Raw genomic sequence first — 115,343 nt, forward strand, 5'->3', positions numbered from 1 at the left:
GAAGCCATGCTGGCCCGCCTGTGGTGCGAGGTGCTGGGCCTGGAGCGGGTGGGGCGCGAGGATAACTTCTTTGAACTGGGCGGCGACTCCATCCTGAGCCTGCAGATCGTCGCGCGCGCGCGCCAGGCGGGCTGGAAGCTGACGCCGAAGCAGCTGTTCGAACGCCAGAGCATCGCCGCCCTGGCGCTGGTGGCGCAGCCGCTGCAGGCCGCGCCGGCGGCGCCTGAAGACGCACAGGGCGAAGTGCCGCTGCTGCCGATCCAGCTCGATTTCTTTGCCGCCGCCATCCCGCAGCGCCACCATTGGAACCAGTCGCTGCTCATGCGGGCGAATGGCGCGCTCGATGCGGGCGCGCTGGAACGGGCGCTGCAGGCGCTCGTCGCGCATCACCAGTCGCTGAGCCTGCGCTTCCGGCAGGCGGAAGCGGGCGCCTGGCGCCAGAGCTACGGCCCCGTGCCGGCACAGCTGCTGTGGCAATGCGCAGCGCAGGATGGCGCCGCCATCGAGGCGGCCTGCCGCGAGGCGCAGCGCAGCCTGGACCTGGAGCAGGGCCGGCTGCTGCGCGCGCAACTGATCAAGGTGGCCGATGGCAGCACGCGGCTGTTCCTCGCCGTGCACCATCTGGCGGTCGACGGCGTCTCGTGGCGCGTGCTGCTGGAAGACCTGGAAACGGCGTACCGCGCCGCGCTGGCCGGCACCGCCGCGACGCTGCCGCCGCGCGGCAGCAGCCTGCAGGCGTGGTCGCTGCGCCTGCGCCAGCATGCGCACACGCCGGCCGTGCGCGCCGAGCTGCCCTACTGGCTGTCGCTGGGGGATACGCCGGCGGCCTTGCCCTGCGCCCGTCCGGACGGCGCCAACACCACGCGCCATGCGCGCGACTTGGGCCTGGCGCTGGACCGCGAAACCACGCACCGTTTGCTGAAAGAGGCGCCGGCCGCCTACCGCACCCAGGTCAACGACCTGCTGCTGACGGCGCTGGGCCGCGCCCTGTGCCGCTACACGGGACAGGCGCAGGTAGTGATCGAGCTGGAAGGCCATGGCCGCGAAGACCTGTTCGATGACCTCGACGCCAGCCGCACGGTGGGGTGGTACACCAGCGTGTATCCGGTGCGCCTGGCGCCGCTGGGGGAGGCGGGAGCCGCCATCCGGCGCGTCAAGCAGGACTTGCGCGGCGTGCCGGCCCGTGGCATCGGCTATGGCCTGCTGCGCCACCTGGGCGACGATGCGGCGCGCGCCGCGCTGGCCGCCTTGCCGCGGCCGCAGCTGATTTTCAATTACCTGGGGCAGTTCGACGGCAGTTTCGAGCCGCAGGGACTGTGGATGCCGGCCGCCGAATCGGGCGGTGAGACGCAGGATAGCGATGCGCCGCTGGGACATGAACTGGCGCTCAACGGGCAAGTGCTGGACGGCGTGCTGAAACTGACGCTCAGCTTCAGCGCGGCGCGCCATGACGCCGTTGCGCTGGCGGCGCTGATGGACGATTATCGCCAGGAACTGGTGGCGCTGGTCGCGCATTGCTGCTCCGGCGCGCAGGGCGTGACGCCGTCCGACTTCCCCCTGGCCCGGCTGGACCAGGCCGGCCTCGACGCGCTGGCCTTGCCCGTGGCGCGCCTGGCCGACCTGTATCCGCTGTCGCCGATGCAGGCCGGCATGCTGTTCCACAGCGTGTATGCGCCGCAGGACGGCGCCTACCTGAACCAGCTGCGCGTCGATATCGATGGCCTGGATGCGGCGCGTTTCGCGGCCGCGTGGCAGGCCGTCATCGCGCGCCACGACATCCTGCGCACGGCTTTCCTGCCGCAGGCTGCGCCGCCGCTGCAATGGGTCAGCCGCGACGCCGGTCCCGCGCTGCAGGAACTGGACTGGCGCGGCCACGACGACATCCAGGCCGACCTCGATGCGCTGGCGCGGCGCGACCTGGCGCAAGGCTTCGTGCTGGAGCAGGCGCCGCTGCAGCGCCTGCACCTGGTGCGCACCTCGGCTTCGCGCCACCACTTCATCTGGACCAACCACCATCTGCTGCTCGATGGCTGGAGCAGTTCGCGTCTGATGGGCGAGCTGCTGCGCCATTACGCGGGCCAGCCGCTGGCCACGCACGGAGGACGCTATCGCGACTACATCGCCTGGCTGCAGCGGCAGGATGCGGCCGGCAGCGAAAGCTACTGGCGCGCGCTGGCCGCGCCGCTGGCTGCACCCACGCGCCTGGCCGGGCTGCTGCCTTGCGAGGCGGCGCAGGACGGGCATGCGGAAATCGGCACGGCACTGGAGCGCCAGGAAAGCGTGCAGCTGGCCGCCTTCGCGCGGCGTCACCATGTGACGGTCAACACCGTCGTGCAGGCGGCGTGGGCGATCCTGCTGCAGCGCCATACGGGCCAGCGCACGGTGGCCTTTGGCGCCACGGTGGCCGGGCGGCCGGGCGACCTGGCCGGCGCGCAGCAGTTGCTGGGACTCTTTATCAATACGCTGCCGGTGATTGCCACGCCGCGCCATGCGCAGACGGTGGCCGGCTGGCTGGCCGAGGTGCAGGCGCAAAGCCTGGCGTCGCGCGAACATGAGCACACGCCGCTGGTCGATATCCAGCGCTGGGCCGGGCAGGGCGCGGGCGGCCTGTTCGACACCCTGGTGGTGTTTGAAAACTATCCGGTCGACGAAGCGCTGACCGGGGCGGCACCCGATGGCCTCGTGTTCAGCGCCATCGAGCGGCGCGAGCAGACCAGTTATCCGCTGACCCTGGCCGTCATACAGAACGAGACGCTGGCCCTGCATTACGGTTACGACCAGGCGCATTTCGATGCGGCCGGCGTGGCCGCGATCGGCGCCAGCCTGTTGTCGCTGCTGCGCGCGATGATGCTCGGCGCGCAGCAAACGCTGGGCAGCCTGGCCTTGACCGATGCGCGCGGGCAGCAGCAGCTGCGCGTGCTGGCGCACAGCGACGCGCCGGCCGTGTCCTTTGTGCCGGTGCACCAGCGCATTGCCCGGCATGCGGCGCTGCGCCCCGATGCGCCGGCCGTCGTGATGGGCGGCCAGCAGATCAGCCATGCGCAGCTCGAGCGGCGCGCCCATGCGCTGGCAAGGCGCTTGCGCGCACACGGCGTCGGCGCCGAAATGCGCGTCGGCGTGGCGCTGGAGCGTTCGATCGACATGATCGTCGCGCTGCTGGCCGTGCTGAAGGCCGGCGCCGCCTATGTGCCGCTGGACCCCGACTATCCGGCCGGCCGGCTGGCCTACATGATGGACGACAGCGGCATCTGCCTGCTGATCGCGCAGCAGCAGGTGCTGGACCGCGTGGCGGCGCCCGCGGGCGTGCCGCTGCTGCTGATGCCGACGGCCGATGCGCAGGACGCTGACGCCGCCGGTGCCGCATCCTGGCCGGCGCCGCACCGGCACAACCTGGCTTACCTGATTTATACCTCCGGCTCGACCGGCAAGCCGAAAGGCGTGGCGGTGACGCACGGCCCGCTCGACATGCATTGCGCCGTCACGGCCGACCTGTATGAAATGGGGCCGCACTCGCGGGAGCTGCATTTCCTGTCGTTCGCCTTCGATGGCGCCCACGAGCGCTGGCTGACCACCCTGTGCGCCGGCGGCGCGCTGGTGCTGCGCGACGCCAGCCTGTGGACGCCCGAGCAAACCTATGCGGCCCTGCGCGCCGAACGCATCACGAATGCGGGGTTTCCGCCGGCCTACCTGAAGCAGCTGGCCGAATGGGCTGAACACAGCGGCAATCCGCCGCCCGTGGAACTGTATTCGTTTGGCGGCGAGGCGATGCCGCAGGCGGCCTTCGAGCAGGTCTGCCGCGCCCTGAAGCCGCGCTTCCTGATCAACGGCTATGGCCCCACCGAGGCGGTGGTCACGCCGATGGTGTGGAAGGTTGGCGTCGATGCGGGTTGCCGCAGCGCCTATGCGCCCATCGGCCGTCCGGTGGGCGCGCGCAGCGCGTGGGTGCTCGATGACGCCTTGAGCCTGGCGCCGCCGGGCGTACCCGGGGAGCTGTACCTGGGCGGCGAAGGCCTGGCGCGCGGCTACCTGGGGCGTCCGGGCATGACGGCCGACCGCTTCATTCCCGACCCCTTCGATGGCGCCGGCGGGCGTTTGTACCGCACCGGCGACCTGGTGCGCTGGCAGGCCGACGGCCAGCTGGAATACCTGGGGCGCATCGACCACCAGGTCAAGATCCGCGGCTTCCGCATCGAACTTGGCGAAGTCGAGGCGCAATTGCTGGCGCAGCCAGGCGTGCTGGCGGCGGTCGCCGTGGCCCAGCCTGGCGTCAACGGCAACCTGCGCCTGGTGGCCTACGTGGCGCCCGCCGGCCTGCAGCCGGCCGGGCTGAAACTGGCGCTGGCGCGCCAGCTGCCCGACTACATGGTGCCGTCCGTGATCGTGGCGCTCGACAGCCTGCCGCTGAATGCGAACGGCAAGGTCGACCGCAATGCGCTGCCGGCGCCGCAGGCGCTCCAGCAGGGCGGCAGCGCGGCGCCGCAGGGCCCCGCCGAGCAATTGCTGGCCCAGGTGTGGCGCGACGTGCTGGGCCTGGAGCAGCTGGGACGCGACGACAACTTCTTTGAAGTGGGCGGCGATTCGATCATGAGCCTGCAGATCGTGGCGCGCCTGCGCCAGGCCGGCTGGATCGTCACGCCGAAACAGCTGTTCGAGCGCCAGAGCGTCGCCGCGCTGGCGCCCCTGATGCAGGCCGTGGCGGTCCATGCCGGCGCCAGCGCCGAAGTGCCGGGGGATGACGTGCCGCTGTTGCCGATCCAGTCCGCCTTCTTTGCCGCGCGACTGGCGCGGCCCGCCCACTTCAACCAGTCGGTGCTGCTGCACGCGTCGGCGGCCGGCGCCGGCGACGTCGTCGCGGCGGCGCTGGACGTGCTGCTGCAGACGCATGCGGCGCTGCGCCTGCGCTTTGGCGACGGTCCGCATGGCTGGTCGCAGCAGTATGGCGAGGCGCCGGACGCGCCGCTGCTGTGGCGCCGCGAGGCGCGCGACGCGGCCGACGTGGAGCGCCATTGCCAGCTGGCCCAGCGCAGCCTGGACATACGCCAGGGGGAGCTGCTACGCGCCGTGCTCATGTCCATGGCGGATGGCAGCGTGCGCCTGCTGCTGGTCGTGCATCACCTGGTAGTCGATGGCGTGTCGTGGCGCATCCTGCTGCAGGATCTCGATACCTTGTGCCGCCAGGGCGCCGCCGGCCAGCCGTTGCGCCTGGCGGCGGCCAGCGCGCCGCTGCAAGCGTGGTCGCGGCGCCTGCGGGCGCATGCGACCAGCGACGCCGTGCGCGCACAATTGCCTTACTGGCAGGCGCTGGCGGCCACCCCGGCATGCCTGCCGCTGGCGGACAGCCGCGGCGCCAGCAGCGGCCGCGAAGTCGCCGGCGCGGTGCTGCAACTGGACCGCGATACCACGCGGCGCCTGCTGAAAGAGGCGCCGGCCGCCTACCGCACCCAGGTCAACGACTTGCTGCTGACGGCGCTGGGACGCGCGCTGTGCCGCCATGCGGGCGAGGAAAGCTTCCTCGTCGAACTGGAAGGCCATGGCCGCGAAGACCTGTTCGAGGAGCTCGATATCAGCCGCACGGTGGGCTGGTTCACCAGCGCCTATCCCGTGCGCCTGGCGCCGCTGGGCGCGCTCGGTGCGGCGTTAAAGCGGGTCAAGCAGGACTTGCGGGCGATTCCCGACAAGGGCATCGGCTACGGCCTGCTGAAATACATGGGTTGCGACGCGGACCGGCAGGCGCTGGCCGCGCTGGCGCCGGCGCAGGTGCTGTTCAATTACCTGGGCCAGTTCGACGGCAGTTTCGAGGCCGATGCGGCCTGGCGCCCGGCGGACGAACCGAGCGGCGACGCGCAGGACCCGGACGCTCCGCTCGGGCATGAACTGGTGATCAATGGCCAGGTCTTCGACGGCATGCTGAAAATGACGTTCAGCTACAGCACGGCGCGCCATGACGGCGCGGCCATCAGGGCGCTGGTGCACGATTTCGGGCGCGAATTGCAGGTGCTGGTCGCGCATTGCTGCTCCGGCGCGCTGGGCGTGACGCCGTCGGATTTTCCGCTCGCGCGGCTGGACCAGGCCCGGCTCGATGCGCTGGACTTGCCCCTGCACGAGCTGGCCGACCTGTATCCGCTCTCGCCGATGCAGGCGGGCATGCTGTTCCACAGCCTGCAGGAGCCGCAGGGCAGCGCCTATGTCAACCAGCTGTGCGTGGACGTGGAGGGGCTCGACGCGCAACGCTTCGCGGATGCCTGGCGCGCGGTGGCGGCGCGCCACGACATCCTGCGCAGCCGGTTCGTGCACGACGGCGGCGAGCCGCTGCAATGGGTCAGCCGCGCCGGCGCGGGCGAGGTGGCTGTACTCGACTGGTGCGGCCAGGACGACAGCGCCGCCGCGCTCGACGCCTTTGCCCGGGCGGACCTGGCGCGCGGCTTCGACCTGGCGCGCGAACCGCTGCAGCGGCTGTCGCTGATCCGCCGCGGCGGCACGCAACAGCGCCTGGTCTGGACCAGTCACCATCTGCTGCTCGACGGCTGGAGCACGTCGCAGCTGATGGGTGAAATCCTGCGCCATTACCACGGCGAGCCGCATGTGCCGGCGCCGGGCCGCTACCGCGACTACATCGCCTGGCTGCAGCGGCAGGATGGCGCCGCCGGGGAAGCGTTTTGGCGTGCGCAGCTGGCGCCGCTGGCAACGCCCACGCGTTTGTCGCTGGCGCTGCCGGCGGCCGCGGGCGGTACGGGCCAGGACAGCGTCAGCCTGCGCCTGGAGCCGGCGGCGATGGCCAGCCTGGCCGCCTTTGCGCGGCATGCGCGCATCACCGTCAACACCGTGGTGCAGGGCGCCTGGCTGCTGCTGTTGCAGCGCTATACGGGGCAGGCTTGCGTGGCCTTTGGCGCCACCGTGGCCGGCCGTCCGGCGAACCTGCCGGGCGCCGACCGCCTGCTCGGCATGTTCATCAATACCTTGCCGGTGATCGCCGCCCCGCACGCGGGCGCACCGGTGGGCGAGTGGCTGCGCCAGCTGCAGGCGCAAAACCTGGCGGGGCGCGAATTCGAGCATACGCCGCTGTACGAAGTGCAGCGCTGGGCGGGGCAGGGCGGCGTCGCCCTGTTCGACAGCATCATCGTGTTCGAGAATTATCCCGTCGATGCCGCCCTGCGCGCCGCCGAAGAGGGAGAACTGCGCTTCAGCATGGCCGGCAAGCGCGAAGAGACCAATTACCCGTGGACCCTGGCCGTGATGCAGGATGGCGGGTTGACCCTGCATGCCGATTATGCGCGCGCCAGCTTCGACGCGGCCAGCGCGCGCCTGATACTCGAGCAGCTGGGGGGGCTGATGCAGGCGATGGCGCGCGATGCCGATGCGCCGCTCGGCGCCTTGCCCCTGCTGTCGGCGCCGCACGGCGCGGCCCTGCTGCGCCAGGGCCGCAACGAGGGCGGGCCTTGGAACGACCTGCCCGTGCACGCGCAGTTCGAGCTGCAGGCCGTGCTGCATCCGGATGCGCTGGCGCTGCTGCACGAGGACGAGGCGCTCAGCTACCGCGCCCTGAATCTGCGCGCCAACCGCCTCGCGCATGCGCTGCTGGCGCAGGGCGCGGGGCCGGAAGTGCGCGTCGGCATCGCCGTCGAACGCTCGGTCGACATGCTGGCCGGCCTGCTGGCCATCCTCAAGACGGGCGCCGCCTACGTGCCGCTCGACCCCGGCTATCCGGCCGAACGCCTGGCCTACATGATCGCCGACAGCGGCATGGCGCTGCTGCTGACGCAGGCGTCGGTGCTGCCGCGCCTGACCTTGCCGGCGGGCTTGCCGGTGCAGCTGGTGGAGCGGCCGTCCGCGCTGGAGCACGACCCCGGCTGGGCGCCGCTGCCGCAGCAGCTGGCCTACGTGATCTACACCTCCGGCTCGACGGGCAAGCCGAAGGGCGTGGGCATCGCGCACCAGGCCCTGAGCCGGCATGCGCAGGTGTCGGTCGGCTTCTTCGGCCTGACGGCGCAGGACCGCGTGTTGCAATTCTCGACCCTGAACTTCGACGGCTTCGTCGAACAGGCCTGGCCGACCCTGTGCATCGGTGCGGCGCTGGTCTTGCGCGGCCCGGAATTATGGGACAGCGAGACCTTTTACCAGGCGCTGCACCGCTACCGCATCAGCGTGGCCGACCTGACGACGGCGTACTGGTCGCTGCTGGCGCAGGATTTCGCGCTGCAAGGCCCGCGCGACTACGGCGCGCTGCGCCAGGTGCACGCGGGCGGCGAGGCGATGCCGCCGGAAGCGCTGCAGGCGTGGCGCCAGGCGGGCATGCGGCATATCCGCCTGCTCAATACCTATGGCCCGACGGAAGCGACGGTGACGGCGGCCACGCTCGATTGCGCGCCCTACCTCGATGGCGCGGCGCCGGCGCAGATGCCGATCGGCCTGCCGCTGGCGGGACGCGCGCTGCAGGTGCTCGACGCGGATATGTCTCTGGTGCCGCCGGGTGCGGCCGGTGAGCTGTGCATCGGCGGCGCCCTGCTGGCGCGCGGCTACCTGGGCCGCGCGGCGCTGACGGCCGAACGCTTCGTGCCGGACCCGCATGGCGCGCCCGGCGCGCGCCTGTACCGCACGGGCGATCTGGTGCGCTGGCGCGCAGGGCAGCTCGATTACCTGGGACGCATCGACCACCAGATCAAGATCAGGGGCTTCCGCGTGGAGCTGGGCGAGATCGAGGCGCAGCTGCTGGCGCAGCCGGGCGTGCGCGAAGCGGTGGTGGTGGCGCAGGATGGTCCCGCTGGCGCGCGCCTGGTGGCGTATGTGAGTCCGGCCCAGGTGGAGGTGGGCGTTTTGCGCGCGGCCCTGGTGGCGGCGCTGCCCGACTACATGCTGCCGGCGGCCATCGTGGCGCTGGCGCGCCTGCCATTGAGCCCGGCGGGCAAGGTGGAGCGCAGCGCGCTGCCGGCGCCGCAGCTGGAAAGCGAAGCATACGCGGCGCCGCAGGGCGAGCTGGAACAGGCGTTGGCGGCCATCTGGAGCGCGCTGCTGGGCGTGCCGCGCGTGGGGCGCGACGACAACTTCTTTGCGCTGGGCGGGCATTCGCTGCTGGCCGTGCGCTGCGTAACGCAGGTCAACCAGATGCTGCGCAGCCTGTACACGCAGGACGCCCATGCGCTGTCGCTGGCCGACCTGTTCGGCAGCCCGACCCTGGCCGCCTTGGCCGCCCGCTTCGGCGCCAGCGCGGCCGGTGCGAAGGTGGGCGAGACCTGGCACAGCCTGCGCGCGGCGGGCGACTTGCCCCCGTTGTTCTGCTGTCCCGGCCTGCTGGTGAACGCCTTCGAATTCCAGGGGCTGGCGCAGGCGCTGGGGCCGCGCCAGCCCGTGCACGGCTTCGTCAGCCATGCGCTGGGGCGCGAGCGCTGGGCCGACATCAGCGTAACGGAACTGGCTTGCCGCTATGCGGACATCATCGCGGCCAACAGTCCGGGCGGCGAGTGCTCGCTGGCCGGCTGGTCGCTGGGCGCCGTGCTGGCGCAGGAGACGGCGCGCCAGTTGCAGGGCCGCGTCGCCGTGCGCCTCGTTGGCATGATCGATCCCGTGCTGGGCCAGTTCGATGATGCCGGCGCCGTGGCGCCGGCGCTGGACCCGCGGCGGGAGCGGGCGCTGCGCGAGCAGTGGCTGTCCCGTTCCGGCATGCGCGAGCGCTGGGAGCAGCTGTTCGAGCGCATGAGCGCAGACGAGTGGGCGTGGTTCGTGCACCTGCAGGGGCGCGACATCGGGGCGCTGCCGCTCGATGGCGACGCCGTGCATTGCAAGGAGTACCTGGCCTGGAGCATCGCCAGCCATGCGCTGATGCTGCGCCGCCACCGGCCGCTGCCCACCGCTGCCAGCGCCCGCGTCTGGGTCGCGGAACAGACGCGGGCCGCCGGCGTGGCGCTGTTCGACAGCCGGGCGCACTTCGCGCAGGTGCTGGGCGAGGAAGACGTGGCGGGCGCGGACCACCTCGACATCATCCACGCGCCGGCGCTGTGGCAGGGCTTGCGCGCCAGCTTGCCGAAAGGCCCGGCATGAGCCGGCATGCGGCGGCGCGCGTCGCGCTGGGCGTGGCGGGCGCGTATCTGTTCGCGTGGAGCGTTGCCGGTGCCGGCGCGGTGCTGCTGTTTAAGCTGGGCGTGGTGCGCAGCGAGGCCGTGCTGATCGCCTCAATGGCGGCCTTCCCCGTCTATCTGGGCGCCGCCCTGTGGGCGTTCGTGGCGCGCCGCCTATGGCCGGTGGCGCTGTTGCTGAACGGCGCCTGGCTGCTGTACTGCGGCGCCGGCTATTTTTTCGAGTGGAGTTGAGCCGCATGGCCTTACGTGAATTGCGGCAGTCGATGCTGCTCGTGCATACCTGGACCGGGGTGGTGACGGCCAGCGTGCTGATCGTCGTATTCTGGATGGGCAGCCTGTCCGTGTTTGACCGCGAAATCGACCGCTGGATGATGCCGGAAACGCGCATCGCCGCCGCACCCGGTCCCGTCTCGGTGGAGCGGCAAATCGTGCCGGCCGTGGCGGCGCTGGCGCACGGCAAGGCGCTGGCCGAATGGTCGGTCTTCCTGCAGGGGCCGCGCAGCCCGGTGGCGCGGCTGCAGGTCGAGGCGCTCGATGGCGAGGAACTGTCGCGCCATGTCGATCCGCGCAGCGCCACCTTGCTGCCCGTGGCCGGCTCCTATGGCGCCACGTCCTTCTTCTTTCCCATGCATTACCGCCTGCACCTGTCGTTTGCCGGCATCGGCTACTGGGTCGTGGGCCTGGCCAGCATGGCGATGCTGGCGGCGCTGGTGTCGGGCGTGATCATCCACGCGCGCATTTTCAAGGATTTTTTCGTCTTTCGCCCGCGCAAGGCCCTGCAGCGCAGCGCCCTCGACCTGCATAACGTCAGCGGCGTGCTGGCCTTGCCCTTTCATTTCATGATCGTGCTGTCGGGCCTGGTGATCCTGTTTTCGATTTACTTTCCGGCGGGCATGCACGCGCTGTATCCGGGCGACCGGCAGGGTTTCCTCAACGAAGCCTTGTCGCTATACGAACGCGAGCGCTCGCCCGAGCCCGGCGCCGTGGCCATGGCGCCCATCGACGCCATGCTCGACACGGCGCGCCGGGCCTGGGGCGAGGGCGAGCCCAGCTATGTGCGCGTGCGCCATCCGGGCAACCACAACAGTTACGTGGAGGTGAGCCGGGCCACCGCCGACCGGGTCAGCCTGGACGAACAAACCATGTATTTCGACGGCGCCAGCGGGCGAGTGCTGAAATACGTGCCGCTCAAGCCGGCCGCGGCGCTGCAGCGCTACCTGTCGGGCATGCACTTCGCCCTGTTCGAGCACTGGCCCCTGCGCTGGCTGTATTGCGCGGCCGGGCTGGCCGGCTGCGTCATGCTGGCCTCCGGATTGATACTCTGGAGCGGCAAGCGCGCGGCTCGCCATGCCAAAGCGGGCCAGCGCGGTGCGCGGCTGGTGCTGGCCGTGGCCTGCTTCAGCACGACGGGACTGCTGGCCGCGACCCTGGTCATGCTGGTGGCTAACCGCTTGCTGCCGGCCGCCTTGCCGGACAAGGCGCTGTGCGAGGTGCTGCTGTTCCTGCTGGCGTGGCTCGCCAGCGGCATCTGGGCCGGCATCGCCCTGTTCCGGCGCCGGCGGCCCGATGCGCCGTGGCTGCCGCAAGCGTGCTGCATCGCCGTGCTGGCCTTTGCCGCGCCGCCGCTCAACTGGCTGGGCACGGGCGACTTCCCCTGGCACGCCGTGTCGCGCGGCCAGCCTGCGGTGGCCGTGTTCGACCTGGCCCTGTGGCTGACGGCGGCGCTGGCCGCATGGGCGGCGCTGCGCTTGCGCCAGCACCAGCGGCATGCGCGCCGACGCGAGGTGTCGCATGCCTGAGTTGCTCGCCTGGATACTGTTGTTTGCCGGCAGCCATGCCTGTTTCGCCCTGCTGGCGCTGTCGCAGGAGCGGCATTGGCAGGCCGTCGGTGCGGCCGCCATGCCCGGCCATGCCGCCAGCCGTGGCCGCCTGTGCGGCTATGCGGGCCTGGCCCTGCTGTATGGCGTGGCTGTGGCGCGCGAGGGCGCCGGTTTCGGCAGCATCGCCTGGTGCATGCTGCTGTTTTTCGGCGCCATGACGGTGGCGCTGATCCTGAGCTGGGCGCCGCGGCGCCTGCGCTGGGCCGCGTGGCTGCTGCGCTAGCCACGCGCTGCCCGCTTACTCCGCGTCGGAGGCGCAGTAGCGGTCGCGGCCCGTGTGCTTGGCGCGGTACAGCAGGGCGTCGGCGGCGCGGATCAGGGCGCTGGCGTCCATGCCGTCCGTGGGCATGACGCTGGCCATGCCCAGGCTGACGGTGACGTGCGGGCCGACGCTGGACCTGGCGTGCGGGATTTGCAGCGCGCGCACTTCGTCGAGGATGCGCTGGGCCACCACTTCGGCGCCGCCGCGCGTTTCCTGCGGCAGCAGCACGATGAATTCCTCGCCGCCGTAGCGGGCCAGCAGGTCGGGCGGGCGCACGGCGCAGCGGCGCATGGCGGCGCTCACCTGCTGCAGGCACAGGTCGCCGGCCTGGTGGCCATAGGTATCGTTGTAATCCTTGAAGTGGTCGATGTCGGCCATGATCAGGGCCATGGCCACGCCGTCGCGGGCGCAGCGCCGCCATTCGCTTTCCATGGTGTCGTTGAAGCTGCGCCGGTTGGCCACGCCCGTCAGCGAATCCGTCAGCGACAGCTCGCGCATGGCGTCGGCCTGGCGCTTGATGGTCAGCTGGGTGCGCACGCGGGCGCGCACGACGGCCGCGTTGAACGGTTTCGTGATGAAATCGACGGCGCCCGCTTCCAGCGCCCGCGTCTCGTCCTCGGGCTGGTTCAGGGCGGTGACGAAGATGACGGGAATGGCGCTGAGGATGGCCGATTCGCGCAGCGCATTGCACACGGCATAGCCATCCATGCCGGGCATGACGGCGTCGAGCAGGATCAGGTCGGGTAGTTGTTTATGCGCAATCTCCAGCGCTTTCTCGCCGCTCAGGGCGAACAGCACGTCGTGCTCCTCGCGCAGCAACTGGTGCAGGATTTGGATATTTTCCATGGCGTCATCGACGATGAGGATGCGCCCATTCATAGCAAGGTTGGTCCAGCTCACTTGTTTTCCTCTCGTTTCAGCTGATCGAGCACGAGCTTTTCCGCATCGGAAAAATTCAGCGTCTCGATCGCATTTGCCATCGCCAGAGCGGCTTCTCGGTCTGACTGTTGTATGGCGGGGTGCAGGGCGTGGAAGCGGGCCAGCGCCTTCAGGTTGTTGTTGCGGATCAATACGAGCAGTTCGGCCAGGCCGGCACGCAGGTCGACCTGCGCCGCGCCGGGCAGGTCAGCCGCCGGCTGGCTGCGCGGCAGGGGCAGGGTGCGCGCCGCTTCGATGACTTCGGCCATCGCCTGTTCCAGCCGGGCCAGCGCAGTGGCCGTGGCGTGCGCATTGCCCGTCTTCAGCGCCTGTTCCGCTTCGGCGGCGAGGCGCGCGATGTCCGCCGCACCCAGGTTGGCCGCCACGCCGCACACGCGGTGCAGCAGCTGCGCCGCCTGCCGGCCCTGGCCATCGGCCAGCAGGCGCCGCGTTTCCTCGACGGCGTCGCCTTGCGAATTCTCGAAGCGCTTGAGCAGGGCCAGGAAGGCGCCATAGTCGCCGCCGAAGCGGTGCAGCGCCGCTTCAAGGTCGATGCCGGGCACCGTGGCCGGCACTTCCAGCGCACCCGTGGCCGCGTCGTCCAGGGCAGCGCCAGCGCCGCCGGCGCTGCCCTGGCGGGCCGGCACGAGGCGCGTCAGGGTCTGGATCATCTCGTCGACATCGATGGGCTTGGCCACGTGCGCATTCATGCCGCTGGCGATGGCGCGCAAACGGTCCTCGTCCATGGCGTTGGCCGTCATGGCGACGATGGGCAGGTCCGGCAAACCGAGCGCGCGGATGGCCAGCGTCGCTTCATAGCCGTTCATGACGGGCATCTGCAAATCCATCAGCACCACGTCGAAGGCGTGCGGCGTGCGCGCGAGCACGTCGACGGCCAGCTGGCCGTTGGCGGCCACGGCCACGCGCGCGCCCGAGTGCAGCAGGATGTATTGCGCCACTTCCTGGTTGATTTCATTGTCTTCCACCAGCAGCACGCGCATGCCCGCCAGCAAGCCCGACAGGGGAGTGGAAACGGGCAGCACGGCCGGTGCGTTGCGGCCATTGCGCCCCTCGCGCACGGCCGCCACGGCCGCCAGCAGGCGCGCCGGCGTGGCCGGCTTGGCGACGATGCCGGCGAGCATCAGGCTGTCGGCCAGGCGTTCGAGGTTTTCGCTATCCTGGTCAGCCACCAGCATGATCACGGGCGGCAGCGCCAGCGCGCCGTCGCCGCGCGCCTCGGTCAGCATGGAAATGCCATCCATGCCGGGCATGGCCGCGTCGAGCAGCACGATGTCCGCCGCCGGCAGGCCGCCCGTGCCGCTGGCGTGGACGCGCAGCAGGGCCAGGCCGGCGGCGCCGCCATCGGCGCTGCGGCTGTGCCAGCCCTGCGCCGCGCACCACGCTTCCAGCATGGCGCGCACGCTGGCATTGTCGTCGATGATCAGCAGCGACAGCGGCCTGGCGGCAGCCTTGCCCGGCGCCTCGGCCACGGCGGCCATGGCGGCGACGCGCTCGAAGCGGCAGCTGAAGCGGAAGTCCGAACCTTCGCCCAGCGTGCTCCTGACGCTGATCTGGCCGCCCATCAAGTCCACCATGCGCCGGCAGATGGCCAGTCCCAGCCCCGTGCCGCCATACTTGCGGCTGGTGCTGGTGTCGCCCTGCGAAAAGGCGTCGAAGATATGCTCCTGCTCGGCCGCGCCGATGCCGATGCCCGTGTCGCGCACGGAAAACTCGAGCGTGACGCTGGCCGCATCCTCGGCCACGGCGCGGATGGACAGCACCACTTCGCCCTGCTTGGTGAACTTGACGGCGTTGCCGACGAGGTTGATGAGGATCTGTTCCACGCGCAAGGCGTCGCCGACCAGCTCGGCCGGCACGCCCGGGTCTAGCACGAACACGGGTTCCACGCCGCGCGCCCAGGCGCTGCTGGCCAGCAGCACGCCGACGCTGCCCAGCATGCGCTCGAGCTGGAAGCGGCGCTGCTCGAGCACCATCTGGCCCGCCTCGATCTTGGAAAAATCGAGCACGTCGTTGACGATATTGAGCAGCGACTGCGTGGCCATCTGGATCTTGCTGACGTAGCTGCGTTCGCGCCGTTCCAGCGGCGACTCTTCCAGCAGGCGCGCCAGGCCGATGATGGCGTTCATCGGCGTGCGGATTTCATGGCTCATGTTGGCGACGAATTCGCTCTTCGCGATGCTGGCCGCCTCGGCCTTGTCGCGCGCGCGCACCATCTGTTCGTTCAATTCGTGCAGGCGCAGTTCCGTGCGCTTGAGCTCGGACACGTCCGAAGCCAGCACGAAGAAGCCGCGCACGCCGCCGCTGTCGTCGAAATCGGGAATGTAATTGGTCCACGTGTGGCGCACCTGGCCCGTGGGGTCGAGCAGGTCGCGCTCGAAGCTTTGCGGCCGGCCCGCCAGCACGCCTTCCACGTGGGGCGCATACACGTCGAACAGTTCCTGTCCCAGCAGCTCGCTCATGTGGATGCCGGCCAGCTCGGCGCTGCTGCGGCCAAACCACTCGTTGTAGAACTTGTTGGCAAAGCGGCAGCGCAAGTCGTGGCCCCAGTACGACACCATGCCGGGCAGGTTGTCGGTGACGGTGCGGATGAAGCGTTCGCTCTGTTCCAGGCGCCAGGTGGTGGCGTGCAGCACTTCGCTGGCGCGCTTGCGCTCCGTGACATCGATGGACACGCCCAGCACGTGGCTGGCGCGCCCCGCGTCGTCGCGCAGCACCACCTTGCGCGTGGTGAAATGGCGCGTCGTGCCGTCGGCCGTGTTGATCGCTTCCTGTTCGATTTCCACCATCTGCCCCGTCGCCAGCAGCTTGCGGTCGGCGCTGATGAAAGCGGCCGCCTGCTGCGGCGGGAAGAAATCGTGGTCGGACTTGCCCAGCAATTGCTCGCGCGAGCGGCCCAGCGTCAGTTCCGTATGGCGGTTCACCATTTCAAAGCTCAGCTTGTCGGCGCGCTTGACGAAGACCATGGCCGGGATGTTTTCGATGATGGTACCGAACAGGTGCTTGGAACGGCGGAATTCCGCTTCGCTGCGCTTGCGTTCGGTAATGTCGAGCCACAGGCCGGACACGCCCAGCAATTGCTGTTCCTGGCCGAAGATCGGATGGTAGGAAACGATCCAGTGGCTGGCCTGCTCGCGTTGCTGTCCGCTATGGCCTTTCAGTTCGACATCGACGATGGCTTGCCCCGTTTCCAGCACCTGGCGCAGGCAGCGCTCGACTTCGACGCGCACGACGGGGTCGAACAGCATGGCGCCCACGGGACGGCCGATGTGCTGCGCCACGCTGGCCGCGTTGATGGCGGCCAGGTACTGGTTGATCATGACGATGTGCAGTTCGCGGTCGACAAACAGCATGCCGATGGGCGCCGTCGCATACACGGTCTCGAGCAGGCGCGTGGATTTCTCGAGCGCCAGCGTGCGTTCGGCCACCAGGCTTTCCAGTTGCGTGCGGTGGCGCCGCAAGTCGCGTTCGAGCGCGCCCAGGGCGCCCGCCATGTCGACTGATTCGCGGTCCGTATGTTTGCCCAGTAGCAAAGGTTTGCCTTGCGCCAGCGTCTGTATCTGCTGCGTCAGTTCCTGCAAGGTGCGCGCCAGGCGTCCGCCCATGCGCCACGCCAGGGCGAAGGCGGCGCCCAGCAGCAAGGCCAGGATCGCCGAACCCGTGACCACCGAGCGCAGCAGGGCTTCGGCCACCGTGCTGGTGCGCATGGTGACGGCCACCGTCCAGGCGTCGTCGCGCGCGCGGCGGAAGCCGGAATAGACATCGATGCCGTCGAGCGTGACATGGCGCAGCACGCCTTCGCGCGCCTGGCGTATCTGCTCGAGCAACGGTGCCGCGCTGCGCTGGCCCACATAGCGTTGCGGCGCCAGCGTGCGGGCCACGTTGATGCCGTCGGCGTTGATGATGGCCGCGCCCAGGTAGGCCGGCAAGTTCAGTTCGCGCAGCAGCATGGGCAGGTAGTCGGCCGGGTACAGTGCCGTGAGCACGTAGGCGCCGCCGCGCGCGCGCGGCAGCGGCAGGTTCAGGGCCAGTTGCGGCACGGCGCCGGGAGCGTCGAGCAAGCTGGTCAGGCGTGGCTTGCCGTAATCGCGCGCGCGCTGCATGCTGGCGGTCCATTTTGGCGGCAAGGGCGGCGGCGTTTGCGCGGCCGGCAGTGCGGTATTGACCAGCGGGCGTCCCGCCGCGTCGGAAATGATGAAGGTACTGACGGCCACGCCCGGCTGCAGCAGGCTTGCCGCCAGCGTGCGCAGGGCGCCGGTGTCACCGTCCTGCAGGGCGGATGAGCTGGCCAGGATGCGCGCGGCCATCTGCGCGCCGCCCAGGTCGCGTTCGACGGCGGCGGCCACGGCGCGCGCCGCCTGCGCCGTCTCGCTGACCACATGGTCGCGTTCGCGCGTATAGCTTTGCGCCACAAGCAGGATAAATACCAGGGCCGTCGGCATGCCCCAGGCGAGCACCAGCCATGAAATTCTTGAGCGTATCGAAGGCAAATCTTGCACCCGGAAGGCTCCCAGAATGGATGAGTCGACAGGCCGGCTCACGCTGGCGCTGGCTGACGTAGAATGAAAAGATGCTAGACGAAATTGATTGTTCTGACAAGCCTAGTTTCTGGCAGTAAAAAAAGGTTGCGCGGGGCACACAGAAGCGGGGGCGGGCGGGGGCGGCGATGGTGGGGAAAGCGTCCCGCCGCAGGAGCGGCGGGAGGATAAACTGGCTTATTGCACGACGGTCAGCACGTCGACGTCGATTTCCGGGCTTTCCAGGAAGTCTTTTTCCACTTCGCCGCGGATTTCCACCTGGGTCTTGGCGTCGATCTTGCGGTTCATGAAGACCTTGTCATCGATTTCCACGCGGATTTCCGCCGTGCCGTCGGAGAAGCTGTATTTCTCATTGCCGACCTTGCGCAGCAGGTAGCCGCGCAGTACGACGGCCTGGTCGTCGACGGGATTTTTCAGGATGGCGGCCACGTTCTTCGGCGCTTCGGGACCGCTCGACGGACCCACGTATTGCGCTTGCGCGCCGCCGGCCAGCAAGGCAGCGGCGGCGGCCAGGGAAATGATCAAGGTGCGGTGCAGTGGCATGGTGTTCCTTTCAGTGATGCGCGACGGGCGCGGAGCATGCGGCGGGATGGCGCTGCGCTTGCGCAGGCTCCCGGCATGATAGTGACTGCCTGCTCAGAAAAACACGGCGGTGCGGGGAATGATAGCACCGGTATTGCCATATGGCATGTTCGCCCGGACGGAACCCGTGCTGGCCACGCCATCGTCGAGTTTGCTGTCGATCTGCTCCGCGTAGCCTTCGGGCAGGTTGTCGAAACGGATGCCGTTGCCGGCCCGTCCGCCCACTTCGTCGTTGTACAGGTAGACGGCGCCGCCCTGGGCGCTGGTCATGAATTGCGAGGTGCCGTTGTAGGAACCCGTGATGAAGCCGCCCAGCGCCAGGTGCTGCGGCGCCAGGGTGAATTCGCGCGGCTGGCCGTCGCCGATCTGGCCGTCGCCATTGCCGTTGCCGGCCGAATTGGGCACGTGCACGGTGCCCTGGATATCATCGCCGGGCAGGGCGCGGAACTTGTCCTGGTAGGCGTTGACGGCGGCCGTCAGCGAATTCGACTGCTGGATGATGTTCTTCACCTTGGCGCTGTCGATCAAGCCTTGTCCCTTCAGCACGCCGCCGAGCAGCAGCCCGATGATGACCAGGACGATGGCGATTTCGACGAGGGTAAAGCCTTGCTGGCGGCGTGGAGTCATGGGATTTCCTTATCAAGAGCATGGACCTGCGGGGCAGGTCATCGGCAGTTTACTGCAAATGGCCACGCGCGGGGGGCGCTCCCGTCGCGTTGCCGGTGGCTGTGTCAGTGCGTCGAGTGTGCTTTCTTTGCGCTAATTTGGCCGGCAAGTTCGTCGAGGCGGCGCGCGAGGAAGGCCAGCTCGTGCGGGTCGGTGATCTGGCCGCTCTGGATCAGGCCGCCGATCACGAGGCGCGCGCTGTCGAGCTGGTCCATGTCTTCCAGGATGAACGCTTCCATCTCGCGCACCCACGGCGGCACGCGCGGCCCCGTCGCCAGCAGGCGCAACTGGCGCGCATAGGTCAGGGCCAGCGGCAAGTCGCGCAGCTGGTGCTTCGCCGCCAGCACGGCTTGCGCCATGGCGGGCCAGCGGCGCGCCGGATCGGCCGCGAAACTGGCGGCGACAAACGCCAGCATGATGCGCGCGCGCCGCGGGTCGGCCACGCCTGCATACACGGCGCTGGTGGCCACCAGCGCGTACTGGCTGCGCGGGTCGAGTGCCTGCGCCGTTTCCAGCCAGGCCGCCAGGCGGTCGTAGTCGAGTTCGCGCCATGCCAGGCTGACGCCGGGCTGGTCCTCGAACGCCTGCAGGTACAGCAGCATCGCTTTCGACATGGCCAGCGGTTCGCCCAGGCTGGCCAGGCGCGCCACGGCCGCCGGCGGCGGCGCGGGCAAGGGACGCGCCTGTGGCGGCTCCGCCTGCCGCGCCAGCTGCCAGCCCAGCTGCAGCAGCAGGCTGGCCGCCAGCAGCCAGCGCAGGGCGCGCGGCACGCCGGACCAGGGGCGCAGGGCGGTTCTCATCAGATATTCCGGCGGTAAAAGTCGCACAGGGCGCAGCTGGCCAGCAGGGTGACATAGATGGCCGTCTGCGCCGCGATGTGCGCCGCCGCGTGCCAGCTTCCCGTGGCGTACAGCAGCCATTCCGTGCGCGTGAAATCGTCGAGGCGCGGCAGCAGCAGGGCCAGCACGTCGACGGCGCCCGCCATCGTTTGCCGCGGCCAGGACGGACCCGCTTGCGGGCCGTGCGCCAGCAATTGCAGGCTGCCCACCGTGCGCGCCAGGACATAAAAGCCGCCCGTCGCGGCCAGCGCCGGCAGCGCCTGCTGCAGGCTGGCCGCGCACAGCAGGCTGAAGGCGGCCACGATCCACAATTCTCCCAGCAGGGAGGCGGCCCACAGGGCGCTGGCTGCGGGCGCGGCGAACGCGCTCATCAGCGCGCCGAACAGCACGGCCGGCACGGCCGCCAGCGCCGCGTAGCCCAGCAGCTTGCCCAGCAGGTAGGCCCAGCGCGGCATGGGCAGGGCCAGCAGCAGTTCCAGGCCCTTGTCGGCCGCTTCGCGCGCCATGCTGGTGACGATGAAGGCGGCCAGCAGGAAGACGCTGGCCAGGCGCAGCACGGCCGCCAGCAGGGCCGCCTGCACGGCGCCGCTTTCCGTCAGCGCCAGTTGCTGCAAAAAGCCGGCCAGGCCGGCGCCGGCGCAGGCGGCCAGCACGAATAGCCACAGCAGGCGGCTGCGCAGCGCTTCGAGCACGGTGTAGCGGGCGATGGTGAGGGCGGGGGCGAGCATGGCCATCAGCGGGGCAGCCTTTGCGCCGCCACCATGCGGTTGAACAGGATGTTCGGCGACAGCCAGACGACGAGGTCGTCGAACTCGCCGCCCGCCTGCGCTGCGCCGCTGGCGGCGCGGCTGATGAAGATGTTGGCGCTGGCGGCGTTGCTGCGCTCGTCGATGTGCCGGCCCGCGGGCTGCGCCTGGCGCTGGCCCTGCTCGCTGGTGGCGCCCAGGCCGTTCTTGCCGTGGGACATGATCATGGCGGGAATGTCGTTCAGCGCCGTCGCCTGCACCAGCGCGCCGCCGTTGCGCGTGACGATGCTGATGTCGCGCGGCGTGCCCAGGCTGAACTGCTGCTCGCTGTCGCTGAACGCGGGCGTCACGCTGTAGCGGAACAGGTGGTTCCAGCTGTCGCTCTGGCGCAGTCCCAGGGTGGCCCAGGGCAGGAAGCCGACCCGCTTTTCGCCCGTGCAGCGGGTGCCGCGCCGGTCTTCCAGGCCATTCATGGCGGAAATGGCGGGGCAGGGCAGGTAGCCGTAGCGCAGCGCATGGCCCGTCAGCGCTTCCTTCGCCTCGTCCAGCGCCTTTTGCGTCTCGGCCACCTTGCGCTGTTCCAGCTGCACCGTCAGCGGCGTGACGAGGCCGCCTATCATCAGGCCGACGATGACCAGCACGATGGCGATCTCGATCAGGGAAAAGCCCCGCTGGCGGGCGTGCATGGCGGGGCCGTTCATGGCAGGTTGCGCGCGGCGCGCATGCGTTGGTAGAGGGCGGGCACGGTAATCCAGGTCAATTGGTCGTCGAAGGCGCCGCCTGGCATGGCGTCATTGCCGCTGGCGGGGCGCGAGATGAAGCTGCGGCTGGCGCCGTCATTGGCGGCCGCGTCGATGGCGCCGCGTGCCGCAGGGCGTTGCGTGACGCCGGCGCCGGAGGTGCCGTGGCCGTCCTTGCCTTGCGAGAACAGCACGGCGGGCAGGCACTGGGCGCTGACATCGCACTGCTCCTGTCCCGCCACGTAAATGAATTGGCCGCCGCCATCGCGCCCCAGCACGACGCGGTTGGCGACGGCGGAAAACGAGACGATGGGCGCGCGCGCCATTTCCGGCGTGACGCTGTAGCGCAGCAGCTTGCCCCAGGCGTCGACACCGGCCACGCCCAGCGCCACCCACGGCAGGAAACCGCTGCAATCGGCGTCGCCGGCGCAGTCGGCCGGGCGTTCGCGGCCATCGAGGGCGGAGGCGGCCGGACGCGGCAGGCGGCCATGCGTGGCGGCAAAGCCCAGCAGGGCCTCGCGCGCCTGCGCCAGGGTGGACAGGGTGCGCAGCTGGCGCTCCGCTTCGGCCGTATTGCGGCCGAAGGCGCCGATCAGCAGGCTGGCCGCGCCCAGGCCCAGCACGGCCACCAGCAGCAGCAATGCCGCGCCGCGCTGGCGGCCGTATGGCGGCAGGGGTTTCATGGCTGTGCCTCGGGTGCTTCCGTGACGCTGCCGCTGGTCGGATCGTAGCGCTGGCCCGGTTTCAGCACCACCAGCTGGCCATTCGACAGGCGCAGGGTCAGGCTGCCCGGCGCTCCCGCCTTGCCGGGTGCGAGCTGGTTGTGCGGCTCCTGCTGCGGCGTCTGGTTCAGCCAGATGGTGGAGCGCCCGCTGCTGCGCTGCACCACCCCGTTCAGTTCCACGGGCGGGGCGGGCGGCGGCGGTGGCGGAGGTGGCGGCGGGGCCAGGACGGGCGCGCCGGGCGGCGGCCCGTAGCGCTGGGCATCGAGCTGCGCCCGCTGTTCGGGCGAGGAAAACAACCGTCCCAGCGGCTGTCCCTGGGCGTGGACGGCGCTTGCCGCGCCGAGCAGCAGTGCACAGAGGATGGCGCGGCCCTTCATGGCCGCCCCTGCGCGGGCACGGGGGCGCTGCCCAGGGTCAGCCACAGCAGGCTGCAATCGGCGCTCAGCGTGGGCGCCATGGCTGCCGCGCCGCCGCCCGCGCCATGGCGCTTGAGCATGCAGTCGTGCACGGCAAAATAGCCGGCCTGGCGCAAGTCGCCCAGGAAATTCAGCAGATCGAGCTCATGCAATAAATCCATATGCAGCTGCATCTTGCTGGCGCGCAATTGATACTGGCCCGTGGCCACGGACGACGGCAATTGCAGCAGCTGCTGCGCGCCGATGTCGTAGCTGATCGGCAGCAGCTTGCGCTGTTCCTGGCTCAGGCGGATGGCATCGATCCAGGCCAGGCGGTTTTCCTCGCCGATCAGGCCGCGCTGGCGCAGGGCGAGGAATTGCGGTTCATAGGCGCGGATTTCCTGCTTTTCCGCCTCCACGTGGTTGAACAGGCTGGCCGCCGCCGAGCGCGCGTGGCGCGCCGTTTCCAATTCGTCGGCCTGGCGCTCGCGGTAGCCGATGCTCAGGCTGAGCAGCGCCAGGCTGGCCAGCATGGTCGCGGTAAAGCACAGCAGGGCGCGGCGTATCAGCGCCAGTTCGCCCAGCCACAGGGGCAGGGTGCGCGCGGGTGCGGCGGCTTTTTTCATGCCGGGCAGCGGCGGCTGCTTGAGCGGGCCGCTCATGGCTGCCACACGAGCAAGAGGGTGAAACGGGCCTGGCTGTCGGGCGCCGGCGTGGCGCTCCTGCCGGACAGGGTCACGCTGGAGCGCAGGTCCAGCGGCGCTTCCTCGATCGCCACCTGCAGGCCCGGCTGGCGCGCCAGGGTCTGCGCGAAGGCCGTGATGGCGGCCAGCGCGGCGCGGTAATCGTTGTTCGGCATGTCGACATCCGCTTCCAGGCGCAGCGCCTGCGGCGGCGCGACGGGAATGCCGGCCAGTATGCCGCCGAGCGGCGCGGCGCCGGCGCCATGCTGGGGCGGTGGCGGCTGCTGGCTGGCGGCCGTGCGCAGCGGCGCCGCGCCCGCATTCCATTGCAGCTGGCCCAACTTGACCTGCGGCGCCTGGTCCAGCGCCGCGCTCAGCATGCCCAGCAGCCTGCCCGGTTCGGGTGCCTGGCCGGCGATCATGCGCCCCAGCGTCACGGCCACCTTCATGTTCTGCGTCTGCGCCGGCGCCGGCGGCAGGTTGGCCATGGTGCTGCGGTAGCGTTCCTGGTAGGACGCCGTTTCCTGCCGCAGCCGCTGCGTGCCGGCCGCATCGTTGATGCCGCCGAGCAGATTGATCACGCACCACAGGGCCGCCGACGTGCCGATCAGGGCGCTGGCGCCATACAGCGTCTTGCGCGCGCGCTGGAAGTGGTAGTAGCGGGCCAGCGAACCCGGCGGATAGTGGCTGGGCGGCGGATGCTTGCCCAGCAAGGTCAGCATTAACTGGTCGGCCAGGGCCGGCGTTTGCCGCAAGCCCACGCGCTCGCTGGCCAGCTGCAGGTCGATGAAGTGGTAGGCCACTTCGACGCCGTTGTCGCACAGCAATTCGAGCTTGGCGATCTGCGCGGCGGGCGCCAGGATGACGGTATTGAGCACGTCGCCGCGCGCCAGCATGCGCGTGCTGGTGAGAAATTGCCGCGTTTTTTCCGTTTCCAGCACGATGTTCACGGCCACGCCGTCGAGTGCGATGGTCGCCGTCTGGCGCGAAAAGCGCAACTGGCCCTTCTCGTAATAGCTTTGCCGCAAGCCGCCCGATTGCTGCGTCACGAGCAGCAGGTGTTCGTGCGTGAGCGCCAGTTTTTTTACCAGGGCAATACTCAGCAGGCTGGTCGAATACAGGCCGGCCACGGGAATGCGCAAGTGTTCGAGCGCTTCCGTCCACGGCTGCAGCAGCGAGGGATTGGTCAGCGCAAAGAACAGCACCTGGTCGTCGTGGCGGCCCGTGCTTTCGCGGCCCAGCAGGGCGCTGCCCCGGTAGGGCGTGTCGCGGTGCAGCTGCTGCTTGCGCCGTTCGAGCAGGGCGCGGCCCGCCTTGCCGCGCACGTGGGGCAGCAGCTGGCGCTGGAAGTCTTCCTCGATCAGGTCCGTCAGCAGGTAGGCGGGCACGTCCAGCCGTTGCTCGCGCGGGTCTTCCAGCCAGGCGGCAAAGCCGTCCAGCCCGGCCGCGCTGGCGGGAAAGCACTGGCCCGTGCCCAGCGCGCCGTTGCGCCAGTCGTAGGCGCACAGGGCTTCGCTGGTCAGGTAGAGCAATTGTTTGCGGAACACGGCGGCCTCAGGTTTTGATAGTGCTGATGGTGTCGTAGATGGGACCGAGCACCGAGAGCATGATCCAGCCCAGCAGCAGGCCCAGGATCACCGTCATCGTCGGCTCGATCATGGCTTGCACTTTTTCTATCAATTCCTTCACTTCGCGGTTGTAGAAATAACTGACATTGCGCAAGGCCGTGTCGAGCGAACCCGTCGCTTCACCCACCTTCAGCATGCGGATCACCAGCGGAGGGAAGATGCCCGTGTGCTGGAAGGCCGCCGTCACGCCATGACCTTCGCTGATCAGCCGGGCGGCGCGGCGCAGGCCGGCGGCCACCACCTGGTTGCCGGCGATGCCTTCGGACAAACGGATGCATTCGAGGATGGTGATGCCGGACGCATACATCAGCGCGAAAAACGTGGCGAAGCGGGCCAGGATGATCTTGTGCAGCACGGGGCCGACCAGCCACAGCCGCAGTTTCAAGCCATCCCAGGCATAGCGGGCCGCCTCGCTGCGGCGGATCGCCGCGCGCAGGCCGAAGAACAGCAGCAGGGGCAAGGCCAGCAGCACATACCAGTAATCGATGAACACATTCGACACGGCAATCAACACGCGCGTGTGCAGCGGCAGTTCGCCGCCCATGTTGCGGATGAAGGCCGTCAGCTGGGGCACCAGGTAAATCATCAGGAAAAACGTCACGGCGCACACGACCACGGCGACGACGACCGGATACATGACGATCTTGCGCGTCTGCGAAGCCAGCTCATCCTGCCACTTCAGGCTTTCCGACAGGTTCTTGAAGACATCGGCGATCTTGCCGCTCTGTTCTCCCGCAAGGATCAGGCTGGTAAACGTGGCGTCGAAGATGTCGCCATGCTGGGCCAGCGCGCCCGACAGGGGCAGACCGCCTTCGATGCTCTCGATCAGGTCCGTGACGACTTCGCGCAGGCGCGGGTGATCCGTGCTTTCGCGCAAGTCGTTCAAGCCTTCGAGGATGGGCACGCCCGCGCCCGTCAACTGTTCCATGTGGAAACAGAAATTGATCAGGTCGCGGCGGTGGATGACCCGCTTGCCCAGCAACACCAGATACTGGCCCGTGATCTTGCAGTCGATCAAGTCGAGCTGCATGCGGTGCAGGCGCGCCTCCAGGTCCGGCACATTGGCCGCCTCCATGCTGCCGGGAATCATCTCGCCGGCGGCATCCATGGCGCGGTAGACATATTGCGCCATCAGCTGAGCCTATCCGTCAGGTCGACGACGCGGGCGACTTCCTCGAGCGTCGTCACGCCTTCGCGCACGCGGCGCATGCCGTCGTCGACGAGGGCCTTGAAGCCGGCCGCGCGCGCGGCGGCCTTGAGTTCGCGCAAGCTGGCGCGGCGCGCCGTCAATTCATCGAGATCGGCCGTCATCTTGAGGATTTCCATGATGGCCAGCCGTCCCTTGTAGCCCTGGTGCGCGCAGCGCTCGCAGCCGGCGGCGCGGCAGATGTTCACCGGCGGCGCTTCGGACGCCAGGCCCAGCAGGCGGCGCTCGACGTCGTCGGCGATCGCCGTTTCCTTGCAATGCGGACACAAGCGGCGCACCAGGCGCTGCGCCACGATGCCGATGATGTTGCCGGCCATGATGTCGGGCAGGATGCCGATGTCGAGCAGGCGCGAGACGGAGCCAATGGCTGAGCTCGTATGCAGGGTGGAATACACCTGGTGCCCCGTCATGGCGGCGGCAAAGGCCATTTCCGCCGTTTCGCGGTCGCGGATCTCGCCGACCAGGATGATGTCCGGGTCTTGCCGCATCATCGAGCGGATGCCGTCGGCAAAGCCCAGCTTGACGGAATCGTTGACCGAGGTCTGGCGTATCATGTTCATCGGATACTCGACCGGGTCTTCCAGGGTCATGATGTTGACGCTTTCCGTATTGATATGGTTGAGTATCGAATACAGGGTGGTGGTCTTGCCGCTGCCCGTCGGCCCCGTCACGAGGATGACGCCGTCGGGGCGGGCGATCATCAGTTTGAGCAGGTTCAGTTCCGTTTCGGCCAGGCCCAGCGCGTCGAGCGGGACGATGCCTTTTTGCCGGTCCAGCACGCGCAGCACGAAGTTTTCGCCATGCGTGGTCGGTTGCGCCGAGGCACGGAAATCGATTTGCCGCCCGGAAAACTTGATGCTGATGCGTCCATCCTGCGGCGCGCGCGCCTCGGCGATATTCATGTTCGACATCACCTTCAGGCGCACGGCCATGGCCGGCCAGTACGATTTGTGCAGGCTGCGGATTTGCCGCAGGATGCCGTCGATGCGGTAGCGGATGCGCAGGAACGACTGTTCCGGTTCGAAATGGATGTCGGACGCGCTGTTTTGCACGGCATCGGCCAGCAGCGCGTCGATCAGGCGCACCATGGGCTGGCTGTACTCGTCCGAAGGCGAGGCCATGCTCTGGTAATTGACTTCGCCCGTCTCGATCTCGTGCAGGATGCCGTCGATCGACAGCTCGAAACCGTAATACTGGTCGATGGCGCGCGAAATGTCCGATTCGTTGACCAGCACCGTGGAAATCGTGATGCCCTTGACCAGCATGGCGCTGATCTGGTCCAGCGCAACGATGTTGCTGGTGTCGGCCATGGCCAGTATCAGATTGTCGGCTTGCCGCTCGTAGACGATGGGAAAGACGCGGTAGCGTTTGGCCACGTCCTTCGGGATGAGCTTCAAGGCGATGGCGTCGACCACCAGGCTGGACAGGTCGGCGCTGACTTGCTTGAGGTTTTCGCTGAGCGCTTCGCGCACCGTGGCTTCCGTGACGAAGCCCAGCATGATGAGCAGCTTGCCCAGCGGTTCGCTGCTGCGTTTCTGCTCGATCAGGGCGATGCGCAGCTGGTCTTCGCTGATCACGCCTTTCTGGATCAGCAGCTTGCCCAGTGGAAGTTTTGCTTGTTCTGCCATGTAATGCTTATTCCTGACGGATGATGACGATGGCCGGGTCGGCGGGCGCGGCGGAAGAGGCCGCCGTAGGTGCGCCGCCCAGTTCGCGCAAGCGTGTCTGCACGACGGCGCGGTCGAAGGCGGCCGGCGCCGTTTGCGCCAGGACCAGCGCGCGCTGGTAATAGGTGGCGGCCAGCTTCGGCTGGTTCAGCCGGTCCAGGCCGACGGCCAGGTTGAAGGCATAATCGGGATTGCCGGGCACGGCGCTGTAGGCGCGGAAGAATTGCTGCTGCGCCTCGGACCAGCGGCGCTGCTTGGCGTACACATTGCCCAGTGCAAACAAGACGGGGCCGCTGTCGGGCGAACGGGCCAGGATGGCTTTCAATTTCGCTTCGCTCTGCACGACGTCGCCCTGGCGCAAGCCGATCAGTCCCGCCAGCGCCACGCCATCGTCGGGATTGATTTCGAGCAAACGTACATACAGGGCCGCCGCCTGCGCGCCCTGGTTTTCGCGCTGGGCCACGGCCGCCAGGCCCAGCAGCGCGTCGCGGTTGCTGTCGTCCTGCTGCAGCACCGCTTCATACTGCTGGCGGGCCGTGCCCAGCTGGCCGCCGTTCAGCGCCTGATACGCCTGCTGCACGCCGGGATGGATCTGCGGCGCGGGCGCGTTGCGCAGCACCTGGATCTGGCTGTTGTCCGGCGCCATCACGGGCGGCAGGCTGGGCTGTGCGGGCGGAGGCTGCTGCGCCAGCTGCGCGGCCACGGCCGCCTGGGCCGCCGCCTGTATCAGCGCTTGCTGTTCCGCCGCGGCCGACGGGCTGCGCGCCTCGTGGCGCGGCTCTGGCGGCGCATATTCCGGCGCGGTGGCCACTGCGGTGGCTGGCGCTGCTGCGCCTGGACCGGGCAAGACGAGGATGGGACCGGCGGCGCCGGTGCTGCCCGGAGCGTCCGTCAGCGGCATGGGCACGCCGGGCAGGTTGGCGCCCGCGCCAGGACTGTTGCTGGCGCGCCAGTACCAGTAAGCCATGGAACCGGCCACCAGCAGCAGGATGGCCAGCAGCACGGCCAGGCGCACGGTGGCCGGATCGACGCTGATGGGGCCGCGTGGCGGCGTCTTGCTGCGGCTGGCGCCGGCCGCGGGGCGTGGCCGGGCCGGCGGCGCTTCACTGCGCGCGCGCGGCGCCTCGGGACGCGGTGCCGCGCCCGGCTGGGCCGCGCTGGGGTCAGCTTGGGGCGTGGCCGGCGGCGCGGGTGTTGGCGTCGGTGTCGGTCCCGGTCCCGGCGCCGGTCCCGCTGAAGGCGCCGGCGCATCGGCCAGCGGTTCCAGGCTCAGGGTGCTTGACGGCGCCGCCGGCGGCGCGGCGGCTGGCGCCGGCCGCAATGGCGCGGCATCGGCTGGCGCCAGTGCCAGCACCTGGTCGTACGCTTCGGACGGCTTTTCCAGTTCGTCCTCGTGCAGGCTGTTCTGCTTGGCGCGTTCGGCTTTCTTCAGCGCCTGCATGAGCAAGCTCATGGGACATCTCCCTGCAGGCGGGCCTGCGGCTGGACGGCCGCAGCGGGCTGCCCATCCGAATACGGCTGGGTGTTCAGCGGCGCCTGGCCCGGCAGCAGGTAGCGGTAGTCGCGGTAATCGCCGTCGATGCTGGCATCCTTGACCACCACGGGGCGCATGAAGATCACCAGCTCCGTCTTGCTGCTTGCTTCGTTACGATAGGTAAACAAGTTGCCCACCACGGGCAGGCTGGACAGGCCAGGCACGCCATCCTTGGCATTGTCGATGGAATCCTGCATGAGGCCGCCCATCACGGCGATCTGCCCATTGCCCACCTTCATGATCGATTCCAGCTCGCGCGCCTGGATCACGGGCACGCGGCTGACCACGCTGGCCGTGGCCAGGGCCGGATTCGGATCCTGCACATAGCCGACGATGCGCGTGATGGTGGGGCGCACGTTCAAGGTCACTTCATCGCTGTCGGAAATCTGCGGCGTGACGCTCATGACGAAGCCCACGGGCACGGTTTCCAGCTTCGATTCATAGGTGGCCGGCGTGGTGATGGTGCCGGTCGAGCTGATCACGGCCGGCGTCACCTTGATGGTGAAAAAGACATTGTTGTCGACCACCTTCAGCATCGCCGTCTGATTGTTCAGCACGCTGATCTTCGGGCTGGACAGCACTTTCACCTTGCCGAACGATTCCAGCAGCTGGATGGTGGTGGTAAAACTGTCTTTCAGATAATTGAGCACGAAGAGGCCGGGCGTGGTACCGGGCACGACGCCACTACTGAGCGGGGTAGTGCCCACTTGCTTCTGGGTCAGGCTCAGGCTGCCCGTCAGGCGCGACCAGTTGATGCCTTGCTGGTATTCGTTGCTCAGGCGTACCTCGATGATGGTCGCCTCGATCAGTACTTGCCGCTTGGCGCTGTGCAGCACGACGTCGAGGAATTCGGCGATTTTCTCATGCTGGCGGCCCGTGGCCCGCACGGCGATCAAGCCGCCCTCGACATTGACCACCACCGACGACGGGCTGCCCTTGTTGGCCAGTTTCAGGAGCGGCATGCCGTTCGCATCCGTGGGCTGGGCCTGGTTCGCGCCGGGGTTGGCCTGCTGCTGGCCCGGCGTTGCCTGGCCTTGCACATACTGGCCGCCATTCTGCTGCGGGAGCTGGTTGCCGGGCTGATTGCCGTACTGGCCGCCATATTGCCCGCCATACTGGCCCGGCACAGGCTGGTTGCCGCCCTGGTTCTGGCCCTGTTGGCCCTGCTGGCCTTGCATCGTCGTCAGTTGCTGGTTCAGCTGCGCCAGCGGATCGACTTGTATATCGTTAAGCGTGGTTTCGCGCAGCAAGTCGCGGATATTCCTTTCCAGGCTGTACCAGAAATTATTTTCTGAACGATTCACCACCAGGGTAGTCGAATTGTTATTGCCGTTGCTGCCGCCCTGGTTGCCGCCATTCGGATTGTTTACGTTATTCGTGCCGCCGCCGGCCGTGGAAATCTGCGTGGCGATATTGACGCTGCTGTTGGTGCTGCGCGCCATGTTGACATAATCGATCTTGTAGTTGCGCCAGACGGGCGCGTCGGGCAGCACCAGCAGGTTCTTGCCATCGATTTCGTAGCGCATATCGACTTGCTTGCTGATACGCGCGAGCAGTTGCGGCAGGGTCTGGTTCAGCGCGTTGAGGGTTACGCTGCCGTCGATCTGCGGGTGGATGTCGATATTCATGCCGGCGTCGCGCGCCAGCGCGAACAGCAGCGACTGCACGGGTACCTTGTGCACGGTGACGCTGTAGGTTTCGGCCTTGGCGGCCGGCAGTGGCGCGGCCAGCACGCTGCTTTGCTGTACGGGTTCGGGAATGGCGCCGGCGGGGCGCGGTGCTTCATTGATATGTCCGGGCGATACGGGCATTTGATGCGAAGCACAGCCGGCCAGCATGGCGCAGCAGGCAACGGTGACGCAAGAGGCCAGCACAGGAATAGGGTGTTGAGTCATGAAAAGTTCGCCCTTGGAGTCGTGTTGTGCTTTTGCAATTTTAACCACCATGATCCTCTAAAAGCAATCGTGTGTGCAGCCCCGGGAGGGAATATGAACAAATAAAGTTGGTAACCACCACGTCAGGGTTTTTCCTGGGAAATGGATATCATTTCTTTGCGGATACTGTCGATGTTGCTGAGTAATGGTTTCTGTGGTGAGGTAGTCGTCAATCTCGCCCACACGGCCTGTGCGCTGGCGCGGTCGGCGAAGCTGCCATAGACGATGGCCAATCGCCAAGCGGCGCTTGCCGGCGTGTCCTTGGCCGCATTGGCGCGCGTATGGGCGCTGGTTTTGGCAGTGGCACGCGCACCGGCATGCAGATCTGCCTGTGCCGCGGCAAGCGTGGCGTCGGGCGCGTCGGGCACCTTGGCGCGCAGGCGAAAGACGTGGATGTCGCGCAGGCCGATGGCTTGTTGCGCTTGTTGCAGGAATGCTTCCGCCGTCGCCGCGTCGCTGGCTGGCATGCTGGCGACATGCAGCACCAGCTGCTGCGGTTCTTGCCGCGCCAGCCATGCGCGCGATGCGGCCAGGCTGCTGTCGAGCAGCGGCGTGGGTGCCGGCCGCTGTGCGGGCGACGTTGGCCCTGGGCTGCCCTGGGCGCGTGCTTCGCTGCGTGACGGCCTGCTGCTGGCTGCTCCGGCCGGCGCACTGGCTGTTGCCAGCAGTGGCGCCGCCGATGCCGATGCCGATACCGATGTCGATGCTGGCGCGCTGGCCGGCCTGACGGGCGGCGCCGATGGCGGCATTGACGCCAGTGCTGGTGCTGATGCTGGTGCCGGTACCGATGCTGCGGCGGTGGCCGGCGCCGATATTAATGCGAATGCGGCGCCCGGTGTATGTGCTGTATCCGATGTGCCTGGCGCCCTGTCCGCCCGTGTGCCTGGCATGCTGCCAGCTGCCACGTTTGCCGGCACACCTGTCGGCGCCGGTGTTGGCGGCGGTGCGGGCGCTTGTCCATCCGTGCGCACTGCCGCCGTCGCAGGCGCGCCTGTGCCTGTAGCGCCTGTGCCTGTATCCGCTGCCGGCCGTGCCATCGACGCAGGGGCAGGGGTGCTTGCCGCCAACGGCGCCAGCCATTGCCACAGCAATGCTCCGGCCAGCAGCAGCATGACGGCGATCAAGGCGCGCGCCAGCAGCGTGCCGGCATGCCATGGCGCGGGGCCGAGCGTGCCGAACGGGCTGTCGGCGATCGCCAGGCGCAGGTGGCGCGCCGCCACTTGCTGCGCATCGTCGGCGTACGCGGCCAGCAAGGCCTTGTCGGCGAGGATGTTGATCCTGCGCACGATTCCCTGCGACGCGCGGGCCAGTCGCCGCAGCGCCTGCGGCGTGAAGACGAGCGGCGTGGCGCGGCCGGCGGCCGCCAGCCGGCATGCCAGGTAGTCGCCCAACAGGGAGGGCGGCAGGCGCGGCACGGTAAAGCTGTGCGTGATGCGTTCCTTCAATTGCCGCAGCTGCGGCAGGGCCAGCGTGTGCTCCAGTTCCGGCTGGCCAAACAGCACGATTTGCAGCAGCTTGTGACTGGCCGTTTCCAGGTTCGTCAGCAGGCGCAGCGCTTCCAGGGTGGCCACCGGCATCGCTTGCGCCTCTTCGGCCAGCAGCACCACCTGGCAGCCCGCCGCATGCCTGGCGATCAGTTCGCCGTGCAGGGCGCGCAGCACGGCATCGGCGCCATGGCCGGTCGTGTCGAGCCCCAGCTCGGCGGCGATGGCGTGCATGACCTCGTCCGCTTCCAGGCTGGGGTTGAGCAGGTACAGCACATCGACCGGCGCCGGCAACCGCTCGGCCAGCATGCGGCACAGCATGGTCTTGCCGCTGCCCACTTCGCCCGTCAGCTTGATGATGCCTTCGCCTTGCGTGACGGCGTACAGCAGCGCGGCCAGCAGCTCGCCCCGGGTATTGCCTGGATAAAAGAAGGCGGGATCGGGCGTGATGCCGAACGGGGCCGTGCGCAAGCCGAAATGGGCCAGGTACATGCCGTGCGGCGACCTTGCGGGCTTCATGCGGCGATGCAGTTCAGGAACGCCTGCTCGAGGCTGGCATCGGCCGCGCCGCCGTGGCGCGCGCGGCATTCGGCCGGCGTACCCGTAAACAACATGCGGCCTTCATGCAGGATGGCCATGCGGTCGCACAGTTCGTCGATATCGGCCAGCGCATGCGAGGTGAGCAGGGCGCCGCGGCCCTGTGCCCGCAGTTGCCGCAGCGCCTGCTTGAACAGGGCGCGCGCCTTCGGGTCGAGTCCGCTCATCGGTTCATCGAGCACCAGCTGCGGCTTGCCTGACAATAAACAGGCAGCCAGTCCCAGTTTCTGCATCATGCCTTTCGAATAGTCGCGCGCGGGCCGGCTCAGGGCGGACGGCGCCAGGTCGAGCGCGGCGATGGCCGCTTGCACGGCTCCCTCGTCGTAGCGCACTTTGTGCAAACGCAACAGATAGCGCAGGAAATCGCCGCCCGTCAGGTAATGCGGCGCCTGGAAGCGTTCCGGCAGGAAGGAGATGGGCTGGCGCGCTGCGCTGTGCCGGTGCGGCTGGCCAAAGATGGCGATGCTGCCCAGGTCGGGCGTGCAGAAATCGAGCAGGCATTTGAGCAGGGTGGTCTTGCCAGCGCCATTCACGCCCACCAGGCCGAACAGCTCTCCGGCGCGTATGTCGAGGTCGACGCCGCGCAGGACGGCATTGCCGGCCAGCTGCTTGTGCACGTTGTGGTACTCGATGGCGCAGGCGTTCATAGGGGCAATGGTGGTTGGGGACGGTGAACGACCGCCATTATTGCCATGCGTTCCGGCGCCCGGCAAGTGTTTCCTTGTCGTCTGCGGAAATGCGCAAATATCAAACGATGGAATGTATTTTCTTTAAGAAACAACAGGTTCTGGAATAAAATACCAGCGCACGCCGTTGGCGTGCATCGTCTGTCGAATCTGTCGAGGAGCAAGCATGGCAAGGCCAGAGAAAGTCCGGCTCGGTGAAATTTTGGTGCAGCAGAAATTGCTGACGGAACAACAGTTGGGCCAGGCCTTGACGGAACAGAAGCGTTCGGGGCGCAAGCTGGGGCGCGTCTTCGTCGAGCACGGCTTTGTCACGGAAGAGCAGATTTCGGGCGCGCTGGCGCGCCAGCTCGACATTCCCTACATCAATCTGAAGTTTTTCAACATCAATCCCGAACTGGTGCGGCTGTTGCCGGAAACCCAGGCGCGGCGCTTCCGCGCGCTGGTGCTGGAAGACCGCCGCGAGGGCTTGCTGGTCGGTATGTCCGATCCGACCGACCTGTTCGCGTACGACGAGATCGCGCGCCTGGTCAAGCGCCATATCGAACTGGCTGTGGTCAACGAGACGGAAGTGCTGGCCGCCATCGACCGCATTTACCGCCGCACCGAGGATATTTCCACCCTGACGCGCGAGCTGGAGCAGGACCTGGGCGACGTCTCCGTCGACTTTGGCGCGCTGGCCGTCAATCCGGGCCTGGAAGAGGCGCCCATCGTCAAGCTGCTGCAATCCGTGTTCGAGGATGCCACGCAGGTGCGCGCCTCGGACATCCATATCGAGCCGCAGGAGGGCCGGCTGCAGATCCGCTTCCGCATCGACGGCGTGCTGCATCTGCAGACGGAGGCCGACAGCAAGATCGCCAGTTCGCTGGCGCTGCGCCTGAAACTGATGTCGGACCTCGATATTTCCGAGAAACGCCTGCCGCAGGATGGCCGCTTCGCCATCCGCGTGAAGAACCAGCGCATCGACGTGCGTATCTCGACCATGCCGACCCAGTACGGCGAATCGGTGGTGATGCGGCTGCTGAACCAGGGCGGCACGACCCTGCGCCTGGACGCCATCGGCATGCCGCCCGCATTGGTGGACCGGTTCCGCGCCATCGTGCACCGGCCGAACGGCCTCGTGCTGGTGACGGGCCCCACCGGCAGCGGCAAGACGACGACCCTGTACTGCGCGCTGGCCGAACTCAATTCGGTGGAAAAAAAGCTGATCACGGTGGAAGATCCCGTCGAATACCGCTTGCCCGGCATTAACCAGGTGCAAGTGAACGACAAGATCGAGCTGAACTTCGCCCGCGTTCTGCGCTCGGCCCTGCGCCAGGATCCCGACATCGTGCTCGTCGGCGAGATGCGCGACCAGGAAACGGCGCAAATCGGCTTGCGCGCCGCCATGACGGGCCACCTGGTGCTGTCGACCCTGCATACGAACGACGCCATCAGCACGCCGCTGCGCCTGATGGACATGGGCGTGCCCCGCTACATGGTGGGCAGTTCGCTGCAAGCCGTGCTGGCGCAGCGCCTGGTGCGCGTGATCTGCGAAAGCTGCAGCACGCCGTACGCGCCCACGCCCAACGAATACGAATGGCTGCGCCTGGAACTGGGCGAGCTGGTCGAGCGCAACCAGTATTTCCACGGCAAGGGCTGCTCGCATTGCAATGGCATGGGTTACCGGGGCCGCACGGGCGTCTACGAATTGCTGGAAATCACGCGCGCCGTGGCCGACGCGGCCAACCATGCCGATCCGTCGCATTTCATGAAGGTGGCATCGGCGCAGATGGCGGGCGAGACCCTGCGCCGCCACGCCGTGCAGCTGGTGGTGCAGGGCCGCACGACGGTGCTTGAAGCGATGCGCATCAGCAACCAGAGCGAGGATTGACGTGCCGTTCTTTGCCTACAAGGCGCGCAATGCCAGCGGCGAGCTGCTGACCGGCGTGATGGAAGGCGCCGACAGCGGCGCCGTGGCCGACCAGCTGATGGCGGGCGGCATCACGCCCGTCGACATCAGCGCCACCAAACAGACGGTGACGGGCGCCGGCGCCAACCAGCTGGGCTGGTGGGCCAGGCTGACCGAGAAAAAAGTCACGCCCATGGACGTGCAGCTGTTCAGCCGCCAGCTGTACACCCTGCTCAAGGCGGGCGTGCCCATCATGCGCGGCCTGGCCGGCTTGCAGGAGTCGGCCATCAGTCCCGCGTTCGGCCGCATCATCAAGGATGTGCGCGAATCGCTGGACGCGGGGCGCGAGCTGTCGGCCGCCATGGCGCGCCACCCGGCGGTCTTCACGCCGTTCTACCTGTCGATGGTGCGCGTGGGCGAAATGACGGGGCGCCTGGACGAAGTCTTCCTGCGCCTGTTCGACCACCTGGAATTCGACCGCGACATGCGCGCGCGCGTGAAGACGGCGACGCGCTACCCGACCTTCGTCGTGTTTGCCATGATCGCGGCCATGGTGGTGGTGAATATCTTCGTCATTCCCCAGTTCGAGAAGGTGTTCGCCAGCTTCCACGCCGAACTACCGCTGATGACGCGCATCCTGATCGGCGCCTCGCGCTTTACCGTCACCTACTGGCCCCTGCTGCTGATGGCGGCGCTGGGCGGCTTCTTCGGCTGGCGCGCCTGGCTGCGCACGAAGGATGGCCTGTACAAATGGGACCGCGCCAAGCTGCGCCTGCCGATCGCCGGCAAGATCATCCTGAAGGGCACCATGGCCCGCTTCGCGCGCAGCTTCGCCCTGTCGAGCACGAGCGGCGTGCCCATCGTGCAGGCGCTGACGGTGGTGTCGCAAACCGTCGACAACACCTACCTGAGCGCGCGCGTGGAACAGATGCGCGACGGCGTCGAGCGGGGCGAAAGCATCTTGCGCACCTCGGTGGCGGCCGGTGTCTTCACGCCGGTGGTGCTGCAGATGATCGCCGTGGGCGAGGAGTCCGGTTCGCTGGACGACCTGATGGACGAGATCGCGGACATGTACGAGCGCGAAGTCGATTACGAGCTGAAGACCCTGTCGGCGCAGATCGAGCCCATCCTGATCGTCTTCCTCGGCGCCATGGTGCTGGTGCTGGCGCTGGGCATCTTCCTGCCGATCTGGGACCTGGGCAGGGCGGCCCTGCACTGATGGCCGCGCCCGCCCGCCAGCGCGGTTTTACCCTGTTCGAACTGGCCGTCGTGGCGGCCGTGTTCGCCCTGCTGGTGACGGTCTTCCTCAGCCGCGTGGCCTACTACCAGCAGCAGGCGCAGCAGACGTCCGTGGCGCAGATGCTGGGCGTCTTGCGCACCAGTCTGCGGGTGCAGGTGCTGCAGCTGTACCTGGCGGACCGGCGCGACCAGCTGCCGGCGCTGGCGCGGCAAAACCCGTTCGACTGGCTGGCCGACAAGCCTGCCAATTACCTGGGCGAGTTTGAGCAGCCGGCGCTCGATAAATTGCCGGGAGGGAATTGGCTGTACGATAAAAAAGAACAAAAAATCATCTATTTGTTAAGTAATGGCAATATTTTTTCCCCCACAAGTGTTGATCCAGTGAAATTTAAGGTAACCTTGCCGGGTGCAGACGCCGATATTGAAAAGCTCGCCCAGGAACCCGATATTGTGGTGTGGAAATTGCCGGACCCGGTGGCACACTGAGTCCCGTGCAGCGACAGTTTCATGTTTAGTTTGATGTTTTTAAATTGATTTTGGAGAGCAGGTATGAATAAATCCTTACGTAGTTTCAAAAGCGGCGCCCAGGCAGGTTTCACCCTGATCGAACTGGTGGTCGTCATCGTCATCCTGGGCATCCTGGCGGCGACGGCGATTCCTAAATTCGTCGACATGTCGACCGATGCGCGCGTGGCCAAGATGCAGGCGGCCGCCGGCGCCATCAAGGCCGGTTCCGCGCTGTACCACGCGCAATGGCTGGTCAAGGGCGGCGTCGATACGCCGAAAGTGCAGATGGAAGGCAAGGACATCGACGGTGCGTTTGGCTACCCTGCGGCAACCGCGGCAGGCATCGGCGAGGCTGCGGGCATCAGCAATAAAGACTACGTGATCGCCACCACGGCAGGCTTCGTCGTGACCCCGGATGCCACGCGTAGCACCTGCACGGTGACCTACACGGCGCCAACCGCTGCAGGCGGCGCACCGGTCATTGATATCGCGGCAGACAAAACCACCTGCAAGTAATATTTGAGCAATCTGCAAGGAACGCCAGGCCCCGCGCCGGCCTTCCTTGCGCACCACCAGCCCAACCCCAGGCTTGGCCAGTTGGGCTTTTTTACGGGCCATCCCTTGCGACCAGCACCACAATTCTCGGCATTTCCTGAAGCGCGGCGGCAACAGTTGCCGCGGCAGGCGCGCGCGCGCGGCTTCACGCTGATCGAACTGGTGGCCGTGCTGGTAATGGTGGGCCTGATCACCACCTTTGCCGCTTCCCGCTTCTTCCAGCGCGACACCTTCGATGCGCGCGGCTTTGCCGACCAGGCGACGAATATCGTGCGCTATGGACAAAAGCTGGCGGTGGCGCAAAACCGCGCCGTCTTCGTGCGCATTGACGCCAACAGCGTGGCCCTGTGCTTCGACGCGGCCTGCAGCGCCGCCAACCGGGTGCTGCCGCCCACGGGCAGCAACAGCGGCAGCAATGAAACCCTGCAATATTGCAACGGGCAGCGCAACTGGCTGTGCGAAGGCCGTCCGGCCAGCGTGGCCCTGTCCACCGTGCCCGCCAACACGCCCGGCTTCTATTTCGATGCGCTGGGCCGGCCCTACGCGCTGGCGAACGTCTTCCCCGCGCCATCGACTTTCCCCGCCCGGCTGGCCCTGCGCATCGCGGGCGATGGCGCGGCGCGCAACATCATGGTGGAAGGGGAGACCGGCTATGTGTATTGACATGCCGCGCCCCGGCCGGCGCCAGCGCGGCTTCACCTTGATCGAGCTGGCGCTGTTCATCGTCATCGTCGGCGTGGCCGCGGCCGCCATTCTGGGCGTGATGACCGTGACGACGCGGCACAGCGCCGATCCGCAGCTGCGCAAGCAGGCGCTGGCCATTGCCGAAGGCATGCTGGAAGAGATCCAGCTGGCGCGCTTCACGTACTGCGATCCGCAGGACTCCAATGCGGAAACGGCCACTGGCCCGGCCGGCTGCACCATCCCGGAAGCGGTCGGACAGGAGGCGGGCGGCGTGCCGCGGCCGTTCGACAATGTCAACGATTATGTGGCCGCGTACGGTACGGCCACGGCTTACACGACGGATGCTCAGGGCACTGCCTGGGTGCCCGGCGCCGGCCAGCCGTATACGGCCTGGGTGACGATCACGCCGGCCGCCCTGAACGGCATCGCCGCCACCGAGAGCCTGCGCATCGAGGTCAGGGTGCCGTATGCCGACCAGCAGATCGTGCTCGACGGCTATCGCGTGCGTTATGCGCCGAACAGCATCCCATGAGACATTTTCCGCTTCCCTTCCGCCGCGCGCGCGGCTTTACCCTGGTGGAGATGGTCATCGTGATCGTCATCATGGGCATCATCGGCGCCATGGTGGCCGTCTTCATCCGCGTGCCCGTGCAAGGCTACGTGGATGCCACGGCCCGCGCGGCCCTGGCCGATACGGCCGATACGGCGGCGCGCCGCCTCACGCGCGACGTGCGCCTGGCGCTGCCCAACAGCGTGCGCGTGTCGGCCGATGGCCAGTTCCTGGAATTGCTGCTGACCAAGACGGGCGGGCGCTACCTGAGCGACGGCGATCCGCCTGGCCTGGGCGACGTGCTGGGCTTCGACCCGGACAGGACATATACGGGCAGCTTCACCATCATCGGCGCCGCGCCGGCCGATGCGCTGGGCACGCGCCAGGCCATCGCCGTGGGCGACCATATCGTCGTGTATAACCTGGGCCAGTTGTACGGGCCGAACAATGCCTATGCGTGCAGCGCCGCGAATGGCTGCAACCGGGCGCAGGTCACGGCCGTGGCGGGCAGCCTCGTCACGCTCGGCAGCTATCCGTTCGCCGCCAGCCCGGCGCCGCAGCCCTCGCCATCGAACCGCTTCCAGGTGGTGACGACGCCCGTCACCTACGCCTGCGACACGCAGCGGGGCACGCTGACGCGCTACGCCGGCTACGCCATCGCGGCGACCCAGCCGCTCAGCGAGACGGCCGCGCCATTGGCGGGCGCGCAGGCGGCCCTGCTGGCGCGCCAGGTGGCCGCTTGCAGTTTCAACTACACCGTGCTGGCGAATGTGCAGCGGGGCCTGGTGAATGTCAGCCTGAGCCTGGGCGCGGCGAACAGCAACACGGGCGTCGTGCGCCTGGTGCAGCAGGTACAAGCGAGGAATACGCCATGAAGCACGTGTCCGTTCCGGGCTTGCGCGCGCGCCGCATGCGCGGCTTCAGCCTCGTCACGGCCATTTTCCTGCTGGTCGTGCTGGCCGGTCTGGCGGCCGTGATGGTGAATGTCTCCACCTTCCAGCAGACGGAGTCGGCCATGGACGTGCAGGGCGTGCGCGCCGAGCAGGCTGCGCGCGCGGGCCTCGAGTGGGGCTTGCAGCGGCAGCTGGCCGCCGGCCTGGCGCCCGGTGCGGCCTGCATCGCGCCCGCCGCGTTTACCTTGTCCGCGGGCACGACGCTGTCCGCGTTTACCGTCAGCGTGCAATGCACCACGGCCACGGGACCGGGCACGCTGGCCAACTGGACCATCACGGCCACGGCGTGCAACCAGCCGGCCGCGGCCGCGCCGCGCTGCCCGAACCCGGGCAACAACGCCGATTACGTGCAGCGCCGCCTGCAAGCCGTGCTGTCGCTGTGAGGGTTTGCTGACAAAAAAAGATCGCTAATTTGTTGTTTTTACACAATAAAGTTGGTTTCATGAATTAAAATTGGTTTGCTGCATTATCTGCGCGACAAGATCGGGCAGGCACTTACACTGGATAGTACGCATGGGTTTATTCGCTAGAGCAAAAAAATACGATGGATGGCTGGCGACGGCGTTTGGCCGTGAAGGCGTCAGCGCCGTCGTCGTCGAGCGTCCCGCCGGCGCCATGCCGCGCGTGCTGGGCGCCAGCTACCAGGCGGCCGAGCGTCCCGCCCCGGCCGAGGCGCTGGAAAAACTGGGCAAGGACTTGCAGGCGGCCACGCGCCACTGCACCACCGTGCTGGCCGGCGGCGAATACCAGTTGCTGTCGCTGGAAGCGCCGGCCGTGCCGCGCGAGGAATTGAAGACGGCCGTGGGCTGGCGCCTGAAGGACATGCTGGACTTTCCCCTGGCCGAGGCCACCATCGACGTGTTCGATATCCCCGGCGACCCGAACGGCGTGCAGCGCGGCAGCAGCGTGTTTGCCGTCGCCGCGCGCAACGCTGCCGTGTCGCGGCGCCAGGCGCTGTATGCGCAATGCAAGCTCGGCCTGTCCGTGATCGATATCCCGGAAATGGCCCAGCGCAATATCGCCACCTTGCTGGAAACGCCGGGCCGCGGCATCGCCGTGCTGTCCTTCGACGGCGACGGCGGCTTGCTGACGATGAGCTTCAATGGCGAGCTGTACCAGGCCCGCCGCATCGACGTGAACCTGGCGCAATTGCAGTCGCCCGAGGCCAGCCAGTACTACGACCGCGTCACCCTGGAGCTGCAGCGCTCGTTCGACCATTTCGACCGCCAGTTCCACTTCATTTCCCTCTCGCGCCTGATGCTGATGACGGGCGCCAGCGAGGGCTTGCACGGCTACCTGGCCGACAATCTCTACATGCCCGTCGAACGGCTGGACCTGGCCAGCGTGCTGGACCTGAGCCAGGTTGCCGAACTGCGCGACCCGGCCATGCAGGCGCGCTACTTCCTGGCGCTGGGCGCCGCCTTGCGCGAGCAGGGCAAGAGCGAAGGGAAGGGCGCATGAGCCAGCAGATCAATCTGTTCAACCCCCAGTTCGAACAGAAAAAACACCAGATGTCGGCGCGCGCGGCGGGCCAGATCCTCGGCGTCATGACGCTGGGCTTGCTGGGCTTGAGCGTGCTGGGCCAGCGTTCGCTGGCGGACCTGGAACAGCGCGAGGCGGGCGTCAAGACGGCGCTGGCGCAAGCGGAGGCAAAGCGCGACCAGGCCTTGCGTGATTTTCCTCCGCGCAAGAAAGACCCGGCGCTGGCGCAGCAGGTGGAAGCGGCCGAGGCGCAGCGCCAGTTGCTGCAGGATGCCTCCGCCGTGCTGGCCAGCGGCGAACTGGGTAATACCCTGGGCTATGCCGGCTATTTCCGCGCGCTGGCACAAGCGAGGGTGGAAGGCGTGTGGCTGACGGGCATCGACATCGCCGGCGCCGGCAATGCCATCGGCTTGCAGGGCCGCGCCTTGCACGCGGCGCTGTTGCCCGCGTACATCACGCGCCTGGGCCAGCAGGAAATGCTGAAGGGCAAGACCTTTGCCAGCCTCGATATCGGCCCGCCGGACGAGCCGGCGCCCACGCAGGGCAAGGCGCCGGCACAGCCGTATGTGGCGTTCAGCCTGCAATCGGCGGCCAGCGCTCCAGGTCCGGCTCCGGCCGTGGCCGCCCCGCCAGCGGGAGGGATGCGCTGATGCTGCCGCTGCTGAAGAAATGGGCTGCGGCCTTCGATGCGCTGAGCCTGCGCGAGCGGGTGATGGTCTTTGGCGCGGGCGCCGCCGCCGTGCTGTTCGTGTTTTATTTCATGTCCTTCAGTCCCTTGCTCGCCCAGCGGGCAGCGCTCGACGCGAGCATGGCGCAAAAGCAAAGTCTGCTGACCGCCGTGGACAAGGAAATCGAACTCACCATGCTGGCCAACGCCACCGATCCCGACCGGGATGCGCGCGCCCGCCTGACGGCCGTGCTGGCGGAAACGGACACCTTGAAGGATGGTCTGCGCCAGAAACAGCATGGCCTGGTGGCGCCCGAACGCATGGTCACCTTGCTCGAGCATTTGTTGCGCCAGCATGCGCGGCTGCGCGTCGTGTCGCTGAAAACCTTGCCTGGCGACAGCGTGGGCACGCCTGCGGCAGCGGCGCAGCCGGCCGATGCGGCCGCCAAGGCGGACGCGGCCAAGGCGCCAGCCGCCTTGCTGCACCGGCATGGCGTGGAAGTGGTGTTGCAAGGCAGCTATGCGGACATGCTGCAATACATGCAGGCGCTGCAAGCGATGCCGACCCGCGTGTTCTGGGGCAAGGCCCACCTGGCGGCGGAAAGCTATCCCGACGCCACCCTGACCCTGACTTTATATACCCTCAGCATGGATGACACATGGATCGCACTCTGACGACAGCGACCACTGGCCGCGCGCTGCTGGCGTCGCTAGTGGTGCTGAGCCTGGCCTGGGGCGGCGCGCAGGCGCAGGCTCTGGACGACCCCACGCGTCCGCCCGCGGCCCTGTGGGCGCCCGCGGGCGCCGCAGCCGTGGCTCCGGCGCGGCCGCAGCTGCAGTCGGTGCTCATTTCCAGCAAGCCGGGCGGGCGCCGCGTGGCCGTCATCGATGGCCAGGTGGTGCGCGTCGGCAGCAAGGTGGGCGACGCCGTGGTGACGGATATCCGCGACACGGCCGTGCTGCTGCGGCGCGGCAAATCGCTGGAAACCTTCAAGCTGTATCCGGACAGCAAGACCGACAAGATGACCGACCGCAAGACCGACCGCAAGCAGGAGTAGACGAAGTGGCCAAGCAATTCAATCAACACAAGGCGAGCATGTTCAAGATCAGCACGATGGCGGCAGTAATCAGTGTCAGCCTGGGCCTGGGCGGCTGCAATGTCGCGCCCGTCAAACGCGATACCTACAATGCGATTAACGATGCGGTGAAAGGTGCGGCGGCCACCACCACGCCGGCGGCCCAGCCGGACGCCGTGGAAGCGGCGCTGCTGCCGCCCGTCGCGGCCCTGGCCCAGCAATTGCCGAAGGCCCGCGCGGCGCTCGACGAGCGCTTCAACGTGGCCTTCAACAATGTGCCGGCGCGCCAGTTCTTCACCTCCATCGTGGCCGGCACGCGCTACAACATGCTGGTCCATCCCGAGATCGGCGGCACGATTTCCGCCAACCTGAAGGACGTGACCCTGTTCCAGGCGCTCGACGCCGTGCGCGAACTGTATGGCTACGACTACAAGGTCGAGGGTACGCAGATCTACATCAAGCCGCTGACCATGCAGACGCGTTTGTTCCACGTGAATTACCTGACGGGCGCGCGCAAGGGCAGCTCCAACCTGCGCGTCTCGTCGACGTCGGTCTCGTCCGTGGGCGCGACGACGTCGGGCGGTTCGGGCAGCACGGGCAATAACGGCAACAACAACACCGTGCAAAATCCGGGCGGCCTCGTACCAGGCGAGGACAGCAGCAACCTGACCACCACCTCGAACGCGGATTTCTGGCGCGAGCTGAAGATGTCGCTCGAAGCCATCGTCGGCAGCGCCGAAGGCGGCCGGCAAGTGGTGCTCAGCCCGCAGTCGGGCGTGATCGTCATCCGCGCCATGCCGGAAGAGCTGCGCAATGTCGACATGTACCTGAAGGCCACGCAGCTGTCCGTCGACCGTCAGGTGATCCTGGAAGCGAAAATCCTCGAAGTGCAGCTCAATAGCGACTTCCAGACGGGCATCAACTGGGCCTCGTTCGCCTCGATCAAGAGCGGCCACACGAACCGCATCTCGACCGGCTTCATCCAGCCGGGCGGCACCCTGGCGCCGCTGCCGTTCAATGGCGGCAAGCCGCCCAACATGACTACCGGCAACGGCTTGACGGCCAGCAGCGGCTTTGGCCTCAGCTCGGCGGCGACGGCGGCCGGCTCCATGTTCGGCCTGGCGTTCCAGACGGCCAACTTTGCCGCCATGATTTCCTTCCTGGAGTCGCAAGGCACGGTGCACGTGCTGTCGAGCCCCCGCATCGCCACCATGAACAACCAGAAGGCCGTGCTGAAGATAGGCACGGACGAGTTCTACGTGACGGGCGTGTCGACCACCACGAATACGACGGCCAGCGGCGCCACCACCAGCCCCAACGTGACCCTGCAGCCGTTCTTTTCCGGCGTCGTGCTCGACGTGACGCCGCAGATCGATGCGGATGGCAACATCATCCTGCACGTGCACCCGTCCGTCAGCCAGGTGACGACCATCAACAAGGAAATCGACCTGGGCAGCGCCGGTTCGCTGAAGCTGCCGCTGGCCGCGTCCAGCACCTCCGAGATGGACAGCATGGTGCGCAGCCAGGACGGGCGCATCGTCGCCATCGGCGGCCTGATGCGCCAGGCGACGACGGCGGACCGCTCGCAAGTGCCGGGCGCGGGCGACATTCCCGTGCTCGGCGCGCTGTTCCGCAACACGGGGCAGGTGATCCAGAAGCGCGAACTGGTGGTGCTGATCAAGCCGACCATCGTCGATGGCGCCAACAGCTGGAACGAGGACTTGCTCGAATCGGGCAAGCGCATCGAGGCGCTCGATCCGCGCAGCCTCGGGGAGCGGCGCTAAATGTACGAGGCCCATTTCGGCTTGCGCGAGGCGCCGTTCGGCCTCACGCCCGATACCAGTTTCTTTTTCAATGGCCCGCAGTCGCAAAAGGCGCTCAACACCCTGCTGGTGGCGGCGCGCAATGGCGAGGGCTTCATCAAGATCACTGGTGAAGTGGGCACCGGCAAGACTTTCCTGTGCCGCAAGTTCATGCAGTCGCTGGGAGCGGATTTCGTCACGGCCTACATTCCGAATCCGAATTTGCCGCCCCGTTCGCTGATCCTGGCCCTGGCCGACGACCTCGACGTGTTGCTGGAGAAAGATGCTGATCAGCATCAACTGCTCAAATCCATCAACTTGCGCCTGCTCAACCTGGCGGCGCAAGGCAAGCGCGTGCTGCTGTGCCTGGACGAGGCGCAGGCGATTCCCGTCGACAGCCTGGAAGCGCTGCGCCTGCTGACGAACCTGGAAACGGAAAAGCGCAAGCTGCTGCAAATCGTGCTGTTCGGCCAGCCGGAACTCGACGTCAAGCTGGCCCTGCCGGAAATCCGCCAGCTGGCGCAGCGCATCACCTTCCACTACCACCTGGGGCCGCTCTCGCGCGACGACGTGGATTTCTATGTGGCGCACCGCCTGCGCGTGGCCGGATTCGACGGCGCGCGCCTGTTCAGCCGCGGCGGCGTGGCCCGGCTGTACAAGGCTTCCGGCGGCATCCCCCGCCTGATCAACATCATGGCGCACAAGGCGCTGATGGTGGCGTATGGCGAAGGCCGGCAGCAGGTCAGCGGCCGCCACGTGGCGCTGGCGGCCAGCGACACGCTGTCCAGCAAGCCCCGCTACTGGCAGCGGCCCTGGCCATGGCTGGCCGGCGCCGGCGTGCTGGCCGCCGCCTGCGGCGTGAGCTGGACTTTATTGAACCGATGATGGAAATGAGCCTGTAGATGAGTCTGATTAACAAGATGTTGCAAGACCTCGATGCGCGCGGCACGCCGGATGGACGCGCTGACGCGGGCGGCATCCGCTCCGTGCCGGAACGCGAGCGCGGCGTGTCGCGCGCGCTGGTCTTCGGCGGCGCGGCCGGCTTGACGGCCGCTGCCATCGCCCTGGGCTGGGTCTACCTGAAACGCCCGGCCGTGCCGCCCATGCTGGTCAATGTGGCCAGTACGCCGGTGCCCGCAGCTGTGCCTGCTTCTGTGCCTGTTGCGCCTGCGCCTGTTGCGGCCGTTGTGGCGCAACCTGTTGTACTGGCCGAACCGGAACCCGTGATGGAAGAGGCGGTGCCGGCGCCCGCCAAGGCGCGTCGCGTGATGGAAACCGTCGCCAAACCTGCCGCCGTGCTGCCTGCCAGGACGCTAGCGCCCGCCGCCAGCGAACGCATCATCGACGGCAAACAAGTCACTGCGCAGCAGCGCGTGGAAAACGAATACCGGCGCGCCCTGGGCCAGTTGCAGGATGGCCGCGTTTCCGAGGCGCTGGCCGGCTTGCAGCAGACCCTGCAGCTCGACCCGCGCCACCAGGGCGCGCGCGAAACGCTGGTGCGCCTGCTGCTCGAAGCGCAGCGCCCCGACGAGGCGGCGCGCCAGTTGCAGCTGAGCCTGACGCTGGACCCGAAACAGCCGGCGCAGGCGATGATGCTGGCACGTTTGCAGCTCGACAAGCCCAACGGCGGCGCGGCCGCCCTCGACACCCTGACGCGCAGCTTGCCGTACGCCAGCGACAACGGCGATTACCGCGCCTTCCTGGCCGGCGTGCTGCAGCGTGAACAGCGCTACCGCGACGCAGCGGAGCAATACCAGCTGGCCCTGCAGACGGCGCCCGACAACAGCGTCTGGTGGATGGGCCTGGGCATCGCCTTGCAAGCCGACAACCATCCTACGCAGGCGCGCCAGGCGTTTGAGCGCGCCAAGGGCTTGCAAACCCTGACGCCGCAGCTGCAGGCGTTTGTCGAGCGCAAGCTGGTGCAGTTGACGGCGGCGACGGCGACGAAGTAGTCGGACACCGAACCAGCCATAAGCAATTCGTTCATGAAGGAAACCCACTTGAAACTTCCCAGCCTGCTGATTGCCTGCTGCTGCCTGCTCAACAGCGCCCTTGCCGCCCCCGCCAGCGCGCCTGCCGGCTACGTTCTTGAGAATACGGAAGTGCGCGACATCCGCGCCCAGGCCTTGAAGCGCGACTACCAGCTGTACGTGGCCTTGCCCGATTCCTATCGGCAAGGGAGCAAGCGCTATCCGGTGCTGTTCGTCGTCGACGCCAATTATGCGTTCGCCGTCGTGCGCAGTATCGCGCAGCGCCTGAGCAAGCATGCGGGGATGGAAGAAGTGGTGGTGGTCGGCCTGTCGTACGCCAACGGCGATGGCGGCGTGTACAGCCGCCGCCGCGATTACACGCCGACCACGCCGCGCAAGCACGACTACCGTTCGGACATGCCGGGACGGCAACCGGTGTTCGGCGAAGCGAAGGCGTATGGCCAGTTCGTTTCGGGCGAGGTGTTTCCCTTCATTGCGCAACATTATCGCGTGAACATGCAGCGCAAGGTCTTCATCGGCCACTCGTATGGCAGCCTGCTGGGCCTGCAATTCCTGCTGACGGAACCGCGCACCTTCGAGCATTACATCCTCGGCAGTCCGTCGCTGTGGTACGACGCCGGCGTGATGTTCGACCGTGAGCAGGCGTATGCGGCCAGCCACAAGGACTTGCCCGCCTCCGTATTCTTCGGCATCGGCGGCCTGGAAAGGCTGGCGGCAGGCAAGAAGCGTTCGCGTTCGGAGGAAGATGCCGACATGGTGGCCGACTTGCGCGAATTCGATGGAAAGTTAACATCGCGCAAGTTCCCCGGCCTGAAGACGCGCGTGCGCGTCTTCGCGGATGAAGACCATGCGAGCGTGTTTCCATTCGTGCTCACGCATGGACTGCGGGCATACTTGACGTCCGCAAAATGAAGGGCGCTTACGGGCGCATCAATGCCGGCAGGATCAGCCTGGTCAGCAGTTTTTCGCTGAGGCCATGGGCGTCGCGCACCTGGAAGTTGGTCGTGGTGATGACGACCACGGCATCGAGTTCCGGCAGGACGAGCACCTTATTGCCGCCAGAACCCGCCATTCCGTAGCTCTGCACCGTGCGGCCATTGGCCGTGAACGGTTGCAGCCACCACAGGTAACCGTAGTCCATGCCTTCGCGCGCGTTGGCGTGGGGCGCGATCGAGCGCTTGACCCATTCGGCCGGCATCACCTGCTTGCCATGCCAGCGCCCGCCGTCGAGGTAGAGCTGGCCAAGCTTCATCAGATCCACGCTGCGCAGCTGCAGGCCGCCGCCCGTCATGGCGCTGCCCTTGGGCTGGAATTGCCATTTCACCTTGTCGATGCCAAGCGGCTTGAACAGGTTGGCGGCGGCGAAGTCCGGCACGCCCTGGCCGCTCGCCTTTTCAAGCAGCGGTCCCAGCAGGGTTACGCCGGCCGTGCAATAGCTCCAGGCGCGGCCATACGGCGATTGCTCGGGGCGGGGCTGCCATTCGGGAAAGCCGCGGATCGGCAGGTCCGCCACGAAGCGGCTCCAGTCTTCCACCAGATACATGCGCTCTTCGTTGCCGCGCGAATGCTGGTTGTCGTCGTCGCATTCAAGCAGCGAGCTCATGGTCAGGAAATCCTCGACCGTGATCTTGTCCTTGCGCGGGTCCGCATGGGCCAGCGGGCGCAGTTCCGGAAAGTAGGGCAGGACGGGGGTGTCGGCACGCAAGAGCTTGCGCTCGATGGCCAGGCCGACCAGCATGCCGGCCACCGTCTTGCCCACCGAGCGCGTGTTGCGCAGGCTTTCGGCGCCTTCCTTGTCGAAGTAATGTTCGTAGAGCAGCTTGCCATGCTGCGCCACCACGACGCTGGTGACCTGCTTGAAGTCGCCCGCTTCGATGGCGGTGGTGACGCCGTCCAGTTCGCCCGCGTGGACGCTGCTGCCGAAGGCCAGAAGAAGGGGGAGGTATCGCAACATGGTGTACTCCTGGGGTGGAAAAGTTCAGTCTAGTCTTGCAAATTGGGCATTGTCTTGGACGTTTGAAACATTTGGCGGCGATAGTTGCTGGGCGTCATGCCGTAGCGGGCCTGGAAGGCGCGGCTCATGTGACTCTGGTCGGCAAAGCCCACGCTGAGCGCCACGTCGGCCATGCTCAGTTCCGGGCGGCGTAGCAGGCCGCAGGCCTGGTCGACGCGGCGCCAGCGCAGCAGGTCGCCCGGCGAGCAGCCCCAGGCCTGGCGGAACACGCGGGCCAGGTGCACGGGATGCACGTCCAGGGCGGCGGCCACGTCGGCGATGCGCAGATGCGTGTCATTGGCCAGGTCCATCACGGCGTCATAGGCCTGGTGGACCCAGCCGGGCAGGGCGGGGCGTGCCTGCTGGGGCGCCTTGTGCAGGCTGGCCAGCATCTCCCACGCACCCGCTTCGAGCAAGGCGCCATCGCCGCCGCGGCCGACCTCGCGCGCGAGCCGGAAGGCGGCGACCGCGCTGGCCGTATCGCGCAATATGGTGGCGCACTCCTGGGCCGCATGCAATTCCTCGGCGCCCGACAGCAGGGCGGGGTCGAGCGATACCGTCATGAAACTGCCCTTGCCATCGACGAAGCGGTCGCGGTGCGTCGTACCGGCAGGATTGAAGACGAGGGTGGGCGAAGGCGCGCGCGGCGGAGCGTGCAGGGCGCTGGAAATATACGTGCCGGACAGGACGAAGACGAAATGGGCATCGTCATGCCGGTGCGTTTCGACTTCATCCTCGCTACGCGTGGCCTTCAGGCGGCGGATATCGAACATGCTGCCGCGCGCGCTGTGATGCACGTCGCCATAGAATTGGCCGGACTTGAACTGGATTGGGATGGTCATAGCGGCATGGTAGGTGCGGCCGCCCCGCCGGGCGAGCGCGGGACGACGAATGGCGCCAGGCGCAGGATGAACGGTCGATACGGGGGAATGCACGGCATGCCGGATGGCGGCATCCGGCCGGCTTTGCGTGGCCGTTGGCAGGCGTGCAAGGGTGCCGGGGGGTGTATGTGTAAAATTTGCGCAGCGTTCCGGCGTCGTCATCGATACCGGCTCGCGCCAGGGGCGAGCCGCTGGAATGCCGGGCGCTGCCCGCCAGACCGTGCCAGCTTCGTCATGAACTCTCCGACCGCCGGAAGCGGTCATCGACAAGGTCAGGTGCAATGCGTACATTGAATGAATTATTGAATAGTGAAGACCCGGCGTTTCCGCTGATACGGCAATGGGCCAGCGAGGCCGACATCCCGGTGGAATTGCTGCCGCCCTCGGCCGGCAGGGAGGACGTACTGCTGAGCCTGAAGGTCACCACGCGCTCTCCCCTTGGCGCGATCGCCTATGAAACCGGAGGCATCCTGGTGGATGATGGCTGGCTCCGCATATTGGGTTCGGGACATGGCAAGCTCGGCCGTAACATTGCCACGTGGAACGAAGGAAAGGCCGAAGGTTTTCTGCTGGTGGCCGACGACGTGCTCGGCGGCTTCTTTGCCATCAACGGCGGCGTACTCGGGGCCGACCAGGGCAATATGTATTACCTCGCGCCCGAGACTCTGGCGTGGGAAGCGCTGGAGATCGGTTTCACGGCGTTTGTCGAATGGGCTTTTACCAGCCGGTTGCGGCAGTTCTACGGCCGGCAGCCCGGCGCTGTGGCGGAATTTGACGAATTGCCCTTGTCCGGCGATCTATGCCTGAATTTTTATCCATTTCTGTGGACGCAAGAAGGTTCCCTCAAGACCAGTTCGCGGCGCGCCATTCCGGTGGAAGAGCAGTGGGCGCTCAACCTTGATCTGCAACAGAAGTTGCTGGAGGCTCCTGTGGGCGCGGGCTGAGGCATGGCTTGCCGGCGTATCCGAAGGCATTGCAATGCGCATCCCGATGCGGCCATGGCGGGCGTGCAATCGCGCCGGCGAAATGGCGTTTCAATCCCCGATTCAAGCGGTTTGTCGCAATGGCATGCGCGAGAACAGGGCAAGGGGATAGCATGCAGTGGGCTTTCTCGCCATGCACGGCCCGCAAGCGAGTGTCCGATACTGCCGCAGCAGGCAACGGACGCTTTTCAATGACCTCGACCAGGATGAATACGCATGAAATTGACCCTTCCACATGTCCTCACCACCGGCCTGCTGGGCGCCTTGGGCGCGATCGGCAGCGCGCACGCGGCTCCCGCCGATGCCGAACTGCTCGCCTTGGTGCAGCGCCATGCGCAAGCCCAGAACAGCTTCGATCAAGCGGCCTTGAAAGCCACCACGGCCGAGAATTATGTGGAAATATCGCCAGTCGGCGCGGTGGACGAACGTGAAAAAATGCTCTCCTTCTATGCGCCAGAGCAGAAGCGGCCGAGTCCTCAGCTCCAGGTCGATGAGCCGGCGGTTCGCGTCTTTGGCGAGACGGCGCTCATCTCGGCACGACTGTCTTACCGTCTCGATCAGGAGGGCGCTGCTCGCACCTTCGCCATGCGCGCAGGATATGTCGCCCGGCTTGTCGATAATCAATGGCTGCTGGTCAGCGCACAATATACCGGCATCCGTCCGCCGAAGCAGTAATCCGGCATTCCTCAGGGGGCGGGTCTGGCGCGTGCGCCGGGGAGCAAGCTTGCCGGCCGGCCTACAAGCGCGCCTCATCGCCCCACACATGCCGCATGCTGAAGTGCAGGCCCGCATCGTCTTCATGCAGTGAGGAAACGATGGCAAAGCGGCTGTCGGCCGTGTCGCGCGGGGGCAGTTGCGCCAGCTCGGCGGCGGCCAGCGGCGCGCCCAGCGGGTCGCTGAGCGGGTGCACGTGGCTGGCGCCCCGTTGCGTGACGACGCCCAGTTCGCCGTTGCGCAGGCGCACCAGGGTGCCCGGTGGATATTTTCCCAGCAGCTGGACGAATTGTTCGCCCAGCAGCGGGTCGACGGGTACATCCTGGTCGAGGAAGATGTGCTGCAGCGCCTGGTCGGGGACGATGGAGCGCCGGTAGTTGCGTGCCGAGACGCGGGCGCAATAGCGGTCGGCCAGGCCGATCAGCTTGGCGTTTTGCAGGATTTCATCGGCCGTGCGGCCCTGCGGATAGCCGCTGCCGTCGTCGTTTTCATGGTGCAGCAGCACGCAACTGAGCCATTCTTCATCGTCGATGCCGGCGCAGCGCAACAGTTCCGTGCTTTCCTGCGGATGCTGGCGCACGATGCGCATTTCCTCGTCGTTCAGGGGGCCGCGGCGGTCCTGGAAGCTGTCGTGGTGGCGCAGCATGCCCACGTTCATGGTCAGCGCGGCGGCGCCGACCAGCAACAGCTCATCGTGGGATTTATGCATGCCGCGCCCCACCAGCATGGCCAGCAGCGCCGTTTCGATGCAGTGGCGCACGGCGTAGCTGCCGGCGATCTGGTTGAGCAGGATGCTGGCCAGGGCGATGTCGGCGTCGTGTTCGAGCGCGCGCAGCAGTTCGCGGGCGATGTCGCGCACGTCGCGCTCGGCATTGTTTTCGCTGCGCAAGTCCAGCAGCAGCCGTTCCAGGCGCTGCGCCGCCTCGTTCAACAGGCGCAGCACGGACGGCTGGTCCGGCGCGCCTACGTACAGGCCCAACTGCAGCAAGCGGCCCAGCTGCGTGCCGTCCGTGATGATCTGCCCCTTGCGCAGTTGCGGGCCGGCACTATGATCAGCCAGAAACAAATCCCAGGGCAGGGGTTCGCCGGGAACCAGGTCGGCCGGGCCGATGCGACGCTGTACCATGCTGTTGTTCCTCACTCATTGCCCTGCGTCGGCAGGGCGCTGCATCAAATCGTGCGCAGGCGCTCCAGCGCCAGGCGCAAGGTCTCGTCCTTCTTGGCAAAGCAGAAACGCACGATGCCCGATTCCTTGCCCTGCGCGTAAAACGCGGACACGGGTATGGCCGCCACCTTGATTTCCGCCGTCAGCCATTCGGCGAACTGCGCTTCGCTGTCTTGCGAAATGGCATCGTAGCGCACGCACTGGAAATACGTGCCGTCGGCCGGCAGCAGGGTAAAGCGGCTGCCCGCCAGACCGTCGCGGAACAGGTCGCGCTTGCGCTGGTAGAAGGCGGGCAAGTCCAGATAAGGCTGCGGATTCGCCATGTAGCCGGCGATGCCGCGCTGCATCGGCGTATTGACGGTAAACACATTGTACTGGTGCACCTTGCGGAACTCCGCCGTCAGGGCTGCCGGGGCCGCTACATAGCCGACCTTCCAGCCCGTCACGTGATAGGTCTTGCCGAAGCTCGAGACGATGAAGCTGCGCGCGGCCAGTTCCGCATTGCGGCTCAATGAAGCGTGCGGCACGCCGTCGTACACCATGTGCTCGTAGACTTCGTCGGACAGGATCAAAATTTGCGTGCCGCGCACGATGTCGGCCAGGGTGGCCACGTCGGCCGGGCGCAAGATCGTGCCGGTCGGATTGTGCGGCGTATTGATGATGATCAAGCGTGTCTTGCTGCTGACGGCGGCGGCCAGCTTGTCCCACGGCACGCTGTAGCCCTGTTCGCCCACTTCCATGGACACCAGCACGGGCACGCCGCCGGCCAGCGCGATGGCCGGCAAATAGCTGTCATAGGCCGGTTCGATGACGATGACTTCGTCGCCCGGGTGCACGCAGCACAAGATCGCCGTCGTCAGTGCCTGCGTGGCGCCGGCCGTGACGGTGATCTCCGTGGCCGCATCATAGGCGTGGCCGTACAGGCTGGCGACCTTCGCGGCGATGGCCTCGCGCAGGGGCGCGGCGCCCGTCATCATCGGATACTGGTTGTGGCCGGCGCGCATGGCGTCGCCGACCAGCTCGACCAGGGCCGGGTCGCAGTCGAAATCGGGAAAGCCCTGGCCCAGGTTGACGGCGCCGTGCTGGGCCGCCAGGCTGGACATGCGTGTAAACACGGTGGTGCCGACGGCAGGCAAACGGGTGGTCAGGATGGGCGTGGCGTGGGGCAGGGACGGGCTGTTCATGAACGGTAGGGTCGCAGTGCGGAAAATAGGATCGTTGCCTATTCTAGCGCAGCGCGCCCCGTTGCGGGGGCGTCCGAGCCGGCTCAGCTCGCTGGCGCCCAGCCTTCCGGCACCATGATCTTGAACATGCCGGCCTTGGCCGTCTTGCGGGCCAGTTTCAGCAGGGCCTTGTCCTTGGTGATGAGGATGTCGGCGTTGGCGTCGCGCGCCAGTTCGAGGAATTTCTGGTCATCCTTGTCCGTGCAGACGGGCAGGCGCACGCCGGAGACGGGCGGCGCCACCACGGTGATCAGCGCATCGAAGCGGGCGGCGGCGACGGGGCGGCTCGCTTCATCGAGCGGCAAATGCTTGTAGTGCAGCACGACAAGATATTCTGCGCGGCAATCCTCACGCGTGATGGCTTGCACGGCGCCGCTTTCCATGGCGGCCAGCAGGGGCGCCCAGCGCGGGTCGTTGAAGACGAACAGGTCGAGGCAAACGTTGGTGTCGAGGACGAGTTTTTGTGGAGCAGGTATCATGTCGGCAATTCTATTCTGTAGTGATAATTTATGTTGATCGTGCTTTCGCCCGCCAAGAGTCTCGACCTGGAGACGCCGCCAACAACCTCGTTGCACAGCACCCCCGATTTCCTCGACCATTCCGCCCAGCTGATAGACCGCATGCGCCAGTTTTCGCCGGCCGAGGTGGGCAGCCTGATGGGCATTTCCGACGCCCTGTCCGCCCTCAACGTGGCCCGCTACGCGTCCTGGACGCCCAAGCTGGCCGAGGCGCGCCAGGCCATCATGGCTTTCAATGGCGACGTGTATGCCGGTTTCGAGGCGCGCAGCCTGCAGCCGGCCCAGCTCGATTACGCCCAGTCGCGCGTGCGCATCCTGTCGGGCCTGTATGGCTTGCTGCGCCCGCTGGACCTGATCCACCCGCACCGCCTGGAAATGGGCACGCGGCTGTCGACGGCGCGCGGCAAGGACCTGTATGCGTTCTGGGGCGATACCATCACCAACGGCCTGAACCGCACAGCCAAGGAGCAGGGCGCGAAAGTGCTGGTCAATCTTGCTTCCGAGGAATATTTCAAATCCGTCAAGCCGCGCCAGCTGGACGTGCCCGTCATCGCGCCCGTGTTCGAGGACTGGAAGAACGGCAAGTATAAAATCATTTCGTTCTACGCCAAGCGCGCGCGCGGTATGCTGGCCCGCTATGCGGCCGTGAACGCCATCCGCGACCCGGAACAGCTGAAGCGGTTCGACGTGGACGGCTATGCTTTCGTGCCGGAAGCGTCGAATGACAAGAACTGGGTATTCCGCCGCCGCGTGGGGGACTAGTTGGCAAGAAAAAAACCGGGCAAGCCCGGTTTTTTCTTATCTTACTGCCAGAACTTCCACCACTTGCGTTCCTTGTTCACCCCTTCCGGGCTGAGGAATGCCGTGTTCGGGTAATTCCTGGTCAGCACGCGCAAGGCGTCGTCGCGCAAGTCGGTCAAGCCCAGCTTGTCGTACGAGCGGTACATGATGAACAGCGCTTCCTCGATCGCCGGCGAGGCGGCGAAGTCGCTGATCGTCGTTTGCGCGCGGTTGGCGGCGGCCAGGTAGGCGCCGCGGCGGTAGTAATAGCGCGCCACGTGCACTTCGTATTTCGCCATCGCATCGATCAGGTAATTCATGCGGGCCAGCGAATCGGGTGCGTACTTGCTGTTCGGGAACTTATCGACCAGTTGCTTGAAGGCCGCAAACGCTTCGCGCGTGGCTTTCGGGTCGCGCTCGGTCGGATCTTGCTCGTACAGGAAGTTCAGGAAGCTGATCTGGTCGTTAAAGCTGATCAGGCCCCGCAAGTAGTACATATAGTCCACATTGGCGTGGTTCGGATGCAACTTGATGAAGCGTTCGACGGCAGCCAACGCCTGAGCCTGGTCTCCCGACTTATAATACGCGTAAGCGATCTCCATCTGCGCTTGCAGAGCATAGTTGCCGAAAGGATAGTTAGCCTCCAGCTTCTGAAACAGACCGATTGCAGCTTCATAGTGCTGCCCGGACATTTCTTCACGCGCCTCCGAGTATAATTTCGTAACGGACCAGTTTTTGGTCTCATCCACTTTTTCAGGCAACAAGCTGCAAGCGGACATGCCGAGCAGAACGACTGAAGCGACTACCAACGATAATTTTTTTTGCATGACGTTTTGCAAGAAGGTTTTAACCAAGATTTTACAATAGGCTGATTATAGCCGATGGGAATGCTGTGATATTAACTCCGAAGCCTAATTTGGCTGACCCCGCGTTTGACTCCCTTTCTGACCATGGTAGCGAAGAGGCATTTGACGGCGATTTTGCCGCCGACGACGTCTTCGAGGAAATGGCCCCGATTACACTGGAACTGACGCCGGACGCCTGCGGCCACCGCCTCGATAAAGTCATTTCCAAGCTGGTGCCGCAATATTCGCGCAGCCGCTTGCAATTGTGGCTGGAAGCCGGTTTCGTGACCGTGGACGGAAAAGTTGCCAAACGCAACATGACCGCCTATGGCGATGAAAAGATCGTCATTCTGCCGCAAAGCGCGCCGGAAGACGAGGCTTTTAAGCCGGAAGCGATGGAATTGAACATCGTGCACGAGGATGAGCATATCATCGTGATCAACAAACCGGCCGGACTGGTCGTGCATCCGGGCCCCGGCAACTGGTCGGGCACCCTGCTCAACGGCCTGCTGCACCACTGCCCGCAGCTGGCGGGCGTGCCGCGCGCCGGCATCGTGCACCGCCTGGACAAGGATACGAGCGGCCTGATGGTGGTCGGCAAGACGCTTGCCTCGCAGACGGACCTCGTGCGCCAGTTGCAGGCACGCACCGTCAAGCGCGAGTATTTCGCGCTGGTGTGGGGCACGCCGAAGGCGGCGGGCACCATCGACGCCTCCATCGCGCGCCACCCGCGCGACCGCGTCAAGATGGCCGTGTCGGAAAATTTCACGGCCAAGCCCGCCATCACGCACTATGAATTGATCGGCAGCGGCGAACTCGACCGCCGTCCCGTGAGCCTGATGCAATGCCGTCTGGAAACAGGCCGCACCCACCAGATCCGCGTGCACATGCAGCACCTGGGCTTTGCGCTGGTCGGTGATTATGTGTACGGCAAGCAGCACCTGGTGTCCGTGTTCTCGCGCCAGGCGCTGCAGGCGCGCCGCCTGGGCCTCGTGCATCCGGGCACGCTGGAAGCGTGCGAGTGGATCGTGCCGCTGGCCGATGACTTCGCGGAACTGATCGCCACCGCCGGCATTCCCGAGCCGGAACAGGTCTGATGACGGCACCGTTGTCTTGCCTGATTCCCCATTGGCCCGGCTTGCCCGCGAACGTGGGCGCGCGGGCGACCGTGCGCGCGGGCGGCGTCAGCCTGGGGCCATACGGTGACGGGCAGGGCGGCGGTGGCTTGAACCTGGGCACGCACGTGGGCGACGAGCCCGCGCACGTGGCGGCCAACCGTGCGCGGCTGGCCGCCATGCTGCCGTCACAACCGGCCTGGCTGTCGCAGGTGCATGGCGTGGCCGTGGCCGATGCCGGCAAGCTCGACGGTTGCGTGCCCGATGCCGATGCCAGCATCGCCACGCAGGCGGGTGCCGTATGCGTGGTGATGACGGCCGATTGCCTGCCGGTGCTGTTCAGCTCAAGCGATGGCCTCGTCGTCGGCGCGGCCCATGCGGGCTGGCGCGGCCTGGCCAACGGCGTCTTGCAGCGCACGGTGGAGCGCATGCGCGCGCAGGGCGCGATGGACATCCTCGCCTGGCTGGGGCCGGCCATTGGCCCGCAGCAATTCGAAGTGGGGCACGACGTGCTGCAGGCGTTTCGCGACGGCGCGCGCGATGCTGCCGAGCGACAAGTGCTGTCCGATGCGTTCAGCGCCATCGCTGGCAAGCCGGGCAAGTACCTGGCCGATATCTATGGCCTGGCGCGCACCATGCTGCTGCGCGATGGCGTGGCGCAGGTGGCGGGAGGGGAATACTGCACCGTCAGCGATGCGGCGCAGTTTTATTCTTACCGGCGCGATGGCGTCACGGGAAGACAGGCCAGCTTGATCTGGCGCAAATAATCTGCACGGCAGGCACTTATGTGTCTGCCGTTTTTGTTTTATCGTCTGCTGAGGCAAGGGCGCGCGCGTGCTGTTCGGCGATGCGCGCCGCCTTGCGTTTGCGTCGCCGCGAGCCCGTCAGATAGAATAGGATGGACAGGGGGATGACGCAGTACAGCACGAAGGTCATCACCCCGGCGACGATGGACGGTTCCGTCAGCGCCATGAGGCCGACGACGTAGATCCAGGCAACAGCGGTCATGAGCATCATGAGTATTGACAGTCGGTAAGAGTTTGCATGCAGTTGATCCAAAAAGTATTTATTCTTCGACGACGTTTTCACGCCTGATAAAACCGTAGCGAGCGGAAGGGAGAGGTGGCCAAGACGCGCAACCGTACGAATGTGCGGTGAGCATCGCAGGCCGCCCATGCCGACGCACAGTCGGTTTTGTTCGGCGTTCTCAATTCTTGAATGGACTTATATAGCTATGAATATGCCCGATCCTCAAATGATGACTAAAGAATGGATGGCGCAGATCAGCAATCCTGAGCAGTGGAAGACGTGGTTCAACATGGTACCGCAGCCTTCCAGCAATCCGATTGCCGGCATTTTGCAGGATGCGGGCGCCAGCATCAAGCCGGAAGCGATCGAGCAACTGAAAAACGCCTACGTGGCCAAGCTGACGGGCTTGTGGGCTGACTTTATGGCCGGCAAGACGCCGGAACTGAAAGACCGCCGCTTTGCTGCGCCCGCCTGGCATGCGAGCCCCTTGTCGGCCTTCAATGCGGCCGCGTATTTGCTGAACGCCGAATTCCTCACCGCCATGGCCGAGGCCGTGGAAGCGACGCCGCATCAGAAGCAAAAGATTGCATTCGCCGTGCAGCAAATCGTCGACGCCATGTCGCCCGCCAATTTCCTCGCCACCAATCCCGACGCCCAGCAAACCCTGATCGAGACCAAGGGCGAGAGCCTGGCCAAGGGCTTGAGCAACATGCTGGCCGACATGCAGAAGGGCCGCATCTCGCAATCCGACGAATCGGCGTTCGAGGTGGGCCGCAACGTGGCCACCACGCCGGGCACGGTGGTGTTTGAAAATGCGCTGTTCCAGCTGATCCAGTATACGCCGACGACCGCCACGGTACACCAGCGGCCCCTGTTGATGGTGCCGCCGTGCATCAATAAATTCTATATCCTTGACTTGCAGCCGGAAAACTCGCTCGTGCGCTACGCGGTGGAGCAGGGCAACACCGTGTTCCTCATGTCGTGGCGCAATCCGGACCTGAGCATGCAGCACCTGACGTGGGACGATTACGTGGAGCAGGGCGTGATCGCCGCCATATGGGTGGCGCAGGAGGTGTCGGGCCAGGACAAGCTGAATATGTTCGGCTTTTGCGTGGGCGGCACCATCGTCTCGACGGCGCTGGCCGTGCTCAAGGCGCGCGGCGAGAATCCGGCCGCCAGCCTGACGCTGCTGACGACCTTCCTCGACTTCTGCGACACGGGCGCGCTCGATGTCTTTATCGACGAGCCGCAAGTGGCGTTGCGCGAGCAGACGCTGGCCAAGGGCGGCCTGATGTCGGGCCGCGACCTGGGCAGCACGTTCTCCAGCCTGCGGCCGAACGACCTCGTGTGGAATTACGTGCAGTCGAATTACCTGAAGGGCAAGGAACCGCCCGCGTTTGATTTGCTGTACTGGAATGGCGACGGCACGGGCTTGCCGGGCCCCATGTTCTGCTGGTATTTGCGCAACACTTACCTGGAAAACAGCTTGAAAGTGCCGGGCAAGCTGACCGTGGCCGGCGAGAAAATCGACCTCAGCAGCATCGACGCACCCGCCTTCATCTACGGCTCGCGCGAAGACCATATCGTGCCCTGGGGCGCTGCGTATGCGAGCACGGCTTTGCTGAATCCGAAGAAGCCGAAGGCCAACCGTTTTATTCTGGGCGCGTCGGGCCATATCGCCGGCGTGATCAATCCCGCCTCGAAGAAAAAGCGCAGTTACTGGAGCAATGACGCAGGCAAAGGCGCCCGCACGGCGAAGGCCAAGCCCCTGAGTGCCGAGCAATGGCTGCAAGGCGCCACCGAGCACGTGGGCAGTTGGTGGCCGGAATGGGCGGCCTTCCTGGCGGAGCACGGCGGCGCCCAGGTGAAGGCGCCAGGCAAGCCCGGCAATAAACGCCACGCGGCAATCGAGCCGGCGCCGGGGCGGTATGTTAAAGTCAGGGCGGACTAGGATTGCAAGCCCTGCCGGCAGGCAAGGCCGCAGTGATCTGTGGTCTTGTCAAGAACCTACTTTTAGTTGCGTTGCAATAAATGTGGGAATCTTCGCTCCGAATGTGCAATGTAGCCATTTTCCACTCTATAATGGAAAACGTAGGCAGGTGCGAAAGCGGACCCACGTTCGCTTTTTTTTCGGATTAACTCAGTATGCGCTGCGGCGCAATAAGTGGAACTTGTGATGAGTAGTGCAAAAAAAAGTATAGACCGCCTGATTAAAAAATACCCCAACCGCCGTCTGTACGACACGCAAACCAGTTCCTACATCACCTTGACGGACGTCAAGCAGCTGGTGTTGGACAATGAGGAATTCACGGTGGTCGATGCCAAGTCCAGTGAAGACTTGACGCGTAGCATCTTGCTGCAAATCATTTTGGAAGAGGAGGCCAGCGGCGTGCCGATGTTCTCCAGCGGCGTGTTGTCGCAGATCATCCGCTACTATGGCCACGCCATGCAGGGCATGATGGGGTCCTACCTGGAAAAGAACGTGCAAGCGTTCACCGATATCCAGCACAAGTTCACGGGCACCTCGGCCGGCAGCTTCGAAGGCAAGCCATTCAGCCCGGAAATGTGGACCCAGTTCATGAATGTCCAGGGTCCAATGATGCAAGGCATGATGAACAACTATATCGACCAGAGCAAGAGCCTGTTCGTGCAGATGCAGGAGCAGATGCAGAGCCAGAGCAAGAACCTGTTCGGTACCTTCCCGTTCGTGCCGCCAGTCCCGCCAACAGACAAGAAATAATCGTCAGATGCTGGCGTATGGGGGTATTGCTGCCCATACGCCTCATTTGCGTGTATTTTTGATATCAAATCAGCGTCATTCACAGCATAGTTCTGCCAGCAAGGGGCGGCTCGGGGTACAATAGCCGATTCGCCTCACCATTTTACTAGCTGCCAACTATGTCTGAAATTCACCGTATTCCCGTTCCTTCCGCCCAGCCCGAGGCCATGCTGGCCATGCCAGGTGCGGCACCGAAAGTGGGCTTTGTCTCGCTCGGCTGCCCGAAAGCGCTGGTCGATTCCGAACAAATCCTGACCCAACTGCGCGCCGAAGGTTACGAAACGGCGAAATCCTACGCTGGCGCCGATCTGGTGATCGTCAATACCTGCGGTTTCATCGATGCTGCCGTGCAAGAGTCGCTCGACGCCATCGGCGAAGCGCTGGCCGAAAACGGCAAGGTCATCGTGACCGGTTGCCTGGGCGCCAAGAAAGATGCTGCCGGCGACGACATCATCATGAAGGTGCACCCGAAAGTGCTGTCCGTCACGGGCCCGCACGCGCTGGCCGAAGTGATGGATTCCGTGCATTTTCACTTGCCGAAGCCGCATGCGCCATTCCTCGACCTGGTGCCGCCGCAAGGCGTCAAGCTGACGCCGAAGCACTATGCCTACCTGAAAATTTCCGAAGGCTGCAACCACCGCTGCAGCTTCTGCATCATCCCATCGATGCGCGGCGACCTGGTCTCGCGCCCGATCGGCGAATTGATGATCGAAGCGGAAAACCTGTTCAAGGCCGGCGTCAAGGAATTGCTGGTCATTTCGCAAGACACCTCGGCGTATGGCGTGGACGTGAAATTCCGCTCCGGCTTCTGGAATGGCCGTCCCATCAAGACCCACATGACGCAGCTGACGGAAGCGCTGGGCGAGCTGGCCAAGTCCTACGGCGCCTGGGTGCGCTTGCACTACGTGTATCCGTACCCGCACGTGGACCAGATCATCCCGATGATGAGCGGCGGCCACATCCTGCCATACCTCGACATCCCGATGCAGCATGCGCATCCTGACGTGCTGAAACGCATGAAGCGCCCGGCCAGCGGCGAGAAAAACCTGGACCGCATCCAGGCCTGGCGCGCCATCAACCCGGATCTCACCATCCGCTCGACCTTCATCGCTGGTTTCCCAGGCGAAACGGAAGCGGAATTCGAGTACTTGCTCGACTTCCTCAAGGAAGCGCAGATCGACCGCCTGGGCTGCTTCGCGTATTCGCCCGTCGAAGGCGCGACGGCCAACGCCATCGCCAACCCCGTGCCGGAAGAATTGCGCGAAGAGCGCCGCGGCCGCGTCATGCTGCTGCAGGAAGAAATCTCGAAAAAACGCCTGCAAGCCAAGGTCGGCAAGACCGTGCGCGTGCTCATCGATGAAGTCACCCGCTCGGGTGGCGTGGGCCGCTCGTCCGCCGACGCGCCGGAAATCGATGGCGTCGTCTACGTCAAGCCGCCGTTCGAGCCGCACCGCAAGCTGGCGGTGGGCCAGTTCGTCGACGTGACCATCACCTCGGCCGACGCGCACGACCTGTGGGGCGCCGCCGAGTAAGCAGGTGTAACAGTCGTACGGCGTACAGGGCGCAAAGCCCTTACAATCAAGGCGGACCAGCAATTGCTGGCCCGCCTTTTTATTTGTCCACGCACTTAGCCGACGCCATGACCACACCAAAATCCCCGCAGACCGCGCTGATCCACAGCGATTACCAGGCGCCGCAAGGCTTTGCCGCGTTTCCGAATGCCATCCATCACGCGTCGACCGTGCTGTTCAAGGACGTGGCGGCCATGCGCTCGGGCGACTGGAAAGAGAAGAACGCCTACACCTACGGCCTGCATGGCACGCCCACCACGTTCACCCTGGAAGCGCGGCTGGCCGAGATCGAAGGCGGCACGCACTGCCTGCTGGCGCCGTCGGGCCTGGCGGCCATCGCCATGGCGGACTTTGCCTTGCTGAAGACGGGCGATGATGTATTGCTGCCGGAAAACATCTACAACCCGAACCGCGAGCTGGGACGCTGGCTGGCGCACGATTTCGGCATCACGGCCCGCTATTACGATCCGCTCATCGGTGCCGGCATCGCCGCCCTGATCCAGGACAATACCAAGCTCATCTGGACGGAAGCGCCGGGTTCGGTGACCATGGAAGTGCCGGACTTGCCCGCCATCTGCGCGGCCGCCCATGCGCGCGGCGTGCTGGTCGCCCTCGACAACACCTGGTCGGCCGGCCTGGCCCTGCGCGGTTTCGACCTGGGCGTGGACATCATCATGCAGGCGCTGACGAAATACCAGTCGGGCGGCTCGGATGTGCTGATGGGTGCCCTGATCACGCGCGAGCGCGCGCTGCACGAGCGCCTGGCGCAGGCGCACATGCGTCTGGGCATGGGCGTGGGCGCGGATGACGCCTACCTGGTGCTGCGCGGCCTGCCCACCATGAAGCTGCGCTTCGACGCCCACGACGCGGGCGCGCGCACGGTGGCCGCCTGGCTCAAGGGCAGGGGCGAGATCGCCACCGTGCTGCATCCGGCGTTCGCCGATTGTCCGGGCCACGCCATCTGGCAGCGCGACTTCACGGGCGCGGGCGGCCTGTTTTCCGTGCTGTTCGATCCCCGCTACACGGAGGCGCAGACGGACCGCTTCGTCGATGCCTTGCAGTTGTTCAAGATCGGCTACAGCTGGGGCGGCGCCAACAGCCTGGTGATGCCCTACCGTATCGCCGCCATGCGCAAGGGCTGGCAGCTGCCGGGCCAGCTGGTGCGGCTGAATGTGGGGCTGGAAGATCCGCAGGACTTGATCGCCGATATCGAACGGGCGTTCGCGTCGATGTAGTGGAAGGGCGGCAGGTGGGGCGCCTGCCGCGAACGCGCCTTACATGGGTACGGGGGTATTGTTGTTCAGGTCGAGGAAGCCGCGCAGCAGGCGGTAGGCCTTCCACAGCCATGCCACGCCCCAGACGACGAAGGCCAGCGGAATGCCGATGATGGTGATCCACAGCACGGCGCCGACGACGATCCAGGCCACATACCACCAGAAGGAACGGATCATCCAGCTGTGATGGCTGTATACAAAGGTCCCGGCCGCTTCATCGCGCTTCACGTAATTGATGATGAGCGGAATGAAGGAAAAGGCGCCCAGCGAAAACACGAAGCTGGCGCCATGTATCAGGTACAACCACCAGGCCAAATTCTTGGTCTGCTGGAGTTTGCTATCGAGAATAATCTCTTGTGACATGGAGTCTCCCTTGCTTGGTCAGGTTTTTATTGTAGCAAGCAATGTTGGCACGGGGGGCGATCCATGCATGGAAAAGGCGGAATGAATTGGTGAAATCAGATACGACGACGATGGCCGCGCGCGCGCGCCGGTGGCTGCGGCGCGCCTTGCCGGCGCTGCTGCTGTGCGGCGCCGCGCAGGCGGGCATGCTTTCCGCTGCCCATGCCGCCGGCGGCACGCTGCAGGCCGATATGGCGGCCGGCTTGCAGGACGAGGCGCTGGCAGGCGCCGTGTGGAGTGAAATCCTGCCCGACGGGAGCATGCGCATGGGCGCGGCCGGCTTGCGCGATGCGGCCAGCAAGGCGCCCATGCAGGCGGACACGCGCGTGCAGGTGGGCTCCGTGGCCAAGGTGGCGCTGGCGCTCGGCGTGTTGCGCCTGATCAGCGAAGACAAGCTCACGCTCGACACGCCCGTGCAGCAGGTGCTGCCCGAGCTGGCGCTGAAAAACCCGTGGCAGGCCAGCGACCCCGTGCGCATCCGCCACTTGCTGGCGCATACGTCCGGTCTGGACAATGTGCGCTTCTGGCAGGCGTTCAGCCTGAAACCGGCGCCGGATACGCCGCTGGCGGCCGCGTTTGACGGCGGTGGCGGCCTGCTGCGCGTGCGCGCCCGTCCCGGCAGCCGCTATGCGTATTCGAACATGGGCTATGGCTTGCTGGGCATGGTGATCGAGAAAGTCACGGGCCAGCCATACGAGCGCTATCTCGATGCGCAGCTGCTGCAGCCGCTGGGCATGATGGACAGCACGTTTACCTTTGTCACGCAAATGAGCACGCAGGCGGGAACGCAGGCCGACCCGCGCCTGGCCATGGGCCACTTCGAACGCGGCGTGGCGCAGGCGGTCGTGCCCCAGTACCTGCGCCCGGCCACGCAGTTCACCACGACGGCGGCCGACATGGGCAAGCTGGCGCAATTCCTGATGGGCGACGGCCAGCTGCAGGGCAGGCAGTTCATCGACCTGGCCCTGTTGGGCGCCTTGTCGGAGCCGGCCGGCACGGACGCGGCGCAGGCGGGCCTGGAAACGGGACATGGCCTGGCGCTGGCCGTGCGCGACCGCCACAATGTGGTGGGCGCCTGCCATCCTGGGACGGGCGTGGGTTTCCGCGCCATGCTGTGCATCTACCCGGAACAGAAAAGCGCGTTTTTCGTGGCCGTCAACACGGATGCGGAGCAAGCCGACTACGAACGCTTCAACCGCCTGCTGCTGCGCGACCTGGGCTTGCCGCTGCGCGCGCCGGCCGCGCGCGGCATCCCCGCGCCCACGGTGGAAAATTGGCAGGGCGTGTATGTGCCGTCGCCCAGCCCCATGGCCAGCATGGCCTGGGTCGACGCCGTCTTCGGCTTCACGCGCCTGAAATGGGATGGCGAATCGCTGTTCCTGATTCCATTCCAGGGCGAGCCGAAGGAGCTGGAGCCGGTGGGCGGCTTCCTGTTCCGCGCCAGCGACCGCAGCGCGCCGTCGCACGTGCTGCTGCAGGAGGAGGGCCGGCATGTGCTCAGCGACGGCTTGCGCAGCTATGAGCGGGCGTCGATGCTGCGCATGCTGGTGTTGTGGGGCAGCCTGGCGCTGGGCGCGGCGGGCTTGCTGTACGTGCTGCTGGCGGGCCTGTATCGCGCCGCGCGCCGCACCCTGGGACGTGGCGATCACCTGTTTGCGCCGCTGCTGTCGTTGCTGTCGCTGGCCTTGCCGCTGCCATTTTATTTCTTCCAGTCCTGGCTGCGCCTGGGCGACGTGACGGTGGCCAGCGTGTTGCTGGCGCTGGCCACGGGCGCGCTGCCGCTGGCCATGGCCTTTGGCCTGGCGCGCTGCTGGCGCAGCCGCGGCACGGCGGCGGAGGCGGGCACCCTGGAAAAATGGGACTGGGTCGCCTTGCTGGCGGCCCTGCAACTGCTGCTGGTGCTGGCCTGGTGGGGCTTGCTGCCGCTGCGCATGTGGCAGCTGTAGGGGGACAGACGGCAAGTCTGTCCGACTGCAATTCTGCCCGGTTGTAGGCCTGTCCGGCGGTCAGTCTGTCGCTTTGCCAGCCGGTCCGCCGGTCAGATCCAGCCTGCCAGCAGGCGGCGCCACCAGCGTTGCGCCGGCCTGGCCTGGGTCCCATGTCCGGCGCGCTTGGCGCGATAGCTGGCCGCCGCCATCTGCAGGCCGATGCGGTCCATCGCCGCCATCGCGTCCGCTTCCTGCGCCGACAAGCCATGCAGCAGCGCTTGTGCATGCGGCGCCAGCAGGAAGGCGCGGCGCAAGGCGTCGTCCGTGTACAGCTGCGCCAGGTAGGTTTCCAGCGCAGGGGAACTCATGCGTTTCGCCCCGCGCGCAAGGCCGCGCGCGCCAGTGCCAGCTGGTCCAGCACATGCGCGAACGACGGGTAATTGCCGTCGCGTTCGACGATCACCGTCAGCGGCTGTGGCGCATGGCGCGCCAGCAGGGTCAGTAAAGCGAAGACGGCGGGCGGCACGTCGTGCAGATGGTCGTCCAGCAAGCGCCTGCCCGCGCCGTCCGGCTGCTCCACCCAGTGGCCGCCGCTCAGGTGCACGGCGCCGACCCTGGCCAGGGGCAGGCGCAGCAACAGCTCTTCCGGCGCCTCGCCAAAATTGACGGCGTTCGCATACAGGTTGTGCAGGTCGAGCAGCAGCGGCACTTGCGCGCCGTCGACGATCTGCGCCAGCCATGCCGCTTCGTCCATCGTGCTGGCCGGCGGCTGGACCAGGGTGGCGATGTTTTCCATCAGCGGCGCGCTGCCGACGATGCGCGTGGCCAGCGCGATATTGGCGATTGCGCCGGCGGCGCTGTGCGGCGTGCGCGGCGGCGCCGCCAGGTGGCCGATTTCGACGCCGCCGGCGCGCACAAAACTCAGATGCTCGGACCACGATTCGGCTTGCACCTGCCGCATCAGGCGCGCCATCGCGTGCAGGCGGCGCGGATCGGCGGGTATCGTCGACGCCAGTCCCATGCCGACGCCGTGCAGGCTCAGCGGGACCTGGCGCGCCAGGCTGCACAGCGCGGCGATGCCGGCGCGCGAGGCGCGGTAATAGTCGTCGGCGATCACTTCCAGCACGTCGATGTGCGCCAGATTCGACAGGATGCCGGCTGCCAGTTCGCCGCGCCAGCCCAGACCGACGCGGTCCGGTGCTACCGCCATGCTAGCTGCCACAGCCGCCGCCACCGCCGCACCCGCCACAGCCGCTGCCGCACGACGAACCGCCGCCGTCGCCGCCCGATGAAGAGTCGCCGGAACTCGAACTGCCCGATGCACTGTCGCCGCCGCCGTTGCCGGACCGTGGCGCCGGATACAGTTCGGCGATATACGTGTACACGGACAGCGGCAAGGCGCCGATGCCGAAGATGGCGGCCAGCAGCGCCATGTCGGCGCTGCCGTCGCCCGCCTTCAGGCGCGACGAACGCATGTTCAGCCGGCCAAACAGCATGCGCAGGTCGGCCAGCAGCCGCTGCGCGCTCCAGCTGCTCGTCCGCGTGCGCAGGCTGCGCAAGATCAGCAGGAAGAGCGCCAGCAGCAACGCCAGGAACAGCAGGTTGTAATGCCCGTTGGCGATGGCGACGATGGCCTTGATGGCGGCCACCGCCAGCAGCAGGTAATGCGCGATCCCGGTGATGCGCGCGCGCCGGCGCAGCAGCGGCGGCCCGACCAGCAGTTCCTGCTGCGTCAGGGTCTCCAGGTAGGCGCGGCACGCGGGCAGCGTCGCGGCCTGCACGGCCAGTTCCTTACTGTGGCCCTGGCGGCCCAGGAAGAGCCGCAGCACGTCGCGCTCGATGTCATGGCTGGCGAAGCGCAGGCTGTCGGCGCTGGCCGTGGCCAGCAGCGGCCCTGCGGCGCGCAGCAAGCCGCGGTCGATCAGCACGATGGCGGCGATCTTCACGGCTTCGAGCGCGCCGCCGCGCAGGAAGGCGATACGGTAGGGGTCCTCGGCGAGCGTCAGCTGGGCATGCGGATTGCGCAGTTCCTGGCGCATCAGCAGCTCGCGCACGAGGTACAGCACGAGCACGCCGAAGAGCAGGTAGGCGAGCAGGAACCACGGCCCGCTCCAGTAAAACGGATTGAGGCCGTTCACCGCATCTGCTCCGCGTGCTCGCGCAGGCGTTCGGTAATGGCCATCAGGCCGGTAAAGGCGGGCAGGGCCTGCCCCGGCGCCAGGCGCGCCGTTTCGCGCGCCGTCGACATGGCTTGCAAGGCCGCGTGCAAGGCAGGGTCACCCAGCCCGTCGACAAACGCTTCGAGCGCTTGCTTGCCGGACAACGGCGCCAGGTCGTCCAGCTGCGCCAGTGACGCCGCCGCCGAGCGCAGGGGGCCGGCGGCGTCGGCGATGGCGCCGGCCAGCTGTTCCTCGTTCAGGCTGAGGAGCAGATAGCGTTCGCGCATGCGCAGCTGCTGGTTCAGCAGTACCTGCCGCAGGCGGCGCAGCACGGCGTCGCGGCTGGTGTGCAGGCTGGCGAAAGGATCGACGCCATGCAGCACCTGGTGGCGCGCGATGATGTCGGCGAACTTGACGGCGAAGGCGTCGGCCGCCTCCGCCAATTCGCTCTCGAGCAGGAACATCACCTGCAGATCGATGGCGGCGTGCGCCATGCGCAAGGGCCCGCGCAGCGCATCGGCCGCTGGCGGCGCAAAGCGCTTGAGCAGCAACAGCAGGTTGACGTCGGACGTGGCGCGCAACTGGCCGTCCGCGGCCGAGCCAAACAGCACGGCGGCGGCGAGGTCCGCGCCGAAGGCGTGGTGCGCGGCGGCGACAAACAACGCCAGGTGGCGTTCTATCTCTTCTGGCAACGATGGCGGCATGCGGTATTCTTTCACGGTGGACAAGCTCGGTATGCACAAGTTTGCAATATAGCAAAAATATGCAACCGTGCGCGCGCCGCCCGCTACCTTGCCATCTGCCGCCAGCCCAGGCCAACTCAGGCCGGCACCAGCTCAGCTCAGTACGTTGAGCAAGCCATCGAGGCCGACAAAGTTCAGCGCCACGTCGGCCTGCGAGCGCACGACGGGCTTGGCGCGGAAGGCCACGGACAGGCCGGCGATGCCCATCATCTTCAAATCGTTGGCGCCGTCGCCCATGACGATGGCCTCGGACGGGGAAATGCCCATCTCCTTGCACACGCGTTCCACCGTGCGCTGTTTTTCCTCGGCGTCGACGATGCCGCCCAATACCTTGCCCGTCAGCTTGCCGTCGACGATTTCCAGTTCGTTCGCGTGCGTGTAGTCAAGGCCCAGGCGTTCCTTCAGGCGTTCCGTGAAGAAGGTGAAGCCGCCCGACACCAGCAGGGTTTTCAGGCCCGCCTTCTGCACGGCCGCCAGCATGGTTTCCGCGCCGGGCGACAGTTTCAGGCGCTCGTCGTAGACGCGCTGCAGGGCGGACGCATCGAGGCCTTCGAGCAGGGCCACGCGCTGCGTCAGGCTGGCGGCAAAATCGAGCTCGCCGCGCATGGCCGCTTCCGTGATGGCCGCCACTTGCGGCTTCAAGCCTTGCATGTCGGCGATTTCATCGATGCATTCGATGGTGATCAGGGTCGAATCCATGTCCATCGCCACCAGCTTGAACTCGGCGAGTTCGCGCTGGCCCATCATGTAGGTGGCGTCCAGCTGCGCCGCCTGCGCCGCCACTTCGATGGTGGGGCGCAGCGCGGGCGAATAGGCGATCTTTTCGCAGCGCACGGCGTTCGGCCCCAGGCGCGTGATGGACGTCGGCGCGGCCAGCGCGGCGATGCGCTCGAGGCGGGCGCTGTCGCCGTCCAGGCCCTGCAGGATCAGATTCATGGTGATGGTCTTGGTATTGGTCATGGGTCAGCCCTGCATAAATGGTATGAATAGTCTAAACCGTCAATTGCTTGATGGTGGTCTTGATCTGCGTCACGCGCGCGGCCAGGTCCGGCATGGCGGCCGTGATTTTCAGCTTGTCCTGGCCATGCAGCTTGATGTGGCGGTTTTTCTGGATCAACTCGATGATGCGCATCGGGTCGATGGGCGGCTTGGCCATGAATTGCAGAGTGGCCGCCTCGCCATGCACGTCGATCTTGACGATGCCCACGGTCTTGGCCGCGATGCGCAGGCGGTGCGTCTCTATCAGCGCCTTCACCGGGTCGGGCAGCTTGCCGAAGCGGTCGATCAGCTCTTCCTGGATATCGTCGATCTTGTCCTGCGTGGCGCAGTTGGCCAGGCGCTTGTAGATCGACAGGCGCTCGTGCACGTCGCCGCAGAAATCGGCCGGCAGCAGGGCCGGCACGTGCAGGTTGATTTCCGTCGTCGACGCCAGCGGCGCCGCCAGGTCCGGCTCCTTGCCGGCCTTCAGCGAACGCACGGCTTCGTTGAGCATGTCCGAATACAGCTGGAAGCCGATCTCCGTCATCTCGCCCGACTGGCTCTCGCCCAGCACCTCGCCGGCGCCGCGGATTTCCAGGTCGTGCATGGCCAGGTAAAAGCCGCTGCCCAGCTCTTCCATCTGCTGGATGGCGTCCAGGCGGCGCTGCGCCAGTTTTGTCAGGCCCTGCACGTCGTGCACGAGCAGATAGGCGTAGGCCTGGTGATGCGAGCGGCCCACGCGGCCGCGCAGCTGGTGCAGCTGCGCCAGGCCGAACTTGTCGGCGCGGTGCATGATGATGGTGTTCGCCGTCGGCACGTCGATGCCCGTCTCGATGATGGTCGTGCACAGCAAAATGTTGAAACGCTGGGCGACGAAGTCGCGCATGACCTTTTCCAGGTCGCGCTCGTGCATCTGGCCGTGCGCCACGGCGATGCGCGCCTCGGGCAGCAGTTCCGTCAGCATGGCCAGGCGGTTCTGGATGGTTTCCACCTCGTTGTGCAGGAAGTAGATCTGGCCGCCCCGTTTCAGTTCGCGCAAGCACGCCTCGCGGATGATGGCTTCGCCCTCGCTGCGCACGAAGGTCTTGATGGCCAGGCGCTTTTGCGGCGCCGTGGCGATGATGGAAAAGTCGCGCAAGCCTTCCAGCGCCATGCCCAGCGTGCGCGGGATCGGCGTGGCCGTCAGCGTCAGCACGTCCACTTCCGCGCGCAGCGCTTTCAGCGCTTCCTTCTGGCGCACGCCGAACCTGTGTTCCTCGTCGATGATGACCAGACCCAGTCGGGTAAACTTCACATCGTCCGACAGCAGTTTGTGCGTGCCGATGACGATGTCGATGGTGCCGTCGGCCATGCCCTTGAACGCCTGCGTGATTTCCTTGCCGGTGCGGAAGCGCGACAGCTCGGCAATGCGCACGGGCCAGTCGGCGAAGCGGTCGGCGAAGGTTTGCGCATGCTGTTCGGCCAGCAGGGTGGTGGGCGCCAGGATGGCCACCTGCTTGCCGCCCATGACGGCGATGAAGGCGGCGCGCAGCGCCACTTCCGTCTTGCCGAAGCCGACGTCGCCGCACACGAGGCGGTCCATCGGCTTGCCCGAGGTCATGTCCTTGATGACGTTATTGATGGCCTCGGCCTGGTCCGGCGTCTCGTCGAAGCCGAAGCTGTCGGCGAAGCGCTGGTAGTCGTGCGCCGAGAATTCGAACGAGTGGCCCTGGCGCAGCGCGCGGCGCGCATACAGGTTGAGCAGCTCGGCGGCCGTGTCGCGCACCTGTTCGGCCGCGCGCTTTTTTGCCTTTTCCCACTGGCCCGAACCGAGCGAGTGCAGCGGTGCGTCTTCCGGCGAGGCGCCCGAATAGCGCGAGATCACATGCAGCTGCGACACGGGCACGTACAGCTTGGTGTCCTTGGCGTATTCCAGGTGCAAAAATTCGGTTTCGCCTTCGCCCAGGTCCATGCTGGTCAGGCCCATGTAGCGCCCGATGCCGTGGTTGATGTGCACCACCGGGTCGCCGATCTTCAGCTCCGACAGGTCGCGCACCATCGACTCGACCTGCGTCACGCCTTCCTGTTTCTTCGTGCCGACCCTGCGGCCGGAACCGGCATACAGTTCCGTCTCCGTGATGAAGGATAAATTACCTTCCGGCGTGAACAGTTCGAAGCCCGCGTGCAGCGGCGCCACGCCCAGCATCAGCTTGGCGTCGGATTGCAAAAAGCCGTCGCAGCCTTCCACCGGCGTCAGGTGCAAATCGTATTCGGTGAAGTACTGCTGCAGGGTTTCGCGGCGGCCATTCGATTCGGCGCAGATCATCACGCGGCGGCCCGATTGCAGCAGGTAGCTGCGCAGGTTGGCCAGCGGATCGTCGGCGCGGCGGTTGACGGCGATGTTCGGTACGGGCGCCGACAGTTCGGACGCCAGCGCATCGTTGGACTTCGTGATGGCCAGGCGCGGATACGGCTTGGCCAGGCCGAAGAACTGTTCATCCGAGAGGAACAGCGCTTCGGGCGCCAAAATGGGCCGCTCGCGGTCCGCCTTTAAAAAGCGGTAGCGCGACTGCGTATCGGTCCAGAAGCGCCCGATGGCGGCGTCGATGTCGCCCACCAGGGCCAGCGAGGCGTCGGGCGGCAGGTAGTCGAAGAGGGTGGCCGTCTGCTCGAAGAACAGGGGCAGGTAGTATTCGATGCCGGCCGAGGCGATGCCGCTGCTGATGTCCTTGTAGACGACCGAGCGCGAAGGGTCGCCTTCGAACTGCTCGCGCCAGCGGTTGCGGAAGGTGGTGCGCGCCGCCTCGTCCATGGGGAATTCGCGCCCCGGCAGCAGCCGCACTTCGTGCACGGGATACAGCGAACGCTGGGTGTCGGCGTCGAAGGTGCGGATGGTCTCGATGGTGTCGCCGAACAGGTCGAGCCGGTAGGGCAGGGCCGAGCCCATGGGGAACAGGTCGAGCAGGCCGCCGCGCACCGAGTATTCGCCGGGCGACATCACTTGCGAGACGTGGCTGTAGCCGGCCAGGGTCAGCTGCGACTTCAGCCGCGCCTCGTCGAGCTTTTCGCCCTTCTTGAAGAAGAAGGTGTAGGCGGCCAGGAAGGATGGCGCCGCCAGGCGCACCAGCGCCGTGGTGGCCGGCACGATCAGCACGTCGCACTGGCGGTTGCCGATTTCGTGCAGGGTGGCCAGGCGCTCGGACACCAGGTCCTGATGCGGCGAAAAGGCGTCGTAGGGCAGGGTTTCCCAGTCCGGCAGCAGGTGGCAGCGCAGTTCCTTGCCGCCAAACCAAGGGATTTCATCGAGCAGGCGCTGGCCGTCGCTGGCCTGCGCCACCACCACGGCCAGCATCTGGCCGCGCGCCTTCAATGCCAGCGCGGCCAATGCCAGCGCATAGGCGTCGGATGAACCATACAGGGCGGGCAGCGCATAGCGGCTGCCGGGCTTGGGGAGGGATTTTGTTAAGTCTAAGGACATGCAGGCGACGACGCTAGTGGCAGAGGCAGTTGAGTGGGACGGCTGTGGTGCGCGCAGCGCCGCCAGTGACGGCGCCGACAGGCAAGATTATAGACCATCGCCTCTATCCCCGCGCTTGAGAAAACCGTCGCGAGCGGCGCTGATTCGTGGTCAGGAAGCGCAAGCGTACTTTCGCGCGGTGAACATCGCAGGCCGCATAGCGCGCCGCGCGGCAGGTTTGATCAGGCGCGGGCATTGGCGATGCCGAACGGGACATGCACCATCGGTATCGTGCCGCCCGCCGATTTCAGATGGCTCATCTGGTCATCGAAGAAGATATGCGGCTTGAACACGGCCAGCACGCGCGACTTGTCCATGCCGCCGAGGAAAAACGTCTCGTCGGCCGCCACGCCCCAGCTTTTCAGCGTCGTCACGACGCGCTCGTGCGACGGGGCGTTGCGCGCCGTGATGATGGCGATGCGCAGCAGCTTCCTGTAGCCGGGGTCGCGCCGCTGCGCCTTTTCCTCCAGGCGCTGCATGGTGGCCAGCTTCTGGAACAGGTCGGCCAGCGGACCGGGGCGGTGCGGCGTGCCCACGTTCAGGGTTTCGTGGGCGTGGAATTCATCGACGTCGTTGTTGCGCTTGAACACGGTTTCCGCTTCGTCGTCGGCGATCACGCCGTCGAAATCGAAGGCCACGCGCAGCTCTTCGTCGCTGACATCGTCTTCCGTGCGCGACGGCAGCACCAGGCCGGCAGGGTAGCCGCAGTCCAGCGCGCTGCGCACGTCGTCTTCATTGGCGCTGAGGAATAGCGACGCGTTGAAGGCGGGCAGGTAGGGATACGGCGACTGGCCCGTCATGAAGGCGGCGCGCGAGATGTCGAGGCCGTAATGGGCGATCGAGTGCATGACGCGCAAGCCCGTTTCCGGCGAATTACGCGAAAACAGCACCACTTCCACGGGCGACTGGCGCGGATAGTGCTTGTTGATGTTCAGGAAGCGGCGGATGAAGGGGAAGGCCACGCCCCGCGGCAGCACCTCGGCTATATGCGCTTCCTGATACTTGCGGTATTCCTCGGGGCCGCTGTCGAGGTAGACCTGGTGCGACTCGGACAGGTCGAACAGCGCGCTCGAGGCGACGCCGATGACCAGCTTGTGTTCGATAGGATAAGCCATGGTGTGCCTGTTGTTTGCTTGTTGACCATCTTATACGACTATTAACTGCGTAGCCAATAGCGGCACGCCGCGATTTTTTGCACCAAAGCGGGGCGTCGGATGGATTTTTGATGCCACTGTGCAAGGTGCGCCACAGTCAGGAAATAAATATTGTCTTGTATCAAGTATGTAACAGTCAGCGCCCGCATTTTCCACTATGCTTCCTCTTATGAAATCTCGCCAATTGTAACGAAGCGTACGCCCCATCCCCGCCACCTTTATACAAGTGTCAGCTGTTTTACTCGAACATGCCAGCCCCAACCTCGCCAGCAGTTATCGTGACTTTATAAAGGACCTAGCCATGTTTAAGAATTTACTGATCAAATGGAAGTTGGCGACGCTCGTCGCCGTGATGATGGCGGCGCTGCTGGTGGTGGGCATCTGCGGCTATACGGGCATCGCCACCGTGGGCGATGCCGTCAATGAAATCGGCGTGGTGCGCCTGCCGTCGATCCAGGGCTTGCTGATGATCAACGAAGGCCAGACGGCCGTCGCCGCCGCCACCCTGACGGCGGCCATCTATGAAAACAATTACCAGGCACAGGACAAGTTCGCGGAAGCGCTGCAGCTGCGCACCAAGGCCTGGACGAATATCGAGGCGGGACGCAAGCTGTACGAGCCGCTGCCGCAGACGCCCGAGGAAGCCGTGCTGTGGAAGCGCTTCCTGGACGAGTGGACGGCCTGGAAGGCGGACGACGACAAGGTGCGCGCCATCCTGCGCCAGCTGGCCGACAACCGCGACGAACAGCAGCAAAAGACCCTGTTCGTGGCGTTCTACAAGCAATACCAGGATTCGCGCAGCCTGTTCAGCAAGGCCGAGGGCAGCCTGAACGAAATCATCAAGCTCAATAACGGCGTGGCCGAGGCCAGCGTGAAGGCGGGCGGCGCGGCCGTGGTCCGCTCGGAAAGCCTGATGCTGATCCTGGCGCTGCTGGCGTCGGCCGTGGGCATCGCCTGCGCCGCCTACATCACGCGCGCCATCACGCAACCGATCAACTCGGCCGTGAAAGTGGCGCAGACGGTGGCCTCGGGCGACCTGACCAGCCATATCGACGTGCAGACGACGGAAGAAACGGGCCAGCTGCTGCAGGCCCTCAAAGACATGAACACGAGCCTGGTGAGCATCGTCGGCCAGGTGCGCAGCGGGACGGACACCATCGCCACGGCCTCGTCGCAGATCGCCAGCGGCAACCTGGACCTGTCTTCGCGCACGGAAGAGCAGGCCAGCTCGCTGGAAGAGACGGCGTCGTCGATGGAAGAACTGACCTCCACCGTGCGCCAGAACGCCGACAACGCCCAGCAAGCGAACCAGCTGGCGCGCAGCGCCTCGGGCGTGGCCGTCAAGGGCGGCGAGGTGGTGGGCAAGGTGGTCGAGACCATGGATGCCATCAACGAATCGTCGCGCAAGATCGTCGACATCATTTCCGTCATCGACGGCATCGCCTTCCAGACGAATATCCTGGCCTTGAACGCGGCCGTGGAAGCGGCGCGCGCGGGCGAGCAGGGGCGCGGCTTCGCCGTCGTGGCGACGGAAGTGCGCAATCTGGCCCAAAGATCGGCTGGCGCAGCGAAAGAAATCAAGACCCTGATCGGCGACTCCGTCGTGGCGGTGGACGCGGGCAGCAAGCTGGTGGCCGAGGCGGGCAGCACGATGGCGGAAATCGTTTCCAGTGTGCAGCGCGTGACGGACATCATGGCGGAAATCAGCCTGGCCACGCAGGAGCAAAGCTCGGGCATCGACCAGATCAACCAGGCCATCGGCCAGATGGACCAGGTGACGCAGCAGAATGCGGCCCTGGTGGAAGAGGCGGCCGCCGCGGCCGAATCGTTGCAGGAACAGTCGGGCCAGCTGGCCGGCGTGGTCAGCGTCTTCAAGCTTGACGGCATGCAGGCAGCGCCGGCGCGCGTGGCGGCGACGGCGAGCAAGCCGCGCATCGTGGCGGCGCCCGTGCGCGCGGCCGCGAAACCGCGTCCCGTGCTGCGCGCCGTGCCGTCCGGGCACAAGAACGCATCGCGCGATGACGAGTGGGAAGTATTCTGATCGTGGGATAGGGGGACGGCGGCCTTGCCGCCGGCCCGATACGGGACGGCCGCCTTGCGCGGCCGTTTTGCATCCTAGGGCGTTGCCGGCGGCGCCAGTTCGTACGCACCCAGCCTGCGCTGTTCGTCCGGCGTGAAACTGGCGTCGCGCAGCTGCTGTACGGCCGTCGCGTCCTGCGCGCCGCCGGGCAGGCTGGCCTTTTGCGCCTGATAGGCGATGATGCGCTGCTGCCATTGCGATTCTTCGCGGTCCAGCTCGGCCAGACGCGCCGCCGCCGCCGGCGTGAACGTGCTGGCGCGCAGGCGGTAGACTTCATTCTCGCCGCCGCCCTGGGCCCGCAGCGCCTGCACCGAGGCGTCCAGCTTGGCCACCTGCAGCGGCGCGTCGCGCGCGGCGCGCTGGGCCGGCGACAGCTGCTGGTCCAGCGCCGCCAGTTTCGCCTGGCGCTGCGCCTCGTCCAGCGTGGCGTCGCCGAGTATCGTCATGCGCGCCACGGCATCGTCGTCATATGCATCGCTGGCGCCGAACAGGCCCGCGCTTTCCTGCGCCGTAAAGTAATTGCCGCGCAAGGCCCGCATGGCTTGCAGCCGCGCGCGGGCCGCCATGGCGGGGTCGGCTTGCGCGGGCAGTGCCTGTTCCGCGCCAGCCAGCGCCTGCTTGTAGTCGAGGTAAGCGCCCAGCAGGCGCTTCGCTTCGCGCGCGGGGACGGGGCTCAGGCGCTGGTCCAGCTCCGCCTCGATCTGGCTGCGGATGGCGGCCAGCGGCTTTTCGCCCAGGCCCGCCAGGTAATAGTCGAACAGGTGACCCAGTTCCGCGTCGACCACCAGCTTGTCGCCGGCGGCCACCGTCACGTTGCCGTCGGGCCGCGTGCCTTCCATCGAGCGCACGAACGCGAACAGGTCCGGCTCGGCCTTTTCCGGCGGCGGGGCCGGCGGCTCGCCCGGCCGCAGCACCAGATACAGGGCCAGGGCCGCCACGCCGCCCGTCATCATCCATTTCGCGTTCGTGCGCATCGCCGTCTCCTTACAGTCCCAGGCCTTGCAGGCGGTTGGCCTGCTGGCGGAAGACGGTGACGGGGCTGGTCTCGAACAGGTTGACGATGCCGACGAACTGGTTGACTTCATCGAGATGGTTCATGGCGTAATCGTCGCGGATCACCTTGCCCAGGTGGCTCGAGCAGCTGCTGACGAGGCCATCGTTCTTGGCGCCGCCAAAGGCCAGGCTGATGGCGGCCAGCAGCGGGTCGCCCACGTCGAGCACGTTCGTGTACGGCTGCGCGCCGCTCCACGAAAAGTAGTGCACGCCCTGCACCTGGTAGGCGCCTTCACCGCAGGCCGTGGCCGGGATGCCTTGCGGATGGCGGCTGTTGAAGGCCAGCGAACCGGCCGTGGACAGCGAGGCCAGCGAGGCGCCCGCGTTTTGCGGCAGCCCCTTGTTGCCCGACAAAATGCCGATCAGGCTGGCGAGCGCATTGCCCAGCGCGCCGCTCGTGTTGGGGGCCGCGCCGATGAGGATGTCGGCCACCTTCGAACCCTTGTTGACGCCGGCCACGCTGGTGACGGAAGCCACCAGGTCGGGCCGCACGGACGCTACATAGCGGGCCGTGGGGCCGCCGTGGCTATGGCCGATCAGGTTGACCTTGGCCGCGCCCGTGGCGGCGAGGATTTGCCGCACCTGCGACAGCAGCTGTTCGCCGCGCACTTCCGTGCTGTTGGCGGCCGACACGGTGGTCACATAGACTTGCGCGCCGCCGCTGCGCAGGGCGGCGGGGACGCCATAGAAATATTCGACGGGCCCCAGCTTGTCGAAGCCGAACAGGCCGTGCACGAGCACGATCGGGTATTTCGTTTGCGTGTAGCCGGCCGCGCTGGCGCTGCCGGGCAGGATGGCGATGGCGAGGAGCAGCGTGGATAGTAGTTGCCAAAAGCGAGTCTTCATTTTGTCTCCGTTCTTATTAATAGTCGATTGAATTAATAGTGGAAATGTCGATGCTGTAGTGATTACCCGTGTGCCCACTGCACATTCTGTCGATGCATGAAATATAGCGAGCGCTCGGTTTTTTAAATGTAGCACCGCTGGATTTAAATTGCATTTAAATTGCATGATGCAGCGCAATATCTGTGCGCATTCATCGTTGCTTATGCACTCATTGCATAGTTGAAAAGTAAAATAGTTGTTTTCCTGAGCTATAATCGGCCCCGCATCAGCCGTCCCGCCGTCTTGCAGCGCCGCCCAGGCACTGTATTTACACCGCTCATAACCGTTACTTGGGAATGCACTTGTCGACCCATTTTAATTTCGAACAGTTTCAGCAGATGACGCCCTTGAATGGCGAAAACATCTGGGAATATATTCTTGACCGCCACGCGGGCCGTATCGGCGTCAAGCGCCGCAAGCCGGCGCTGGAAAATCTCGAACGCATCTTCGGCGCCACGTTCCGCCTGGCCAATGACGTCGGTTTCCGCGCCATGAGCTTGCGCGACCTGTGCCGCGAGACGGGGCTGTCGATGGGCGGCCTGTATGGCTACATCACCAGCAAGGACCAATTGGCCGAAATGATCGAGGACGTGGTGCGCCACGCCACGCAGGCGTTGCCGCTGCTGTTCGCCGACGTGAAGTCGCCGCTGGACCGCCTGGAAGCGATGATACGCTCGTCGATCTACCTGTCTGAAGTGCTGCAGCCGTGGTTTTACTTCGTCTTCATGGATTCGCGCGTGCTGCAGGTGGAGCAGCGCAGCATGGCGAAGAACTCCGAACTGTTCGTCCAGACCCTGATCGCCGCCACCATCGCGGAAATCGAGCCGAAGCCGCATGGCGATCCCACCTTGCTCTCCGCGCACTGCCTGGCCCTGTTCCAGGACTGGTACGTGAAACGCTGGAAGTACCGCGCCGCGAAAGTCAATGTCGACGATTTTGCCGATAGCGTGGTCAGTACGGTGCGCAGGTATTTGAGCATGAGCGGCGAGGTAGGTCGGACTAGCGCAGCGTAATCCGACACGCACGGACGGCGGCTCATGCCGGGTTACGCCGTTCCGGCTGACCCGGCCTACGCGAACTGCCCTTTACCCATCAGTTCGTGGTTTCCGGCGGCAGCGTCTCCGGCACGGCCGCCGGATCCGTAGGCGTCTCGGCCTCCATGTCCAGCGTTTTCACGCCGTTCATGTCGATGAATTCATCGTACATCCATTCGCCGTCGACCTGGCTCAGGCCCGCCGGCACCGCGCGCGCGACTTGCGGGCGCGTCGACAGGGCCGTGCGCATGTAGTCGATCCAGATCGGCATGGCCAGGGTGGCGCCGAATTCGCGCCCGCCCAGCGATTTCGGCTCGTCATAGCCCATCCACGCCACCGCCACGATGCCGCCGCCGTAGCCGGCGAACCAGCCGTCGACGGCGTCGCTGGTGGTGCCCGTCTTGCCGGCAAGGTCGCTGCGTCCGAGTTTCTTCGTCGCCGCCGCGCCCGTGCCCGAGCGCGTCACTTCGCGCAGCATGCTGTCCATGACGAAGGCGTTGCGCGGGTCCAGCGCCAGGGTCTTGTCGTCGTTCGGCGCCGGCGGCTTGGTCTGCATCAGGATGGCGCCCTTGGCGTCGACGATGCGGTCGATCAAATACGGTTCCACCTGGTGGCCGCCGTTGGCGAACAGGGCGTAGGCGCCCGCCATCTGCACGGGCGTGACGGAACCCGTGCCCAGCGCCATGGTCAGGTTGTTCGGCTGGCGCGCCGGGTCGAAACCGAATTTCTCGAGGAAGTCGTGCGTGTACGACACGCCCAGCGCGCGCAGGATGCGCACCGAGGCCACGTTCTTCGATTGCGCCAGCGCATAGCGCATGGTGATGGGGCCGTCGAACTTGAAATCGTCATTCTGCGGCGCCCACACCTTGCCGCCCGCCTGCAGTGCCAAAGGCACGTCGTTGATCAGGGTGGCCGGCGAAAAGCCTTTTTCCAGCGCCGCCGAATACACGAAGGGTTTCATGGCCGAACCGGGCTGGCGCCACGCCTGCGTGACGTGGTTGAACTTTTGCAGGTTGTAGTCGAAGCCGCCAACCATGGCGTGGTAGGCGCCCGTGTCGACGTCCAGCGAGACGAAGGCGGCGGCCACCAGCGGCACTTGCGTGATGGCCCAGTTGCCCTTGGCGTCCTGGCTGATGCGGATCACGGCGCCCGGGCGCAGCTTGATGCCGGCGCCGGCCTTGGCGGACAGGGCCGGGGCGGCGAAGCGCAGGCCGTCGCCCGTGATGGTCTTGGCGTCGCCATCGCCCGTGTCGGCCACCACCTTGCCACTGGCGACGTCGGTGACGACGGCGGCGATCAGGCCGTCGCTGTCCGGGCGTTTTTGCAGCGCAACATCGATGGCGTCGTCGCGTTGTTCCGCATCAGGCGGCAAGTCGATGAAGGTTTCCGGGCCGCGGTAGCCGTGGCGCTGGTCGTAGGCGATGACGTTGCGGCGCGTCGAGGCGTAGGCCGCATCCTGGTCCGCCTTCAAGATCGTCGTGTAGACGCTGATGCCCCTGGTGTAGCTGTCTTCCTTGTATTGCGCAAACACGGCCTGGCGCGCCAGTTCGGCCACGTATTCGGCGTGCGTGTCGAAACCCTGCTTGCCGCGGCTGTTGACATGCAGCGGCTGCGCCAGCGCCTGCCGGTACTGGCCTTCGCTGATGTAATCGAGTTCGCGCATGCGTTTCAAGACCAGCTGCTGGCGCGCATGCGCCTTTTTCGGATTGCTGATCGGGTTGTGGCGCGAGGGGTTTTGCGGCAGGCCGGCCAGCATGGCCATTTCCGCGATCGACAGCTCGGACAGCGGCTTGCCGAAGTAGGTCTGCGCCGCGCTGCCGAAGCCGAACGAGCGCTGGCCCAGGTACATCTGGTTCATGTACAGCTCGAGAATCTGCTCCTTCGACAGGGCCGATTCGATCTTCAGGGCCAGCATGATCTCATTCAGCTTGCGCGAGGCGACTTTTTCGCGCGTCAGGAAGAAATTGCGCGCCACCTGCATGGTGATGGTCGAGCCGCCGCCGTGGCCGAAGCCGTGGCGCAAGTTCGACAGCACGGCGCCGCCGGCGCGCACGAAGTCGATGCCGTGGTGTTCGTAGAAGCGGCTGTCCTCGATGGCCAGCAGGGCCTTTTTCATCATTTCCGGCACTTGCGCGATGGGCACGAAGTCGCGGTGTTCCTCGCCGAATTCGCCGATCAGCACATTGTCGGCCGTGTACACGCGCAGCGGGATCTTCGGCTGGTAGTCGGTGATGACGTCGAGCGCGGGCAGGCGCGGTTTGACATACAGGAACAGGTAGGCGGCCAGCAGCAGGGCGCCAGCCAGCGCGGCGCAGCCGGCGAGGATGACGCCGCGCATGGCGGCGCGGCGCGAAGGCCAGGGAAATCCGGTTCGTTTGGCAGTCAAGGCAGTCTCACGTGAGCGTGCAAGGCACGGTGGCAGCGATTATAGACCAATGCGCCGGCGGCTCCGGCGCGGGCGGGGCGCCGGGGCCGCCCGTCGGGAGCGGGAGCAAAAAACCTTTTCATCGAAACGCGGCTGTGCGATAGTCTCGGCTTCAAGAAAATAGCCCGGGCGTCAATCCGGGCTGTTTATTTTATAAAATTAAGGATTTATTTATGGCAAAAGATGCAATGCCGAGCGCCGTGAAGCCGTACATCCCGGCCGATGCGAAGCTGCCCGAGATGACCTTCCGCGCGCTGTTGATGGGCGTCATCCTGGGGATGGTCTTTGGCGCCTCCTCGCTCTACCTGGTGCTGAAAGTGGGCCTGACCGTCAGCGCCTCGATTCCCGTCGCCGTGATCGCCATCACCCTGTTCGGCCTGGCCAAGAAGGTGGGCGGCAAGGATTCCTCGATCCTGGAAAACAGCATCACGCAGACGGCCGGTTCGGCCGGCGAGTCGCTGGCCTTCGGCCTGGGCGTGACCATGCCCGCCATCCTGATCCTCGGCTTCGACCTGGAAATCTCGCGCGTCATGCTGGTCGGCGTCCTCGGCGGCCTGCTGGGCATCCTGATGATGATCCCGATGCGCCGCACCATGATCGTCGACCAGCACAAGGAACTCAAGTTCCCCGAAGGGACGGCCTGCGCCGAAGTGCTGAAGGCGGCCGCCACGGAAGAATCGCGCATCGCCGCCGGCGAAAGCATCGAAAAGGACTCGGCCGCCGCGAAGGACGCCAAGCGCCGCGCCAAGATCATCTTCGGCGGCTTCGCCGTCGGCCTGCTGTACAAGGTATTCAATATCTCGTTCAAGGGCTGGAAGGACACGCCGGGCGTGGAATTCGGCGCTCCGCTGAAGGCCGGCTCCATCGGCGCCGAGATTTCGCCCGAGCTGCTGGGCGTGGGCTACATCATCGGCCCGCGCATCGCCGCCACCATGGCGGCCGGCGGCGTGCTGTCGTATCTGGTGCTGATCCCGATGATCAAATTCTTCGGCGACAGCCTGACCACGGTGCTCTCGCCGGGCACCAAATTGATCAGCGAAATGGGCGCGGACGATATCCGCAGCGCCTACGTGCTGTACATCGGCGCCGGCGCCGTGGCGGCCGGCGGCCTGATTTCGCTGGTGCGCGCCATGCCGATGATCTGGCGCAGCCTGTCGGCCGGCCTGAAGGGCCTGGGCAAGGGCGTCAAGGTCACGTCGACCCTGCGCACGGAGCAGGACATCCCGCTGAAATGGGTGATCATCGGCTGCCTGTCCATCATCGCCGTGATCACCTTCGCCACGCCGCTGCACATGAATTTCCTCGGCGCGCTGCTGATCCTCGTCTTCGGCTTCCTGTTCGCCACCGTCTCGTCGCGCCTGACCGGTGAAATCGGCTCGTCGTCGAACCCGATCTCGGGCATGGCCGTGGCCACCCTGCTGTTTACCTGTCTGATCTTCCTGATCATGGGCTGGACGGGCGGGCGTTACTATGTGACCGCCTTGTCGGTGGGCGCCATCGTGTGCATTGCCGCCAGCAATGCCGGCACCACCTCGCAAGACTTGAAAACCGGCTATCTGGTGGGCGCCACGCCGCGCCTGCAGCAGTACGCGATCCTGGCCGGTGCGCTGTCGTCGGCCCTGATCCTCGGCCCGATCCTGCTGAAGCTGAACGAGGCGAGCACCGTCTACGTGCCGGCCGCGCAAGTGGCGCCTGGCCTGACGGTCGATGCGTCGAAGCTGACGGTGACGGGCGAGCTGCATGGCCCGCAAGCCGAGACCGACCACAATACGTATAAAGTCTGGCAAAAGACCGATACCGTGGGCGGCCCGGCCGGCAAGTACTTCGTCAAGGACGACGGCCAGCTGGCCTACCTGGTCGATCCGGGCATCAATGGCCATTACAGCAAGCGTCCGGACGGCTCGGAAGTGAAGAAATACGATGCGCCGAAGGCCGTGCTGATGTCCTACATCATCAAGGGCATCCTCGACCAGCAGCTGCCGTGGACCCTGGTGCTGTTCGGCGTGATGATCGCCGTGGTGCTGGAAATGGCCGGCATCCCGTCGCTGGCGTTCTCGGTGGGCGTCTACCTGCCGCTGTCGTCGACCCTGCCGATCTTCGTCGGCGGCCTGGTGCGCTGGCTGGCGGACCGCCGCAACAACAAGCTGGAACACAACGCCAGGCTCAATGACGAAGAGCGCCAGCTGGCGGGCGACCGCAGCTCGGGCGTGCTGCTGGCGTCGGGCTACATCGCCGGCGGCGCGCTGGCCGGCATCATCATCGCCATTACGGCCGGCGTGCTGACGCACTTCGACCAGATGATGGCCGACTGGGCCGAGCATGGCAACCCGTTCTACGCGGGCATGAACTCGGACGTGCTGTCGCTGCTGCCGTACGCTGCCATCATCGTGCTGCTGTATATCGTGGCGCGCGAGAAGAAAGCCGACAAGCCGCAGGCTTGATGTCTGACTAAGCCCCATGAAAACCGCCCGGCTCGCACCGGGCGGTTTTTTTATGCGCGGCGCCGGCTGCTCCAGGTATTTTGTTATAAAAATGAAATCAAATTGCCTCAAATGGTGTATTGTTCTTGCTATTTAAAATACAACATACTGGAGTTTTCCTCATGTCCAAGCTGCGATACCGTAACAAGTTGCAAGGTTTTATCTCTGCTGCCTTGTTGGCCGCCAGTCCGGTCCTGCATGCCACGCCTTTCCCCGTCGAGGCCATGTTTGAAGCGGAGGGCACGGCGCCCGGCGCGCCGTGGGTGCTGGAAAACGAGGGCGGCAACGTGGTGTCCGGCGGCGCCTACCTGAGCACGCCCGCCGACCTCGTGCGCGCGGACACGCCAGGCGCGGCAGCGCAATTGTCGTATCCCGTGGCCGTACCCCGCGACGGCACGTACACGATCTGGCTGCGCGTGCTGGCGCCGGCGGCCAGCGCCGCGTCCCTGTACCTGGCGGTCGACAGTGCCGCCTATGCCAGCGTCGCCGTGCCGGTGACCGTTGGCCAGCCAGCGCGGTGGACCTGGGTGCCCGTCACCCGCTGGCTCGCTGCCGGCGCGCGCGAACTGAAGATCAAGTACCGCGAGGGCGGCCTGGGGATCGACTGCCTGCTGGTGACGGCGCTCGCCGATTTTGTCCCGCAAGGCTATGGCGTGTACCCGCTGCCCACCGTGCTGCCGCCTGCCGGCGAACATCCGCGCCTGTTTGCCAGGGCAGGCGACCTGGCCGCGATACGCGGCCGTTTCGAGTCGGACGCGCAGGAGATGGCGACGCACCGCGCCGCCCTGAAGACGTTCATCGAGGCGCCGGCCGTCGTGGCGCTGCCCGTGTTCGTGCCCGGCGGTCCGGCCAGGAGCAACCACCAGACCGAGCTGGTGAGCAGGATCAAGGCGAAAGCGCTGCACTCGCTGCTGTACGAACACGGCTTCCCTGCCGCGCAGGCGCCGCGCGGCAGGGAAGCGGTGCAAATGCTGCTCGACTACCTGGCGGCCGTGCAGTTCGCGCCCGGTTACAATCACCCGAACGAAAAGGGCGAGGTCATCCTGGCCAGCGCCATGGTGTATGACTGGTGCTTCAATCTGATGAGCGCGCAGCAGCGCGCGTATGTCGTCACGCGCTTCACGCAGCTTGCGGCCACGATGGAAATCGGCTTTCCGCCATCGCGGCAGGGCGCCGTCGTGGGCCATGGCAGCGACAACCAGCTGTTGCGCGACCAGCTGTCCGCCGCCATCGCCTTTTATGACGAGGCGCCGCTGGTCTACAACATCGTTGCCGGGCGTTTTTTTGCCGACTATATCGCGCCGCGCAACTACGCCTACGCTGCGCAAGCCTATCACCAGGGCGCTTCCTACGGCACGGTGCGCTTCCTGGCGGACATGTACGCCGCATGGCTGTTCCGGCGCATGGGGGCTGCCCCCGTGTTCGATTCCGTGCAGCAGATGATGCCCTACCATTGGCTGTATGCGCGCCGCCCCGACGGGCAATGGATGCGTGATGGCGACGTCTACCATTCCTCCTACACCAACAGCACGCAGTACTGGAGCGAGCCGCTGGCCTTCCTGCTGCCGGCGACCTACTACAATAACTCCACGTTAAAGCATGAGTACCTGAAACAGTCGCTGCAGCAGTCGACGAACTTTATCCACACCAAGGACAGCATCTGGCCTGTGTTGCTTGGCAATACGACCATGGGCAGCACGCCCAGCCCCGCTGTGTTGCCCTTGACCAAGTATTTCCCTGATCCGGCAGGCTTGATGATCGCCCGCACGGGCTGGACCGAGGGCGAGCGCATTCAAGTGCAGTCGGGTAACGTGATCGCGACGATGAAGCTCGGTGGCGACTGGTTTGGCAATCACGAGCATTACGACGCCGGACATTTCCAGATTTACTACAAGGGCGGGCTGGCCATCGATTCGGGCATCTATAGCGGCAAGGATGTTGCCGACCCTTCCATTCCCCTGGAATACGGCAGCGCGCACGACATGAACTATCACAAGCGCACCATCGCGCATAATTCGATGCTGGTGTACGACCCCGGCGAGCATTTTGACGGCTATGCGAATGACGGCGGCCAGCGCTTTCCGGGCGAAGAGCCGCAAACCCTGGCGGAACTGGCGAACGGCTACAAGGTGGCCTCTGTCCTGCGCCAGCAGCAGGTCGGTACCGAGGCGGGGGCGCCGGACTTCAGCTACATCAAGGGCGACCTGACGGCCGCGTACAGCAGCAAGGTGCGCCAGTTCCAGCGCTCATTCGTGTTCCTGAACCTGAAGAACGCGGACCACCCGGCGGCCCTGATCGTGTTTGACAAGGTCAGTGCCAGCGATGCGGGGTTCAAGAAGACCTGGCTGCTGCACAGCCAGGGCGAACCCGAGATCAGCGGTGACACCGTGGTGATCCGGCGCACGGAATGGGACTACAACCACACCTTGCAGTACAACGGCAAGCTGATCAACCGCACCTTGCTGCCGGCGAATGCCGTGCTGGCCAAGGTGGGTGGCAGTGGCAATGAATTCAGCGTCGGCGGGACCAATTATGCGATCCAGCCGGAAGCCGAGTATTCGACCGAGGAAGCGGGTGCGTGGCGGCTGGAAGTCTCGCCGCCGGGGCCCAGTGAAACGGATTTGTTCCTGAACGTGATGCAGGTGATGGACGCCAGCAGCGCGCTGCCCGCATTGCCCACGACGGCCATCGATTCGCCCTTGCTGGCCGGCGTGAAAATCAAGGACCGCGTGGTGCTGTTTTCCAAGAGCGGCCTGCCGCTCGACGGGACGGTCGCCGTCGAGCTGCCGGCACAAAGCGCATCCATGCAGGTGCTGGTGACGGATTTGCAGGCGGGAAGCTGGACGGTGAGCAAGCGCGGCACGGGCGGTCCCATCGAGGATGAGGTGAATGCCGATGGCGGCACCCTGTACTTTATCGCCAATGGAGGCGGCTGGTACGACCTGCGGCGCAGCGCAGGCAGCACATCGAGGGCGGCGGCCGCATTGCCCGCATCACCGGCCGTGCCGTGACGGGCCGGCAGCAATAGGCCGCGCCGCCAGCTGCGCTGCGGTCGCGTAGATCGTCACGTGGTCCGATGCCAGCTGGCGCAGGTGGTTGAAAAACCCCTGCGCCGGTATCAGCCACGACGCCGCATCGCCCACCTGGCCGTTGCTGCGCAAGCCGGCGGCGTCGAACTCGCGCTGGAAATACCCGCGCAAGTCGGCCCGGCCGGGATGGTCGATGCGGCGCTGCGCGACGACGGGGTCGAAAGGGCGCACGGGCACTTCCCAGCGCTGGCCGCCGTGGTCCAGACAGGCCAGCAGCACGGTATTCTTTTCCCAGACGGGGACGGGAAAGGCGTCGCCCATGGCGTCTTCCAGCGCATGATAGAACGTCACCGGGCCCATGGAAATGCCCAGGCCCAGCACTTTCGCATGCTCGCAGCCGATGAAGCGCTGCCACGGCGAACCGGCGCCGAAGATCGAGGGCGCGCGGTGATGTGCTTCGGTCAGGTCGCCCGCATGGCGGCCCCACGCGGAGACGGAATGGGTGGGGTGGATGCTGCGGCAGATGCCGGCGCTGGCCAGGAACGCCTCGGGCAGGCGACCCATGTGCGTGCCATGGCGGCGCGGGTCGAATACATAGTCCTGCATCTCGCAGGTGGCGCGCACCGTGCCGCCGGGCAGGTAATAGGTGGGCAGCAGCAAGCTGCCTTGCGGGCCGACGGCGTCCTGCAGGGCATGGACCACGGCCGCCGCGCCGCCTGCCACGTAGCCGAGGCTTTTCAGCGAGGAGTGCACGAATAGCGTGTCGCCTGGCGCCACCCCGAGCCGCAGCAGGTCGGCCGCCAATCCGGCGCGCGTCACATGGCGCCCGCTCTGGCGGACGCGATGGGCGCTGGCGGCGCGGCGCCAGGCTTCCAGCACGGCCCTGGCGGCGCGTTTTGCCTGTTCATGCATCGCTGACTTCCCGCTTCAGTTTCAGTTCCAGTTCCAGCAGATTCGCGTCGATGCAGAACTTGGCCGCCCAGTTCAGGTAAGCCCAGGTGCCATAGTCGCCATCGACGGGAAACGAGCCCTTGACGCCGCCGCGCGCATGCGGCGGACCGTCGACGCTGATCGAGCGCCGCACGAAGCCATTCAACCGGCGTGCCGCGTCGAGAAAGCGCCGCTCGCCCGTGAGCTGGTACAGCAGGAACAGGCAGTGCGCGTTTTGCGCGGAACCGGTCAGGCAAACGTAGTCGGCCCCGGGCTGGAAGTCCGGACCCAGGCGGCCGGCCAGGTGGCCATCGGCCGCCACGGCCCTGGCGATGCCGGCACCGGTGCGCTTCGAGCAGGCCGCGCAAGGCGTAGCCGATGGTATGCGTCAGGGGCAGGAGCGGGTTGTCCAGGCAGTTCGAGGCGAGCCAGCCGTTTGGGCGCTGTTTGCTCAGCGCCCAGTCGACCTGGCGCAAGCCCGCCGCGCCGTAGCCGTGGCCAGGCGCCGCGCGATCCGCCTCGAACAGTCCCCATGCCACATGCGTTTCGTAGGCCTTCTCGCCGGCGCTGGCAAATGGCGTCGGATGTTTGCGCCAGCAGCCGTCCGCGTCCTGGCTGTCGCGCAGCCAGCGTGCCGCCCGATGCATGGCATCCTGGTAGGCGACGCCATATGCCACGACGCCGGCCGCCAGGCCCAGCAGGATCTGGCCCGTGTTGAAGGTGACGGGCACGCGCGGCGTGGAATCGACCTTGCCGCCCTGGAAGCCGCCTTCCGCGAACTGGATCGCCACGCACCAGTCGAGCATGTGGCGCGCGCGCTGGTGCAGCGCCTCGTCGCCCGCGCGCTGCGCCAGGGCGATCATGGTGGGGATGATGTAGCCGGTGGTCTCCGGATAAGAGCTCGACCATCCCGTCAGCAGGCTGTAATCGCGGGCGACGCCGCCGTCGGCCGAGGTGGAATGGTCTTGCGCCGCGCCCAGCCAGGCCGTGCAGGCCTGCACGACGGCTGCCGGGCCGGGATCGAAGGCGGGCAGGCCACGCGCATCCGACAGGCGCGCCATGCGTGCCGCCACCGGCAGGTTCGCCGGCGGCGCCAGTGTGTTCCTGATCTTCGCGAGCAAGGTGCGCATGGCGGCGATGACGTGGTGGTTGGTTCAGGCTACTGTAGCCCTGGCGGGCAGCACGGTTATTGACTTGCCGCAAGCGCAGCGTGTCCGTGTAGCGCAAGGGGCGGCAAAGCGTGTCGTCGCATTGCCGCCCCCAGAATTGACGCATAATGGAGGCCTCACCACCGTTGACGAGGCCCGCCATGAACAAGGTCACGCTTGAGTACTCGGTCGTTACCAATCCCGACACATTTGTCGGCTTCAAGTATTACGTCAAGGCGGGACAGGCATTCGACGCCGACGATTTCGCCTATTCCTACAAGTTGAACCGCTCCGACCTCGATCCGGACAGCGTGCTGGCGACCCGCGAAGCGGCGGCGAACCTGTTGCCTGGCGAGTGGCTGACGGTGTCGCATTCGATTGCTGCGTAGCCTGTCTTCCTGTTTTACGCTTGTGCCACTTTGACGGGCCCGCCAAGGACCGATGCACCTGACTCTTTCAGTATTTCCTGAGATGTCCATTGTTCCAACGCTGGCAGAACATGCCGAAGCGCTCGCCACGCTGGTGAGCGAAAACCGTGGACACCGGCACTTGCCTGTCCGCCGTGGCGCAGCCGGACTCGTTCGGCGAGACGCCAGCCTATCCGCTGGCCGCTGCCGCGCGCGCCGCAGCGGCGTAGTACTGGAATGGCAGAGTTTCCCGGCACGGTCTTGTGCGGCAGCATCCGCCTGAAAGAAATCGACGACGCCGACCGCAAGGCAAAATAGGCTGTTGCCTGGTCCGCCAATTCCAGGGGGCGGGGCAGCGCCAGCGCGTCGCTGCGCGCCATCCTGGTGCTGTCCGGTGGCCGGGATTTACGCACAAAGGCGTGTTGCGGCAATGGAGTTGTTAAATGGGGCTGATGGTTTGCCGTGGACGGATTTTGCGCCGGCTGGTGCGGCATTCCATTATGACGGTGTTTCCGAATTGTTGAAATTGCGCGGCCGTTGGTCATTGTTCACGCAGAATGGAGTGGATATAATGACGGCGGCGTGTAATTCGATGATCGATAAGGATGGCGCGTGAAAAAATTATTCCATGTAATTGTCCTATATTTTAAGGAATCAATGAAACGTATCCTTTCTGTCTGTATGTTAATGTCGGTAATGTCGGTAATGGCTGGATGCGCAACCTCCAGTACCGGACCAGTTGCGGCTGGACCTGATACCTTTGTTGTGTCTCGTCAAGCTGGTGCATTTCCGAGCGGAAGGGAGCCACTCCTGGCAGAAGCCCTTGTTGAGGCGAATGCCAAGTGTGCGACTGTCGGTAAAACAATGAAGTTGTTATCGACCGTTGAAAATCCGGGCCCTTATGTCTTCGGAAACTATCCGAAGGCTACTGTTGTATTCTCGTGTGCCTAATTAAAAATAAAATTCAATTGGATATGGATTAGCATGAAGAAATCTGTTTTTGCCTCATTTGTCTTGGTGACAGTTTTATCCGGCTGCGTGACGCAGCTCGATGCCGGTGCGGAAAAAGTACGCATAGTAACGGCTACGCAAAAAGACGATTGTGAATCGTTGGGCGTCGTTAGCACAGATCAGCAACTGGGACTCAATAAAGCCTCCAATTCAATGAATAAGGCGATTAATGAAGTTGCGCGACGGGGCGGTAATGCGATATTTTTGGTGTCGACGGGAACGAGCGGTCTGGATGGTGTCGCAGTCACTGCCGAAGCTTTGCGCTGCAAAAGCCGCTAATTGTTTCTATTTGAAGTCTGAAGGCCCCGCCGATACCGCCGAGGCCTGATTTTTCCGCCACTGCCCGAGTCGGGCAGTAGCGATAGCAGCGACGCCAGCGATTATTTGGCATATGCTGGTCGCGCAACCGTGTGCGGCCACACGAACCGCTGACTTTCACATCGATGCTTTCTTCGCCTGGTGCACTGCCCAGTCATTTCCCTACTATTTGCCCAGGCGGGCACACTGGCGCAAACCAGGCCCGCAGCTCCGCCTCGGCCTGCTGCGCAGTTGCCTGCGTCAAGGTCAGCACGATGATCTTTTCCTGCGCCGGCCGGCTCCCGTCGCCATCGGCCAGCTCGATGGCCTGCTCGAAGCTCGTGTAGCCGTGGCCGCATTCGCGCGGGCATTGCTGCACGATGCGCGCCGCCTTGCCGGCGATCCTGTCAGCCAGGTTGACGATGGGATTGCCGTCATAAAATGGCTGGCCGTTGGCAAAGGCGGTGCGCAGATAGGGCGCGCACTGGCCGTCGAGGAAGGCCAGGCGCGCCTGCCAGTACGCTTGCACGGCCGCATATACGGCGTGGTCGTCGAGAAAATCGGTAAACAGGAAGTCGTTCATCATGGTTTCTGCGGCTAGATGCCGAACACTTTCAATAGGGCGTCCGTCAAACCCTCGAACCAGCTGCCCACCTTGCCCGGCTGCTTGCCGTGGCGCGGGGTTTCTTCGTACAGGTAGACGCCGTTGTCGCCGTCGAAGCGGTCGTTGAGCAGCGCCTGCTGGCCGCGCAAATACGGGATGAAGGTTTCGCTGCGCAGGGTCGAGTACAGCACGTCGGTGCTAAATCCCAGGGTGGCGGACTGGCTGATGGCGCGGCCCTGGCCCGCGCGTTCCAGGCGCACGCCGCGGCAGCCACGCACGATCAGGGTGACGGGGCCGCGAAAGACGATGAAGCGCAGCTGCAGGGTAAGCCAGGCGTGCAGGCTGCCCAGGCGCCAGTGGCTGGACATTGTCAGCGGCTGGCCGGCGTCGCAGAGCAATCCCACGAGGCCCCGAGGCTGGAACACCAGCGCGCTGCCGGCCGGCAGGTGGACGATGGCCACTTCCAGCAGCGGATCGTCGCTGGCGGAAATCGTCACGGACGCCGGCTCGTCGCTGTGCAAACGCGTCAGCGCCACCATGCCGGCCGCCAGGCTGGTCAACGGAAAGCGCCAGTCCAGCAACCACTGCGTGCGATTGCGCGTGCTGACGGGCGACGATTGCAGGTATTCGGGGTGGATCAGCATGACCTGGCCCGGCGCCAGCCGCAGCGCCTGCGACACGGCGGAGATGCGCGACTCGCCAGGCAGCGATGGCGACAGCGGCAGGGCGTCGCCCGCCAGTTGCAGCTCGCGCGCGATCGACAGCGGCTGCAAACGCGAGGCGAGGGGCGCCAGCACGAAGTAAAAGAAGGCCTTGATCGCCAGCGGCAGCAGGATGGCCGACAGCACCAGCAGGGCGGCCGTGGGCGCCACGTCGAGCACGGGAGCGCGCCAGCGGCCGATCCAGTTGCGCGCCAGCTGCGTCTCGGTGGCCGCCATCGCCGCATGCATGGGCGCCAGCGCCCCTGCCAGCGCCGCTTGATCGATGGCAAATGGCGCGGGCCGGGCGGCGTTGGTGGTGTCGCTGGTGCGCGCGCGCTGCGCCAGCCAGGCCCGGTACGCGTGCAGGTTGATTTCGCGCAAGCGCTGGCCTTGCGCTTCGAGCCGCGACAGCTGCGCGTGGGCGTCGCTGCCGGGCAGGCGCGCCGCCAGCGGATGCTGCGCTTCAAGCTGCTGGCGCTGGCGTATGTTTTGCTGCAATGCGGCATAGGCGCTGACGTGCGCCGCGTGCAGGCGCGCCAGCGTGTGCCGCGCATCCTCGCCGCTGATGGCCGCCTGCAGGGCAAGCAGGTAGCGCGCTTCCTGCGCCAGCACTTCGATCTCCACGCGGCGCCTGGCCTCGTCCTGCGCATGGGCGGCCAGGACGCCGGCGTCGGGCAGGGGAATGGTAAACAGCGACGGTTGCTGCTGCGCGCGCAAGGCGGCCAATTGCGTTTGCACTTCGCTCAGGCGGGCCGCGATGGTCGCTTGCGAGGCGTGTGTCAGGGCGTGCATGCGGGCGGTGGCGGCACTGGCCAGGCCGGCGCCATGGCCGTCGGCCGTGACGGACGCCAGCCTGAGCGCGGCGATGGCATCGCTGCTGGCGCTATAGGCGCGCCATTCGGCCAGCAACAGGCGTCCGGCCAGCAGGATGACGATGAACAGCGCGAACTGCAGCGCATGGCGCAGCAGGAAGCGCAGGATGGCCGTCAGCAGCTGGCGCAAGGAGAGCGCGCCTCAGCTTGCCGCGCTATCGGCGTCGGCGCAGCATTTCTTGTACTTCTTGCCGCTGCCGCAGTGGCAAGGGTCGTTGCGGCCCGTCTTCGGCACTTCGCGCAGCACGGTGGCGCCGGGCTGGTGCTGTACCTGGCTTTTCAGGTGGCGCTGGCGGGCCCAGGCCGCGTTGATGGCGATGACGGCGGGAATCACGCCATCCATGGCCGTTTCGGCCGCATCGTCGTCGAGTTCGCTGGCCGTGGCCAGGTGCTGGAACGGCGCCAGGTATTGCGGATGGCTGACGGCCAGGGCCGCCCACTGGGGCTTGTCCAGGGTCGTGCCCAGGATAAAACCGGCGCACCAGGCGGGCACGCTCCATTCGGGGCCGCAGACGTAGATCGGTTCGAAGCTGTCCGGGTCCTTCGCCAGCCATTCGACCATGTAGCCATGGTGGCGCTGCGCCAGGGCGGCGGCCCGTTCGCTGTCCGCGTCCTGTGCCGGCGCGGCGCTGCCGGCCGCCTTGTCCCATACCCAGGGCAACCATTGTTCAGGCGCGATTTGCTTCGGGCTCAGGGCCACGGCCGTGAGGAAACCTTCCAGCATCGACACGTCCATGGCGGCGCCGGCCAGGGCTGGCGCCGCCAGCAGGGTGTCGAGTTCGGCGTATTCGTCGTCGGAGAGGGGCGTGGTGGTGGACATGCTGGACATGGGATTCTTCTGTAATGTGGGTGGAGTGGCCATCGGCCCTGGCGGTATTGTACCGCCCGGCCAGGGGGAAACGGTGGCCGGAATGAAAAACGGCGGCCCGCAGGCCGCCGTTTTGATCTAAAACAAGACGCTTATTTCACGCCGTGCATCAGTTTGTTGATCAACGGTGCGATCAGGAACAGCACGACGCCGGCGCCCAGCAGGGACCAGAAGCCGAAGGTGTAGCCGGACAGGGCCGACTGCACCGACATGCCGCTTTCGCCGCTGACGTGGCTGGCGAAGATGCCCGACAGGTTGTTGCCGATACCGGTCGACAGGAACCAGCCGCCCATGCCCAGGCCCACCAGGCGCACTGGCGCCAGCTTGGTGACCATCGACAGGCCGATAGGCGACAGGCACAGCTCACCGATCGATTGCAGCACGTAGACGGTGGTCAGGGTCCAGAACGGGATCTTGTTGTCGGCGCCAACCAGGCTCGACAGAGCGAAGATCAGCAGGCCGAAGGCCAGCGCATTGCCCAGCAAGCCCAGGCCGAACTTGCGCGGGATCGATGGATTGACGTTGTGGCGCGCCAGGAAGACCCAGACGGCGGCGATGATCGGGGCGAAGACAATGATGGCCACCGAGTTGACGGTCTGGAAGTAGGCGGTCGGGAAGATCCAGAAGCCCAGGTCGCGGTTGACGATCTTGTCAGCCAGGAAGGTGAACGAGCTGCCTGCCTGTTCGAAGAACATCCAGAACAGGATGTTGAAGACAAAGATCAGCAGCATGGCGATGACGCGGTCGCGCGCCACCTTGCCGTTGCGGATGCCTTCGATCATTAGCATCACGGCCAGGCCGATGAACAGCACGGTCAGGACGATTTGCAGTTTTTGCGCGCCCACGGTCAGCAGGAAGTACACGAGCGGGATCACGCACAGCGAGCCGAGGGCTACCCAGATGACGCGCATCGGGTTGCCGGCACCGGTTTCCGGTGCGCCGATGCCCTTCAGGGCGCGGCGGCCGATGGCGAACCATACCAGGCTGATGATCATGCCGAAGCCGGAAGCCATGAAGACCATCTTGTACGAAGGCATGGCGCTGGTGCCGAAGATCGATTCGGCCAGCCACTGGGTGAAGACAGGGGCGACCATGGCACCCATGTTGATGCCCATGTAGAAGATCGTGAAGCCACTGTCGCGGCGCGGATCGGCTGTCGTGTACAGCTTGCCGACCATGGTCGAGATGTTCGGCTTGAACATGCCGTTACCGACGATCACGGTGGCCAGGCCCAGGTTGAAGATGTCCTGGTTCGGTACCGAGATGCAGAACAGGCCGGCAGCCATGAAGACGGCGCCCAGCAGGATCGAGCGCTGGTAACCGATGACCCGGTCGGCGATGTAGCCGCCGAACAGGGCGCCGGCGTACACCAGCGCGAGGAAGGAACCGTAGGTAAGGTTGGCCGCTGCCTGACCCGAACCGTCGCCACCGTGGAACTGGGCCACGATGTACAGTACCAGCGCCCAGCGAACTCCGTAGAACGCGAAGCGCTCCCAGAATTCAGTCATGAACAACATCCACAATGGGCTTGGATGGCCCATAATCTGCTTGAACTCGGGAATAACGGCTTCCTTGTTGGGCGTAGTCGCACCGCTCATGCGGTTCCTCCTGAAAAATTATTATAGTCAATCGATAAAACAAACTTATGGAAGCCTGCCGGGCTGCGGGCACTCTCATGAAGAACCGACCACACGGGAATTCCAATAGGCTGGCATTCTAATCTACAAATTGCGCTGAGCGAAGGTTTCCATTCGCATTAGCAAGAATGACTGTTTCATATTAGTCAAACCGGTTTGCATGCAGGGGGCGATCGCGGCGATTTTGCGGCACCACAGCACAACTTGCCTGACTTGTCGTATATTGCTAGTGCAATACCTTCGAGCATCGATTTTTAAAGGGATTTTTCGCATTATGGAACACGACGTTATCGATACTCTGGTTTCACCGGAAGGCCGCCTGGACGTGCTCTCCAAGACTGAAGTCAACAAACTGCTCGACACCAGCCAGGGCGGCCTGTACAACACGTTCCGCCGCTGCGCGCTGGCGGTGCTCAATTGCGGCAGCACCATCGACGATGGCCGCGCCTTGCTTGAGCGATATCAATCGTTTGAAATTTCCATCATCCAGCGCGAGCGCGGCATCAAGCTCGACATCAAGGGCGCGCCGGCCATCGCCTTTGTCGACGGCAAGATGATCAAGGGTATACACGAACATCTGTTTGCCGTCTTGCGCGATATCATCTTCGTCAGCGATGAAGTCACGGGCAACCCGAAATTCGACTTGCAGAGCACGGAAGGCGTGACGGACGCCGTCTTCCACATCCTGCGCAATGCCAACGTGCTGCAAACCCAGCTCAACCCGAACCTGGTCGTGTGCTGGGGCGGCCACTCGATCAACCGCGCCGAATACAATTATTCGAAGGAAGTGGGCTACCAGCTGGGCTTGCGCGGCCTCGACATCTGCACCGGCTGCGGCCCGGGCGCCATGAAGGGCCCGATGAAGGGCGCCACCATCGGCCACGCCAAGCAGCGCCTGCACAATGGCCGCTACCTGGGCATCACGGAGCCGGGCATCATCGCGGCCGAATCGCCGAACCCCATCGTCAACGACCTGGTCATCATGCCGGACATCGAAAAACGCCTGGAAGCGTTCGTGCGCGCGGGCCACGGCATCGTGGTCTTCCCCGGCGGCGCCGGCACGGCCGAAGAGATCCTGTATATCCTTGGTATCTTGCTGCACCCGGACAACGCCGACATCCCGTTCCCATTGATTTTCACGGGGCCGGAAACGTCGCGCGAATATTTCGTGCAGATCAACCAGTTCATCAGCGACACCCTGGGCCCGGAAGCGCAGCAGCGCTACAAGATCATCATCGACGACCCGGAGCTGGTGGCGCGCGAGATGCTCGAAGGCATACGCCAGGTGCGCGAATTCCGCAAGGCGCACAGCGACGCCTATTACTTCAATTGGCTGCTGAAGATCGACCACGAATTCCAGAAGCCGTTCCACCCCACGCATGAAAACATGCGCAACCTGAGCCTGCACAAGAACCAGCCCACGCACTTGCTGGCGGCCCAGCTGCGCCGCGCGTTTTCCGGCGTGGTGGCGGGCAACGTCAAGGACGACGGCATCCGCTCGATCGAAGAGCACGGCAACTTCGAAATCCACGGCGACAAATCCATCGCCGGCCCGATGGACGCGCTGCTGGCCTCGTTCGTGGCGCAGCACCGCATGAAGCTGGCGGGCACGGCGTATGTGCCGTGCTATACCGTGATTCAGTAGTGCGGGATGCGTAGGTCGGATTGGCGTGCAAGCGCGTCATCCGACATGAATGGCCAACAATGTGTCGGATGACGCGTAGCGCCAATCCGACCTACGTGGCGACAGAAGTGAAAAAGCCGCCTGATCTTGCGATCAGGCGGCTTTTTATTGGCCAGCGTCCGTGCTTATTCTTCGCGGCGCAGGTGCGGGAACAGGAGGACGTCGCGGATGTTCGGCGAATCCGTGATGATCATCATCAGGCGGTCGATGCCGATGCCGCAGCCGCCGGCTGGCGGCATGCCGTATTCCAGCGCGCGGATGTAGTCGGCGTCGTAGAACATCGCCTCTTCATCGCCGGCGTCCTTGGCCGCTACCTGCGCCAGGAAGCGGGCCGACTGGTCTTCCGCGTCGTTCAACTCGGAGAAGCCGTTGGCGATCTCGCGGCCCACCATGAACAGCTCGAAGCGTTCGGTGATGCCGGCCACCGTGTCGGAGGCGCGCGCCAGTGGCGACACTTCGACCGGGTAGTCGATGATGTAGGTCGGTTCCCACAGCTGCGCTTCGGCCGTTTCCTCGAACAGCGCCAGTTGCAGCGCGCCCAGGCCGGCCGTGGCGAACGGCTTGACGCCGAATTTTTTCAGCTCTTCCTTGATGAATTCGGCATCGTTCAACTGTTCCGGCGTGTAGCCTGGAGCATACTTGTTGATCGCTTCGACGATGGTCAGGCGATGGAACGGTTTTGCCAGGTCCAGTTCGCGGCCGCCATAGGTCAGCGTGGCGGTGCCGTGCGCGTCGATGGCGGCCTGGCGGATGACGGCTTCCGTGAAGTCCATCAGCCATTTGTAGTCGGTGTAGGCCGCGTAGAATTCCATCATCGTGAATTCAGGGTTGTGACGGATCGACACGCCTTCGTTGCGGAAGTTGCGGTTGATCTCGAACACGCGGTCGAAGCCGCCGACGACCAGGCGCTTCAAGTACAGTTCGGGCGCGATGCGCAGGAACATCTGCATGTCGAGCGCATTGTGGTGCGTGATGAACGGCTTTGCCGCGGCGCCGCCCGGGATCGTGTGCAGCATCGGCGTTTCCACTTCCATGAACTCGTTCTTTTCCATGAAGCGGCGGATCGACGAGATGGCGGCGGTACGCGCCTTGAAGGTGCGGCGCGTCTCTTCGTTCATGATCAGGTCGACGTAGCGCTGGCGGTACTTCGTTTCCTGGTCGGCCAGGCCGTGGAATTTGTCCGGCAGCGGGCGCAGCGACTTGGTGATCAGGCGCAGTTGCGTGACCTTGATGGTCAGTTCGTCCGTCTTGGTCTTGAACAGGGTGCCTTGCACGCCCAGGATATCGCCCAGGTCATAGTGGTGCAGGGCGGCCATGGCCGCTTCGCCGGTGAGATCCAGCGTGGCGTAGATCTGGATGCGGCCGTCGGCCTTCGGGCCGGAAGCGTCCTGCAGGGTAGCGAAGGCGGCTTTCTTGCCCGCTTCGCGCTTGAGCATCATGCGGCCGGCCAGCACCACGTGTACGGGGTTCTCTTCCAGCTCTTCGCGCGACTTGCCGTCGTATTGCGCGTGCAGATCGGCCGCCTTGTGCTCAGGGCGGAAATCGTTCGGGAAGGCGACGCCTTGTTCGCGCAGTGCGGCCAGCTTGGCGCGGCGCTCGGCGATGATCTTGTTTTCATCGGGGGCGGCGGCTTGTTCTTGGATATCCGTAGTCATGGTGTTCTTCGTGATTGATGATTGATGGTTATGTCGTTGGCGTGCCGGCGGCAAACGCTGCCGGCTGGCTGGCGAACAGCGCCTCGACATCGAGTTGGCTGAAGTCCTGCGCGATACAGATGATGTTGTCGAATGCGGCAAACGCGTCGGCCGGCAGGGTGGTGGTCAGGACCACGACCCGCATGCCGGCGCGGCGCGCCGCTTCCACGCCCAGGGGCGCGTCTTCGAAGACGATGCAGTGCTGCGGCAGCGCGCCGGCCAGCTGCGCGCCTTTCAGGAAAACGTCCGGATGCGGCTTGCCCCGTTCCACGTCGGCGGCGCCGACGATGGCGTCGAAGCGGTGGCGCAGCTCCAGGCCGTCGAGCGTGAACGCGATATTCTCGTTCGGCGCCGCCGTGCCCACCACCAGCCCGACGCCGGCCTGGCGCGCGCTGGCGATCAGCTGGTCGAAACCGGCCACCGTGGCCAGGTGCGGGCCATACAGCTCGCGGTAGACGACTTCCTTTTCGGCCAGCAGGGTGACGTGATCGGCATCCTCGCCCAGGTATTTGGCGATGATTTCGTGTCCCTGCCGTCCTGCCGTGTCGCGGAAGAAGGCGTCCGCGTCCAGCGCATGGCCCTGGCGTTCGAAGAACGCCAGCCACGATTGCGTGTGGAAGGCCATGTTGTCGACGATCGTGCCATCCATGTCGAACAGGAAGGCACGCTGCGCCACTGCCGGAGCGGAGGCGTTCATCCTTACACGCCCTGTTTCAGCGAGGCGGAGATGAAGTCGTCGATGTCGCCATCGAGCACGCCCTTGGTATTGCCCGTCTCGAAACCGGTGCGCAAATCCTTGATGCGCGACTGGTCCAGCACGTAGGAGCGGATCTGGTGACCCCAGCCCACGTCCGTCTTCGAGTCTTCCAGCTTTTGCTGCTCGCTCATGCGCTTGCGCAGTTCGTGCTCGTACAGCTTGGCTTTCAGCATTTCCATCGCTTCGGCGCGGTTGCGGTGCTGCGAACGGTCGTTCTGGCACTGCACCACGATGCCGGTCGGCGCGTGGGTCATGCGGACGGCGGAGTCGGTTTTATTGATGTGCTGACCACCGGCGCCCGACGCGCGGTAGGTGTCGACGCGGATATCGGCCGGGTTGACGTCGATCTCGATCGAATCGTCGACCTCCGGATACACGAACAGCGACGTAAACGAGGTATGGCGGCCGTTGGCCGAGTCGAATGGCGACTTGCGCACCAGGCGGTGCACGCCTGTTTCCGTGCGCAGGAAGCCGTAGGCGTGGTCGCCCTCGACCTTCAGCGTGGCCGTCTTGATGCCGGCCACCTCGCCGTCGGACTGCTCGAGGATCTCGACCTTGAAGCCCTTGCGTTCGCAATAGCGCAGGTACTGGCGCAGCAGCATCGAGGCCCAGTCCTGGGCTTCCGTACCGCCGGCGCCGGCCTGGATGTCGATGAAGCAGTTGTTCGGATCCATCGGATTGTTGAACATCCGGCGGAACTCCATGCTTTCGATGACCTTGCGGATTTCCTGCACGTCTTGCTCGATCGCTTCCAGCGTCTCTTCGTCGCCCTCTTCACGGGCCATGTCGAACAGGTCCTTCGTGTCGCGCAGGTCGGCGTCGGCCTTGGTCAGCGTGAAGACGATGGCTTCCAGCGCCTTCTTCTCCTTGCCGAGGTCCTGGGCGCGCTTGGGATCGTTCCAGACGGTAGGATCTTCCAGTTCTTCGTTGACTTGCTCTAGTTTCTCCGACTTGACAGTGAAGTCAAAGATACCTCCGAAGTTCGGCTTCGCGGACCGTGAGGTCGGAGAGCAGGGCGGAGATGAGATTGATGCGTTCGGCTTCCATAATGTTCTGGTCTTCTATGGTGAAATCAAACCCTGAATTATACGCGAGCGCGGGCCGTTTCCGATGCCGCTGGCGCCGAATCGGTGGCGCGCGCAGCAATAAAAGCACTAATTTGCTGCATTTACGACAATGTTCTACCCAGCGTCGCGGCTGTTTTATGCCTTGATGGCCGCTGCCGTGCTGCGTATGATGCTGGCGATATTGTCTTTCCACAGGAATTCTCATGTGCCACCCCCTGCGCCAGTTCCCCCGTCTCGCCCTGTTACCGCTGCTGCTGGCCGGCTGCGGCGCCTTGCCGCCCGCCGCCAACAGCCCTGTCCACGCGCCATCGGCCGCGCCGGCCGGCAGCAGCGCCACCCTGGCCCTGCTGGAGACGACGGATTTGCACGCGAACGTGCTCAGTTATGACTATTACAAGCTGCAGGCGGAGCCGTCGATCGGCCTGGAACGCACGGCGGCCCTGATCGCGCAGGCGCGCGCCGAATTCCCGAACACGCTGTTGCTCGACAACGGCGACACCATCCAGGGCACGGCGCTGGCCGACTACCAGGCGCTGGTAAAACCGCTGGCCTGCGACCAGACGCTGGCCATCTACAAGGCCATGAATTTGCTGAAAGTGGACGGCGGCGGCATCGGCAACCATGAATTCAACTACGGCCTGGCGTTCCTGAGCCAGGTGACGGGCAACCAGTTCGACGTCGACAGCGTCGATGCGGCCAAGCCGCGCTGCGCCGGCCCGCAATTCCCGCAAGTGCTGGCCAACGTCTACAGCGTCAAGAGCGGCAAGCCGCTGTTCGCGCCGTATCACATCATCGCCAAGCAGATCACGGCCACCGGCCCCGATGGCCAGCCCGTCACGAGCACGGTCAAGGTGGGCATCATCAGCTTTGCGCCGCCGACCATCATGGCGTGGGACAGGCGCTGGCTGGAAGGGCGCGTCTACACGCAGGGCGTGCGCGAGACGGCGGAAAAATTCATCCCCGAGATGCGCGCCAGGGGCGCCGAGCTGGTGGTGGCCATCTCGCACGGCGGCCTCGATGACAGCCCGTATTCGCCGACCATGGAAAACGGCAATTACTACCTGTCGCAAGTGCCGGGCGTGGACGCCATGCTGATCGGCCATTCTCACCAGCTGTTCCCGAACGCCACGAGCACCGTGCCGCAGTTCAATTTGCCCGGCGTCGACAAGGTCAAAGGCACGGTCAACGGCGTGCCCACCGTGATGGCCAATCTGTGGGGCAAGCACCTGGGCGTGATCGGCTTGCGCCTGCGCCACGACGGCTGGCAGTGGGTCGTCGACAAGGCGCAGACCACGGTGGAAGCACGCGGCATCCAGAACGCGGACAGGAGCTATGTGGCGCCCGATGCGGCCATCGCCAGGCTGGTGGCGGAAGAGCACGCGGCGACCATCGCCTACGTGCAGACGCCCGTGGGCGCCACCGACTTCCGCATGTCGACGTATTTCGCCGACGTGGGCGACGTCAGCGCCATCGAAGTGGTGAACCAGGCGCAATCGGGCTACCTGGCCGCCTACGTGAAGGCCAACCTGCCGCAGTATGCGCACTTGCCCGTGCTGTCGATGTCGTCGCCGTTCAAGAGCGGCTCGGCCGGCGTATCCGATTACACGGACGTCAAGGCGGGCAACGTGGCGCTGAATAACGCGGCCGACCTGTACCTGTACCCGAACGCGCTGTACGGCGTGAAGATGAATGGCGCGGAACTGAAGGCCTGGCTGGAACAGTCGGCGCGGCGCTTCAATACCATCGATGTCAACAAGACCGAGCCGCAGGAACTGGTCAACACGGCCCACCCGAGCTACAACTTCGACGCCATCACCAGCGCCGACGTGCGCTACCAGATCGACATCACGCAGCCGCCAGGGCGTCGCATCCAGGGCCTGACGTACCAGGGCAAGCCGGTGGACTCCAGCCAGGAATTCCTCATCGCGACGAACAATTACCGCGCCAGCGGCGGCGGCAATTTCCCCAGCCTCGATGGCAGCAAGACGGTGGTGGCCTCGCCCGACAACAACCGCGAACTGCTGATCGCCTACGTCACGCAGGAAAAACACCTGACGCGCGCGAAAAACGGCTCGGCGCGCAGCTGGCGCTTCGCCAGGGCCGCCACGAAAGGCCCGGTGGTCTTCCACTCGGCGCCGAACGTCATCGAACTGGCCAAGGCGGCCGGCATCGCCAACGTCACGCAGCTGAAGGCCGACGATGGCGCGGGCAAGGGCTTTGCGCTGTACCAGCTCGACCTGTCGAAATGAAGCTGACGGCTTGGCTGCTGGCGGCCGCCCTGGCTTCCCCCTTGGCGTCGCCGCTGGCGCAGGCCGGCGCCGATCCCGCCGCGCAAGTGGTGCAGGCGAAGGCGCTGATGCGCGCCGGCGCAGCATCGCAGCCGGCCGCGCGCGCGCTGTTCCGGCAGGCGGCGGGGCAGGGCAGCGGCGCGGCCGCATATTACCTGGGCCTGATGCTGAAGAACGGCATGGGCGGCGCGCAGGACAGCACCGCCGCCTTGCACTGGCTGCAACTGGCCGCGCAGCGTCAGGTGGCGCCGGCCATGTTCATCGTGGCGAACATGCTGCTGGACAGCGACGAGGACAAGGCGCGCTTTTGGCTCGATGCCGCCTGCGAGCTCGAATACCCGGAAGCGCTGCAGCAAAAATCCGTCGCCGTGGGCGAAGGCAGGATGGGCTATGCGCACAGCGAAGAGCTGGCCAACCTGTACCTGAAGATGGCGACGCACGCGATGGGGCACCGGGCCGCCGAACCTTGATGATGTGAGCCGAGCATTGCTTATTTTTCTCAAGATATATTTATTCCATTAAATGAGGCCATTGCTTATATTTTCTTCTCTATTTTTCACTGTTGGCGCTCAGTTATTGTTGTTTTCAAAAGATTCGTGGCAGTATGCGGGAAGTATTTTTTTGATAACTTCATGATGAAAATAGAGGCAAGGCATGGCAATGCAAGCAATGGCAAGGCAATCCGGCTGTCAGGTTCCCGCGCGACGGCCTGGCAAACGATGGCTGCATGCGGGCCTGGGCGTGCTGGCGATGGCGGCGTCTGCCGCGATGGCGCAACTGCCCGCGCCCGTCAAGACGGGCCATCCTAAGCTGTTTGTCAGCCAGGCCGGCTTTGATCTTCTCAAGGCACAACTGCCTTATTACCCCGCCGCGCGTTTCCCCGCCACCAGGGGCAGCATCAGTTTTCAGTTGCTGGCACAGCACAAGGATAGCCGCGACGGGGTAAATCAAAACATTTTCGGCCAGCACGTCAGTGTTGGCAATACGATTCTGATACGCCATGTGGATGGATGGGATGTGCCGGCCGTGGCGGGAAGCAAGGGGACGGTGGGTGTCCAGTTCGCATTGCTGAAGAATGGCGTGTATGCCTCGAGCACGCAGATCAATTTGACGCCAGGCGTGCTGTCCAGGATGAAATTTTCATGGGATAGCCAGGCGCACCGGGTCGGGCTGACGGTGAACGATGTCGCCATTCCCACCATATGGAATACGGCCCTGGGCGTGCCCGTCGAGTGGCAGGCGGATGCGCAGATATTCAGCCTCGGCGGCCGGTACAGGGAAGACATGCAGGATTTCTTCCTGCGCGACGGGCAGGGCACGGCATTGATCGGCTATCCCACCCGGGATACGGGTCTCAATACCGCCTGGAGCGCATTTGTTTATGCGGCAGACAGGCGCCTGGCGGAAATCCATAGCTGCGCCACGATCGCGCCCACGTCGGCCGCTTTTCCGAAATCGTGCAAGGTGGCCACCGGGCATCGCGGGACGATCTATGAAAGCGCGCAATTGCTGTCCATGGCATGGTTGCTGACGGAAAAGGACAAGTACAGGCAGGGCCTGCTGACGTACGCGGACATGCTGCTGGCGAGCCCACTTCCCGCCGGCAATGAATGGTCGATGGGGGGGCAGGGTGGCCGCCATGGGGCTGATGTATGACTGGCTGTATGACTTGATGGGCAGCGTGAATGTGCCCGCCGCGCTTGGCACGGGGCCGTACCGGAACATGCTGGCGCAGAGAATCAAGGAGACGATAGCGGCCGAAAATACGCTGCCGGCACATGATCACCTGGTGGCGTCCATGTGCGGCAGCGGGCAGCACTTGCGCGACACAAGCACGGTCTTCGATTGCGAGCAGAAACCCGTGTACGAACACTGGAACCGCGGCGCGGCGCCTTCGATTGCCAATTACTATGTCAGCGGCCACGCCTTCAGTGCCGTGACGAACATGGCGCTGGGCTTGCTGGCCATCGCCGAGGAGCATCCCGAAGTCGTGCCGATGATCGACACGGCGTATGCGCATTTCGACAAGGGTTTCATGGCCGCGCGCGCCGCCATTTCCGCCGATGGCGGCCACCAGATGGGCTTTGCGTATGGCGTGTCGAGCATCCCTGAGCGCTTGCTGTTGTGGCGCACGGCGCTCGACAATGGCGACGGCACGCCGCTGTTGCAGGCGGACTGGCAGGATCAGTTGCTGTATCCCTATATCTACGGTTTGCGCAGCGACGGCCTGTTCCCTTCCAGCGGCGACAACTATGATTTCCCCGTAGGCAATCCACTGCTCGGGCAATTGGCGCGTGGCGTGGCCAGCGTTGGCGGCGATGGCGTCGCCTGGTCCTTCTATCGCGAGCAGGTCGCGATGCGTCGCGGCGGTGGCGACGAGATCCTGGAGCGCCTGTTCTGGCCAACCCCGGTGGCGCCCGCGCCGATACCAGGCCTGCCGCTGGCGCGCCATTTCAGGGTCTCGGGCCAGGTGCTGATGCGCGACAGCTGGGATTACGCGCAGGCCACCGTGCTGGACTTCAAATCATCGTCGTTCGCGGCGCAGAATCACCAGCACGCGGACCAGAACAGCTTTTCGCTGTATTACAAGGCGCCCTTGCTGCTCGATACGGGCCTGTATGACAGCTATGAAAGCGTGCACTGGTGGAATTACTACACGCGCAGCGTGGCGCATAACACGATCACGGTCTACGATACGGTGGACGATGCGACGGAGCTGCTCATGAACGGCGCGAGCGGCCTGAGCCGCGATGGCGGGCAGTGGCTGCAGGCGCGGCAACAGAACTATCCGACAATCGACGAGATCCAGCCTGGCGGCGTGAATGCGCTCGATGGCATCGTGCGCTATGAAAATACGCCGGAATATACCTATACCAGCGGCAATGCCAGCAAGACCTATTCGGCGACCAGGCTGGACCGGAATAACGGTTTCGTGCGCCAAGTCCTGTTTTTGCGCCAGCCGGCGTTCTGGCCCAAGCCCGTGACGGTGGTCTTCGACAGCGTGCGCAGCAAGCGTGGCTTGCCAGCCACCTTTTTGCTGCATACGGCGCATGACCCGGCAGCCAATACGGCCAATACGAGCAATCTCGGCGATGGGCACTACAAGCTCGGCTACAGTGCGGGACAGCGGCGCATCGCCACCGTGCGCAACGGCGAGGGCATGCTGATCGTGCAAACCGTGCTGCCGGAAAATGCCGTCGTGCACAAGGTCGGCGGCCTCGATCATGACGGCACCGTGTGTCGGCAGATGAGCCCGGTCAAGGCGAACGAGCAATGGGCCAGCAGCGGTGATTGCCGCTTCATGGTGCGCCGCCGCCAGGCCGATGGCAGCGATCTGTGGTTCAACCATGCGCCGCAGACGAGCGAGCAAAAAACCACGAATGAGGATGTAGGTGTCTGGCGCCTGGAAGTCACGTCGGCAACGGCACCGGCGGCCAATGCGCCCGAGTATTTCCTGCACACGCTGTTTGTTGCCGACAACGATGGCGCCAGCGGCACGGCCCAGCCGCCCGATACGCGGCGCCTGGCGGCCGCGGCCAACACCGAGGCGCTGTTGCTGGGCAGTCAGCTGCACGTGCTGTTCAACCGCGACGTGACGCCCGCTGCCCGCATGGACTGGACTTCGCCGCTGGCGGCCGGCGCCATCCTGGCCACGGGCTTGAAGCCTGGCGTCCATTATGCGCTGACGTCGGCGCCGGCGGCCGGCGCGTTCGCCCGCAGCCTGGTCGAGGTGGCGCCAGGGCCGGGCACGCACCTGAGTTCCGATCAGGGCGTGCTCAGCATCGAGTAAGCCGCTTGCCTGCTGGCCGGGTCAGGCCGCCTCGTCCTTCTTCGGCTTGGCGCGCAAGGCGGCCGCCGCCTCGCCGATGGCGAACGGGTCGCGCGACAGGATGGCCGCGCCCAGGTCGACCAGCCTGGCCGCGGCGTTGATGGCGGCCTTGACGTCGGCGATGCGCTTGAGCTGCGCCTTGCCTTTGGCGATGGCGGCGTCGATGTCGCCGCGCGCCTGCTCGGCACCCTCGGCGATCAGCACGATGCCGAAGGCGCGGAACAGCGACACCATCTGGTCCAGGTGGTGCTCGTATTGTTCCAGCAGCGCGCGTTCTTCCGCCGACAGCGCGGGGCGGGCGCGGATGCGCAATTCCAGCACCAGGCTCGATGCCTGCGCCAGGCTGTCGGCGATGGCGAACGATTCGTCCTTCGTCAGTTCGGTCAGTTGGGCCATGGGATTCTCCAGTGGACGCGCCGCTTACCAGCGGACGGGGGCGTAGAAAACGGCTTGCCGCTGCAGGGCGTCGACGTGGCGCGCAAACTGCGCCAGCTGCGTTTCCAGCTCCAGTTCCTGCAGGCGGTCGATATGCGCGCGCAGCGCGGCCACGCTCGCTTGCAGCGACTCGACGGCGCGCACATAGGCGACGACGATCTTTTCCCTTTCCTGCAGTTGCTTGCCTTCCTGGTGCAGGCGGGTGCGGATGTAGTTGGCGGCCAGCGGTTCGCGCGCGGCGGCGCCATCGACGGCGCCGCGCAGCAGGGCCAGGTCGCGCAATTCATCCTGCAGCCCGGCGCGGTAGCTGCGCTGCGCATAGTCCTTCAGCGCATCGCTGACGATATTCACGGCGTCCTGCTGCTCGAGCAGTTCGCGCAAGGCCGACTTTTGCAGGCGCTGCGTGGCCAGGCGGCTCAGCATTTCGCTCAGCTTCACGACTTTTTCCAGCTTGTCCGCGTCCAGCACGGGCGCGCCGGCACCGGGCTGGGCGAGGCCGCCCAGCGCGTCGCCCAGCCCCGCAAATTCCTCCTGGTAGACGGGCAGCTTCTCGTCGGCCAGCGCCGCCAGCGTGTGTGCGTAGCGCAGCAGCACGTCATTGAGGCCGGCGATCGACAGGCTGGCCTGCGCGATGGCCGCGCAATCGGCGCGCGCGGCCTGTTCGCTCGCCTGCGCGTCGAAGCGCTCGGCCATGATCAGGCGCTTGCGCATGGCCTTGTCCGTGCAGCTGCTGACGCTGCCAGCGAGCATCGGTTCGAAGTGCACCGACATCTTTTGCGTCTGTTCGGCGAACGTGCGCACGGGCGCCAGCTTGCTCGCGCAGCCGCCCAGCAACAGGCTGGCCAGCAGACTCGCCAGCATGGCCGCGGCAGGCGGGCGCAGCGCGGTGGAAAGGGATGGTTTCGACGGGCGCTGCATATCGCCTCCATGCGGTAGGAGTGGCTGGACGGGGCCGCGCTTGAGCGCTGGCATGGCCGACCTTAGCATGCCGGGCAGTGGCAGCATTGCGCCAGATCAGTGCACGGAAGAATCGCTGCCAGCACCCGTCCCGGCTGTCGCGTTTTGCCACAAACGTGCTGCCCGATGGCGCAGAGTGCGCCAATTTGCGTCATATTTTCCTTACAGAAGTCTGACAGCGGACAAGCAATTGGCTGTTTTACACATGCTGCGACGCGTCATATGTAGTTGTTGCTGGAGCATGTTTACTAACCTACAATGATTTATCGATGGGGCGGTTATCCAGCGTACGACTATAAAAATAAGTGGCATTAAAAACGTTGTATCACAGGAGATGACAAATGAATTTCAAACAGAAGTTGCTCGTGGCAAGTTTGGTTTTGGGTTTCTCGCAAATGGCTGTCGCAGCCGACCCCATCAAGATTGGCGTGTCCGGTCCGTTCACGGGCGGTTCCGCGCCGATGGGCGTGTCGATGCGCGACGGCGTGAAGCTGGCGGTCGCCGAAATCAATGCCAAGGGCGGCGTACTGGGCCGTTCGCTGCTGCTGATCGAGCGCGACGATGAAGCGAAGAACGAGCGCGGCGTGCAGATTGCCCAGGAACTGATCAACAAGGAAAAGGTCGCCGCCACCGTCGGCTACATCAATACGGGCGTGGCCCTCGCTTCCCAGCGTTTCTACCAGGAAGCCAAGATTCCCGTGATTAACAACGTGGCAACGGGTTCCATCGTTACCAAGCAGTTTGCCGACCAGCCTGAAAACTACATCTTCCGCAATGCCGCCAACGACCAGATCCAGTCGCACATGATCGTCGAGGAAGCCGTCGACCGCCGCAAGTTCAAGAAAGTGGCGATCCTGGCCGATTCCACCAACTATGGCCAGCTGGGCCGCGCTGACCTGGAAAAAGCGCTCGACGCGAAAGGCATCAAGCCTGTCGCCATTGAAAAATACAATATCAAGGACGTCGACATGACGGCCCAGTTGCTGAAAGCGAAGCAGGCGGGCGCGGAAGTGGTGCTGACCTATGGCATCGGCCCGGAACTGGCGCAGATCGCCAACGGCATGGAAAAACTGGGCTGGAAAGTGCCGCTGATCGGCAGCTGGACCCTGGCCATGGGCAACTTCATCGACAACGCGGGCAAGAACGGCAATGGCACGCGCATGCCGCAAACCTTCATCCAGGACCCTACCACGCCGAAGCGCAAGGCCTTCATCGACGGCTATGTCGCCGCCTACAAGCCATCGGGCGGCCGCATGCCGTCGGCCGTGTCCGCCGCGCAGGGCTATGACTCGATTTACCTGCTGGCCGCGGCCATCACGCAAGCCGGCGGCACGGACGGCCCGAAAGTGCGCGCGGCGCTGGAAAACCTGAACGAAAAAGTGGAAGGCGCCGTCACCACCTACAGCAAGCCGTTCAGCAAGACCAACCATGAAGCGATCACGGCGGAGCTGACGGTGTTTGGCGAAGTCAAGGATGGCAAAGTGGTCCTCGCCAAGTAACGGGCGGATAGTTCATCCATCGCCGTGGAATGGCCAGCTTGAGGATTCAAGGCTGGCCATTTTTGTATCGTTCGTCTTTCGGGGAATACCATGGAAATCTTCCTGCAGCTTGTCTTCAGCGGCGTCGCGCTGGGCATGATCTATGCCGTCATCGCCTTCGGCTACCAGCTGACCTTTGCCACCTCCGGCACGCTCAATTTCGGCCAGGGCGAATCGCTGATGCTGGGCGCGCTGGTGGGCCTGTCGCTGGTGGGCAGCATCCACGGCGGCCCCTACATGAGCTACCTGCTGATGATTCCCATCGTCATCGCCTTCGGCGCTCTGCAGGGCGTGTTCGTCGAGTGGATCGGCGTGCGGCCCGCCATCAAGATCAAGTCCGAATTCGGCTGGATCATGTCGACCATCGCGCTGGCCATCATCTTCAAGAACGTGGCGGAAAACGTCTGGGGCAAGGATGACCTGATGTTCCCCTCGCCGCTGTCGGCCGCGCCGTTCCAGGTCTTCGGCGCCAACGTGCAGCAGATGCAGGTGGCCGTCATCATCGGCGCGCTGGCCATCATGCTGGCCGTCGAGGTGTTCAACCGCAAGTCGATCTATGGCAAGGCCGTGGTGGCCACGGCGAACGACCGCGACGCGGCCGGGCTGATGGGCATCAATACGGGCATGGTCATCACGTTCTCGTATGCGCTGTCGTCGGCCACGGCCGCGTTTGCGGGCGTGCTGGTGGCGCCACTGACACTGACGGGCGCCACCATGGGCGCTTCGCTGGGCCTGAAGGCATTCGCCGTGGCCATCATCGGCGGCCTGACGTCGGGCGTGGGCGCCATCGTGGGCGGCCTGATCCTGGGTATCGCGGAGACCACCACCGGCTATTACATTTCCACCGGCTACAAGGAAGTGCCCGGCCTGCTGCTGTTGCTGCTGGTGCTGGCCATCAAGCCGTCCGGCCTGTTCGGCAAAGCCGCGATCAAGAAAGTCTGAGGACGCCATGAACAAGAAAATCACCATGCTGGCGTTGAGCGCGGCAGGACTGGCCGTGCTGGCGCTGTTTCCCATCGTCATTCCGAATCCCTATTACATCCACCTGGCCGAGACCATTTTGATCTACGCCATCCTGCTGTTCGGCCTCGATATCGTCGTCGGCTACACGGGGCAGGTGTCGCTGGGCCATGCGGGCCTGTTCGGCATCGGCTCGTATGCCACGGGCGTGCTGGTGTTCAAGCTGGGCCTGCCGTTCTGGCTGGCCATTCCCGCCAGCATCGTCGGTGCGGCCGCGTTCGGCGCCATCCTGGCCTTGCCGGCCCTGCGCGTGACGGGCCCCTACCTGGCCATGGTGACCCTGGCATTCGGCACCATCGTGCAAATCCTGATCAATGAAATGAGCTTCCTGACGGAAGGCCCGATGGGCATCAAGATCCACAAGCCCGTCATGTTCGGCCATAAATTGACGGAAGTGGAGTACTACTACATGGTGGCCGCGCTGATGGTCATTTCGCTGGTCGTCGTGCACCGCATCCTGAAGTCGAACCTGGGGCGGGCCTTCGAGGCGCTGCGCGACAGCCCCATCGCCTCGGACTGCATGGGCGTGTCCGTCTACCGCTACAAGGTGTACGCCTTCGTCGTCAGTGCCGGCTTCGCGGGCCTGGCCGGCAGCCTGTATGCGTATTCGGAAGAGTATATCTCGCCGAATACCTACAACTTCGAGCTGACGATCCTGTTCTTGCTGGCCGTCATCATGGGCGGGCGCAAGACGCGCTCGGGCGCCCTGATCGGCGCTCTGATCGTCGTCATGCTGCCGAGCTTGCTGTCGGACATCGAACTGTTCCGCAAGATCGCCGTGGCCGCCGCCGTGCTGGGCGTGATCGGCTCGGCGTTCATGGTGGCGAAAAAGCGTTCGACCGTGCGCGGCGTGATCGTGCCGCTGGTCGCCACCATCGGTCTGGCCGCGTTTTCCTACAAGCTCGACAACATGGTCGACTGGCGCCTGACCATCTTCGGCCTGATGACCCTGTTTGTCGTGTACTACTTGCAGGACGGCATCGTGGGCTTCCTGATGAGCTTTGTCGGCAAGGGGCGGCGCCATGTGGAAGCCGTCGCTTCGCACGGCGTGGCCCCGTTCCACCATGCCGAAGGCGGCGCCCAAGGCGCCACTTTGCTGCGCGTGGAGCAGGCGCTGATGCAGTTCGGCGGCCTGAAAGCGCTGAACCAGGTGGACCTGAGCGTGACGCAAGGTTCCGTGCATGGCTTGATCGGGCCCAACGGCTCGGGCAAGAGCACGATGATGAACGTGCTGACGGGCATCTACAAGCCGACGGCGGGCAAGGTGGAATTTGCCGGCGTGGTGATCTCGGGCCGCACGCCATCGGAAATCGCGCTCGGCGGCGTGGCACGCACCTTCCAGAACGTGCAGCTGTTCGGCGAGATGACGGCGACGGAAAACGTGCTGGTGGGCTTGCACAACACCTTCCAGTCGAACGTGCTGGACGTGATGCTGCACACGCCGCGCTACCGGCGCGAAGAGAAGGCCGCGCGCGAGCGGGCCGCCAGCATCCTCGAATTCGTGGGCCTGGCCGACCTGGGCAATGAAGAGGCGCGCAACTTGCCGTACGGCAAGCAGCGGCTGCTGGAAATCGGCCGCGCGCTGGGCCTGAACCCGCGCCTGCTGCTACTGGACGAGCCGGCGGCGGGCCTGACGGCGCCCGACATCAAGGAATTGATGGCCATCATCCGCAAGATCCGCGAACATGGCATCACCATCATCCTGATCGAGCATCACATGGACGTGGTGATGGCGCTGTCGGACGTGGTGACGGTGCTCGACTTCGGCCAGAAGATCGCGGAAGGCGTGCCGAGTGCCGTGCAGAGCGATCCGAAAGTGATCGAAGCCTACCTGGGCGGCAGCGCTGAAACCCTGGCCCCTGTGGCGCACTGAGAGGAAGACCATGCTGACCATTCATAATCTGCACGCCGCCTACGGCAAAGTCGAAGTCTTGCACGGCATTTCGCTCGACGTGCCGAAAGGCAAGCTGGTGACCCTGATCGGTTCGAACGGGGCCGGCAAGACCACCACCATGCGCGCCATTTCCGGCATGCTCAAACCGAGGTCGGGCAGCGTGACCCTGGGCGGCAAGGACGTCACGGGCCTCGATTCGCACCGCATCGCCCGCGCCGGGCTGGCCCATTCGCCGGAAGGGCGCAGGGTCTTCGCCTCGATGTCGGTGACGGACAACCTGCTGCTGGGGGCGTTTCCCCGTTTCACGCGGGCGCGCCCGAAAGGCGACATCAAGGGCGACCTGGACAAGGCCATGGAATTGTTTCCGCGCCTGAAGGAGCGGCGCGACCAGCTGGCCGGCACGCTGTCGGGCGGCGAGCAGCAGATGCTGGCCATGGCCCGCGCCGTGATGCTGAATCCGGAAGTGATCCTGCTCGACGAACCGTCGATGGGCCTGGCGCCCATCCTGGTGGAGGAAGTTTTCCGCATCATCACGCGCCTGAAAGCGGAAGGCGTGACCATGTTGCTGGTCGAGCAATTCGCCGCCGCCGCCCTGAACGTGGCCGATTACGGCTATGTGCTGGAAAACGGCAGCATCTCCGTGCATGGCCCGGCCGAGAGTTTAAAGACGGATCCGAAGGTGATCACCGCCTACCTGGGAGGGCAGGGGCACGCCTGAGTGCCGGAGCAACCTGCATGCAGGCACGGCGGGGGAGAGCGCTTTCCAGGCCGGCCTGCTGCGGTCAAGCCCGCTTTAATTGATGGGGTCAACCTGGGTGACCGTGCAAAATCCCGACACATTGCCGCTGGTATACACCATCACGCGGCGATTGCCGCTTGCAATGGACATCAGGGTGACGGCGATGATGGTCTTGCTCGCTTCGGGGATGAACATCCAGGTGGCGCCTGCACAATTGTCGGGCGATGCCGTGGTGGAGGGATTGAAGCGTATCAGCAAGCCGCCGGCGACCGCCGAGTGGTCCCATATCTCGCCCTCTTGCCACGTTGGCCCGGCATGCGCCGGCGCCAGCGACAGGGAACCGCAGAAGAAAACGGCGGAAAGCAGGAATTTGCGCAGCATAGTGTCCTTTAAGTCAGTATTTTTCTGAAATGATCATTCATGCATCGCCGCGCGACCAGGCGGTTACGGCACGGCCGATGCCGGCCTCGCGGCTGGCGTGGCGCTGTTATTGAATGATGTAGAGCGAGCGCAGTGTCGTGCCCCAACCCGCGCAGGCATCGACTTCCAGCTGGATTTTTTTGCCTGCCAGCAAGGCTGACAGGGCAGCGGCGTACGCTTGCTTGGAGCCGGGGCGCGTATTGTCTATCGAAAAAACGTTGGTCCCGCAAAAGACGTCACTATCGAGCGAGATATAAATCCTTGCTTCGCCGTTGGCGGGCTCACTCATGTACGGCCGCAGTGACGTAATACCGACAGGTCCGCTTTCAGGGCCGGCGATGGCCAACGGTGCCGCCGCGCACAGCGCCCCGAGGAGGATTGCGTGTTTGATATTCATTTTAAGAAATATTGTTTTTAGGAAATGTATGATTTTATAGCTATTTGTAAAAAATGCAATAGCCATGTCGCGTCTGGAGGGGCGGCAGGGAGGCGTGCGGGAGGGAGGGTCAGCGGCGTGCCGAACGTGGCGCGGCGGCGCGGCCCCTATCGGCTGGTCGTACGGCGATGCACGGCCAGCGCCAGGTCGAGCCGGCAGGCGGCTGCCTTTCCAGTATCAGATGCAGTGGCTAGTCCGGGA

Annotated in this window: 97 protein-coding genes (1 of these 97 only partly in view); 48 read left to right on the forward strand and 49 right to left on the reverse strand. The window is 65.5% G+C overall.

The window, feature by feature from the left end; translation table 11 throughout:
* The 4 genes in view from O0880_RS09375 to O0880_RS09390 are tightly spaced (at most 5 nt apart) and all read left to right on the forward strand, a layout consistent with a single transcriptional unit that may run on beyond the window.
* Positions 1-10,032: the 3' portion of a non-ribosomal peptide synthase/polyketide synthase gene (locus O0880_RS09375; RefSeq protein ID WP_289886144.1), read on the forward strand. 3,039 nt of this gene lie to the left of the window's left edge; only the last 10,032 of its 13,071 coding nucleotides appear in the window; its start codon lies off the left edge, out of view; the stop codon is at positions 10,030-10,032.
* Complete coding sequence (locus O0880_RS09380; RefSeq protein ID WP_289886145.1) at positions 10,029-10,301, forward strand: hypothetical protein; 273 nt, start codon at positions 10,029-10,031, stop codon at positions 10,299-10,301. Before O0880_RS09375 ends, O0880_RS09380 begins: the two co-directional genes overlap by 4 nt.
* 5 nt (positions 10,302-10,306) lie before the next feature.
* Positions 10,307-11,869 carry a PepSY-associated TM helix domain-containing protein gene (locus O0880_RS09385; protein ID WP_289886146.1) on the forward strand — a complete coding sequence of 521 codons (1,563 nt, stop codon included), beginning with the start codon at positions 10,307-10,309 and terminating at the stop codon, positions 11,867-11,869.
* Positions 11,862-12,173: a DUF3325 domain-containing protein gene (locus tag O0880_RS09390; protein ID WP_289886147.1), complete on the forward strand. Its 312-nt coding sequence runs from the start codon at positions 11,862-11,864 to the stop codon at positions 12,171-12,173. The genes O0880_RS09385 and O0880_RS09390 overlap by 8 nt, the downstream gene beginning before the upstream one ends.
* 15 nt (positions 12,174-12,188) lie before the next feature.
* On the opposite strand, the gene O0880_RS09395 is transcribed toward O0880_RS09390, so the two are convergent.
* The 17 genes from O0880_RS09395 to O0880_RS09475 form a co-directional block, all read right to left on the reverse strand.
* Entirely contained in the window at positions 12,189-13,112 is a 924-nt protein-coding gene (locus O0880_RS09395; protein ID WP_289886148.1) for a diguanylate cyclase, read from the reverse strand.
* Entirely contained in the window at positions 13,109-17,647 is a 4,539-nt protein-coding gene (locus O0880_RS09400) for a PAS domain-containing protein (protein ID WP_289886149.1), read from the reverse strand. The genes O0880_RS09395 and O0880_RS09400 overlap by 4 nt, the downstream gene beginning before the upstream one ends.
* A 216-nt stretch (positions 17,648-17,863) precedes the next feature.
* A complete protein-coding gene (locus tag O0880_RS09405; protein WP_071323169.1) occupies positions 17,864-18,229 on the reverse strand; it encodes a NirD/YgiW/YdeI family stress tolerance protein in 366 nt (121 codons plus the stop codon).
* 93 nt (positions 18,230-18,322) lie between these two features.
* Complete coding sequence (locus O0880_RS09410; protein ID WP_289886150.1) at positions 18,323-18,895, reverse strand: prepilin-type N-terminal cleavage/methylation domain-containing protein; 573 nt, start codon at positions 18,893-18,895, stop codon at positions 18,323-18,325.
* 104 nt (positions 18,896-18,999) lie between these two features.
* Positions 19,000-19,734 (reverse strand): hypothetical protein, encoded by a 735-nt coding sequence (locus O0880_RS09415; protein ID WP_289886151.1) that lies wholly within the window; start codon positions 19,732-19,734, stop codon positions 19,000-19,002.
* Positions 19,734-20,507 (reverse strand): ABC transporter permease subunit, encoded by a 774-nt coding sequence (locus O0880_RS09420; RefSeq protein ID WP_289886152.1) that lies wholly within the window; start codon positions 20,505-20,507, stop codon positions 19,734-19,736. Before O0880_RS09420 ends, O0880_RS09415 begins: the two co-directional genes overlap by 1 nt.
* On the reverse strand, positions 20,507-21,220 hold the full coding sequence (locus O0880_RS09425) for a type II secretion system protein (protein ID WP_289886153.1): 714 nt from the start codon (positions 21,218-21,220) through the stop codon (positions 20,507-20,509). The genes O0880_RS09420 and O0880_RS09425 overlap by 1 nt, the downstream gene beginning before the upstream one ends.
* On the reverse strand, positions 21,217-21,942 hold the full coding sequence (locus O0880_RS09430; RefSeq protein ID WP_289886154.1) for a hypothetical protein: 726 nt from the start codon (positions 21,940-21,942) through the stop codon (positions 21,217-21,219). Before O0880_RS09430 ends, O0880_RS09425 begins: the two co-directional genes overlap by 4 nt.
* A complete protein-coding gene (locus O0880_RS09435) occupies positions 21,939-22,361 on the reverse strand; it encodes a hypothetical protein (RefSeq protein ID WP_289886155.1) in 423 nt (140 codons plus the stop codon). Before O0880_RS09435 ends, O0880_RS09430 begins: the two co-directional genes overlap by 4 nt.
* Positions 22,358-23,041 (reverse strand): hypothetical protein, encoded by a 684-nt coding sequence (locus tag O0880_RS09440; RefSeq protein ID WP_289886156.1) that lies wholly within the window; start codon positions 23,039-23,041, stop codon positions 22,358-22,360. Before O0880_RS09440 ends, O0880_RS09435 begins: the two co-directional genes overlap by 4 nt.
* Positions 23,038-24,609: a hypothetical protein gene (locus tag O0880_RS09445; RefSeq protein ID WP_289886157.1), complete on the reverse strand. Its 1,572-nt coding sequence runs from the start codon at positions 24,607-24,609 to the stop codon at positions 23,038-23,040. The genes O0880_RS09440 and O0880_RS09445 overlap by 4 nt, the downstream gene beginning before the upstream one ends.
* A gap of 7 nt (positions 24,610-24,616) precedes the next feature.
* Positions 24,617-25,822: a type II secretion system F family protein gene (locus O0880_RS09450; RefSeq protein WP_071323177.1), complete on the reverse strand. Its 1,206-nt coding sequence runs from the start codon at positions 25,820-25,822 to the stop codon at positions 24,617-24,619.
* Complete coding sequence (locus O0880_RS09455) at positions 25,822-27,525, reverse strand: ATPase, T2SS/T4P/T4SS family (RefSeq protein WP_289886158.1); 1,704 nt, start codon at positions 27,523-27,525, stop codon at positions 25,822-25,824. Before O0880_RS09455 ends, O0880_RS09450 begins: the two co-directional genes overlap by 1 nt.
* Before the next feature lie 7 nt (positions 27,526-27,532).
* Complete coding sequence (locus O0880_RS09460) at positions 27,533-29,017, reverse strand: tetratricopeptide repeat protein (protein WP_289886160.1); 1,485 nt, start codon at positions 29,015-29,017, stop codon at positions 27,533-27,535.
* Positions 29,014-30,993 (reverse strand): secretin N-terminal domain-containing protein, encoded by a 1,980-nt coding sequence (locus O0880_RS09465; RefSeq protein WP_289886161.1) that lies wholly within the window; start codon positions 30,991-30,993, stop codon positions 29,014-29,016. The genes O0880_RS09460 and O0880_RS09465 overlap by 4 nt, the downstream gene beginning before the upstream one ends.
* Before the next feature lie 122 nt (positions 30,994-31,115).
* On the reverse strand, positions 31,116-33,035 hold the full coding sequence (locus O0880_RS09470; protein WP_289886162.1) for an AAA family ATPase: 1,920 nt from the start codon (positions 33,033-33,035) through the stop codon (positions 31,116-31,118).
* Positions 33,032-33,760 (reverse strand): ABC transporter ATP-binding protein, encoded by a 729-nt coding sequence (locus O0880_RS09475; RefSeq protein WP_071323180.1) that lies wholly within the window; start codon positions 33,758-33,760, stop codon positions 33,032-33,034. The genes O0880_RS09470 and O0880_RS09475 overlap by 4 nt, the downstream gene beginning before the upstream one ends.
* 205 nt (positions 33,761-33,965) lie before the next feature.
* Between O0880_RS09475 and O0880_RS09480 the strand changes: the two genes are divergently transcribed.
* The 16 genes from O0880_RS09480 (at position 33,966) to O0880_RS09555 (ending at position 48,105) form a co-directional block, all read left to right on the forward strand.
* Positions 33,966-35,669 carry a GspE/PulE family protein gene (locus O0880_RS09480; protein WP_071323181.1) on the forward strand — a complete coding sequence of 568 codons (1,704 nt, stop codon included), beginning with the start codon at positions 33,966-33,968 and terminating at the stop codon, positions 35,667-35,669.
* A gap of 1 nt (position 35,670) precedes the next feature.
* Positions 35,671-36,906 carry a type II secretion system F family protein gene (locus O0880_RS09485; protein WP_071323182.1) on the forward strand — a complete coding sequence of 412 codons (1,236 nt, stop codon included), beginning with the start codon at positions 35,671-35,673 and terminating at the stop codon, positions 36,904-36,906.
* On the forward strand, positions 36,906-37,412 hold the full coding sequence (locus O0880_RS09490) for a type II secretion system protein (protein ID WP_289886163.1): 507 nt from the start codon (positions 36,906-36,908) through the stop codon (positions 37,410-37,412). Before O0880_RS09485 ends, O0880_RS09490 begins: the two co-directional genes overlap by 1 nt.
* 63 nt (positions 37,413-37,475) lie before the next feature.
* Complete coding sequence (locus O0880_RS09495; protein ID WP_071323184.1) at positions 37,476-37,949, forward strand: type II secretion system protein; 474 nt, start codon at positions 37,476-37,478, stop codon at positions 37,947-37,949.
* 105 nt (positions 37,950-38,054) lie between these two features.
* Positions 38,055-38,651: a type II secretion system protein gene (locus O0880_RS09500; RefSeq protein ID WP_289886164.1), complete on the forward strand. Its 597-nt coding sequence runs from the start codon at positions 38,055-38,057 to the stop codon at positions 38,649-38,651.
* A complete protein-coding gene (locus tag O0880_RS09505; RefSeq protein ID WP_071323185.1) occupies positions 38,641-39,204 on the forward strand; it encodes a type II secretion system protein in 564 nt (187 codons plus the stop codon). The genes O0880_RS09500 and O0880_RS09505 overlap by 11 nt, the downstream gene beginning before the upstream one ends.
* Positions 39,201-40,097, forward strand: a complete 897-nt coding sequence (locus O0880_RS09510; protein ID WP_289886166.1) for a prepilin-type N-terminal cleavage/methylation domain-containing protein — start codon at positions 39,201-39,203, stop codon at positions 40,095-40,097. Before O0880_RS09505 ends, O0880_RS09510 begins: the two co-directional genes overlap by 4 nt.
* A complete protein-coding gene (locus O0880_RS09515; RefSeq protein ID WP_289886167.1) occupies positions 40,094-40,558 on the forward strand; it encodes an agglutinin biogenesis protein MshP in 465 nt (154 codons plus the stop codon). Before O0880_RS09510 ends, O0880_RS09515 begins: the two co-directional genes overlap by 4 nt.
* 130 nt (positions 40,559-40,688) lie before the next feature.
* On the forward strand, positions 40,689-41,636 hold the full coding sequence (locus tag O0880_RS09520) for an agglutinin biogenesis protein MshI (protein WP_289886168.1): 948 nt from the start codon (positions 40,689-40,691) through the stop codon (positions 41,634-41,636).
* Entirely contained in the window at positions 41,633-42,307 is a 675-nt protein-coding gene (locus O0880_RS09525; protein WP_289886169.1) for a PilN domain-containing protein, read from the forward strand. Before O0880_RS09520 ends, O0880_RS09525 begins: the two co-directional genes overlap by 4 nt.
* A complete protein-coding gene (gene gspM / locus O0880_RS09530; RefSeq protein WP_289886170.1) occupies positions 42,307-42,999 on the forward strand; it encodes a type II secretion system protein GspM in 693 nt (230 codons plus the stop codon). Before O0880_RS09525 ends, gspM begins: the two co-directional genes overlap by 1 nt.
* Entirely contained in the window at positions 42,984-43,382 is a 399-nt protein-coding gene (locus tag O0880_RS09535) for an MSHA biogenesis protein MshK (protein ID WP_289886171.1), read from the forward strand. The genes gspM and O0880_RS09535 overlap by 16 nt, the downstream gene beginning before the upstream one ends.
* A 38-nt stretch (positions 43,383-43,420) precedes the next feature.
* Positions 43,421-45,184, forward strand: a complete 1,764-nt coding sequence (mshL, locus tag O0880_RS09540; protein WP_289886172.1) for a pilus (MSHA type) biogenesis protein MshL — start codon at positions 43,421-43,423, stop codon at positions 45,182-45,184.
* Complete coding sequence (locus O0880_RS09545) at positions 45,185-46,087, forward strand: AAA family ATPase (protein WP_071323192.1); 903 nt, start codon at positions 45,185-45,187, stop codon at positions 46,085-46,087.
* Positions 46,088-46,104: 17 nt separating this feature from the next.
* The gene (locus tag O0880_RS09550; RefSeq protein ID WP_289886173.1) at positions 46,105-47,154 is read left to right on the forward strand and encodes a tetratricopeptide repeat protein; all 1,050 of its coding nucleotides are present in this window, start codon (positions 46,105-46,107) and stop codon (positions 47,152-47,154) included.
* A 48-nt stretch (positions 47,155-47,202) separates the two neighbouring features.
* Positions 47,203-48,105, forward strand: coding sequence for an alpha/beta hydrolase-fold protein (locus O0880_RS09555; protein WP_289886174.1), 903 nt, complete (start codon positions 47,203-47,205; stop codon positions 48,103-48,105).
* 7 nt (positions 48,106-48,112) lie between these two features.
* On the opposite strand, the gene O0880_RS09560 is transcribed toward O0880_RS09555, so the two are convergent.
* Positions 48,113-49,147, reverse strand: coding sequence for a serine hydrolase (locus O0880_RS09560; protein WP_289886176.1), 1,035 nt, complete (start codon positions 49,145-49,147; stop codon positions 48,113-48,115).
* Between the two features lie 29 nt (positions 49,148-49,176).
* Positions 49,177-50,028 (reverse strand): helix-turn-helix domain-containing protein, encoded by an 852-nt coding sequence (locus tag O0880_RS09565; RefSeq protein WP_289886177.1) that lies wholly within the window; start codon positions 50,026-50,028, stop codon positions 49,177-49,179.
* A gap of 320 nt (positions 50,029-50,348) precedes the next feature.
* Between O0880_RS09565 and O0880_RS09570 the strand changes: the two genes are divergently transcribed.
* Both O0880_RS09570 and O0880_RS09575 read left to right on the forward strand, forming a co-directional pair.
* Positions 50,349-51,011 (forward strand): DUF2625 family protein, encoded by a 663-nt coding sequence (locus O0880_RS09570; RefSeq protein WP_289886178.1) that lies wholly within the window; start codon positions 50,349-50,351, stop codon positions 51,009-51,011.
* A 255-nt stretch (positions 51,012-51,266) separates the two neighbouring features.
* On the forward strand, positions 51,267-51,725 hold the full coding sequence (locus tag O0880_RS09575) for a nuclear transport factor 2 family protein (protein ID WP_289886179.1): 459 nt from the start codon (positions 51,267-51,269) through the stop codon (positions 51,723-51,725).
* Between the two features lie 61 nt (positions 51,726-51,786).
* Here the strand turns inward: O0880_RS09575 and O0880_RS09580 are convergent, their stop codons facing one another.
* The 3 genes from O0880_RS09580 to O0880_RS09590 all read right to left on the reverse strand — a co-directional run bounded on the left by O0880_RS09580 (position 51,787) and on the right by O0880_RS09590 (position 54,631).
* Positions 51,787-52,890, reverse strand: a complete 1,104-nt coding sequence (locus tag O0880_RS09580; protein ID WP_289886180.1) for an HD domain-containing phosphohydrolase — start codon at positions 52,888-52,890, stop codon at positions 51,787-51,789.
* A 44-nt stretch (positions 52,891-52,934) separates the two neighbouring features.
* Entirely contained in the window at positions 52,935-54,113 is a 1,179-nt protein-coding gene (locus tag O0880_RS09585) for a pyridoxal phosphate-dependent aminotransferase (protein WP_289886181.1), read from the reverse strand.
* An 83-nt stretch (positions 54,114-54,196) separates the two neighbouring features.
* A complete protein-coding gene (locus tag O0880_RS09590; protein WP_289886182.1) occupies positions 54,197-54,631 on the reverse strand; it encodes a putative toxin-antitoxin system toxin component, PIN family in 435 nt (144 codons plus the stop codon).
* Positions 54,632-54,661: 30 nt separating this feature from the next.
* Here O0880_RS09590 and yaaA point away from each other — a divergent pair, with 30 nt between their 5' ends.
* The gene (gene yaaA, locus O0880_RS09595) at positions 54,662-55,432 is read left to right on the forward strand and encodes a peroxide stress protein YaaA (RefSeq protein WP_071323200.1); all 771 of its coding nucleotides are present in this window, start codon (positions 54,662-54,664) and stop codon (positions 55,430-55,432) included.
* A 41-nt stretch (positions 55,433-55,473) separates the two neighbouring features.
* Here yaaA and O0880_RS09600 read toward each other — a convergent pair whose 3' ends face one another.
* The gene (locus O0880_RS09600) at positions 55,474-56,277 is read right to left on the reverse strand and encodes an outer membrane protein assembly factor BamD (RefSeq protein WP_071323201.1); all 804 of its coding nucleotides are present in this window, start codon (positions 56,275-56,277) and stop codon (positions 55,474-55,476) included.
* Positions 56,278-56,366: 89 nt separating this feature from the next.
* On the opposite strand from O0880_RS09600, the gene O0880_RS09605 reads away from it, so the two are divergent.
* Both O0880_RS09605 and pgeF read left to right on the forward strand, forming a co-directional pair.
* Positions 56,367-57,392, forward strand: a complete 1,026-nt coding sequence (locus O0880_RS09605; protein WP_071323202.1) for an RluA family pseudouridine synthase — start codon at positions 56,367-56,369, stop codon at positions 57,390-57,392.
* Positions 57,392-58,177 (forward strand): peptidoglycan editing factor PgeF, encoded by a 786-nt coding sequence (pgeF, locus tag O0880_RS09610; RefSeq protein WP_289886183.1) that lies wholly within the window; start codon positions 57,392-57,394, stop codon positions 58,175-58,177. Before O0880_RS09605 ends, pgeF begins: the two co-directional genes overlap by 1 nt.
* A gap of 16 nt (positions 58,178-58,193) precedes the next feature.
* Here pgeF and O0880_RS09615 read toward each other — a convergent pair whose 3' ends face one another.
* A complete protein-coding gene (locus tag O0880_RS09615) occupies positions 58,194-58,427 on the reverse strand; it encodes a hypothetical protein (protein ID WP_289886184.1) in 234 nt (77 codons plus the stop codon).
* Positions 58,428-58,665: 238 nt separating this feature from the next.
* On the opposite strand from O0880_RS09615, the gene phaC reads away from it, so the two are divergent.
* From phaC to O0880_RS09635, 4 genes are all read left to right on the forward strand, one after another.
* Positions 58,666-60,390, forward strand: a complete 1,725-nt coding sequence (phaC, locus tag O0880_RS09620; protein WP_289886185.1) for a class I poly(R)-hydroxyalkanoic acid synthase — start codon at positions 58,666-58,668, stop codon at positions 60,388-60,390.
* A gap of 225 nt (positions 60,391-60,615) precedes the next feature.
* A complete protein-coding gene (gene phaR / locus O0880_RS09625; RefSeq protein WP_071323205.1) occupies positions 60,616-61,179 on the forward strand; it encodes a polyhydroxyalkanoate synthesis repressor PhaR in 564 nt (187 codons plus the stop codon).
* A 215-nt stretch (positions 61,180-61,394) separates the two neighbouring features.
* Positions 61,395-62,750 (forward strand): 30S ribosomal protein S12 methylthiotransferase RimO, encoded by a 1,356-nt coding sequence (gene rimO / locus O0880_RS09630; RefSeq protein ID WP_171985160.1) that lies wholly within the window; start codon positions 61,395-61,397, stop codon positions 62,748-62,750.
* 107 nt (positions 62,751-62,857) lie between these two features.
* On the forward strand, positions 62,858-64,024 hold the full coding sequence (locus O0880_RS09635) for a cystathionine beta-lyase (protein ID WP_289886186.1): 1,167 nt from the start codon (positions 62,858-62,860) through the stop codon (positions 64,022-64,024).
* Between the two features lie 39 nt (positions 64,025-64,063).
* Here O0880_RS09635 and O0880_RS09640 read toward each other — a convergent pair whose 3' ends face one another.
* Positions 64,064-64,426 carry a hypothetical protein gene (locus tag O0880_RS09640; RefSeq protein ID WP_071323208.1) on the reverse strand — a complete coding sequence of 121 codons (363 nt, stop codon included), beginning with the start codon at positions 64,424-64,426 and terminating at the stop codon, positions 64,064-64,066.
* 89 nt (positions 64,427-64,515) lie between these two features.
* On the opposite strand from O0880_RS09640, the gene O0880_RS09645 reads away from it, so the two are divergent.
* Positions 64,516-66,411: a serine hydrolase domain-containing protein gene (locus O0880_RS09645; protein WP_289886187.1), complete on the forward strand. Its 1,896-nt coding sequence runs from the start codon at positions 64,516-64,518 to the stop codon at positions 66,409-66,411.
* 92 nt (positions 66,412-66,503) lie between these two features.
* Here the strand turns inward: O0880_RS09645 and O0880_RS09650 are convergent, their stop codons facing one another.
* The 7 genes from O0880_RS09650 to O0880_RS09680 all read right to left on the reverse strand — a co-directional run bounded on the left by O0880_RS09650 (position 66,504) and on the right by O0880_RS09680 (position 74,884).
* On the reverse strand, positions 66,504-66,761 hold the full coding sequence (locus O0880_RS09650) for a hypothetical protein (RefSeq protein WP_071323209.1): 258 nt from the start codon (positions 66,759-66,761) through the stop codon (positions 66,504-66,506).
* Positions 66,758-67,603, reverse strand: a complete 846-nt coding sequence (locus O0880_RS09655; RefSeq protein WP_289886188.1) for a DUF692 family multinuclear iron-containing protein — start codon at positions 67,601-67,603, stop codon at positions 66,758-66,760. Before O0880_RS09655 ends, O0880_RS09650 begins: the two co-directional genes overlap by 4 nt.
* A 1-nt stretch (position 67,604) precedes the next feature.
* On the reverse strand, positions 67,605-68,531 hold the full coding sequence (locus O0880_RS09660) for a TIGR04222 domain-containing membrane protein (protein ID WP_289886189.1): 927 nt from the start codon (positions 68,529-68,531) through the stop codon (positions 67,605-67,607).
* Positions 68,528-69,256: a hypothetical protein gene (locus O0880_RS09665; RefSeq protein WP_289886190.1), complete on the reverse strand. Its 729-nt coding sequence runs from the start codon at positions 69,254-69,256 to the stop codon at positions 68,528-68,530. Before O0880_RS09665 ends, O0880_RS09660 begins: the two co-directional genes overlap by 4 nt.
* 132 nt (positions 69,257-69,388) lie before the next feature.
* Positions 69,389-70,231, reverse strand: coding sequence for a phosphoserine phosphatase SerB (gene serB / locus O0880_RS09670; RefSeq protein WP_289887333.1), 843 nt, complete (start codon positions 70,229-70,231; stop codon positions 69,389-69,391).
* Between the two features lie 55 nt (positions 70,232-70,286).
* Complete coding sequence (mfd, locus tag O0880_RS09675) at positions 70,287-73,730, reverse strand: transcription-repair coupling factor (RefSeq protein WP_289886191.1); 3,444 nt, start codon at positions 73,728-73,730, stop codon at positions 70,287-70,289.
* A gap of 221 nt (positions 73,731-73,951) precedes the next feature.
* Complete coding sequence (locus O0880_RS09680; RefSeq protein WP_289886192.1) at positions 73,952-74,884, reverse strand: 5'-nucleotidase; 933 nt, start codon at positions 74,882-74,884, stop codon at positions 73,952-73,954.
* 340 nt (positions 74,885-75,224) lie between these two features.
* Here O0880_RS09680 and O0880_RS09685 point away from each other — a divergent pair, with 340 nt between their 5' ends.
* Positions 75,225-76,964, forward strand: coding sequence for a methyl-accepting chemotaxis protein (locus O0880_RS09685; protein ID WP_289886193.1), 1,740 nt, complete (start codon positions 75,225-75,227; stop codon positions 76,962-76,964).
* 74 nt (positions 76,965-77,038) lie between these two features.
* On the opposite strand, the gene O0880_RS09690 is transcribed toward O0880_RS09685, so the two are convergent.
* Positions 77,039-77,977, reverse strand: coding sequence for a lipase secretion chaperone (locus tag O0880_RS09690; RefSeq protein ID WP_289886194.1), 939 nt, complete (start codon positions 77,975-77,977; stop codon positions 77,039-77,041).
* A 10-nt stretch (positions 77,978-77,987) separates the two neighbouring features.
* Positions 77,988-78,902 (reverse strand): triacylglycerol lipase, encoded by a 915-nt coding sequence (locus tag O0880_RS09695; protein WP_071323219.1) that lies wholly within the window; start codon positions 78,900-78,902, stop codon positions 77,988-77,990.
* A 335-nt stretch (positions 78,903-79,237) separates the two neighbouring features.
* Between O0880_RS09695 and O0880_RS09700 the strand changes: the two genes are divergently transcribed.
* Positions 79,238-79,954 (forward strand): helix-turn-helix domain-containing protein, encoded by a 717-nt coding sequence (locus tag O0880_RS09700; protein WP_083411741.1) that lies wholly within the window; start codon positions 79,238-79,240, stop codon positions 79,952-79,954.
* 79 nt (positions 79,955-80,033) lie between these two features.
* Here the strand turns inward: O0880_RS09700 and O0880_RS09705 are convergent, their stop codons facing one another.
* Complete coding sequence (locus O0880_RS09705) at positions 80,034-82,313, reverse strand: PBP1A family penicillin-binding protein (RefSeq protein WP_289887336.1); 2,280 nt, start codon at positions 82,311-82,313, stop codon at positions 80,034-80,036.
* Positions 82,314-82,573: 260 nt separating this feature from the next.
* Here O0880_RS09705 and O0880_RS09710 point away from each other — a divergent pair, with 260 nt between their 5' ends.
* Positions 82,574-84,841: an oligopeptide transporter, OPT family gene (locus O0880_RS09710; RefSeq protein WP_289886195.1), complete on the forward strand. Its 2,268-nt coding sequence runs from the start codon at positions 82,574-82,576 to the stop codon at positions 84,839-84,841.
* Between the two features lie 161 nt (positions 84,842-85,002).
* Positions 85,003-87,891, forward strand: coding sequence for a heparin/heparin-sulfate lyase HepB (gene hepB / locus O0880_RS09715; protein ID WP_289886196.1), 2,889 nt, complete (start codon positions 85,003-85,005; stop codon positions 87,889-87,891).
* Here hepB and O0880_RS09720 read toward each other — a convergent pair.
* Together O0880_RS09720 and O0880_RS09725 are read right to left on the reverse strand one after the other, a co-directional pair.
* Complete coding sequence (locus O0880_RS09720) at positions 87,874-88,821, reverse strand: AAC(3) family N-acetyltransferase (protein ID WP_289886197.1); 948 nt, start codon at positions 88,819-88,821, stop codon at positions 87,874-87,876. The two genes, hepB and O0880_RS09720, sit on opposite strands and share 18 nt — an antisense overlap.
* Positions 88,814-89,161: a hypothetical protein gene (locus O0880_RS09725; protein ID WP_289886198.1), complete on the reverse strand. Its 348-nt coding sequence runs from the start codon at positions 89,159-89,161 to the stop codon at positions 88,814-88,816. The genes O0880_RS09720 and O0880_RS09725 overlap by 8 nt, the downstream gene beginning before the upstream one ends.
* A gap of 389 nt (positions 89,162-89,550) precedes the next feature.
* On the opposite strand from O0880_RS09725, the gene O0880_RS09730 reads away from it, so the two are divergent.
* From O0880_RS09730 to O0880_RS09750, 5 genes are all read left to right on the forward strand, one after another.
* The gene (locus O0880_RS09730; protein ID WP_289886199.1) at positions 89,551-89,718 is read left to right on the forward strand and encodes a hypothetical protein; all 168 of its coding nucleotides are present in this window, start codon (positions 89,551-89,553) and stop codon (positions 89,716-89,718) included.
* Positions 89,719-89,898: 180 nt separating this feature from the next.
* Positions 89,899-90,168, forward strand: a complete 270-nt coding sequence (locus O0880_RS09735) for a hypothetical protein (RefSeq protein ID WP_289886200.1) — start codon at positions 89,899-89,901, stop codon at positions 90,166-90,168.
* On the forward strand, positions 90,149-90,376 hold the full coding sequence (locus O0880_RS09740; RefSeq protein WP_071323224.1) for a hypothetical protein: 228 nt from the start codon (positions 90,149-90,151) through the stop codon (positions 90,374-90,376). The genes O0880_RS09735 and O0880_RS09740 overlap by 20 nt, the downstream gene beginning before the upstream one ends.
* 630 nt (positions 90,377-91,006) lie before the next feature.
* Positions 91,007-91,345 (forward strand): hypothetical protein, encoded by a 339-nt coding sequence (locus O0880_RS09745; RefSeq protein WP_156894758.1) that lies wholly within the window; start codon positions 91,007-91,009, stop codon positions 91,343-91,345.
* A 33-nt stretch (positions 91,346-91,378) separates the two neighbouring features.
* Positions 91,379-91,684: a hypothetical protein gene (locus O0880_RS09750; protein ID WP_289886201.1), complete on the forward strand. Its 306-nt coding sequence runs from the start codon at positions 91,379-91,381 to the stop codon at positions 91,682-91,684.
* 193 nt (positions 91,685-91,877) lie between these two features.
* Here O0880_RS09750 and O0880_RS09755 read toward each other — a convergent pair whose 3' ends face one another.
* The 4 genes from O0880_RS09755 to O0880_RS09770 all read right to left on the reverse strand — a co-directional run bounded on the left by O0880_RS09755 (position 91,878) and on the right by O0880_RS09770 (position 96,345).
* On the reverse strand, positions 91,878-92,288 hold the full coding sequence (locus O0880_RS09755; RefSeq protein WP_289886202.1) for a hypothetical protein: 411 nt from the start codon (positions 92,286-92,288) through the stop codon (positions 91,878-91,880).
* A gap of 11 nt (positions 92,289-92,299) precedes the next feature.
* On the reverse strand, positions 92,300-94,009 hold the full coding sequence (locus tag O0880_RS09760; RefSeq protein ID WP_289886203.1) for a hypothetical protein: 1,710 nt from the start codon (positions 94,007-94,009) through the stop codon (positions 92,300-92,302).
* 12 nt (positions 94,010-94,021) lie between these two features.
* Positions 94,022-94,708: a UPF0149 family protein gene (locus tag O0880_RS09765; protein WP_232251226.1), complete on the reverse strand. Its 687-nt coding sequence runs from the start codon at positions 94,706-94,708 to the stop codon at positions 94,022-94,024.
* Between the two features lie 131 nt (positions 94,709-94,839).
* Positions 94,840-96,345 carry an oligopeptide:H+ symporter gene (locus O0880_RS09770; protein WP_071323228.1) on the reverse strand — a complete coding sequence of 502 codons (1,506 nt, stop codon included), beginning with the start codon at positions 96,343-96,345 and terminating at the stop codon, positions 94,840-94,842.
* 313 nt (positions 96,346-96,658) lie between these two features.
* On the opposite strand from O0880_RS09770, the gene ppnN reads away from it, so the two are divergent.
* Entirely contained in the window at positions 96,659-98,029 is a 1,371-nt protein-coding gene (ppnN, locus tag O0880_RS09775; RefSeq protein WP_071323229.1) for a nucleotide 5'-monophosphate nucleosidase PpnN, read from the forward strand.
* A 164-nt stretch (positions 98,030-98,193) separates the two neighbouring features.
* On the opposite strand, the gene lysS is transcribed toward ppnN, so the two are convergent.
* The 4 genes from lysS to O0880_RS09795 are packed head-to-tail and all read right to left on the reverse strand — an operon-like array spanning position 98,194 to position 101,791.
* Positions 98,194-99,723 (reverse strand): lysine--tRNA ligase, encoded by a 1,530-nt coding sequence (lysS, locus tag O0880_RS09780; protein ID WP_071323230.1) that lies wholly within the window; start codon positions 99,721-99,723, stop codon positions 98,194-98,196.
* Positions 99,724-99,751: 28 nt separating this feature from the next.
* Entirely contained in the window at positions 99,752-100,459 is a 708-nt protein-coding gene (locus O0880_RS09785; protein ID WP_289886204.1) for an HAD family phosphatase, read from the reverse strand.
* A gap of 2 nt (positions 100,460-100,461) precedes the next feature.
* Positions 100,462-101,547: a peptide chain release factor 2 gene (gene prfB, locus O0880_RS09790; RefSeq protein ID WP_083411743.1), complete on the reverse strand. Its 1,086-nt coding sequence runs from the start codon at positions 101,545-101,547 to the stop codon at positions 100,462-100,464.
* A complete protein-coding gene (locus O0880_RS09795) occupies positions 101,483-101,791 on the reverse strand; it encodes a hypothetical protein (RefSeq protein WP_289886205.1) in 309 nt (102 codons plus the stop codon). The genes prfB and O0880_RS09795 overlap by 65 nt, the downstream gene beginning before the upstream one ends.
* Here O0880_RS09795 and O0880_RS09800 point away from each other — a divergent pair.
* From O0880_RS09800 to O0880_RS09815, 4 genes are all read left to right on the forward strand, one after another.
* Positions 101,790-103,835 (forward strand): bifunctional 2',3'-cyclic-nucleotide 2'-phosphodiesterase/3'-nucleotidase, encoded by a 2,046-nt coding sequence (locus tag O0880_RS09800; protein ID WP_289886206.1) that lies wholly within the window; start codon positions 101,790-101,792, stop codon positions 103,833-103,835. The genes O0880_RS09795 and O0880_RS09800 overlap by 2 nt on opposite strands.
* On the forward strand, positions 103,832-104,344 hold the full coding sequence (locus O0880_RS09805; RefSeq protein ID WP_289886207.1) for a hypothetical protein: 513 nt from the start codon (positions 103,832-103,834) through the stop codon (positions 104,342-104,344). The genes O0880_RS09800 and O0880_RS09805 overlap by 4 nt, the downstream gene beginning before the upstream one ends.
* Positions 104,345-104,528: 184 nt before the next feature.
* Entirely contained in the window at positions 104,529-105,530 is a 1,002-nt protein-coding gene (locus O0880_RS09810) for a hypothetical protein (protein WP_289886208.1), read from the forward strand.
* Positions 105,514-107,664, forward strand: coding sequence for a heparinase II/III family protein (locus tag O0880_RS09815; RefSeq protein ID WP_289886210.1), 2,151 nt, complete (start codon positions 105,514-105,516; stop codon positions 107,662-107,664). Before O0880_RS09810 ends, O0880_RS09815 begins: the two co-directional genes overlap by 17 nt.
* A 21-nt stretch (positions 107,665-107,685) precedes the next feature.
* On the opposite strand, the gene O0880_RS09820 is transcribed toward O0880_RS09815, so the two are convergent.
* Complete coding sequence (locus O0880_RS09820) at positions 107,686-108,099, reverse strand: hypothetical protein (RefSeq protein WP_289886211.1); 414 nt, start codon at positions 108,097-108,099, stop codon at positions 107,686-107,688.
* Positions 108,100-108,123: 24 nt separating this feature from the next.
* Positions 108,124-109,056 (reverse strand): hypothetical protein, encoded by a 933-nt coding sequence (locus tag O0880_RS09825; RefSeq protein WP_289886212.1) that lies wholly within the window; start codon positions 109,054-109,056, stop codon positions 108,124-108,126.
* Positions 109,057-109,436: 380 nt separating this feature from the next.
* Here O0880_RS09825 and O0880_RS09830 point away from each other — a divergent pair, with 380 nt between their 5' ends.
* The 4 genes from O0880_RS09830 (at position 109,437) to O0880_RS09845 (ending at position 114,265) form a co-directional block, all read left to right on the forward strand.
* On the forward strand, positions 109,437-110,594 hold the full coding sequence (locus O0880_RS09830) for an ABC transporter substrate-binding protein (protein ID WP_071323238.1): 1,158 nt from the start codon (positions 109,437-109,439) through the stop codon (positions 110,592-110,594).
* Between the two features lie 90 nt (positions 110,595-110,684).
* Positions 110,685-111,575, forward strand: coding sequence for a branched-chain amino acid ABC transporter permease (locus O0880_RS09835; protein ID WP_289886213.1), 891 nt, complete (start codon positions 110,685-110,687; stop codon positions 111,573-111,575).
* A gap of 7 nt (positions 111,576-111,582) precedes the next feature.
* The gene (locus tag O0880_RS09840) at positions 111,583-113,526 is read left to right on the forward strand and encodes a branched-chain amino acid ABC transporter ATP-binding protein/permease (RefSeq protein ID WP_289886214.1); all 1,944 of its coding nucleotides are present in this window, start codon (positions 111,583-111,585) and stop codon (positions 113,524-113,526) included.
* Between the two features lie 10 nt (positions 113,527-113,536).
* Positions 113,537-114,265, forward strand: coding sequence for an ABC transporter ATP-binding protein (locus O0880_RS09845; RefSeq protein WP_289886215.1), 729 nt, complete (start codon positions 113,537-113,539; stop codon positions 114,263-114,265).
* Positions 114,266-114,340: 75 nt separating this feature from the next.
* Here O0880_RS09845 and O0880_RS09850 read toward each other — a convergent pair whose 3' ends face one another.
* Positions 114,341-114,667, reverse strand: a complete 327-nt coding sequence (locus O0880_RS09850) for a hypothetical protein (RefSeq protein ID WP_071323242.1) — start codon at positions 114,665-114,667, stop codon at positions 114,341-114,343.
* Between the two features lie 106 nt (positions 114,668-114,773).
* The gene (locus O0880_RS09855) at positions 114,774-115,169 is read right to left on the reverse strand and encodes a hypothetical protein (protein ID WP_289886216.1); all 396 of its coding nucleotides are present in this window, start codon (positions 115,167-115,169) and stop codon (positions 114,774-114,776) included.
* Positions 115,170-115,343: the final 174 nt, after the last annotated feature.

It is taken from the genome of Janthinobacterium sp. SUN118, assembly GCF_030397695.1.
GTDB lineage: Bacteria > Pseudomonadota > Gammaproteobacteria > Burkholderiales > Burkholderiaceae_D > Janthinobacterium.

Coding starts and splice junctions, on each gene's coding strand:
- O0880_RS09380 (WP_289886145.1), top strand. CDS start 10,029: ATGAGCCGGCATGCGGCGGCGCGCGTCGCGCTGGGCGTGGCGGGCGCG.
- O0880_RS09385 (WP_289886146.1), top strand. CDS start 10,307: ATGGCCTTACGTGAATTGCGGCAGTCGATGCTGCTCGTGCATACCTGG.
- O0880_RS09390 (WP_289886147.1), top strand. CDS start 11,862: ATGCCTGAGTTGCTCGCCTGGATACTGTTGTTTGCCGGCAGCCATGCC.
- O0880_RS09405 (WP_071323169.1), bottom strand. CDS start 18,229: ATGCCACTGCACCGCACCTTGATCATTTCCCTGGCCGCCGCCGCTGCC.
- O0880_RS09410 (WP_289886150.1), bottom strand. CDS start 18,895: ATGACTCCACGCCGCCAGCAAGGCTTTACCCTCGTCGAAATCGCCATC.
- O0880_RS09415 (WP_289886151.1), bottom strand. CDS start 19,734: ATGAGAACCGCCCTGCGCCCCTGGTCCGGCGTGCCGCGCGCCCTGCGC.
- O0880_RS09420 (WP_289886152.1), bottom strand. CDS start 20,507: ATGGCCATGCTCGCCCCCGCCCTCACCATCGCCCGCTACACCGTGCTC.
- O0880_RS09425 (WP_289886153.1), bottom strand. CDS start 21,220: ATGAACGGCCCCGCCATGCACGCCCGCCAGCGGGGCTTTTCCCTGATC.
- O0880_RS09430 (WP_289886154.1), bottom strand. CDS start 21,942: ATGAAACCCCTGCCGCCATACGGCCGCCAGCGCGGCGCGGCATTGCTG.
- O0880_RS09435 (WP_289886155.1), bottom strand. CDS start 22,361: ATGAAGGGCCGCGCCATCCTCTGTGCACTGCTGCTCGGCGCGGCAAGC.
- O0880_RS09440 (WP_289886156.1), bottom strand. CDS start 23,041: ATGAGCGGCCCGCTCAAGCAGCCGCCGCTGCCCGGCATGAAAAAAGCC.
- O0880_RS09450 (WP_071323177.1), bottom strand. CDS start 25,822: ATGGCGCAATATGTCTACCGCGCCATGGATGCCGCCGGCGAGATGATT.
- O0880_RS09455 (WP_289886158.1), bottom strand. CDS start 27,525: ATGGCAGAACAAGCAAAACTTCCACTGGGCAAGCTGCTGATCCAGAAA.
- O0880_RS09460 (WP_289886160.1), bottom strand. CDS start 29,017: ATGAGCTTGCTCATGCAGGCGCTGAAGAAAGCCGAACGCGCCAAGCAG.
- O0880_RS09465 (WP_289886161.1), bottom strand. CDS start 30,993: ATGACTCAACACCCTATTCCTGTGCTGGCCTCTTGCGTCACCGTTGCC.
- O0880_RS09470 (WP_289886162.1), bottom strand. CDS start 33,035: ATGAAGCCCGCAAGGTCGCCGCACGGCATGTACCTGGCCCATTTCGGC.
- O0880_RS09475 (WP_071323180.1), bottom strand. CDS start 33,760: ATGAACGCCTGCGCCATCGAGTACCACAACGTGCACAAGCAGCTGGCC.
- O0880_RS09480 (WP_071323181.1), top strand. CDS start 33,966: ATGGCAAGGCCAGAGAAAGTCCGGCTCGGTGAAATTTTGGTGCAGCAG.
- O0880_RS09490 (WP_289886163.1), top strand. CDS start 36,906: ATGGCCGCGCCCGCCCGCCAGCGCGGTTTTACCCTGTTCGAACTGGCC.
- O0880_RS09495 (WP_071323184.1), top strand. CDS start 37,476: ATGAATAAATCCTTACGTAGTTTCAAAAGCGGCGCCCAGGCAGGTTTC.
- O0880_RS09505 (WP_071323185.1), top strand. CDS start 38,641: ATGTGTATTGACATGCCGCGCCCCGGCCGGCGCCAGCGCGGCTTCACC.
- O0880_RS09510 (WP_289886166.1), top strand. CDS start 39,201: ATGAGACATTTTCCGCTTCCCTTCCGCCGCGCGCGCGGCTTTACCCTG.
- O0880_RS09515 (WP_289886167.1), top strand. CDS start 40,094: ATGAAGCACGTGTCCGTTCCGGGCTTGCGCGCGCGCCGCATGCGCGGC.
- O0880_RS09520 (WP_289886168.1), top strand. CDS start 40,689: ATGGGTTTATTCGCTAGAGCAAAAAAATACGATGGATGGCTGGCGACG.
- O0880_RS09525 (WP_289886169.1), top strand. CDS start 41,633: ATGAGCCAGCAGATCAATCTGTTCAACCCCCAGTTCGAACAGAAAAAA.
- gspM (WP_289886170.1), top strand. CDS start 42,307: ATGCTGCCGCTGCTGAAGAAATGGGCTGCGGCCTTCGATGCGCTGAGC.
- O0880_RS09535 (WP_289886171.1), top strand. CDS start 42,984: ATGGATCGCACTCTGACGACAGCGACCACTGGCCGCGCGCTGCTGGCG.
- mshL (WP_289886172.1), top strand. CDS start 43,421: ATGTTCAAGATCAGCACGATGGCGGCAGTAATCAGTGTCAGCCTGGGC.
- O0880_RS09545 (WP_071323192.1), top strand. CDS start 45,185: ATGTACGAGGCCCATTTCGGCTTGCGCGAGGCGCCGTTCGGCCTCACG.
- O0880_RS09550 (WP_289886173.1), top strand. CDS start 46,105: ATGAGTCTGATTAACAAGATGTTGCAAGACCTCGATGCGCGCGGCACG.
- O0880_RS09560 (WP_289886176.1), bottom strand. CDS start 49,147: ATGTTGCGATACCTCCCCCTTCTTCTGGCCTTCGGCAGCAGCGTCCAC.
- O0880_RS09565 (WP_289886177.1), bottom strand. CDS start 50,028: ATGACCATCCCAATCCAGTTCAAGTCCGGCCAATTCTATGGCGACGTG.
- O0880_RS09570 (WP_289886178.1), top strand. CDS start 50,349: ATGCGTACATTGAATGAATTATTGAATAGTGAAGACCCGGCGTTTCCG.
- O0880_RS09575 (WP_289886179.1), top strand. CDS start 51,267: ATGAAATTGACCCTTCCACATGTCCTCACCACCGGCCTGCTGGGCGCC.
- O0880_RS09580 (WP_289886180.1), bottom strand. CDS start 52,890: ATGGTACAGCGTCGCATCGGCCCGGCCGACCTGGTTCCCGGCGAACCC.
- O0880_RS09585 (WP_289886181.1), bottom strand. CDS start 54,113: ATGAACAGCCCGTCCCTGCCCCACGCCACGCCCATCCTGACCACCCGT.
- O0880_RS09590 (WP_289886182.1), bottom strand. CDS start 54,631: ATGATACCTGCTCCACAAAAACTCGTCCTCGACACCAACGTTTGCCTC.
- yaaA (WP_071323200.1), top strand. CDS start 54,662: ATGTTGATCGTGCTTTCGCCCGCCAAGAGTCTCGACCTGGAGACGCCG.
- O0880_RS09600 (WP_071323201.1), bottom strand. CDS start 56,277: ATGCAAAAAAAATTATCGTTGGTAGTCGCTTCAGTCGTTCTGCTCGGC.
- pgeF (WP_289886183.1), top strand. CDS start 57,392: ATGACGGCACCGTTGTCTTGCCTGATTCCCCATTGGCCCGGCTTGCCC.
- O0880_RS09615 (WP_289886184.1), bottom strand. CDS start 58,427: ATGATGCTCATGACCGCTGTTGCCTGGATCTACGTCGTCGGCCTCATG.
- phaC (WP_289886185.1), top strand. CDS start 58,666: ATGATGACTAAAGAATGGATGGCGCAGATCAGCAATCCTGAGCAGTGG.
- phaR (WP_071323205.1), top strand. CDS start 60,616: ATGAGTAGTGCAAAAAAAAGTATAGACCGCCTGATTAAAAAATACCCC.
- rimO (WP_171985160.1), top strand. CDS start 61,395: ATGCCAGGTGCGGCACCGAAAGTGGGCTTTGTCTCGCTCGGCTGCCCG.
- O0880_RS09635 (WP_289886186.1), top strand. CDS start 62,858: ATGACCACACCAAAATCCCCGCAGACCGCGCTGATCCACAGCGATTAC.
- O0880_RS09640 (WP_071323208.1), bottom strand. CDS start 64,426: ATGTCACAAGAGATTATTCTCGATAGCAAACTCCAGCAGACCAAGAAT.
- O0880_RS09650 (WP_071323209.1), bottom strand. CDS start 66,761: ATGAGTTCCCCTGCGCTGGAAACCTACCTGGCGCAGCTGTACACGGAC.
- O0880_RS09655 (WP_289886188.1), bottom strand. CDS start 67,603: ATGGCGGTAGCACCGGACCGCGTCGGTCTGGGCTGGCGCGGCGAACTG.
- O0880_RS09665 (WP_289886190.1), bottom strand. CDS start 69,256: ATGCCGCCATCGTTGCCAGAAGAGATAGAACGCCACCTGGCGTTGTTT.
- serB (WP_289887333.1), bottom strand. CDS start 70,231: ATGAATCTGATCCTGCAGGGCCTGGACGGCGACAGCGCCCGCCTCGAG.
- mfd (WP_289886191.1), bottom strand. CDS start 73,730: ATGTCCTTAGACTTAACAAAATCCCTCCCCAAGCCCGGCAGCCGCTAT.
- O0880_RS09680 (WP_289886192.1), bottom strand. CDS start 74,884: ATGGCTTATCCTATCGAACACAAGCTGGTCATCGGCGTCGCCTCGAGC.
- O0880_RS09685 (WP_289886193.1), top strand. CDS start 75,225: ATGTTTAAGAATTTACTGATCAAATGGAAGTTGGCGACGCTCGTCGCC.
- O0880_RS09690 (WP_289886194.1), bottom strand. CDS start 77,977: ATGCGCACGAACGCGAAATGGATGATGACGGGCGGCGTGGCGGCCCTG.
- O0880_RS09695 (WP_071323219.1), bottom strand. CDS start 78,902: ATGAAGACTCGCTTTTGGCAACTACTATCCACGCTGCTCCTCGCCATC.
- O0880_RS09700 (WP_083411741.1), top strand. CDS start 79,238: ATGCACTTGTCGACCCATTTTAATTTCGAACAGTTTCAGCAGATGACG.
- O0880_RS09705 (WP_289887336.1), bottom strand. CDS start 82,313: ATGCGCGGCGTCATCCTCGCCGGCTGCGCCGCGCTGGCTGGCGCCCTG.
- O0880_RS09710 (WP_289886195.1), top strand. CDS start 82,574: ATGGCAAAAGATGCAATGCCGAGCGCCGTGAAGCCGTACATCCCGGCC.
- hepB (WP_289886196.1), top strand. CDS start 85,003: ATGTCCAAGCTGCGATACCGTAACAAGTTGCAAGGTTTTATCTCTGCT.
- O0880_RS09720 (WP_289886197.1), bottom strand. CDS start 88,821: ATGCATGAACAGGCAAAACGCGCCGCCAGGGCCGTGCTGGAAGCCTGG.
- O0880_RS09735 (WP_289886200.1), top strand. CDS start 89,899: ATGCGTGCCGCCACCGGCAGGTTCGCCGGCGGCGCCAGTGTGTTCCTG.
- O0880_RS09740 (WP_071323224.1), top strand. CDS start 90,149: ATGAACAAGGTCACGCTTGAGTACTCGGTCGTTACCAATCCCGACACA.
- O0880_RS09750 (WP_289886201.1), top strand. CDS start 91,379: ATGAAGAAATCTGTTTTTGCCTCATTTGTCTTGGTGACAGTTTTATCC.
- O0880_RS09755 (WP_289886202.1), bottom strand. CDS start 92,288: ATGATGAACGACTTCCTGTTTACCGATTTTCTCGACGACCACGCCGTA.
- O0880_RS09765 (WP_232251226.1), bottom strand. CDS start 94,708: ATGTCCAGCATGTCCACCACCACGCCCCTCTCCGACGACGAATACGCC.
- O0880_RS09770 (WP_071323228.1), bottom strand. CDS start 96,345: ATGAGCGGTGCGACTACGCCCAACAAGGAAGCCGTTATTCCCGAGTTC.
- ppnN (WP_071323229.1), top strand. CDS start 96,659: ATGGAACACGACGTTATCGATACTCTGGTTTCACCGGAAGGCCGCCTG.
- lysS (WP_071323230.1), bottom strand. CDS start 99,723: ATGACTACGGATATCCAAGAACAAGCCGCCGCCCCCGATGAAAACAAG.
- O0880_RS09785 (WP_289886204.1), bottom strand. CDS start 100,459: ATGAACGCCTCCGCTCCGGCAGTGGCGCAGCGTGCCTTCCTGTTCGAC.
- O0880_RS09800 (WP_289886206.1), top strand. CDS start 101,790: ATGTGCCACCCCCTGCGCCAGTTCCCCCGTCTCGCCCTGTTACCGCTG.
- O0880_RS09795 (WP_289886205.1), bottom strand. CDS start 101,791: ATGAGAATTCCTGTGGAAAGACAATATCGCCAGCATCATACGCAGCAC.
- O0880_RS09805 (WP_289886207.1), top strand. CDS start 103,832: ATGAAGCTGACGGCTTGGCTGCTGGCGGCCGCCCTGGCTTCCCCCTTG.
- O0880_RS09810 (WP_289886208.1), top strand. CDS start 104,529: ATGGCAATGCAAGCAATGGCAAGGCAATCCGGCTGTCAGGTTCCCGCG.
- O0880_RS09815 (WP_289886210.1), top strand. CDS start 105,514: ATGGGGCTGATGTATGACTGGCTGTATGACTTGATGGGCAGCGTGAAT.
- O0880_RS09820 (WP_289886211.1), bottom strand. CDS start 108,099: ATGGCCCAACTGACCGAACTGACGAAGGACGAATCGTTCGCCATCGCC.
- O0880_RS09825 (WP_289886212.1), bottom strand. CDS start 109,056: ATGCAGCGCCCGTCGAAACCATCCCTTTCCACCGCGCTGCGCCCGCCT.
- O0880_RS09830 (WP_071323238.1), top strand. CDS start 109,437: ATGAATTTCAAACAGAAGTTGCTCGTGGCAAGTTTGGTTTTGGGTTTC.
- O0880_RS09835 (WP_289886213.1), top strand. CDS start 110,685: ATGGAAATCTTCCTGCAGCTTGTCTTCAGCGGCGTCGCGCTGGGCATG.
- O0880_RS09840 (WP_289886214.1), top strand. CDS start 111,583: ATGAACAAGAAAATCACCATGCTGGCGTTGAGCGCGGCAGGACTGGCC.
- O0880_RS09845 (WP_289886215.1), top strand. CDS start 113,537: ATGCTGACCATTCATAATCTGCACGCCGCCTACGGCAAAGTCGAAGTC.
- O0880_RS09850 (WP_071323242.1), bottom strand. CDS start 114,667: ATGCTGCGCAAATTCCTGCTTTCCGCCGTTTTCTTCTGCGGTTCCCTG.
- O0880_RS09855 (WP_289886216.1), bottom strand. CDS start 115,169: ATGGCTATTGCATTTTTTACAAATAGCTATAAAATCATACATTTCCTA.